106 protein-coding genes, 1 tRNA gene and 1 pseudogene (2 of these 108 running past the window's edge) are annotated in these 111,608 nt (G+C 72.7%); 54 read left to right on the plus strand and 54 right to left on the minus strand.

Translation table 11 applies throughout. The features are described from left to right. The 3 genes from ACF08B_RS25670 to ACF08B_RS25680 form a co-directional block, all read left to right on the plus strand. A protein-coding gene (locus ACF08B_RS25670) for a DUF1684 domain-containing protein (RefSeq protein ID WP_392319587.1) crosses the window boundary here: on the plus strand, positions 1-246 show its 3' portion. 537 nt of this gene lie to the left of the window's left edge; only the last 246 of its 783 coding nucleotides appear in the window; its start codon lies beyond the left edge, outside the window; it ends in the stop codon at positions 244-246. Positions 247-472: 226 nt separating this feature from the next. Beyond that, complete coding sequence (locus ACF08B_RS25675; RefSeq protein ID WP_392319588.1) at positions 473-1,372, plus strand: S1 family peptidase; 900 nt, start codon at positions 473-475, stop codon at positions 1,370-1,372. 331 nt (positions 1,373-1,703) lie between these two features. After that, positions 1,704-2,786 carry a S1 family peptidase gene (locus tag ACF08B_RS25680; protein WP_392319589.1) on the plus strand — a complete coding sequence of 361 codons (1,083 nt, stop codon included), beginning with the start codon at positions 1,704-1,706 and terminating at the stop codon, positions 2,784-2,786. A gap of 290 nt (positions 2,787-3,076) precedes the next feature. On the opposite strand, the gene ACF08B_RS25685 is transcribed toward ACF08B_RS25680, so the two are convergent. The 3 genes from ACF08B_RS25685 to ACF08B_RS25695 form a co-directional block, all read right to left on the minus strand. Beyond that, a complete protein-coding gene (locus ACF08B_RS25685) occupies positions 3,077-4,057 on the minus strand; it encodes an ImpB/MucB/SamB family protein (protein ID WP_392319590.1) in 981 nt (326 codons plus the stop codon). Next, positions 4,054-7,506, minus strand: coding sequence for a DNA polymerase III subunit alpha (locus ACF08B_RS25690; protein ID WP_392319591.1), 3,453 nt, complete (start codon positions 7,504-7,506; stop codon positions 4,054-4,056). The genes ACF08B_RS25685 and ACF08B_RS25690 overlap by 4 nt, the downstream gene beginning before the upstream one ends. A 184-nt stretch (positions 7,507-7,690) precedes the next feature. Continuing rightward, positions 7,691-8,065, minus strand: a complete 375-nt coding sequence (locus tag ACF08B_RS25695; RefSeq protein ID WP_392319592.1) for a cupin domain-containing protein — start codon at positions 8,063-8,065, stop codon at positions 7,691-7,693. Between the two features lie 99 nt (positions 8,066-8,164). On the opposite strand from ACF08B_RS25695, the gene ACF08B_RS25700 reads away from it, so the two are divergent. Continuing rightward, positions 8,165-8,611 carry a MarR family winged helix-turn-helix transcriptional regulator gene (locus tag ACF08B_RS25700; RefSeq protein WP_392319593.1) on the plus strand — a complete coding sequence of 149 codons (447 nt, stop codon included), beginning with the start codon at positions 8,165-8,167 and terminating at the stop codon, positions 8,609-8,611. A 183-nt stretch (positions 8,612-8,794) separates the two neighbouring features. After that, a complete protein-coding gene (locus tag ACF08B_RS25705; protein ID WP_392319594.1) occupies positions 8,795-9,655 on the plus strand; it encodes an esterase/lipase family protein in 861 nt (286 codons plus the stop codon). A 51-nt stretch (positions 9,656-9,706) separates the two neighbouring features. Here ACF08B_RS25705 and ACF08B_RS25710 read toward each other — a convergent pair whose 3' ends face one another. Further along, complete coding sequence (locus ACF08B_RS25710; RefSeq protein WP_392319595.1) at positions 9,707-10,744, minus strand: lytic polysaccharide monooxygenase; 1,038 nt, start codon at positions 10,742-10,744, stop codon at positions 9,707-9,709. 166 nt (positions 10,745-10,910) lie between these two features. Between ACF08B_RS25710 and ACF08B_RS25715 the strand changes: the two genes are divergently transcribed. Further along, the gene (locus ACF08B_RS25715) at positions 10,911-11,369 is read left to right on the plus strand and encodes a GNAT family N-acetyltransferase (protein ID WP_392319596.1); all 459 of its coding nucleotides are present in this window, start codon (positions 10,911-10,913) and stop codon (positions 11,367-11,369) included. A gap of 15 nt (positions 11,370-11,384) precedes the next feature. Here ACF08B_RS25715 and ACF08B_RS25720 read toward each other — a convergent pair whose 3' ends face one another. Beyond that, complete coding sequence (locus ACF08B_RS25720) at positions 11,385-11,519, minus strand: hypothetical protein (RefSeq protein ID WP_093478905.1); 135 nt, start codon at positions 11,517-11,519, stop codon at positions 11,385-11,387. Between the two features lie 138 nt (positions 11,520-11,657). On the opposite strand from ACF08B_RS25720, the gene ACF08B_RS25725 reads away from it, so the two are divergent. Beyond that, positions 11,658-12,278 (plus strand): class I SAM-dependent methyltransferase, encoded by a 621-nt coding sequence (locus tag ACF08B_RS25725; protein WP_392319597.1) that lies wholly within the window; start codon positions 11,658-11,660, stop codon positions 12,276-12,278. Between the two features lie 22 nt (positions 12,279-12,300). Here ACF08B_RS25725 and ACF08B_RS25730 read toward each other — a convergent pair whose 3' ends face one another. Together ACF08B_RS25730 and ACF08B_RS25735 are read right to left on the minus strand one after the other, a co-directional pair. Then, entirely contained in the window at positions 12,301-12,801 is a 501-nt protein-coding gene (locus ACF08B_RS25730; RefSeq protein WP_392319598.1) for a DUF402 domain-containing protein, read from the minus strand. Beyond that, positions 12,782-13,711, minus strand: a complete 930-nt coding sequence (locus ACF08B_RS25735; protein ID WP_392319599.1) for a GNAT family N-acetyltransferase — start codon at positions 13,709-13,711, stop codon at positions 12,782-12,784. Before ACF08B_RS25735 ends, ACF08B_RS25730 begins: the two co-directional genes overlap by 20 nt. 71 nt (positions 13,712-13,782) lie before the next feature. Between ACF08B_RS25735 and ACF08B_RS25740 the strand changes: the two genes are divergently transcribed. Further along, positions 13,783-14,151 carry a GntR family transcriptional regulator gene (locus ACF08B_RS25740; protein ID WP_073899886.1) on the plus strand — a complete coding sequence of 123 codons (369 nt, stop codon included), beginning with the start codon at positions 13,783-13,785 and terminating at the stop codon, positions 14,149-14,151. Positions 14,152-14,203: 52 nt separating this feature from the next. Here ACF08B_RS25740 and ACF08B_RS25745 read toward each other — a convergent pair whose 3' ends face one another. After that, positions 14,204-14,974: a DUF72 domain-containing protein gene (locus ACF08B_RS25745; protein WP_392319600.1), complete on the minus strand. Its 771-nt coding sequence runs from the start codon at positions 14,972-14,974 to the stop codon at positions 14,204-14,206. A 15-nt stretch (positions 14,975-14,989) separates the two neighbouring features. Beyond that, complete coding sequence (locus tag ACF08B_RS25750) at positions 14,990-16,084, minus strand: DUF5925 domain-containing protein (protein WP_073899882.1); 1,095 nt, start codon at positions 16,082-16,084, stop codon at positions 14,990-14,992. Between the two features lie 300 nt (positions 16,085-16,384). Between ACF08B_RS25750 and ACF08B_RS25755 the strand changes: the two genes are divergently transcribed. Further along, positions 16,385-17,188, plus strand: coding sequence for an SGNH/GDSL hydrolase family protein (locus ACF08B_RS25755; RefSeq protein WP_392319601.1), 804 nt, complete (start codon positions 16,385-16,387; stop codon positions 17,186-17,188). An 18-nt stretch (positions 17,189-17,206) separates the two neighbouring features. On the opposite strand, the gene ACF08B_RS25760 is transcribed toward ACF08B_RS25755, so the two are convergent. The 4 genes from ACF08B_RS25760 to ACF08B_RS25775 all read right to left on the minus strand — a co-directional run bounded on the left by ACF08B_RS25760 (position 17,207) and on the right by ACF08B_RS25775 (position 23,782). Beyond that, positions 17,207-18,850, minus strand: a complete 1,644-nt coding sequence (locus ACF08B_RS25760) for a serine/threonine-protein kinase (RefSeq protein ID WP_392319602.1) — start codon at positions 18,848-18,850, stop codon at positions 17,207-17,209. A 27-nt stretch (positions 18,851-18,877) separates the two neighbouring features. Further along, on the minus strand, positions 18,878-20,479 hold the full coding sequence (locus ACF08B_RS25765) for a nickel transporter (RefSeq protein WP_392319603.1): 1,602 nt from the start codon (positions 20,477-20,479) through the stop codon (positions 18,878-18,880). Next, on the minus strand, positions 20,476-22,143 hold the full coding sequence (locus ACF08B_RS25770) for a hypothetical protein (RefSeq protein WP_392319604.1): 1,668 nt from the start codon (positions 22,141-22,143) through the stop codon (positions 20,476-20,478). Before ACF08B_RS25770 ends, ACF08B_RS25765 begins: the two co-directional genes overlap by 4 nt. Positions 22,144-22,240: 97 nt before the next feature. Continuing rightward, on the minus strand, positions 22,241-23,782 hold the full coding sequence (locus ACF08B_RS25775; protein ID WP_392319605.1) for a DUF4331 domain-containing protein: 1,542 nt from the start codon (positions 23,780-23,782) through the stop codon (positions 22,241-22,243). 208 nt (positions 23,783-23,990) lie between these two features. On the opposite strand from ACF08B_RS25775, the gene ACF08B_RS25780 reads away from it, so the two are divergent. The 3 genes from ACF08B_RS25780 (at position 23,991) to ACF08B_RS25790 (ending at position 25,741) form a co-directional block, all read left to right on the plus strand. Next, positions 23,991-24,533 (plus strand): sigma-70 family RNA polymerase sigma factor, encoded by a 543-nt coding sequence (locus ACF08B_RS25780; RefSeq protein ID WP_093478920.1) that lies wholly within the window; start codon positions 23,991-23,993, stop codon positions 24,531-24,533. Further along, complete coding sequence (locus ACF08B_RS25785; RefSeq protein ID WP_392319606.1) at positions 24,530-25,345, plus strand: anti-sigma factor domain-containing protein; 816 nt, start codon at positions 24,530-24,532, stop codon at positions 25,343-25,345. The genes ACF08B_RS25780 and ACF08B_RS25785 overlap by 4 nt, the downstream gene beginning before the upstream one ends. A 126-nt stretch (positions 25,346-25,471) precedes the next feature. Next, the gene (locus ACF08B_RS25790; protein ID WP_392319607.1) at positions 25,472-25,741 is read left to right on the plus strand and encodes a hypothetical protein; all 270 of its coding nucleotides are present in this window, start codon (positions 25,472-25,474) and stop codon (positions 25,739-25,741) included. A gap of 110 nt (positions 25,742-25,851) precedes the next feature. Here the strand turns inward: ACF08B_RS25790 and ACF08B_RS25795 are convergent, their stop codons facing one another. From ACF08B_RS25795 to ACF08B_RS25805, 3 genes are read right to left on the minus strand one after another with little or no spacing between them, the layout of a single operon-like run. Continuing rightward, positions 25,852-27,048 carry a CaiB/BaiF CoA transferase family protein gene (locus ACF08B_RS25795; protein WP_392319608.1) on the minus strand — a complete coding sequence of 399 codons (1,197 nt, stop codon included), beginning with the start codon at positions 27,046-27,048 and terminating at the stop codon, positions 25,852-25,854. A gap of 43 nt (positions 27,049-27,091) precedes the next feature. Then, positions 27,092-27,874 carry an ABC transporter permease gene (locus ACF08B_RS25800; protein WP_392319609.1) on the minus strand — a complete coding sequence of 261 codons (783 nt, stop codon included), beginning with the start codon at positions 27,872-27,874 and terminating at the stop codon, positions 27,092-27,094. Further along, the gene (locus ACF08B_RS25805; protein ID WP_392319610.1) at positions 27,871-28,827 is read right to left on the minus strand and encodes an ATP-binding cassette domain-containing protein; all 957 of its coding nucleotides are present in this window, start codon (positions 28,825-28,827) and stop codon (positions 27,871-27,873) included. The genes ACF08B_RS25800 and ACF08B_RS25805 overlap by 4 nt, the downstream gene beginning before the upstream one ends. A 63-nt stretch (positions 28,828-28,890) precedes the next feature. Between ACF08B_RS25805 and ACF08B_RS25810 the strand changes: the two genes are divergently transcribed. Next, complete coding sequence (locus tag ACF08B_RS25810) at positions 28,891-29,601, plus strand: TetR/AcrR family transcriptional regulator (RefSeq protein WP_093695858.1); 711 nt, start codon at positions 28,891-28,893, stop codon at positions 29,599-29,601. Between the two features lie 293 nt (positions 29,602-29,894). Here the strand turns inward: ACF08B_RS25810 and ACF08B_RS25815 are convergent, their stop codons facing one another. Genes ACF08B_RS25815 through hmgA form a run of 3 tightly spaced genes read right to left on the minus strand, consistent with a single transcriptional unit; the run spans position 29,895 to position 33,175 of the window. Continuing rightward, on the minus strand, positions 29,895-31,049 hold the full coding sequence (locus tag ACF08B_RS25815) for a type ISP restriction/modification enzyme (protein ID WP_392319611.1): 1,155 nt from the start codon (positions 31,047-31,049) through the stop codon (positions 29,895-29,897). A gap of 25 nt (positions 31,050-31,074) precedes the next feature. After that, on the minus strand, positions 31,075-31,824 hold the full coding sequence (locus ACF08B_RS25820; protein WP_093478934.1) for a GntR family transcriptional regulator: 750 nt from the start codon (positions 31,822-31,824) through the stop codon (positions 31,075-31,077). 37 nt (positions 31,825-31,861) lie between these two features. Beyond that, positions 31,862-33,175 carry a homogentisate 1,2-dioxygenase gene (gene hmgA, locus ACF08B_RS25825; protein WP_392319612.1) on the minus strand — a complete coding sequence of 438 codons (1,314 nt, stop codon included), beginning with the start codon at positions 33,173-33,175 and terminating at the stop codon, positions 31,862-31,864. Between the two features lie 151 nt (positions 33,176-33,326). Here hmgA and ACF08B_RS25830 point away from each other — a divergent pair, with 151 nt between their 5' ends. The 10 genes from ACF08B_RS25830 (at position 33,327) to ACF08B_RS25875 (ending at position 45,409) form a co-directional block, all read left to right on the plus strand. Further along, positions 33,327-33,884 carry a hypothetical protein gene (locus ACF08B_RS25830; protein ID WP_392319613.1) on the plus strand — a complete coding sequence of 186 codons (558 nt, stop codon included), beginning with the start codon at positions 33,327-33,329 and terminating at the stop codon, positions 33,882-33,884. Between the two features lie 64 nt (positions 33,885-33,948). Beyond that, positions 33,949-34,575, plus strand: a complete 627-nt coding sequence (locus tag ACF08B_RS25835; RefSeq protein ID WP_392319614.1) for a TetR family transcriptional regulator — start codon at positions 33,949-33,951, stop codon at positions 34,573-34,575. 107 nt (positions 34,576-34,682) lie between these two features. Beyond that, positions 34,683-36,914: a molybdopterin oxidoreductase family protein gene (locus ACF08B_RS25840; protein ID WP_392319615.1), complete on the plus strand. Its 2,232-nt coding sequence runs from the start codon at positions 34,683-34,685 to the stop codon at positions 36,912-36,914. Positions 36,915-37,038: 124 nt separating this feature from the next. Then, complete coding sequence (locus tag ACF08B_RS25845; RefSeq protein ID WP_392319616.1) at positions 37,039-38,448, plus strand: CitMHS family transporter; 1,410 nt, start codon at positions 37,039-37,041, stop codon at positions 38,446-38,448. Between the two features lie 22 nt (positions 38,449-38,470). After that, positions 38,471-39,706 carry an MFS transporter gene (locus ACF08B_RS25850; protein ID WP_392319617.1) on the plus strand — a complete coding sequence of 412 codons (1,236 nt, stop codon included), beginning with the start codon at positions 38,471-38,473 and terminating at the stop codon, positions 39,704-39,706. A gap of 102 nt (positions 39,707-39,808) precedes the next feature. After that, positions 39,809-40,510 (plus strand): hypothetical protein, encoded by a 702-nt coding sequence (locus ACF08B_RS25855; RefSeq protein WP_093478944.1) that lies wholly within the window; start codon positions 39,809-39,811, stop codon positions 40,508-40,510. Further along, a complete protein-coding gene (locus tag ACF08B_RS25860) occupies positions 40,497-41,192 on the plus strand; it encodes a class F sortase (RefSeq protein WP_392319618.1) in 696 nt (231 codons plus the stop codon). Before ACF08B_RS25855 ends, ACF08B_RS25860 begins: the two co-directional genes overlap by 14 nt. Before the next feature lie 230 nt (positions 41,193-41,422). Further along, positions 41,423-42,763, plus strand: a complete 1,341-nt coding sequence (locus ACF08B_RS25865) for an ABC transporter ATP-binding protein (protein ID WP_392319619.1) — start codon at positions 41,423-41,425, stop codon at positions 42,761-42,763. 158 nt (positions 42,764-42,921) lie between these two features. Then, positions 42,922-44,310 carry an aldehyde dehydrogenase family protein gene (locus ACF08B_RS25870; RefSeq protein WP_392319620.1) on the plus strand — a complete coding sequence of 463 codons (1,389 nt, stop codon included), beginning with the start codon at positions 42,922-42,924 and terminating at the stop codon, positions 44,308-44,310. 16 nt (positions 44,311-44,326) lie between these two features. Next, positions 44,327-45,409 (plus strand): Zn-dependent alcohol dehydrogenase, encoded by a 1,083-nt coding sequence (locus ACF08B_RS25875; protein ID WP_392319621.1) that lies wholly within the window; start codon positions 44,327-44,329, stop codon positions 45,407-45,409. A 3-nt stretch (positions 45,410-45,412) separates the two neighbouring features. On the opposite strand, the gene ACF08B_RS25880 is transcribed toward ACF08B_RS25875, so the two are convergent. From ACF08B_RS25880 to ACF08B_RS25890, 3 genes are all read right to left on the minus strand, one after another. Next, positions 45,413-46,348 (minus strand): DMT family transporter, encoded by a 936-nt coding sequence (locus ACF08B_RS25880; RefSeq protein ID WP_392319800.1) that lies wholly within the window; start codon positions 46,346-46,348, stop codon positions 45,413-45,415. Positions 46,349-46,591: 243 nt separating this feature from the next. Further along, positions 46,592-47,317, minus strand: coding sequence for an ArsR/SmtB family transcription factor (locus ACF08B_RS25885; RefSeq protein ID WP_392319622.1), 726 nt, complete (start codon positions 47,315-47,317; stop codon positions 46,592-46,594). 55 nt (positions 47,318-47,372) lie between these two features. Continuing rightward, positions 47,373-48,014 (minus strand): TetR/AcrR family transcriptional regulator, encoded by a 642-nt coding sequence (locus tag ACF08B_RS25890; RefSeq protein ID WP_093478955.1) that lies wholly within the window; start codon positions 48,012-48,014, stop codon positions 47,373-47,375. 90 nt (positions 48,015-48,104) lie between these two features. Here ACF08B_RS25890 and ACF08B_RS25895 point away from each other — a divergent pair, with 90 nt between their 5' ends. The 3 genes from ACF08B_RS25895 to ACF08B_RS25905 all read left to right on the plus strand — a co-directional run bounded on the left by ACF08B_RS25895 (position 48,105) and on the right by ACF08B_RS25905 (position 50,279). Beyond that, the gene (locus ACF08B_RS25895) at positions 48,105-49,256 is read left to right on the plus strand and encodes an acyl-CoA dehydrogenase family protein (RefSeq protein ID WP_392319801.1); all 1,152 of its coding nucleotides are present in this window, start codon (positions 48,105-48,107) and stop codon (positions 49,254-49,256) included. Positions 49,257-49,316: 60 nt separating this feature from the next. After that, complete coding sequence (locus tag ACF08B_RS25900) at positions 49,317-49,562, plus strand: YiaA/YiaB family inner membrane protein (RefSeq protein ID WP_392319623.1); 246 nt, start codon at positions 49,317-49,319, stop codon at positions 49,560-49,562. Positions 49,563-49,655: 93 nt separating this feature from the next. Next, entirely contained in the window at positions 49,656-50,279 is a 624-nt protein-coding gene (locus tag ACF08B_RS25905) for a TetR/AcrR family transcriptional regulator (RefSeq protein WP_392319624.1), read from the plus strand. A 4-nt stretch (positions 50,280-50,283) separates the two neighbouring features. Here the strand turns inward: ACF08B_RS25905 and ACF08B_RS25910 are convergent, their stop codons facing one another. Next, on the minus strand, positions 50,284-50,745 hold the full coding sequence (locus tag ACF08B_RS25910; protein WP_073899802.1) for a MaoC family dehydratase: 462 nt from the start codon (positions 50,743-50,745) through the stop codon (positions 50,284-50,286). Positions 50,746-50,849: 104 nt separating this feature from the next. On the opposite strand from ACF08B_RS25910, the gene soxR reads away from it, so the two are divergent. After that, complete coding sequence (soxR, locus tag ACF08B_RS25915; RefSeq protein ID WP_093478959.1) at positions 50,850-51,308, plus strand: redox-sensitive transcriptional activator SoxR; 459 nt, start codon at positions 50,850-50,852, stop codon at positions 51,306-51,308. Positions 51,309-51,421: 113 nt separating this feature from the next. On the opposite strand, the gene ACF08B_RS25920 is transcribed toward soxR, so the two are convergent. The 3 genes from ACF08B_RS25920 to ACF08B_RS25930 form a co-directional block, all read right to left on the minus strand. Further along, positions 51,422-52,489 (minus strand): RNA ligase (ATP), encoded by a 1,068-nt coding sequence (locus ACF08B_RS25920; protein WP_392319625.1) that lies wholly within the window; start codon positions 52,487-52,489, stop codon positions 51,422-51,424. Between the two features lie 48 nt (positions 52,490-52,537). Continuing rightward, on the minus strand, positions 52,538-53,293 hold the full coding sequence (locus tag ACF08B_RS25925) for a 3-keto-5-aminohexanoate cleavage protein (protein ID WP_392319626.1): 756 nt from the start codon (positions 53,291-53,293) through the stop codon (positions 52,538-52,540). Positions 53,294-53,388: 95 nt separating this feature from the next. After that, complete coding sequence (locus ACF08B_RS25930) at positions 53,389-53,991, minus strand: hypothetical protein (protein WP_392319627.1); 603 nt, start codon at positions 53,989-53,991, stop codon at positions 53,389-53,391. Between the two features lie 208 nt (positions 53,992-54,199). Here ACF08B_RS25930 and ACF08B_RS25935 point away from each other — a divergent pair, with 208 nt between their 5' ends. Beyond that, positions 54,200-56,989 (plus strand): penicillin acylase family protein, encoded by a 2,790-nt coding sequence (locus ACF08B_RS25935; RefSeq protein WP_392319628.1) that lies wholly within the window; start codon positions 54,200-54,202, stop codon positions 56,987-56,989. An 18-nt stretch (positions 56,990-57,007) separates the two neighbouring features. On the opposite strand, the gene ACF08B_RS25940 is transcribed toward ACF08B_RS25935, so the two are convergent. Beyond that, positions 57,008-58,306, minus strand: coding sequence for a serine-threonine protein kinase (locus ACF08B_RS25940; protein ID WP_392319629.1), 1,299 nt, complete (start codon positions 58,304-58,306; stop codon positions 57,008-57,010). Between the two features lie 86 nt (positions 58,307-58,392). Next, the gene (locus ACF08B_RS25945; protein ID WP_392319630.1) at positions 58,393-59,619 is read right to left on the minus strand and encodes an exo-beta-N-acetylmuramidase NamZ domain-containing protein; all 1,227 of its coding nucleotides are present in this window, start codon (positions 59,617-59,619) and stop codon (positions 58,393-58,395) included. A 180-nt stretch (positions 59,620-59,799) separates the two neighbouring features. Between ACF08B_RS25945 and ACF08B_RS25950 the strand changes: the two genes are divergently transcribed. Genes ACF08B_RS25950 through ACF08B_RS25960 form a run of 3 tightly spaced genes read left to right on the plus strand, consistent with a single transcriptional unit; the run spans position 59,800 to position 62,869 of the window. Further along, a complete protein-coding gene (locus ACF08B_RS25950; protein WP_093478968.1) occupies positions 59,800-60,573 on the plus strand; it encodes an SDR family oxidoreductase in 774 nt (257 codons plus the stop codon). Further along, entirely contained in the window at positions 60,570-62,249 is a 1,680-nt protein-coding gene (locus ACF08B_RS25955) for a class I adenylate-forming enzyme family protein (protein ID WP_392319631.1), read from the plus strand. The genes ACF08B_RS25950 and ACF08B_RS25955 overlap by 4 nt, the downstream gene beginning before the upstream one ends. Positions 62,250-62,275: 26 nt before the next feature. Next, positions 62,276-62,869, plus strand: a complete 594-nt coding sequence (locus ACF08B_RS25960; RefSeq protein ID WP_392319802.1) for a TetR/AcrR family transcriptional regulator — start codon at positions 62,276-62,278, stop codon at positions 62,867-62,869. A gap of 59 nt (positions 62,870-62,928) precedes the next feature. Here the strand turns inward: ACF08B_RS25960 and ACF08B_RS25965 are convergent, their stop codons facing one another. The 3 genes from ACF08B_RS25965 to ACF08B_RS25975 all read right to left on the minus strand — a co-directional run bounded on the left by ACF08B_RS25965 (position 62,929) and on the right by ACF08B_RS25975 (position 65,649). Beyond that, positions 62,929-64,143 (minus strand): acyl-CoA dehydrogenase family protein, encoded by a 1,215-nt coding sequence (locus tag ACF08B_RS25965; RefSeq protein WP_093695837.1) that lies wholly within the window; start codon positions 64,141-64,143, stop codon positions 62,929-62,931. Positions 64,144-64,149: 6 nt separating this feature from the next. Continuing rightward, on the minus strand, positions 64,150-65,172 hold the full coding sequence (locus ACF08B_RS25970; protein WP_093478973.1) for a phosphotransferase family protein: 1,023 nt from the start codon (positions 65,170-65,172) through the stop codon (positions 64,150-64,152). Positions 65,173-65,349: 177 nt separating this feature from the next. After that, positions 65,350-65,649 carry a hypothetical protein gene (locus ACF08B_RS25975; protein WP_392319632.1) on the minus strand — a complete coding sequence of 100 codons (300 nt, stop codon included), beginning with the start codon at positions 65,647-65,649 and terminating at the stop codon, positions 65,350-65,352. A gap of 114 nt (positions 65,650-65,763) precedes the next feature. On the opposite strand from ACF08B_RS25975, the gene ACF08B_RS25980 reads away from it, so the two are divergent. Further along, a complete protein-coding gene (locus tag ACF08B_RS25980; protein ID WP_392319633.1) occupies positions 65,764-66,711 on the plus strand; it encodes an NADP-dependent oxidoreductase in 948 nt (315 codons plus the stop codon). On the opposite strand, the gene ACF08B_RS25985 is transcribed toward ACF08B_RS25980, so the two are convergent. The 4 genes from ACF08B_RS25985 to ACF08B_RS26000 are packed head-to-tail and all read right to left on the minus strand — an operon-like array spanning position 66,708 to position 68,859. Beyond that, entirely contained in the window at positions 66,708-67,028 is a 321-nt protein-coding gene (locus ACF08B_RS25985; RefSeq protein ID WP_392319634.1) for a DUF202 domain-containing protein, read from the minus strand. The genes ACF08B_RS25980 and ACF08B_RS25985 overlap by 4 nt on opposite strands. Beyond that, complete coding sequence (locus tag ACF08B_RS25990) at positions 67,016-67,408, minus strand: YidH family protein (RefSeq protein WP_392319635.1); 393 nt, start codon at positions 67,406-67,408, stop codon at positions 67,016-67,018. Before ACF08B_RS25990 ends, ACF08B_RS25985 begins: the two co-directional genes overlap by 13 nt. 21 nt (positions 67,409-67,429) lie before the next feature. Further along, positions 67,430-67,945: an NUDIX domain-containing protein gene (locus tag ACF08B_RS25995; protein WP_093695834.1), complete on the minus strand. Its 516-nt coding sequence runs from the start codon at positions 67,943-67,945 to the stop codon at positions 67,430-67,432. Positions 67,946-67,968: 23 nt separating this feature from the next. After that, on the minus strand, positions 67,969-68,859 hold the full coding sequence (locus ACF08B_RS26000; protein WP_392319636.1) for a DMT family transporter: 891 nt from the start codon (positions 68,857-68,859) through the stop codon (positions 67,969-67,971). A gap of 383 nt (positions 68,860-69,242) precedes the next feature. On the opposite strand from ACF08B_RS26000, the gene ACF08B_RS26005 reads away from it, so the two are divergent. From ACF08B_RS26005 to ACF08B_RS26020, 4 genes are all read left to right on the plus strand, one after another. Beyond that, a complete protein-coding gene (locus ACF08B_RS26005) occupies positions 69,243-70,205 on the plus strand; it encodes a hypothetical protein (protein WP_392319637.1) in 963 nt (320 codons plus the stop codon). Between the two features lie 93 nt (positions 70,206-70,298). After that, positions 70,299-71,036 (plus strand): molybdopterin-dependent oxidoreductase, encoded by a 738-nt coding sequence (locus ACF08B_RS26010; protein WP_392319638.1) that lies wholly within the window; start codon positions 70,299-70,301, stop codon positions 71,034-71,036. Further along, positions 71,020-71,646 carry a cytochrome b/b6 domain-containing protein gene (locus ACF08B_RS26015; protein ID WP_392319639.1) on the plus strand — a complete coding sequence of 209 codons (627 nt, stop codon included), beginning with the start codon at positions 71,020-71,022 and terminating at the stop codon, positions 71,644-71,646. The genes ACF08B_RS26010 and ACF08B_RS26015 overlap by 17 nt, the downstream gene beginning before the upstream one ends. Before the next feature lie 245 nt (positions 71,647-71,891). After that, the gene (locus ACF08B_RS26020; protein ID WP_176985783.1) at positions 71,892-72,062 is read left to right on the plus strand and encodes a hypothetical protein; all 171 of its coding nucleotides are present in this window, start codon (positions 71,892-71,894) and stop codon (positions 72,060-72,062) included. Here ACF08B_RS26020 and ACF08B_RS26025 read toward each other — a convergent pair. From ACF08B_RS26025 to ACF08B_RS26040, 4 genes are read right to left on the minus strand one after another with little or no spacing between them, the layout of a single operon-like run. Beyond that, positions 72,059-73,087 carry an L-idonate 5-dehydrogenase gene (locus ACF08B_RS26025; RefSeq protein WP_392319803.1) on the minus strand — a complete coding sequence of 343 codons (1,029 nt, stop codon included), beginning with the start codon at positions 73,085-73,087 and terminating at the stop codon, positions 72,059-72,061. The genes ACF08B_RS26020 and ACF08B_RS26025 overlap by 4 nt on opposite strands. A 14-nt stretch (positions 73,088-73,101) precedes the next feature. Further along, entirely contained in the window at positions 73,102-73,863 is a 762-nt protein-coding gene (locus ACF08B_RS26030) for an SDR family oxidoreductase (RefSeq protein WP_392319640.1), read from the minus strand. Positions 73,864-73,876: 13 nt separating this feature from the next. Continuing rightward, the gene (locus tag ACF08B_RS26035) at positions 73,877-75,274 is read right to left on the minus strand and encodes a GntP family permease (protein ID WP_093478986.1); all 1,398 of its coding nucleotides are present in this window, start codon (positions 75,272-75,274) and stop codon (positions 73,877-73,879) included. A 39-nt stretch (positions 75,275-75,313) separates the two neighbouring features. Further along, positions 75,314-75,832 carry a gluconokinase gene (locus ACF08B_RS26040; protein ID WP_093695828.1) on the minus strand — a complete coding sequence of 173 codons (519 nt, stop codon included), beginning with the start codon at positions 75,830-75,832 and terminating at the stop codon, positions 75,314-75,316. 140 nt (positions 75,833-75,972) lie between these two features. Here ACF08B_RS26040 and ACF08B_RS26045 point away from each other — a divergent pair, with 140 nt between their 5' ends. After that, positions 75,973-76,674: a FadR/GntR family transcriptional regulator gene (locus ACF08B_RS26045; protein ID WP_093478989.1), complete on the plus strand. Its 702-nt coding sequence runs from the start codon at positions 75,973-75,975 to the stop codon at positions 76,672-76,674. 6 nt (positions 76,675-76,680) lie between these two features. On the opposite strand, the gene ACF08B_RS26050 is transcribed toward ACF08B_RS26045, so the two are convergent. Further along, positions 76,681-77,064, minus strand: coding sequence for a YchJ family protein (locus ACF08B_RS26050; RefSeq protein WP_392319641.1), 384 nt, complete (start codon positions 77,062-77,064; stop codon positions 76,681-76,683). A 173-nt stretch (positions 77,065-77,237) separates the two neighbouring features. Here ACF08B_RS26050 and ACF08B_RS26055 point away from each other — a divergent pair, with 173 nt between their 5' ends. Genes ACF08B_RS26055 through ACF08B_RS26065 form a run of 3 tightly spaced genes read left to right on the plus strand, consistent with a single transcriptional unit; the run spans position 77,238 to position 80,008 of the window. Beyond that, entirely contained in the window at positions 77,238-77,549 is a 312-nt protein-coding gene (locus ACF08B_RS26055) for a dsRBD fold-containing protein (RefSeq protein WP_392168924.1), read from the plus strand. A 12-nt stretch (positions 77,550-77,561) separates the two neighbouring features. After that, a complete protein-coding gene (locus ACF08B_RS26060) occupies positions 77,562-78,869 on the plus strand; it encodes a phosphoribosyltransferase family protein (protein ID WP_392319642.1) in 1,308 nt (435 codons plus the stop codon). 8 nt (positions 78,870-78,877) lie between these two features. Next, complete coding sequence (locus tag ACF08B_RS26065; RefSeq protein ID WP_392319643.1) at positions 78,878-80,008, plus strand: CapA family protein; 1,131 nt, start codon at positions 78,878-78,880, stop codon at positions 80,006-80,008. 70 nt (positions 80,009-80,078) lie between these two features. On the opposite strand, the gene ACF08B_RS26070 is transcribed toward ACF08B_RS26065, so the two are convergent. After that, positions 80,079-80,166 (minus strand) — tRNA-Leu (locus tag ACF08B_RS26070). Between the two features lie 247 nt (positions 80,167-80,413). Between ACF08B_RS26070 and ACF08B_RS26075 the strand changes: the two genes are divergently transcribed. The 3 genes from ACF08B_RS26075 (at position 80,414) to ACF08B_RS26085 (ending at position 83,103) form a co-directional block, all read left to right on the plus strand. After that, positions 80,414-81,739 (plus strand): M20/M25/M40 family metallo-hydrolase, encoded by a 1,326-nt coding sequence (locus ACF08B_RS26075; RefSeq protein ID WP_392319644.1) that lies wholly within the window; start codon positions 80,414-80,416, stop codon positions 81,737-81,739. Between the two features lie 146 nt (positions 81,740-81,885). After that, positions 81,886-82,119, plus strand: coding sequence for a chaplin ChpH (gene chpH, locus ACF08B_RS26080; RefSeq protein ID WP_073899767.1), 234 nt, complete (start codon positions 81,886-81,888; stop codon positions 82,117-82,119). Positions 82,120-82,263: 144 nt separating this feature from the next. Continuing rightward, a complete protein-coding gene (locus tag ACF08B_RS26085) occupies positions 82,264-83,103 on the plus strand; it encodes a chaplin (RefSeq protein WP_392319645.1) in 840 nt (279 codons plus the stop codon). An 85-nt stretch (positions 83,104-83,188) separates the two neighbouring features. Here ACF08B_RS26085 and ACF08B_RS26090 read toward each other — a convergent pair whose 3' ends face one another. Next, positions 83,189-83,377, minus strand: coding sequence for a DUF5703 family protein (locus ACF08B_RS26090; RefSeq protein ID WP_005485166.1), 189 nt, complete (start codon positions 83,375-83,377; stop codon positions 83,189-83,191). A 47-nt stretch (positions 83,378-83,424) separates the two neighbouring features. Between ACF08B_RS26090 and ACF08B_RS26095 the strand changes: the two genes are divergently transcribed. Beyond that, positions 83,425-84,138 carry a hypothetical protein gene (locus ACF08B_RS26095; protein ID WP_392319646.1) on the plus strand — a complete coding sequence of 238 codons (714 nt, stop codon included), beginning with the start codon at positions 83,425-83,427 and terminating at the stop codon, positions 84,136-84,138. Positions 84,139-84,235: 97 nt separating this feature from the next. Here the strand turns inward: ACF08B_RS26095 and ACF08B_RS26100 are convergent, their stop codons facing one another. Together ACF08B_RS26100 and ACF08B_RS26105 are read right to left on the minus strand one after the other, a co-directional pair. Next, complete coding sequence (locus ACF08B_RS26100; RefSeq protein WP_392319647.1) at positions 84,236-86,482, minus strand: helix-hairpin-helix domain-containing protein; 2,247 nt, start codon at positions 86,480-86,482, stop codon at positions 84,236-84,238. Next, positions 86,479-87,462 carry an aldo/keto reductase gene (locus tag ACF08B_RS26105; protein ID WP_392319648.1) on the minus strand — a complete coding sequence of 328 codons (984 nt, stop codon included), beginning with the start codon at positions 87,460-87,462 and terminating at the stop codon, positions 86,479-86,481. The genes ACF08B_RS26100 and ACF08B_RS26105 overlap by 4 nt, the downstream gene beginning before the upstream one ends. 174 nt (positions 87,463-87,636) lie before the next feature. On the opposite strand from ACF08B_RS26105, the gene ACF08B_RS26110 reads away from it, so the two are divergent. Beyond that, the gene (locus ACF08B_RS26110; protein ID WP_392319649.1) at positions 87,637-88,692 is read left to right on the plus strand and encodes an LLM class F420-dependent oxidoreductase; all 1,056 of its coding nucleotides are present in this window, start codon (positions 87,637-87,639) and stop codon (positions 88,690-88,692) included. Positions 88,693-88,891: 199 nt separating this feature from the next. Continuing rightward, on the plus strand, positions 88,892-89,683 hold the full coding sequence (locus tag ACF08B_RS26115; protein ID WP_392319650.1) for a ferritin-like domain-containing protein: 792 nt from the start codon (positions 88,892-88,894) through the stop codon (positions 89,681-89,683). Between the two features lie 10 nt (positions 89,684-89,693). Here ACF08B_RS26115 and corA read toward each other — a convergent pair. Then, positions 89,694-90,688 (minus strand): annotated as a pseudogene (gene corA / locus ACF08B_RS26120) (magnesium/cobalt transporter CorA). Positions 90,689-90,749: 61 nt separating this feature from the next. Between corA and ACF08B_RS26125 the strand changes: the two are divergent. From ACF08B_RS26125 to mshC, 4 genes are all read left to right on the plus strand, one after another. After that, a complete protein-coding gene (locus ACF08B_RS26125) occupies positions 90,750-91,436 on the plus strand; it encodes a histidine phosphatase family protein (RefSeq protein ID WP_392319651.1) in 687 nt (228 codons plus the stop codon). Between the two features lie 91 nt (positions 91,437-91,527). Then, the gene (locus tag ACF08B_RS26130) at positions 91,528-92,118 is read left to right on the plus strand and encodes a DUF3090 domain-containing protein (RefSeq protein WP_073899746.1); all 591 of its coding nucleotides are present in this window, start codon (positions 91,528-91,530) and stop codon (positions 92,116-92,118) included. Then, on the plus strand, positions 92,082-92,909 hold the full coding sequence (locus ACF08B_RS26135; RefSeq protein ID WP_392319652.1) for an SCO1664 family protein: 828 nt from the start codon (positions 92,082-92,084) through the stop codon (positions 92,907-92,909). The genes ACF08B_RS26130 and ACF08B_RS26135 overlap by 37 nt, the downstream gene beginning before the upstream one ends. A 108-nt stretch (positions 92,910-93,017) precedes the next feature. Continuing rightward, positions 93,018-94,247, plus strand: coding sequence for a cysteine--1-D-myo-inosityl 2-amino-2-deoxy-alpha-D-glucopyranoside ligase (gene mshC, locus ACF08B_RS26140; protein ID WP_392319653.1), 1,230 nt, complete (start codon positions 93,018-93,020; stop codon positions 94,245-94,247). A gap of 75 nt (positions 94,248-94,322) precedes the next feature. On the opposite strand, the gene ACF08B_RS26145 is transcribed toward mshC, so the two are convergent. The 9 genes from ACF08B_RS26145 to ACF08B_RS26185 form a co-directional block, all read right to left on the minus strand. Next, positions 94,323-95,330 (minus strand): PAC2 family protein, encoded by a 1,008-nt coding sequence (locus tag ACF08B_RS26145; RefSeq protein WP_392319654.1) that lies wholly within the window; start codon positions 95,328-95,330, stop codon positions 94,323-94,325. 230 nt (positions 95,331-95,560) lie between these two features. Then, positions 95,561-96,013 (minus strand): phospholipase, encoded by a 453-nt coding sequence (locus tag ACF08B_RS26150; protein ID WP_392319655.1) that lies wholly within the window; start codon positions 96,011-96,013, stop codon positions 95,561-95,563. Between the two features lie 145 nt (positions 96,014-96,158). Then, a complete protein-coding gene (mtnB, locus tag ACF08B_RS26155) occupies positions 96,159-96,767 on the minus strand; it encodes a methylthioribulose 1-phosphate dehydratase (RefSeq protein WP_392319656.1) in 609 nt (202 codons plus the stop codon). Further along, the gene (mtnC, locus tag ACF08B_RS26160) at positions 96,764-97,483 is read right to left on the minus strand and encodes an acireductone synthase (protein ID WP_392319657.1); all 720 of its coding nucleotides are present in this window, start codon (positions 97,481-97,483) and stop codon (positions 96,764-96,766) included. Before mtnC ends, mtnB begins: the two co-directional genes overlap by 4 nt. Next, positions 97,480-98,079 carry an acireductone dioxygenase gene (locus ACF08B_RS26165; RefSeq protein WP_392319658.1) on the minus strand — a complete coding sequence of 200 codons (600 nt, stop codon included), beginning with the start codon at positions 98,077-98,079 and terminating at the stop codon, positions 97,480-97,482. The genes mtnC and ACF08B_RS26165 overlap by 4 nt, the downstream gene beginning before the upstream one ends. A gap of 229 nt (positions 98,080-98,308) precedes the next feature. After that, positions 98,309-99,925 (minus strand): FAD-dependent oxidoreductase, encoded by a 1,617-nt coding sequence (locus ACF08B_RS26170; protein WP_392319659.1) that lies wholly within the window; start codon positions 99,923-99,925, stop codon positions 98,309-98,311. A gap of 47 nt (positions 99,926-99,972) precedes the next feature. Beyond that, entirely contained in the window at positions 99,973-101,511 is a 1,539-nt protein-coding gene (glpK, locus tag ACF08B_RS26175; protein ID WP_392319660.1) for a glycerol kinase GlpK, read from the minus strand. A gap of 70 nt (positions 101,512-101,581) precedes the next feature. Beyond that, the gene (locus tag ACF08B_RS26180; protein WP_093479022.1) at positions 101,582-102,376 is read right to left on the minus strand and encodes an MIP/aquaporin family protein; all 795 of its coding nucleotides are present in this window, start codon (positions 102,374-102,376) and stop codon (positions 101,582-101,584) included. A gap of 348 nt (positions 102,377-102,724) precedes the next feature. After that, positions 102,725-103,489 (minus strand): IclR family transcriptional regulator, encoded by a 765-nt coding sequence (locus ACF08B_RS26185; RefSeq protein ID WP_392319661.1) that lies wholly within the window; start codon positions 103,487-103,489, stop codon positions 102,725-102,727. Between the two features lie 328 nt (positions 103,490-103,817). Here ACF08B_RS26185 and metH point away from each other — a divergent pair, with 328 nt between their 5' ends. From metH to ACF08B_RS26205, 4 genes are all read left to right on the plus strand, one after another. After that, on the plus strand, positions 103,818-107,333 hold the full coding sequence (gene metH, locus ACF08B_RS26190; RefSeq protein ID WP_392319662.1) for a methionine synthase: 3,516 nt from the start codon (positions 103,818-103,820) through the stop codon (positions 107,331-107,333). Positions 107,334-107,560: 227 nt separating this feature from the next. Beyond that, positions 107,561-108,262 carry an HAD family hydrolase gene (locus tag ACF08B_RS26195; RefSeq protein ID WP_392319663.1) on the plus strand — a complete coding sequence of 234 codons (702 nt, stop codon included), beginning with the start codon at positions 107,561-107,563 and terminating at the stop codon, positions 108,260-108,262. A gap of 432 nt (positions 108,263-108,694) precedes the next feature. Then, complete coding sequence (locus ACF08B_RS26200) at positions 108,695-110,299, plus strand: ABC transporter substrate-binding protein (RefSeq protein ID WP_392319664.1); 1,605 nt, start codon at positions 108,695-108,697, stop codon at positions 110,297-110,299. A 99-nt stretch (positions 110,300-110,398) separates the two neighbouring features. Continuing rightward, positions 110,399-111,608, plus strand: the 5' portion of a protein-coding gene (locus ACF08B_RS26205; protein WP_392319665.1) for an ABC transporter substrate-binding protein. Its footprint extends 371 nt past the window's final position; only the first 1,210 of its 1,581 coding nucleotides appear in the window; the start codon lies at positions 110,399-110,401; its stop codon lies beyond the right edge, outside the window.

Genomic DNA, 111,608 nt, shown 5'->3' on the forward strand with positions numbered 1-111,608 from the left:
CAGGTGGCACGGCAGGGCGACGGGCGGCTGTGGGCGGTGTTCGCCGACACCACGAGCGGCGACACCGGCTTCCGGTTCCGCTTCCTCCATCCCGAGGCGCCGGACGTCGACGGCCGTACCACGGTCGACTTCAACCGGGCCCAACTCCCGCCGTGCGCCTTCGCCGACCACTTCATCTGCCCTTTTCCGCCACCCGGCAACACGCTGGACCTGGCGGTGACCGCGGGGGAGCGCGCGCTGACCTGACGTCAGGGAGGAGCCCGGGGCAAGCGCTTGCCGGGGTGGGCGCACCGAGATGGTTCAAAGTCCAACGGCCGAAAGGCACCCTTGTGCCGACCGGCCGTTCGGCCGAATACTCCCCCTCAGCGCTTGTCAGGGGCATGCGTGTTCGGAAACCAGCCGCGCCCCTGGCTGCGCCTCACCGGGCCCCGACCCCACGCGGGCCCCCGACTTCCCTTGGAGGGAACGAAACGTGAGGATCAAGCGCACCACTCCCCGCAGCGGCACCGCCAGACGGACCCAGCTCCTCGCCGTGGCCTCCGGCTTCCTGGCCGCGGCGGCGTTCGCCACCCCCACCGCGAACGCCAGTGACGCCCACACGTTCAGCGCCACCCAGCTCAGCACGGCGAGCGCCTCCGTGCTCAAGGCCGACGTCCCCGGTACGGCCTGGGCGGTGGACGGCAAGACCAACCGTGTCGTCGTCACCGTCGACAGCACGGTGTCCAAGGCCGAGATCGCCAAGATCAAGAAGCAGGCCGCCGGCACCGCGGGCGCGCTCACCATCAAGCACACGGCCGGCAAGTTCAACAAGCTGATCACCGGCGGCGACGCGATCTACGGCGGCTCCTACCGCTGCTCGCTCGGCTTCAACGTGCACAGCGGAAGCACCTACTACTTCCTGACCGCGGGTCACTGCGGCGAGGTCGCCTCCACCTGGTACAGCAACTCGGGGCACACCACGGTGCTGGGCACCAACGTCGGCTACAGCTTCCCGGGCAACGACTTCGCGCTGGTGCGGTACACCAACTCCTCGGTCGCGCACCCGAGCGCGGTCGGCAGCCAGACCATCAGCCGCGCGGCCACCCCGTCCGTGGGTACGACCGTCTACCGGCGCGGTTCCACCACCGGCACGCACAGCGGCCGGGTGACGGCACTGAACGCCACGGTCAACTACGGCGGCGGTGACATCGTCTACGGCCTGATCCAGACCACCGTGTGCGCCGAGGGCGGCGACAGCGGCGGTCCGCTCTACTCCGGGTCCACGGCCTACGGTCTGACCTCCGGCGGCAGCGGCAACTGCAGCTCCGGCGGCACGACCTTCTTCCAGCCGGTGACCGAGGCGCTGAGCTACTACGGAGTCACGCTTCCCTGACGGTTCCCCTTCCGGATTCACCGGGCCCCCGCACGCCGTGCCGCGTGCGGGGGCCCGCCGTTGTGCGCTCCAGGGGAGGTGATTTTCGGCCAGGCATGACGGTCACCGTCCGCCGAGCGGTTACTCGCTCGTAGTGTTTGCAGCGCGAACTTCCAGGCGTGCGCGAGGACCTGAACGCGAGACGGCGCGTGCGCACCGCCGCCGCGCGCGTCCTGAAGTCGACCTTGTGTGCTCCCTGTGCCGTTAGGAAGAGTAGGCGCCCGTCAACCAGCCTTCCGGCCCGTCAGGTCCCCACAACCCGACCGGCCGACCCCCCACAGGAGGACACGAGTTGAAGCACCGACGCATATCCGGGCGGCGCGCGGCCATGGCGGGCGGCGCCGTGGCCGCACTGGTCGCCGCGGGTGTCACCTTGCAGAATGCGAACGCCAGCGAACCCGCCCCGGCCGCCCCGGAGCTACGGATCCTGTCGGCTCCGGCGGCCGGAAAGCTCGCCTCGACCCTCGGCAGTGACCTCGGCGCCGACTCGGCCGGCAGCTACTACGACGCCCGGGCGAAGCGCCTCGTCGTGAACGTTCTCGACGAGACCGCGGCGAAGACCGTCGAGGCGGCCGGGGCCAAGGCCAGAATCGTCGCCAACTCCCTCGCCGAACTGGGTGCCGCGCGCACCACGCTGAAGACCGACGCGACCATCCCCGGCACCTCCTGGGCGACCGACCCGGTCAGCAACAAGGTCGTCGTCACCGCGGACCGGACGGTGTCCGGCGCGAGGTGGGACAAGCTCAGCAAGGTCGTCGACGGTCTCGGCGCAAAGGCCGAACTGAAGCGGTCCACGGGGAAGTTCAAGCCCTTCATCGCCGGTGGCGACGCGATCAACGGATCGGGCGGCCGCTGCTCGCTCGGCTTCAACGTGGTCAAGGGCGGGCAGCCGTTCTTCCTGACCGCCGGCCACTGCACCCAGGCCATCTCCACCTGGACGGACTCCAGCGGCAAGCAGATCGGGAAGAACGAGGAGTCCCACTTCCCGGGGACCGACTTCGGCCTGGTCGAGTACACGGCCCAGGTGGAGCACCCCAGCGAGGTCGACCTCTACGACGGCACCTCCCAGAAGATCACCGGCGCCGCCGCGGCCACCGTCGGCATGAAGGTGACCCGCAGCGGTTCGACGACCAAGGTGCACTCCGGCACGGTCACCGGCCTGAACGCCACGGTCAACTACTCCGAGGGCTCGGTCAGTGGTCTGATCCAGACCGACGTGTGCGCCGAGCCCGGCGACAGCGGCGGCGCGCTCTTCTCGGGCAGCGACGCCGTCGGCCTGACCTCCGGCGGCAGCGGGGACTGCACCGCCGGCGGAGAGACCTTCTTCCAGCCCGTCACCGCGGCCCTGAAGGCCACGGGCACGCAGATCGGCTGACCCCCCGACGGCCCCACACCGCGCCCCGCCCCGGTCTCCGGGGCGGGGCGCGGTGCCGTGCCACCGGGCCGGGCCTCGTGGCGAGCGACGCCTCCGGCCGGTGGTCCGCGGCGGATTCGGGCGGGTGCTCGTCCGTCACCGCGGCCCTCACGGCCGCGGGTCCGCAGTCCGGCCGAGCCATCGGCAGCCCGGTGCGAAGGCCCGGCCGGGCCTTCGAGGGCGGGGGCGTGCCGGGGCGCCCGGGCCGGCAGGTGGGTGGCCGGGCATCGCGGGGCCCCGGCCGGCGGTGGTCAGTCCGCCAGTGCGGCCGGCCGTACCGCCTGTGGTCCGAAGCGTCGGCGTGCCCGGTCCGCGGCGGCTTCGGCCGCGCGTGCCCGCCCGTCGCCGGGGTCCAGCGAGAGCTGGCGGTAGGCGCCGCCGGCCGGCAGCAGGCCGTCGGCGCGGAGCGCGAAGGCGCGGACTCTCGCCCGTTGCAGCCCGAGGGCGGTCAGCAGCCCGAGGGCGGTCGCGGCGAGGGCGGGGGAGTGGTCGGTCGCCTCCGGCAGCGTGCGGGTGCGCGCGGTGGAACTGCGGTCGGCGTAGCGCACGGTGAGGGTGAGCCGGCCGGCGACCTGCTTCTCGCCGCGCAGGCGCTGGCCGATCCGGTCGGCGAGGCCCAGGACGGCCCGGTGCTGCTGCGCCGGGTCGAGGCAGTCCCGGTCCAGCACGACATCCGCGGTCAGGTGCGCCGCCGGTTCCGCGGGGGCGACCGGGCGGGGGTCGTGGCCGCGGGCGCGCTCGGCCAGCAGGCGGGCCGAGCCGGCGCCGAGGAGCCGTTGGAGGGTCGCCATGGGGAGGTCGGCGATCTGGCCGATGGTGTGCAGCCCGTACCTGCCGAGCGTGTCCGCCGTGGCCCGTCCGATCCCCGGCAGCGCGGTGACCGGGCGGGTGTACAGCCAGTCGGCGGCCCGGTCGGCGGGGACCCAGGTGGCGTGTCCGGGCGCGGCGGTGTCGGCCGCCATCGCCGCCAGCATGCGGTTGCCCGCGAGCCCGGCGCTGCTGTCGATGCCGTAGAGGAGCTTCAGCCTGAGCTGGGCCGTCTGGATCAGCTCGTAGGGAGACAGGTCGAAGTACCTGAGCGCCGAGGTCAGGTCCAGCTGGACGGCGTCGGGCGGAACGGCCTGGACATGGGGCGTGACACCGGACATCAGTTCGATGACGTCGTCGTACCGGGTCTCCTCCGGTGCGGCGTGCAGATGGATGTGGGCGATGTGCCGCTGACGCGTCGTCATCCTGCGCTCCCCTGACTGGTGTACCCGAACTTCTTCAGGTCCGCCGAACGGCTGCCGGCGGGCTGCAGATCGGCGTACGGATGCAGCCGGGCGCCCGTGGTGCCGTTGGCCAGGGTCCGCCCCGGCTGGGCGGGAGTCGGATGCGGATGACGGGAGCCGATGAGGGCGAGCGCGGCCTCCGGGCCGTCGTCGCGGCGGGCGGCGGCGATCTCGTCCAGGTCCCAGGCCATGGTGCCGACCACGGTCCGGCGGGTGCCGCGCACCTGGACCGTGCCGCGGACCAGCAGCAGCCCGCTGTGGAAGACGGTGTACGCGCAGGCCGGGTGGGAGTCCTCGAAGAACGCCAGGTCGACCAGGCCCGAGCCGTCCTCCAGGGTGACGAAGATGATCCGCTTGCCGCTCGCGATCGGCGGTGTCTGGGTGGAGGCCCGCACACCGGCGACGAGGACCTGCTGACCGGCGCGCAGTCCGGACAGGTGGGCCGCGTCGGTCGCGCCGATCTCGCGCAGCAGCCGGTGGTGGTGCTCCATCAGGTGCTTGGAGACGTCGATGCCGAGGGTGCTCAGCTCGGCGCTCAGGGCCTCGCGTCCGGTCAGCTCCGGCAGGCCGCTCGGCTCCGCCCCGCCGACCGCGTGCGTGTCGAAGGGCAACTGGCCCTTGCCCGCCGACCTGCTGCGGGACTGCCGGTGGAGTTCGGCGATCTGGAGCAGCAGGTCGCGCCGGGTGAGGTGGCCGTCGTGGAGGGAGTTCAGGGCGCCGATCTCCGCGAGGCGTTCGGCGACCGGCCTGCTGGGCCGCCCCCGCTGCCAGAAGTCCGACAGCGATCCGTACGGCTGCCCCTCCTCGATCCGGGCGCACTCCTCCTCGCCGATGCCGTGCACCGCGGAGAGGGCGAGACGTACACCCCACTGTTCCCCGTCGGCCTTCTCCACGGTGTGTTTCACCCCGGAGTGGTTGACGTCGACGGGCAGCACCGGCACACCGCGCCGGCGGGCGTCGGAGACGAGGACCCGCTTGGGCCACATGCCCGGGTCGTGTTCGAGGAGGCCGGCCAGCAGGAACGCCGGATAGTGGGCCTTGAGCCAGGCGCTCTGCAGGGCGGGTACGGCGAAGGCGACCGCGTGCGCCCGGCAGAAGCCGTAGGCGCCGAAGGCCTCGACGGTCTTCCAGACCTGGTCCCGCACCTCCTCGGAGTAACCACGCGCCTCCGCCCGCCGGTGGAACCAGTCCCTGATCCCCGGCATCCGCTCCTTGTCGCCGAGCGCCCGCCGGGCCATCTCGGCCAGGGCGCGGTCGCAGCCCGTCATCACCGACAGCGTCTCGATGATCTGCTCGTGCCAGATCGTCACGCCGTAGGTGTCGGAGAGCACGGGTTCGAGGTCCGGGTGGGCGTACCGGGGTGTGCCGCCGTGGCGTGCGGCGATGTACCGCTCGGGCATGCCCCCGGCGACCGGTCCGGGACGGAAGAGGCTGATGTCGGCGATGACGTCCTGCGGATCGCGGGGCTGCAGCCGGGACAGCAGGTCCTGCTGGCCGGGCGACTCCAGCTGGAACAGCCCCAGGGTCTGGCTCTCCTGGATCAGCTTGAACGCGAAGACGTCGTCGAGCGGCACCTGCTCGGGGTCGTCCAGGTCGATGTGGTTGCCGGTGGTCCGCTCGATCTCGGTGACGGCGTGGGCCATCGCCGACTGCATACGGACCCCCAGCACGTCGAGCTTGATGTTGCCCAGCGCCTCGATCTCCTCCTTCGCCGCCATGGCCATGGGGTAGTCCCCCTGCGGTGTGGGCTGCACCGGCAGCCGGTCCAGCAGGGTCGCGTCGCTGACGACCACGCCGCAGGGGTGCATGGCCATGCCGTGGACCAGGGAGTCGAGGCCTTCGGCGAGCTCCCACAGCGGTCCGTACCGGTCGGCCTCGGCGGCCAGTTGCCGCAGTTCGGGCAGTTCGGCGAGCGCGCCGCTGATGTCCGAGGCCCGCAGGTGCGGAAAGCTCTTGGCGATCCGGTCGACGTCCGCGGGCGCGATGCCGAGGGCCAGGCCGGTGTCCCGCAGGGCCCGGCGGGCCCGGTAGGTCTCGGGCATCGCGGTGACCGCCACCCGCTCCTTGCCGAACCGCTCGAAGATCGTGTCGTAGCACTCCAGCCGCCGGGCGGACTCCACGTCGATGTCGATGTCGGGCAACGACGCCCGGCGCACGCTCAGGAAGCGTTCGAACAGCAGGCGGTGGTCGAGCGGGTTGGCCGTGGCGATCCCCAGGGCGTGGCAGACCATCGACCCGGCGCCGGAGCCGCGGGCCGCGACCCGGATGCCCTTCTCCCGGATGTCGGCCACGACCTGGCCGACGGCGAGGAAGTACGAGTCGTAGTCCAGCTCGGAGATCACGCCGAGTTCGTCGTCCAGCCGGTCCAGGGCCGCCCGGTCGCGGTCGAGGCCGCGTCGGACCAGGCCGGCCTCGCACCGCGCGCGCAGCAGTCGCGCGGCGCCCGCCGTGCCGGGGCCGGCGCCGAAGAGCGACGGCTCCGGGAAGTGCGGCCTGCCCAGGCCGAGGTCGGCCGCGGGGTCGACGGTGCACAGGTCCGCGGTGGCGACGGTGTCCGCCAGCAGTCGCTCGGCCCGCCGGGCGTCGGCTCCGGCGCACTCGGTGATCATCAGCGCGGTGGCCGCCATGCTCTTCTCGTCCTTGAGCCAGCGCTGCCCGCTGTCCAGCCGGCGCCGGTCGATCGGCCGCAGCAGTCTCGCGGCGTCCAGGACGTCGGCCAGCCGGTGCTGGTCCGGGTCGGCGTAGCGGACGGAGTTGGAGAGCACCGCGGTGGTGCGGGTGCGGTCGGCGAGCGCCAGGGTGCGGGCGGCGAGGCGGAGCGAACCGGGACCGGTGCCGAAACGTTTATGCACCACGGCTTCCAGCCTGATCCCCTCGCCGAAGATCTCCTGCCACGGTGCCAGCAGCCGCACGGCCACGTCCTCCCGGCCGGCCGCCAGGGCCCGTACCGGTTCCGAGAGCGGTCCGAGCAGCACGGTCAGACCGGGGCCGCCGTACTCGCGCAGCGCCTCCCACGGCACCACCGGAGGCGTACCGGACACCGCGCCGACATGGCCGGCCGACGTGATGCGGCACAGCCGGGCCCATCCCTCCCGGTTCCGCGCGAGCAGCGTGAACCGCAGCGGCGGTTCGACGACGTGTGCGCCACCGCGCGCGGGGGTGCGGTGGCGCTGGGCGGGCGGTGGCGGCGCGAGGGCCGCCACCGCGAGGTCGATCCCGAAGATCGGCCGTATCCCCGCTCCGGCGCACGCCTCGGCGAACCGGACGGCGCCGGTGACGGTGTCCCGGTCGGTGAGCGCGAGCGCGGTCATGCCCCGCTCGGCCGCCCGCCGGGCGAGATGCTCGGGCTGGGCGGCGCCGTAGCGGATGGAGTAACCGGACGCGACGTGCAGATGGGCGAAGCCCGCCATGCCGCACCTCCCTCACTCCACCCCTTTTCCGCCATACGTCCGATACGTACATCGTACGCTCGTTCGATTACTGTAACCCCACCCGCATCGGTCGGGCGACAAGAAATCGAACGTGTCAGCGATTATCTTCCGGGATGGAGTGCTGGTGGAGCGGGATTCCCCGTGATCCGGCGGGACGGTGGGCTCAGTTGGCCCAGGGCGGGGAGAGGCGGGTGCCGTCGGCCAGCCGGGCTTCCAGGCCGACCGAGGTGGTGACCCAGGAGATCGCGGTGTGGTCGGTCGCATTGGTCACGGCCAGGGTCGCCCCCGGATTGATGATCACCGTGTCGCCGGCGGTGATCCGGTCGGTCCGGCCGTCGAGCGTGATGAGCAGCTCGCCGACGAGCAGGTGGAAGATCTCCTCCCGGTTGACGGTGTGGGCGGGGGCCTCGGTGCCCGGCGGTATCTCGCCGCGCCACGCGCACAGCTCCCTGCTGCCGGTGAGCGGGGTGGCGTACGAGACGAACCGGGCGCCGTGGATCTCGTGGGTCACGGCTTCCGAGGAGCGGACGACGGGCATGGCGGTGTCTCCCTGTATGGAAAGTAGTCAAGCTGCTTGACGATCTCCCCATATGGTCAAGCAGCTTGACCAAATCGTCAAGGGTGTTTCAATGCCTTCGTGCAGAACTCCGACGCCATGGCCCTGTCCGCCGCCCTGCTCGCCGTGGCGGGCGACCTCACTCAGCGCATCCATGACGGGGTCGTGGCCCGCGGATTCACCGACCTCCGGCCCGCCCACGGCTTCGCCTTCGCGCGGCTCGCGCCGGACGGCGCCACCGTCACCGACCTCGCCGCGCACCTCGGGGTGACCAAGCAGGCGGCGAGTCAGCTGGTGGACGAGATCGTGCGCAAGGGGTACGCCGAGCGGCTGCCGCACCCAAAGGACGCGCGCGCCCGGCTGATCGTGCTGACCGGGCGGGGGTGGGCCTGTACCCGGGCGGCGGAGGAGGCGGCCGCCGAGGTCGTGGGGCGATGGGCCGAACTGCTGGGCGAGGGCGAAGTGTGCGTGTTGCGGGACCGTCTGGCCCGGATCGCTCCCTACGGTCCGATCAGGCCTTCCTGGTGACGGACCGTCGGGGCGCCGACGCGGCGCGCCGGTGAGGCTCCGGTTATCACTGGAAGTTTTTACTGACGCGTAACTTCACACTTCCACTACTCGTCCGTAACTTGACGAGTGAACAGCATCCTCGTGATCCGGATCACAGGGTAAGGCCGTCGCACCTCCCTTGAGCCGCAAGGAGATCACACGATGCTGCCCTGGAAGCGAGTGCTCAGACCCCTCGCCGCGCTGCTCCTCACCGCCGCCGTCGCCACCCTCCCCGCCGCCACCGCCCAGGCCGCCTCCGCCCCGAGCAGCGGCTGGAACGACTTCTCCTGCAAGCCCTCCGCCGCCCACCCCCGCCCGGTCGTCCTGGTCCACGGAACCCTGGGCAACTCGATCGACAACTGGCTCTCCCTCGCCCCCTACCTGAAGGACCGCGGGTACTGCGTCTACTCCCTGGACTACGGCCAGTTGACCGGCGTCCCGCTCTTCCACGGCCTCGGGCCCATCGACAAGTCGGCCGAACAGCTGTCCGCCTACGTCGACAAGGTGCTCGCCGCCACCGGAGCCGCCGAGGCCGACCTGGTCGGCCACTCCCAGGGCGGCCTGATGCCCCGCTACTACCTCAAGTTCCTCGGTGGGGCCGGCAAGGTGAACGCCCTCGTCGGCATCGCGCCCGACAACCACGGCGCCACCCTGAGCGGGCTGACCAACCTGCTGCCGTACTTCCCCGGCGCCGCGGACCTGATCAAGGCCACCACCCCCGGCCTCGGTGACCAGATCCCCGGCTCCGCCTTCCTCACCAAGCTCAACGCGGACGGCGACACCGTCCCCGGAGTGCACTACACGGTCCTCGCCACCAAGTACGACGAGGTGGCCACCCCCTGGCGCAGCCAGTACCTGACCGGCCCCGACGTCCACAACGTCCTGCTGCAGGACCTGTGCCCGCTCGACCTCTCCGAACACGTGGCGATCGGCCTGTTCGACCGGATCGCCTTCCACGAGGTGGCCAACGCGCTCGACCCGGCCCACGCCACCGCCACCACCTGCGCGTCGGCCTTCAGCTGACGCGCCGCCGGGGCCTGTCCGGCCTGAGCCGCCGGACGGGCCCCGGAACCCTCACCCGCGGCGGCCGCCCGCGGCGCGCCGCCGCACCGACAGGAACAGCGCCGCCGAACCGAGCGCCAGCGCGGCCGCGCCGCCGACGGCCGCGTACGAGGTGCCGGTGGACGCGCCGGTCTCGGCGAGGTTCTCCGAACTCCCGTCGGCCTTCGGTCGGTTGGGCGCGGCGGCGGGCTCCGCGGAGGTGCTCGCGTCGTCGTCGCCGTGACCGTGGTGCTCGACCGTCGACCTGTCCTCGCCGGCCGCGACCTGCTCGTCGGACGGCGCGGAGGCGACCGGAGCCGGGGTGGACCCGGCGGATCCGGTGCTCTCCGTGCCGCCGGAGCCGGAGCCGGTGTCTTCGGTGCTCCCCGTACCGCCGCCGCTCCCCGTGCTCCCGGTGCCGCCGGTGCCTCCGCCGAAGTCCACGTCCGAGCAGGAGTAGAACGCCTCCGGGCTGTCCGAGCGCTGCCAGACCGCGTACAGCAACTGCCGTCCGGACCGCTCGGGAAGCCTGCCGGAGAAGGTGTAGAAGCCGCCCGAGGCGGTGGGGTCGGTGACCGTCGCCACCGGGTGCTCCAGATCCAGCGCGGACCAGGCCAGCGGCTTCGCGGGGTCGTAACCGGGCTTGGTCAGATAGACCTTGAAGGTCCCCTTGTGCGGCGCGGTCACCCGGTACTTGAAGGTGTACGACCCGCCGTGCACGCTCGTCGCCGGCCAGTCGGCGCGGGCCAGGTCGAGGCCCTTGAACTCGGCGTTGCCCGCGCTGCACAGCCTGCCGTCCGGGATCAGCCGCTGGTGCCGGCCGTTGGCGTCGCCGATCCGGATGCCGTTCCAGTCGTACAGGGCCTGGGCGCCGCCGGCCGTCACGGCCGCCCTGCACGCGGCCGACTTCGGGCTCTCCGGTCCCTCCGCGTAGCACTGCGAGACCCGGCTGACCGGGTCGCCCATCGAGCCGTGCGCGGACGCGGGGGCGGCGGCGAGCGCGGTCAGGGCGAGCGGCGCCGTACCGAGTACGGCGACGGCGGCGGCCTTGCGGCGGGCGCGAGCGGGCATGCGGAACTCCTCCGAACGGTCCGTGGGGGCGGGGTGGATCCCGTGGGGTGATCCGAAACTAGCCCCGAAGGACCGTGGAATCGCCTGCTGGAGGCGGGTGGAGGAGATCCTTATGGTCCTCTTAAGGGGGTGCTCAGACTGCGCTCAGGTAGCTACCGTGCGCGGCATGGACGACCAGGAGAACGAGGGGGTCCGGCCGGCCCGCGCCGCCGACGTACCCGCCGTGCGCGCGGTGACGGACGCGGCCTACCGCCCCTACATCGAGCGCATCGGCGTGGTGCCCCGGCCCATGGAGGCGGACCATGAGGCGGACGTGGCCGCCGGCCGGGTGTTCGTCACCGCGGACCCCGTCGTCGGGCTGGTGGTGGTCGAGGAGTTCGCCGACCACCTCTTCCTGGACAGCGTCGCCGTCCATCCCGCCGCCCACGGCACGGGCGTGGGGCGGCGGCTGCTGCGCTTCGTGGAGACGCGCGCGCGTGAGCTGGGGCTCGGTGAGATCAGGCTCTACACGAACGCGATGATGTGGGAGAACCGGAGGATCTACCCGAAGTACGGGTACGAACTCGTGGAACGCCGCGTCGACGGCCCCTACGACCGGATCCACTACCGCAAGCTGCTGGGCTGAGGGCCCCGGACGGCGTCAGCCGTCGGGCCACCAGGTGCGCGCGATGTCCTTGCGCACTTCGGGGCGCCCCGCGGGGCGCTCCTCGGCCTCTTCGCGGATCCGGCGGGTGTCCGTCCTCTTCAGGGGCTTCTGCACGATCGAGCGGCGCATGGCTGCCTCCTTCAGTGCCTACCGGGTTCCGCGATGTCACGGAGATAGACGCTTTTGGCGAGAGTTCCTCATCGGTGCCGGTCTGTCAGTGGCGGCTGTCACGTCCGCGTTGTCAGTGCTGTGTGTCACTCTCCGGGGATGACGAGCGAGAGTGGACGCACGGTTGCGGATGCCCCCAACGTGGACTGGGATGCCCGGGCCGCCGCGTTCGACGACGAGCCGGACCACGGCCTGCGCGACCCCGAGGTCCGCGCGGCCTGGTCGGACCGGCTCCGCGCCTGGCTGCCCGAGGACCCGGCCGAACTCCTCGACCTCGGCTGCGGCACCGGCAGCATGTCGCTCCTCGCGGCCGGCCAGGGACACCGGGTGACGGCCGTCGACCTGTCCCCGGCGATGGTCGAGCGGGCCCGGGCCAAGCTGGCCGGCCACGACGCGGTGGTGCTGCGCGGAGAGGCCGCCGACCCGCCGGTGGGGGAGCGGCGCTTCGACGTGATCCTCGTACGCCATGTGCTGTGGACGCTGCCGGACCCGGCCCGGGTCCTGCGGCACTGGCGGGACCTGCTGCGGCCCGGAGGCCGCTTCGTGCTGGTCGAGGGCGTCTGGGGCACCCTGCACCCCGTCGGCCTGTCCGCCGGGCGGCTCACCGCCCTGCTGGAGCCGCTGACGGCCGCCCTGCGCGTGGAGCGGCTGTCCGGCGACCCGCTGCTGTGGGGCAAGGACGTGGACGACGAGCGGTACGCCCTGATCGCCACCGTGTGAGCACGCCCGGTGACCGGGGACGTCAGGCGAGCAGTTCCTCGAAGCCGCCCTCACGGGCCAGCGCCTCCAGCTCGCCGAGGGCGGCGAGGGCGGCCGACGCGGCCTCCGGGTCCCGCTCCGCCAGACCGCTCTCGGCGAACTCGTCCTCGTCCAGCCGCCGCACGTCCGCGCCGTCGGCGGACCGCCACAGGTCCAGGTCGAGGTCCTCCACGACCAGTTCGCCGCCGGAGACGACCGCGGGCCGGGTGATGTCGCAGTACCAGCCCTTGAGGGAGCCGTCCGCGGCACGCACCTCCTTCACCGAGTACCAGCGGTCGCGCCAGTAGTACTCGGTGAAGACGTCGCCCGGCTCGAACCGCACGAAGCCGAAGTCGCGGACGCCGGAACCCGCCCAGGGCGCCCGCACCGCGATCCGGGTGCCGTCGTCCCCGAGCGCGTCGGCCGGGTAACGGATCTTCGTACGGCCCGCCTTGACCAGGACGACCTCCAGACGGACAGCCGGATCAGCCGAGTTCACGGACATGGCGCACCTCCGTGGCGCAGATCTCGTACCCGAGCCACTTGTTGATCGCGATCATCGGGTCGTTCCCCGCGTCGTTCCCGGTGAACGCCTCGGTGACGCCGGCGGCACGGGCCCGGTGCAGGGAGTGGGTCTTGGCGAGCTTGGCCAGGCCGCGGCCGCGGTGGGCGCGGGCGGTGCCGGTCATCGCCGTGGAGTAGCGGCCGCCGCCGTCGGTGTAGGCCACGCTGAAGGCGACCGGGCGGCCGTCGACGCACGCGGCCACCGTCAGGTCGCGGTCCAGCAGCGGATGCTTCCAGTACTGCTCGATCCAGGCGTCGTAGTCGGTGTACTCGAAGTCGATGTCTCCGGGCTCGTCCCGCATCGTCTCCGCGTCCAGCTCGAACAGCGGGCGCGGGTCGTCCGCGAAGTCCGCGGCCGTACGCAGCTCGACACCCGCCGGGGTCTCCGGGAGCGCCGGGAGGGCGGCGCCCGCCAGGTCGAGGCGGAGGAAGTGGGAGGAGCGGCTGCCGCGATAGCCGTGCCGCTCCGCGAAGGCGCGGTGGGCCGGCTCGTCGAGGACCCAGGTGAGCAGCCGGGTGGCACCCTCGGCGGTGAGGTGTTCCTCGGCCGCGCGCAGCAGCAGCCCGCCCGCGCCACGGCCGGTCCGGTCGGGCCGTACGTAGATGTTCACCAGGCCCTGGCCCGGCTCGGGGCTGTCGTGGGCCAGGTGGACCTGGGCCGTACCGATCACCTCGCCGTCCTCCTCCGCGACCAGCGGGCGGTACCGGGCCTCCGGCGGGACGTGGACGGCGTTGTGGCGGACCGATTCCGAGGTGAACAGGATGTACGGCAGGGCGAGCCGCCGCACCCGGGCGAAGCCCTCGGTGTCGGCCGGGACTTCGGGGCGGAGGTCGCGCACGATCACGGTCATGGGCAGGCACCGTACGCGGCGGACATCCCCCGGTGCCTCTGATTTTCCGGCGGGTGCGGGACAATCGCCCCGTGAGCCTGAAGATCCGCATCGACGACAGCGCGCCCCCCTACGAGCAGGTACGGGCGCAGATCTCCGAGCAGGCGCGGTCCGGGTCTCTCCCGGTGGGGTACCGGCTGCCGACCGTGCGCGGGCTCGCCGAGTCCCTGGGGCTCGCGGTGAACACGGTGGCCAAGGCGTACCGGGCCCTGGAGGGCGACGGGGTGATCGAGACGCGGGGGCGCAACGGCACGTTCGTGGCCGCCGCCGGCTCGGCCGCCGAGCGTGAGGCGTCGTCGGCCGCACAGGCGTACGCGGAGCGGGTGCGGCGGCTGGGCCTGGGCGAGGACGAGGCCCTGGCCGCGGTCCGCGACGCCCTGCGCGCGGCCTACGGCGAGTAGCCGGGCACCGCGGATACGGCCGGGGCGGCTCCGGCACCCGGCCGCACGGCGGTCACCGGTGCCGCGCCGGCTCCGGAAACCGTGTCACCGTCAGGCCCGCCCGGCCCGCCGCCCGGCCGAAGACCACCGCGTCCCGGACCGCCGCGCCCCCCGGGTCGTTGTTGAAGTACGCGTACACGTCCTCCGTGCCGCCGAACGTCGTCGCGATCCGGTCCACCCACGTCTCCAGCGACCGTCGGCCGTAGCGCGGCCACGGCTGGGCGCGGCCCTGGTGGAAACGGACGTAGCCCCAGCCGGTGGTGCGCCACAGCGGGGCGACCGGGCGGGCCAGGACGTCAGCCCAGCACAGGGCCGCGCCCCGGGACTCCAGCACCGCGCGTACCTCCGGCGTCCACCACGAGTCGTGGCGCGGCTCGACCGCGACCCGCGTACCGGCCGGGAAGCAGGCCAGGCAGGCGTCCAGCAGGGCCGGGTCGGCACGCAGGGTGGGCGGGAGCTGGAGGAGGACCGGGCCCAGCCGGTCGCCGAGCCCCGCCGCGTGGCTCATCAGCCGCTCCACCGGCTCCCCGGGATCCTTCAGCCGCTTGATGTGGGTGAGGTAGCGGCTGGCCTTGACCGCGACCACGAAGTCCAGGGGCACCCGCTCGCGCCACGCCTCGAAGTTCTCGCGCGTCGGCAGCCGGTAGAAGGCGTTGTTGATCTCCACCGTCGCGAACAGCCGGGTGTACTCCTCCAGCCACAGCCGCGTCGGGACCCCGGCCGGATAGACGAGGTCCCGCCAGTCCTTGTACTGCCACCCGGAGGTGCCGACGAACAAGGTCATGGCACCATCAAAGCACTACAGGTACAGGCCCGCGTCCGCCCCTTCACGGGCGCCCGGCACCGACGTCGGCGTCGTGCCCCTGCGCAGCGCGTACAGCTCGGCGAGGGTCGCCCCCTCCCGGCCGACACCCTCCTCCGTGCCCAGCCAGTTCACCGCCTCGCCGCGGGTCAGCGGGCCCACCTCGATGCGGGCCAGACAGCGGCCGGGGCGGACCACCGCCGGGTGCAGCCGCTCCAGGTCCTCGTTGGTGGTGACGCCCACCAGGACGTTGCGGCCCTGGCCGAGCAGCCCGTCGGTGAGGTTCAGCAGCCGGGACAGCGCCTGGCCCGCCGTGTGCCGGGCCTCGCCGCGGATCAGCTCGTCGCAGTCCTCCAGCAGCAGGAGCCGCCAGCGGCCCTTGCCGGCGCCGTCGTCCTCGCCGATCGCGATGTCCATCAGATAGCCGACGTCGGAGAAGAGCCGCTCCGGGTCGAGCACGCAGTCGACCTGGCACCAGTCCCGCCAGGAGCGGGCCAGGGTGCGCAGGGCCGAGGTCTTCCCGGTGCCGGGCGGTCCGTGCAGCAGGAGCAGCCGCCCGGCGATGTCCTCCGGGGTCGTCTTCATCAGACGGTCCATCGCGTCCGCCACCGGCGCGGTGTAGTTGGGCCGGACCTCGTCCCAGGTGCCCGCCGAGATCTGCCGGGTGGTGCGGTGCGGGCCGCGCCTCGGCGAGACGTACCAGAACCCCATCGTCACGTTCTCCGGCTGCGGTTCGGGCTCGTCGGCCGCGCCGTCCGTGGCCTGGTCGAGGATCCGCTTCGCCAGTTCGGCGCTGGTCGCGGTGACCGTGACGTCCGCACCCCGGTTCCAGCGCGACACCAGCAGGGTCCAGCCGTCGCCCTCGGCGAGGGTCGCGCTGCGGTCGTCGTCGCGGGCGACCCGCAGCACACGGGCGCCGTCCGGCACCAGGGTCGCGCCGGAACGCACGCGGTCGATGTTCGCCGCGTGCGAGTACGGCTGCTCGCCCGTCGCGAAGCGGCCGAGGAACAGCGCGTCGACGACGTCGGACGGCGAGTCGGAGTCGTCGACGTGGAGCCGGATCGGCAGAGCGTCGTGTGGGTTCGCAGACATGCCGCCATGATCCGGCACGGATGCCCTCCGCGCACGGCATTTCCGCCGCTTGTTCCGGGTGTTCCAGAACTGTTCCGGGTGTTCCCGGAGAGCTGCCCGGCGCCCTCCGGTGCCACCGGTACGGCCGGTGGCGCCCGCTGACGGCCCGTCAACGCACGGTCCAGGCATGTGCAACAGATGAGCAGTGAACGTTTCGCGTTGATCCTGTTGAGACCCCAAAAGTCTTGGCATGGACACTTCCCGTCAACACGCGTAGTTGCTACGACAGTTGTGGCAGAGATGCTGCTAAAGGGAGGTTCCATGAGACGTTCCCGACTTACCGGATTCGTGACCTCGCTCCTCCTCGCCGCCGGCCTCGGTCTCACCGGGGCCGCTTCGGCGCAGGCGTCCACGACCGCCGCCGGTGGCTACGTGGCCCTCGGCGACTCCTACTCCTCCGGGGTGGGATCCGGCAGCTACATCAGCTCCAGCGGCAGTTGTGACCGCAGCACCAAGGCGTACCCGTACCTGTGGAACGCCGCCCACGGCCCGTCGTCGTTCGCCTTCAACGCCTGCTCGGGCGCCAAGACGGACGACGTGCTCGCGGGCCAGCTCGGCTCGCTGAACTCCTCCACCTCGCTGGTGTCCCTCACCATCGGCGGCAACGACGCCGGCTTCGCCGACGTCATGACGACCTGTGTGCTCCAGTCCGACAGCGCCTGCATCTCCAAGATCAACACGGCCAGGGCGTACGTCGCCAACACGCTTCCCGGCAAGCTGGACACCGTCTACAACACGATCAGCGCCAAGGCCCCGTCCGCCCGGGTGGTCGTCATCGGCTACCCCCGCTTCTACCTGCTCGGCCAGTCCTGCCTCGGCCTCTCCGAGACCAAGAGGTCCGCGATCAACGACGCGTCCGACTTCCTCAACACCACCATCAAGGCCCGCGTCGCCGCCCACAGCTTCGTCTTCGGTGACGTCCGCACCACGTTCTCCGGTCACGAGATCTGCTCGAGCAACTCCTGGCTGCACAGCGTCAACTGGCTCAACATCGGCGAGTCCTACCACCCCACCGCGGCCGGCCAGTCCGGCGGCTACCTGCCGGTGCTCACGAACAACGCGTGACCCGTTCGGGCTCGCCCCTCAGGGTGAACTTGCCGGCGAGCCCGAGGCGGATGCGGAGGCCCCGTCCGACGGGGTCTCCGTCGGGGTGCAGGTCACCGAGAACGGCACGGAGTTCGAGGTCGTCCGCACCGGAGAGCGCACCTCCACGCTGATCTCGTTCTCGACCGTCCCACCCCCTTCGGGGTACGCCGTGACCGTCACCCGCACCTGCTTGGTCCGGCCGGCGCCCTCCGCGAAGGACAGTGTCCGCCACCCCGGGTCCGACACCGAACCGTGCGCCGGCACCCACCGGTACTCCACGTCGGCGGGCAGCCGCCCCACCGTGAACGTCGCCGTGAACGCCGGCGTGCCGGCCGACGGCGGCGGACAGGGCCCGGAGTACGTCGTGTCCGTACCGGTCAGGGTGACGTGGACGGACTGGGCCGGCCGGCTGCTAGCCGACGCGCTGCCGCGCGTGGGCGGCGCCGGTGCCGCCGTGTCCGCGTCGGTGCTGCCGGTGGCGGCGGGGGAGTGCGCGGTGCCGCTCGCCCGGCCGCTGCTCGCGGTGTCCTTCCCGCCGTCGCCGTCACCGCCCTGGTGCAGCAGCGCGTACGTCAGTCCCGCCAGTGCCAGGACGACCGCGAGGACGCCGGCGACCAGGACGAGCGCGGCACGGCGGTTCCGCCCGCTCCCCGTGTCCGGCTGCGCGGCCGTGGTCGCGGGGTCCGGATACCCGGTGGGCAGCGGCATCGGCGGGGTGCCCGAGGGCTGCGGCGACCGGGACACCGTCGTCGGGGCGTACGGCGACACGACGGCCGCCGTCTCCGTCCGGGACGTGCCGCCCGCCGCCACCAGCCGCAACTCCCGCTCGGCCTGCTCCGCGGACAGCCTCCCGGCCGGGTCCTTGCGCAGCAGCCCGGCGATCACGGGCGCGAGCGGACCCGCCCGGCGGGCCGGCGGCAACTCCTCGTCCACCACCGCCCGCAGGGTGCTCAGCGGGGTGTCCTGCCGGAACGGGGTGACGCCTTCCACGGCGGCGTACAGCAGCACGCCCAGCGACCACAGGTCCGACTCCGGCCCCGGCGTGCGCCCCAGCGCACGCTCCGGAGCGAGGAACTCGGGCGAGCCGATCACCTCGCCGGTCATCGTCAGCGCGGACGTGCCCTCGACCGTGGCGATCCCGAAGTCGGTGAGGACCACCCGGCCGTCGTTGGCCAGCAGCACGTTGGCCGGCTTCACGTCACGGTGCAGCACCCCGGCCGCGTGCGCGCCGCGCAGCGCCGAGAGGACCTCGGCCCCGATGTGCGCGGCCCGCTGCGGCGCCATCGGACCCTCCGCCTCCAACTGGTCGGCGAGGGACAGGCCGCGCACCAGCTCCATCACGATCCAGGGCCGGCCCGCCTCCATCGCCACGTCGTACACGGTGACCACGTTGCGGTTCGCGACCCTGGCCGCCGCCCACGCCTCACGCTCCAGACGGGCGTACATCCGCTCCACGTCCGAGGCCGGCAGCCCGGCCGGGGCCCGCACCTCCTTGACGGCCACCTCCCGGTGCAGCGCCTCGTCACGGGCGCGCCACACCGTTCCCATGCCGCCCTCGCCCAGCGGGGACAGCAGGCGGTAGCGGTCCGCGATCACACGTTCACGGCCCGGCTCTTCGGACACGGGCGCCCCCCAAGGCATCTCGCGCGAATTCTCCACAAAAGTAGCTCAGCCGAGCGCGGATGCGGCCCCCTTGAGCACCAATCCGATACCCAGGGCCAGCACCACCGACGCGGAGACGAGGGGCAGGGTCCGGCGGACGAGGGCGGTCAGCGGGTGGGCCGTCCAGCGGGGGCGCCGGTCCAGTACCCGGGTGGCGCCGGCACCGAGCCGTACGACGGCGAACCCCGCCGCGCTGAGCGTCAGCGCGAGCCCGGCCCCGTACGCGACGACGAGCAGCAGCCCGAACCAGGCCTTGCCGAGCGCCGCGGCGCCGACCAGCACCACCACGGCGGACGGGCTGGGCACCAGCCCACCGGCGAACCCGAGCAGGATCGTGCCGCGCAGGGTGGGCGCGGTGGGGTGGCTGTGCGTGTGACCGCCGTGGGTGTGCACCACACCGCCGTGGTGGTGATGCCCGCCGTCGTGGTCGTGGTCGTGATGGTGGTCGTGGTGCCCGTGCCGGTGGGTGTGTCCGTCGTGGCCGTGGTGGTGTCCCGCACCCGCGGCCTCCGGGTGCGCGCCGACCAGTGCCAACGGGCGTTCCCCGGCGGCCTCGTGGGAGTGCGCCTCGGGACGCGGGTGGGTGTGTGCCCGGCTGTGCCAGGCCCGGCGTACGAGGTTGACGCCGGCCACGAGCACCAGAACGCCGCTGGCGATGCCCAGCCAGGCGATCACCGAGGGCGTGGCGGCGGAACCGGCCGTGACGAGCAGGCCCAGCGCGACGACGCCGAGGGTGTGGGTCACGGTGACCGAGGCGGCCAGGGGCAGTACGTCCCGCAGCCGGGCCCGGCCCCCGCGCGCCGCCGCCGTCGCGGCCATCAGCGTCTTGCCGTGGCCCGGGGCGAGCGCGTGCATCGCGCCCAGGACGACCGCGATGAGCAGGGCGAGCGCGGCGAAACCGACGGTGAGGTCATGGCGGGCCACCAGGTCGTCCAGGGCCCGGGTGAAGCAGTCGGCACCCCGGGGCAGCACCCCGGCGCCCGGGGTGTCCTGCCGTTCCCCGGTGAGCGCCGGGCCGCCGGGGCGCACCCGCAGCGAGGCGCCGGTGGTGTCGGCGGGCGAGGACAGCAGGTCCTTCGGGTACGTCGTCAGTTCGTGGGAGACCGACGCCTTCGGCACGTCCGTCGCGGTGAGCGTCATGCGGTCGCCGCGCGCGGTGATCTCGCGCCAGCCGGGTCCGCCGTCCGCGCCCGCGCCGTGGAAGCCGAGGGCGACGGTGCGGCCGCGGGGGAGCGGGGCGGTCAGCCGGCACTCCACGCGGAGGGTGTGCAGACCGGCCTGACCGGGACGCAGCCGTGCCGTGCTCCGACCGGCCGTGAGCGTGGCCGGCCGCCCGCCGACGGTGAGCCGGCTGCCCTCGGCGGCCCGGGCGCACCGCTGCCGGGCCCAGCCGGCCAGGCCCAGCCGCTTCAGGTCCGGGGCGGCCTGGGTGGCCGGGATCTCGGCCAGGTCCTCCACGTGGTCGACGCGGAGCCGGCCGGGAGCGGCGACCAGGCCGTCGTAGCGGTTGACCGTGAAGTTGCCGAGGGGATGGGCGCTCGCGGTGCCGGCCGGCAGGAGCCCGAGGGCGCAGACGGCGAGCAGGACGAACAGCAGACGCGGTTTCACCGGGCGGCCTCCAGGGCCTTGCGGGCCCGCTCGGCGCCCAGCGGTGAGAAGCCGGGGTTCAGCTTCAGGGCCGCGTTCAGCGAGGCGCGGCCGGCCGTCCGATGGCCCGTGGCCAGCTCGATCATGCCGCGGTGGTAGAGGAAGGCGGCGTTGCGGTAACCGGTGGCGCCGGCCCGGCGGGCGTACGGCAGGGCCTCCTCGTCGAGGCCGTTGACGTGCAGGGCCCAGGCGAGGGCGTCCGCGGTGTGCACGGTGTGCCTGCGGGTCCATTCGGCGCGGGCCGCCCGCAGCGCGGCCCTCCGGTCGCCGTGGTCGGCCGCGGCGAGCGCGGTGTCCAGGTCCGCGTCGACGCCGTTGGCGCGGGCCAGCGCGATCCACGCGTCCACGAGGGCGTACTGCCGCCGGGCCCGCGCCCGGTCGCCGGCCGCGCCCCGCGCCTCGTACAGCTCGCCCAGTTCGACGAGCGGTCCGGGCAGCGGATACTGCGCGACCACCGTCTCCAGTCCCCTGATGGCCGCCGCGCGGTCACCGGTCGCCGCCTGCGCGCGGGCCCGGCCCTCCAGCGCCGGCAGATAGGTGTCGTCCGCGGCGAGTGCGCGGGCGTAGTAGGTGAGCGCCGTCCTGTGGTCGCCCTGGTTCCAGGCGAGCTGGCCGAGCTGCGCGGCCACGTACGCCGTGTCGCCGGGCGAACTCGCGACGGACAGCGCCTGCTTCAGAACCCGGCGGGCCGTCCGCACGTCGCCCCGCAACTCGTGGACGTAGGCGTAGCGGGTGAAGACCGGCACTCCCGGCTTGCGCGCGTCGGCCGTCGTGGCCGCCTCGGACGCCTCGGCGTACCGGCCGAGTTCGACCAGGGCGTCGACGCGGGAGGACAGCGCGCGCTCGCTGTACGGGTTCTGCCGGAGGGCCTCGTCGGAGTGGACCAGGGCGTGCTCGAAGTCGTGCCGGGCCGCGGCGAGAGCGGCGCGTCCGGCCAGCGCCTGGTCGTTGTCCGGTGCGAGCGACAGGGAACGCCGCAGTGCCTTCTCCGCCTGCGGGTACCGGGAGGGATCGCCCTTGGTCCGCGCCTGCTCGACGTAGGCGAGGCCCAGGGTGGCCCAGTCGCCGGCGTCCCTGGGCTGGGACCGCAGGTGGGCCTGGAGCGCGGCGATGCTCGCGTCCAGGTTCCCGCCGCCGAGGACACCGGGGTCCACGGCACGGGAGGCGACCGGCACCGACGCGGGCGCCCGGTCGGTACCGAGGGCGATCGCCCCACCGGTCATGGCCACCGCCAGCAGCACGCCGCACACCGCGAGCTGAGCGCCTCGCCAGTGGCGCCCGGCACCGCGCACCCGCCGGACGGCGACCACACGGTCGTCGGGCCCGGGAGCCTCGGGCTCGTCGGCGCCGGTCGCGGGCTCGCCGGTGTCCGCGGGGGAGGGTGCGTCGTGATCGGCGCCGGCGCAGTGGTGGTCCTCGGCGCCGCCGACGGGCTCGCCGCCGTCCGTGGCGGAGGCGTCGTGCGCGTCGCCGCCGGGAGCCGCGTTCTCGCCGGCCGGTGGTTCACCGGCGGTCGGGCCGGACGGTTCACCGGCGGCCGGGCGGGCGTCGGAGGGCCCGCGTGCGCCGGAGCCGGCGGTCACCGTTTCCGTCGCGTCTCCGATGTCGTTCCTGCGCGGGGCCATGCCCTCTCCTCGGTCGCCCGGTGGTGTCGGAAGGGGAAGGCGCGGCCCGCCGTGGGGGAAGGGAACACGGGCCGCGCCGGTATGGGGGGAGTGCGGGTCAGTACGGGCGCTGCATGCGCCGGCGCCACCATGCGAAGGCGGTGCCGATCAGCAGGATCCCGGCCGCACCGGAGGCCGCGGAGGCGGCGATCAGCACGGTGTCGTCGGACCCGCCCGCGGACGCGCCGGCCGGCTGGAGGGCGTCACCGAGCTGGCTGCGCACGTCCGTACCCGCGGTCGTGCCCTTGGCGAGCTTGCCGCGCGAACCGGCCGTCGGCTGGGCGACGTACGGGAAGTACTTCTCGAACGACTTGTCGTTCTTGTCGACCGCGTCACCCAGGTCGTTCTTGGAACCGACCAGTTCACCCTCGACGACCTGGAGCGCCTCGTCGATCACGTCGTCGGTGAGCCGGCGCCCGTTCGGGAAGCCCGCGTTGTCGCCGTCCAGCACACCGAGCCGCTTGGGATGCATGGCCGGCTTGATCGACGTGTTCAGCCGCAGCTGCTCCGAAGGCTTCCCGTTCGGCGGCTGGTTGAGGCCCTTGACGCCCTTCAGGAAGACGTCGACGAGGTCGTTGCGCGGCTCGGCCGGAGCCTTGATCTTGTAGATCGACTCTATGAGCTTCGGCAGCTCCGGATTGGTCACGTTCTTCAGGAACTGCCCGTCGTACGCGGGCTGGGACGCGTTGAACTTGTCCTTGTCCTTCTGCGGGTTGACGACCTCGTTGACCAGCGGGTTGCCGAGGCGCGAGACCTGCGAGTAGTAGCCCTGCGCGTTGCGGCGCTGGGTCGTGGACCAGATGCCGACGATCGGCTGCTTCGCGGACTCGCGGATCAGCGCGTTCGGGACCTGCAGCGCGATCGAGTTGACGTTGTAGCCCTTGAGCGTGTCCCGGCCGACCTCCGTGAGGTTCCCGCCGTACAGCAGGTCGAAGACCCGCAGGTCCAGGAAGAAGGGGTCGTCGGCCTGGCCGGCGAAGGTGGCCGCGCCGCCGGCCGTCTTGTACACGGCCTGCGCGCGCAGCTTGCCGTAGTCGGGCATGGATGCCTTGCCGACGTTCGACGGGGCCACCGGTACGTCGTCCGCGAGCTTCGTCTTCGACATCATGTGCTGGTTCTTCAGCCGGATCAGGTCGATGTCGTACGTCTGCGTGATGTTGAGGTCCGGGTCGTCGAGGCTGGTGACCGGACCGGTGTTGTAGAGGAAGGTGTTGCCGTTCTTGGTGTGCGTCTTGAAGGTGTAGCGGAACAGCAGCTCACCCTGCGCGTCACCGTTGCTGTCGACGTGGATGTCGTACTGGGCGTCGTCCGCGAACGTGTAGAAGTTCGGCCCGCCCGCCGGTTCCTCGAACGGGATCCAGTTGGCCACGATCGTCGTCGTGTCGGGCTTGTCGGGGCTGACGAACGCGTACAGGTCCGTGTTGTCGTACTGCGGGGTGCCCGAGATCAGCGGGGCCTCCCGGTGGGAGGAGGCGGATGCCGCCCCGGGTTCCAGCGCGGTGACGCCGGCGGCTGCGAGCCCCCCGGCGGCCAGCGCACCGCAGATGAGCGTGACCAGGCCCTTGCGACCTGTGCCGCTCCTGGAGAAGAGAGGTGTCATGCCGTCCGTCCTCAGTGCCGACTTGCCTTTGACGGACGGGTATACGGAGCGGAACCGCCGATCGGCTTGGTCGGACGCCGAAAAACTTTTCACGACTTCGCACCCGCGTTTTCGGCCCGCGGATCCGTAACACCTCGGGGAGGTGTGTGCGGTGCGGATGCGCGGTGCGCGGGGAAGAGCCGGCTGCGGCCACGGAGAGGGGGGCCGGATGGCGGCCGACGATCTGCTGGTGCTCGTGGCGGGCGGCGACCAGAGGGCGTTCGAGGAGCTGTACGGGCTGGTGTCCGGGCCGGTGTACGGACTCGTACGACGGGTGGTGCGCGACCCCGCCCAGTCCGAGGAGGTCGCCCAGGAGGTCCTGCTCGAACTGTGGCGCTCCGCCGCCCGGTTCGACCCCGGCCGGGGCAGCGCCCTGTCCTGGATCCTCACGCTCGCCCACCGCCGTGCCGTCGACCGGGTGCGCAGCGCCCGCGCGGCCGGCGAACGCGAGCAGCGGGAGGCGCTGCGGGCCGGGGAGCCCGCCTTCGACCAGGTCGCCGAGGAGGTCGAGGCCGGTCTGGAACGCGAATGGGTGCGCCGCTGCCTGAAACGGCTCACGGCCCTGCAACGCCAGTCGGTGACCCTCGCCTACTACGACGGCTACACCTACCGTGAGGTGGCGGAGCGGCTGTCGCTGCCGCTCGGCACGGTCAAGACGCGGATGCGCGACGGACTCACCCGGCTGCGCGAGTGCCTGGGAGGTGCCGCATGAGCGTGCTCGGCAGGCTGCTCGGCCGTGACGACCCGCACTCCCTGGCCGCGCCCTACGCGCTCGACGCCCTGGAACCGGGTGAGCGGCACCGCTTCGAGAAGCACCTGCGCGGCTGCGACCGCTGCGCCGCCGAGGTGCGGGAGCTGGCCGAGGACGCGGTGCGTCTCGCCTGGTCCACGGCGGCCCCGGCGCCCGCCGCCCTGCGCGACCGGGTGCTGGCCGCCGTCCGCGCCACCCCCCAGGAGCAGGCGGCGCCCACGCGTGAGCGCGCACCCCGACTGCCCCCGCACGTATGGGGAGTCCAGCCGCCGCCGGGACGCGCCCGTGCGACGGCCAGGCGTCCCCTGTTCGTGCCCTTCGCGACGGCCACCGCCGCCGCGGCCCTCGTCGTCGCCTCGCTCTTCGCGGTCCAGGCGCACCGCACCGAGGACCGGCTCGACGCCGAGCAGGCCCGGGCACGTGAGATCGCCCACGTTCTCGCCGCCACCGACGTCCGCGTCACGAGCAGCGCGGATCCACGGGGACGCGGTATCGGAGTGATCGCTTCCGCGTCCGAGGGGGAAGCCGTCGTCACGCTCAGCGGATACGGCACCCCGCCCGGCGGGCGCGTGCACCAGCTCTGGCTCATGCGCCCCCGCGTGCAACCGCGCTCCCTCGGGCTCTTCGCGGGCGACACGCCCTTGGTGGCGAAGGGGCTCGGCAGATCCTCGACGTCACTCGCCGTAACCGTCGAGCCTGACGGAGGGTCAGCTCGACCCACCAGCCAGCCCATTGTCCAACTCACCCTGAAATCGGTCGGATTCGGAGAGTAGTCAAAGAGGGATGGTCAACCCCCTTGCAGGGAAGGTGAATCCTGTGGCCGAGATACCCGCGTGCCCCGCCGGGACGGTAGGGTTACCCTGCCCGGGCCGGGTGGACTCGTACGGGTGGGGAGTGACATGGAGCAGATAACGATGCGCAGCAGGGCCAGGGTCCCTGCGATCACGTGCGGGAGCAGTGCGACCAGTTCGCGCCTCGACCGCCATCTGTCGGTGCTGGGCGGACCCGCCATACCGCAGCGTGAGACGGTCGAGGCGACGTCGCTGATGCGCGAGCTGACGGCGCGTGACACCGTGCACGAGCGCAGCGACCGGGTCAGGCGCGTCCGTCGCGTCTCCCTCTTCGCACCGCTGCGCAGGCTGCGCCGCTCGCTGTTCGGCGGCCACTGAGCCGCCCCGAGGGGCCCCCGGCCGGTCACCGGCCGGCCGTCGAGCACCCTCGCTGAGTACCGGCACCGAGCGGACCGGCACGCCCGGAGTCCGGTCCTGTCTGCCCGCGCTCAGGCCGCCACGCCGTCCCGGCGCAGCGCTGCGATCTCGTCGTCCGTCATTCCCACGGCACGCAGCAGCGCCTCGGTGTGCTGACCGAGCGCGGGCACCTCGCCCATCCGCGCCTCCTCCCCGCCCGGCAGCGTGATGGGAGGCAGCAGCGCCCTCAGCGGCCCGACCGGCGAACCCACCTCGCGCCACCGCTCCCGGGCCGCGAGCTGCGGATGTTCCGCCAGCTCGTGCAGATCCCGCAGTCGCGCGCAGGCGATGCCCGCCTTCTCCAGCCGGGCCAGCGCCTCGTCCGCGTCCAGCAGGCCCAGCGCCCCGGCCACCAGCTCGTCGGTCCGCTCCCGGTTCGCCACCCGCGCCGCGTTCGTCGCGAAGGCGGGGTCCGTGCCCAACTCCGGTCGTCCCACGACCTGTTCGGCCAGACGGCACCACTCCCGGTCGTTCTGCACCGACAGCAGCACCCGTCCGCCGTCCGCCGTCGCATAGGCGTCGTAGGGCGCGATCACGGCGTGCGCGAGCCCGGTGCGCGCCGGCGCCTCACCCCCGTGCATCGTGTGGTGCAGCGGATGCCCGAGCCACTCGGCGAGCGCCTCCAGCATGGACACCTCCACCGGCCCGCCCCGCCCGGTCGTCCCGCGCCGCACGAGGGCCGCGAGCACGCCCGAGAACGCGTACATGGCGGCGGCGATGTCCGCCGCCGGGACGCCCGCCTTCACCGGCTGCTCCGGGGTCCCGGTCACCGACACGAGCCCCGCCTCGCACTGCACGAGCATGTCGTACGCCCGCTTGTCCGCGTACGGCCCCGAGCCGCCGTAGCCCGAGATGTCGACCGCGACGAGTCCCGGGTGCGCGGCGCACAGGGTGGCCGCGTCGAGGCCCAGCCGGGCCGCGGCCCCGTGCGCGAGGTTCTGCACGAACACGTCCGCGTCCGCGATCAGCCGCCGTACGACGGCGAGTCCGCGCGGGTCCTTCAGGTCCAGCGCGAGGGACTCCTTGCCGCGGTTGCACCACACGAAGTGCGAGGCGAGACCGCGGGCCGCCGTGTCGTAGCCGCGCGCGAAGTCGCCGCCGTCGACCCGCTCGACCTTGATGACCCGGGCGCCCAGATCGGCGAGCTGCCGGGTCGCGAAGGGTGCGGCCACGGCCTGTTCGACGGCGACGACGGTGATGCCCTCCAGGGGCAGGGGCTGCTGGTCCATGCCCCGGATCATGCCGGTGACCGGCGCGTTTGTCAGCAGCCCGTCACCGCTCGCCGCGTGCGTACCGGCGTACGGCGAGCGGCAGGAAGACCGCGGTCAGGGCGAGGCTCCACAGCAGCGACCCGGCGACCGGATGCGCCACCGGCCAGGCGGAGTCCGCCGGGACCGCCGCGTTGCCGAAGAGGTCCCGCAGGGCCGTCGTCACCGCGCTGATCGGGTTCCAGTCGGCGAGCGTGCGCAGCCAGCCGGGCAGGTTGCCGGTCGGGATGTACGCGTCGGACAGCAGCGGCAGCACGAAGGAGGCGGCGCCGAGCTGGCCGGCCGCGTCCTCGCTGCGGGTGAGCAGCCCGAGGAAGATCCCGGCGCAGGTGCAGGCGAACCGGAAGAGCAGCAGCAGCCCCACGGCGCCGGCCGCCCCGGCCGCGGACCCCTCGATCCGCCAGCCCACCGCGAGACCGACGAGCAGCAGCGGCACGGTTCCGACGGTGGTCACGACCAGGTCCGCGACGGCCTGCCCGAGCGGTACGGCGGCCCGGCTCACCGGCATCGTGCGGAACCGGTCCATCACGCCCCGGTGGGTGTCCTGGGCGGCCTGGAACATACCGGTCATCAGCCCGCCCGCGGCCGTCGCGACGAGCAGCCCGGGCACCAGGAAGGAGCGGTACTCGCGGCCGGGCGTCGCCAGCGCGCTGCCGAACACGTAGCCGAAGAACAGCAGCATGTTGACCGGCATCAGCTGGGTCAGGATCGCCAGGCCCGGATTGTTGCGGACCCGGCGCAGCTGCCGGCCCGTCATCGCCAGTCCGTCGTACACCGTCGCGGTCATGCGGCGAGCTCCTTGCTGTCGGCGGACTCCCCGGTGAGCCGCAGGAAGACGTCGTCGAGCGTGGGCGGCCGCAGGCTCGCGTCCAGCAACGGCACGCCCGCCGCGTCCAGTTCGCGCACCAGGCGCGGCAGGGTCAGGGTGATGTCGGTGGTGGCCGCGCCCACCGCGTGCCGCTCGCGGTCGAACACGGGCGCGCTGCCGGTGAGCCGGTCGAGGACGCCCGCCGCCCTCGACAGCGCCTCCGCGTCCGCGACCACGGCCTCCGCGTACGAGCCGACGAGCGCCTTGAGGTGGGCGGGCGAACCGGTGTGGGCGATCCGCCCCCGGCCCATCAGGGCGACGGTGTCGGAGAGCCGGTCCGCCTCCTCCAGGTACTGGGTGGTCAGCAGCACGGTCGTGCCGTCCGCCCGCAGTTCGCGCACCGCCTCCTGGATCCGGGTGCGGCCCGCCGGGTCGAGGCCCGTGGTCGGCTCGTCGAGGAAGAGCACCTCGGGCCGGCGGATCAGGCTCGCGGCGAGGTCCAGCCGGCGCCGCATCCCGCCCGAGTAGACCGACGCCCTGCGGTCCGCCGCCTCGGTGAGACCGAAGCGCTCCAGCAGTTCGTCGGCCCGGGCGGCGGGCCCGCGCACCCGGTGCAGCCGGGCGAACAGCCGCAGGTTCTCCCGGCCCGTGAGGTCCCCGTCGACGGACGCGTACTGCCCGGTGACCGCGATCCGGCGGCGCACGGCCGGTGCCTCCCGGACGAGGTCGTGCCCCGCGATCCGCGCCGAGCCCGCGTCCGGCCGCAGCAGCGTGGTCAGCAGCCGTACCGCCGTCGTCTTGCCCGCCCCGTTCGGTCCGAGCAGACCGCAGACCGTGCCCTCGGCGACGGCCAGATCCAGCCCGCGCAAGGCGTGCACAGCACCGAAGCGCTTCTCCAGACCCTGACTGAGTACAGCGTACGTAGTAGTCATGCGGAGACCATAGCGCACTACGTACGGTGTACGTAACTAGGATGGTGGCCGAGGTGATGTCCGATGGCAGTCCGAGGGGCCGTTCCCGAGGTGATCTGGGCGCGCCCCGAGCGCACCGGCCGGGGCCCGAAACCGGCGTACACGCGCGACGACATCGCGGCGGCGGCCGTCCGGATCGCCGACGCGCAGGGGCTCGACGCGGTGTCCATGCGGCATGTCGCGGCCGAACTGGGCTGCGGCACCATGTCGCTGTACAACTACGTCCCCCGCAAGGAGGACCTGCACGAACTGATGGTGGACGCGGTCAGCGCCGAGCACGTCCTGTGGGAGCCGAGCGGCGACTGGCGGGCCGACATGCTCCGGGTGGCGGGCCGGACACGGGAGCTGATGCACCGCCATCCGTGGATGCCGCGGCTGATGTCCCCGGTGTACGGCTTCAGCCCGCACGCCCTGCGCTACCTGGAGCACTGCCTGGCCTGCCTCGACCCGCTGGAGGCGGCCTACGGCACCAAGCTGGAGCTGATCGCGATGCTGAACGGCATCGTCACGACCTACGTCCGCAACGAACTCGACACCGCCGAGCGGGTGCGGGCGCTGCCCTGGTCGGAGGACGAGGAGAACGCGGTGCGGATCGCCTACCTCGGCGGCCGGATCGCCTCCGGCGCGTACCCGAGGATGGCGGCGGCGTTCCTGGAGGACGCGGGCCCGATCGACCTGGAGGCGGTCTTCCAGCGGGCCCTGGAACGGGTCCTGGACGCCTTCACGCCGCGCTAGGCCGGCGCGACGACGGTCGGGGTGTGACCGACCGGGAACGTGCTCGGCGGCACCTCGACGTCATCGCGGAGGCGCTGCGCGGAGGCCGGGCGGTGGACGCCCCCCTCGGGTGGTGACCCGGCACCACGGGAGCGCCGACCGGTTCGCCCGGGCCGGGGACGCCGACGTCCTGGACAGTGGCTGCGCGCGGCGTTCCTGGAGGACGCGGGCCCGAACGACCCGGAGGCACCCATCGTCGCGCCCCTCGCCCACATCGGGACGTCGCGCGCCCGGAGGCCGCCCTGCGCCGCCGGCTAGAGCAGGGCGAACTGGCCGTCCGGGCCCTCCTCGTGGTGGTCCAGGACGGAGGCGGGGCGGCGGGACGGCTCCGGCGGAGGCAGGACGCCCGCTTCCCGCAGGTCGGCCGCCGTGACCGCCGACGGCACGTCGAAGCCGGCCCGCCGGGCCCGGAGTTCCGCCAGCAGGGCGAGAACCGTGATCAGCTCCAGCAGCTCCGAGGTCCAGGTCTGCGGCCAGGTCGCCGGGCGGATCGCGGCCAGCGTGCCCGGTTCGGCCGGGGCGGTGCGGGCGGTGAACCAGGCCTGAAGGACCCGCACTCCGGCCACCTCGTGGTCCCAGGCCGCCGGCGGGACCGGTGCGATGCGGCCCTCGTCGAGATGCAGGGTCTCCTCGTCGCGGTCGTAGTGCAGGGTCAGCGGGCGGCTCGGCAGCGGGGCGCGGACGTAGGGGCGGCGCCCGCCGGGCAGCTTGGGGCGCTCGCCGTCCCGGCGCAGCAGCCACAGCAGGCGGCGGCCCAGGTCCACACCGGACGCCCACAGCCCCGGGTCGCCGGTGAGCGGGACGGTGCGGTCCGGCCGGGCCGTCGCCAGCACCCAGGCGAGCACGTCCGGCGCCGTGGGGCGCTCGCCGAGCCGGGCGGACAGGTGGTCCAGCAGGCCCGGGGCCAGGTTCGGTTCCGTGCCGCCGGGGCGGCGCCACAGCGGGCGGATCCGGCCGGCGCGCAGCGTGGGCAGGAGCGAGGTCGCCAGCAGGGGGGCGTCCTCGTCGCCCGTCTCCACCACGAAGACCTGGTGCGGGTCGGTCACGCGCCACAGCTCCGGGCGGGCCGTGTCCAGCAGCCGGTGGTCCGGGATCAGCCACTGTTCGTCGAAGGGCGCCGCCAGCACCCGTACCGGATCCGCGCACGGCCCCTCGGCGCGCGCCAGGCGCCGGGTGCCGGTGGACTGGCCGGGCAGCTGGCCCACGGCGGAGTGCGGCGTACGGGCGCGGGTCGGCTGGAACAGGGCCTCGCGGTCGGGCCCCTCCGCCTTCAGCAGGGCGTCCCAGCGGGCCTTCAGGGAGGCCGGGTCGGGTGCCGTCGGCCAGGCGCGGCCCGGCCGCAGCGGTGCGACGGACCACGGCATGAGGTCCGCCAGCGGCGGAGCGTCGTCGTGCGTCACGCGAGGCATCGTACGGCCTGGGCGGGCCCCGGGATCAGGTCGCCTCCAGCGTGACGGTGAACGAGAAGCGGTCGCCCCGGTAGTGGATCACCGCCACGTCCAGCACCCGGCCGGCCGCGTCGTACGTGACGCCCGTGTAGTGCAGGATCGGGCTGAGCAGGGGCACTTGCAGCAGGCGCGCGGTGTCCGGGTCGGCGAGCCGGGCCTCCACGGTGTCCGTGATACGGCTGATGTCCGCCTTCACGACGTCGCGCAGCACCTTGGTCATCGGCCAGCGGGCCAGGTCGTCCGGGTCGACGCGCGCCGCCAGTTCGGGACGCACGTGGTTGACGGCGTGGTTGGTCGGCTCGCCGGTCTTCTCGTCGCTGCGCAGCCGGTGGTAGGTCGCCACCTCGTCGAGGTCCGGGAAGTACTCGGCGAACGCGGCGGGCACCGGTGTGCGGCCGTGGTCCAGCAGTTCGGTCGTCATGCCGGACTGCTGGGCCACGATCGCGTCCACCGAGCCCAGGAGCCGGACCGGGGCCCCGCGCCGGACCCCGGGCTCGATGAAGGTGCCGCGCCGCCGGTGCCGGCTGATCAGCCCCTCGTCCTCCAGTTCCTTCAGCGCCTGCCGCATGGTCAGCACGCTGACGCCGTAGTGCTCCGCCAGCCGCTCCTCGGTGGGCAGGCGCAGCGGGTCCTCGGGCGCGCGGCCGAGTATCGAGGCGCGCAGGGACTGCGACACCTGATACCAGAGCGGCAGCTTGCGGTTCAGGACGATCGAGTCCGGAGCGAAGGAGGTCACGCGGCTATCCGTACTTGTTGAAGAACGTCCAGTCCAGTCAGCGGGCGCGGAAGTGACGTTCCAGACCCTGCCAGACGTCGTCGTAGCGCTGCTGGAGGTGCGTGGCGCCGGCGGCGTGCGAGGTGAGGGTCACCGGCCAGCGGGTCTCGAACATGAACGCCAGTCCGTCGTCGACCTTCTGCGGCCGCAGCTCGGCCGCGCTCGCCCGGTCGAACGTCTCCCGGTCCGGGCCGTGCGCGGACATCATGTTGTGCAGCGAGCCGCCGCCCGGCACGAAGCCCTCGGCCTTGGCGTCGTAGGCGCCCTCGATCAGGCCCATGTACTCGCTCATCACGTTCCGGTGGAAGTACGGCGGCCGGAAGGTGTCCTCGCCGACCAGCCAGCGCGGGGCGAAGACCACGAAGTCGACCCCGGCCAGGCCGGGGGTGTCCGACGGGGAGGTCAGGACCGTGAAGATGGACGGGTCCGGGTGGTCGTAGGAGATGGTGCCGATCACATTGAAACGGCGCATGTCGTAGACGTACGGCACATGGTTGCCGTGCCAGGCGACCACGTCGAGGGGGGAGTGGTCGTAGGTGGCCGTCCAGAGGTTGCCGCAGAACTTGTTCACCACCTCGACGGGGCCCTCGACGTCCTCGTACGCGGCGACCGGCGCCCGGAAGTCCCGGGCGTTGGCGAGCCCGTTGGCGCCGATCGGCCCGAGGTCGGGCAGCTGGAACGGCGCCCCGTAGTTCTCGCACACGTACCCGCGGGCGGACTCGTCGAGCAGCTCCACCCGGAAGCGCACCCCGCGCGGGATCAGCGCCACGTCGCCCGGTTCCGCGTGCAGCCGGCCGAACTCGGTGTGCAGCAGCAGCCCGCCCAGCTCCGGCACGATCAGCAGTTCGCCGTCCGCGTCCGAGAAGACCCGCTCCATCGAGGCGTCGGCGCGGTACAGGTGCACCGCCATCCCGGTGCGCTGCGCGGCGTCGCCGTTGCCGCCGAGCGTCCACAGCCCGGCGAGGAAGTCCGTCCCGGCGGGCGGCTCGGGCAGCGGGTTCCAGCGCAGCCGGTTGGGGTCGGGCACCGTCTCGGTGAAAGGGGCCGTGCGGATCGCCCCGTTGCCGGTGCGGGTGAACGCGGGATGCGCGGCCGACGGGCGGATGCGGTACAGCCAGGAACGGCGGTTGTGCGCCCGGGGCTCGGTGAAGGCCGTACCGCTCAGCTGCTCCGCGTACAGGCCGAGCGGCGCGCGCTGCGGCGAGTTGCGGCCCTCGGGCAGGGCGCCCGGCACCGCCTCCGAGGTGTGCTCGTTGCCGAACCCGGTCAGATACGACAGCCCCTCGGCGGTCTTCCGCGCGTCCCCGCTCATGCTCGCTCCCTTGCGCTCCTGATTCCTATGCATCACCGTAGGAATGCGCGGTGATCCGCGCAAGAGGGTCCCGCGTACTCCTCGCGGGGGACGGGGAGAACCAGACTTCAGGGGGATCCGGTCGACGGACCCTTGCCCTAATGTCCGGAGCATGACGAGAACGTCGTGGACGCGCAGCTCGCTCGCCGCGCTCGCGGCCTGCGTCCTGCTGGCGTGCGCAGCGGCGGGCTGCGGCACCGGCGGGCCGGACGGGGGTACGGCGGCGCCCTCACCGGTGGGCAAGGTGCTGGACGGCACCGACGGCGGGGGCCGTCATCTGCGCGAGGTCGCCGAGGAGGACGCCCCCGAGGTCGGCGTCGAGGTGGCCCCGGAGTCCGGCGGCGGCTGGGAGGTCCGGCTGACCTTCCGCCGTTTCCACTGCTCCGCGCCCGGCGCCGGGCCGGAGGCGGCCCCGGGGCGCGGGCTCGCCCACCTCTTCGTCGACGGCCGGCGGGTCGCCCGGCTGCGCGCGCACGAGTACCACCTGCCCGGCCGGCTGGTCCCGCACGGCACGCACCACGTGACCGCGCGCCTGTACGCCGACGACGGCACCGTGTGGGCCGTGCACGGCAAGCCGGTGCAGAGCACCGCCGACATCACCGTGTCCGGCACGGAGGCGGACGCGCCCGGGCCGTCGGCAGGGACCGGCACACCGACCCCCGCCACATGAGTGCACGGGCCACCTTTCCGCGTACTGGAGGGCGAGGTTCACCGGATCCCGGCGGAGAGGCATCATGAAACCCGTGCCCCACGCGACATCCCTCCGCCGCGCGCCGGTCCAGCGACGCAGCGCCGAACGGCTGACCCGCATCCTCGACGCCTGCGCCGAACTCCTCGACGAGGTCGGCTACGACGCCCTGAGCACCCGCACGGTCGCCCTGCGCGCCGGCGTGCCCATCGGCTCGGTCTACCGGTTCTTCGGCAACAAGCGGCAGATGGCCGACGCCCTCGCCCAGCGCAACCTGGAGCGCTACACCGAGCGGGTGGTGGAGCGGTTGAAGGAGGCCCGCGCGGGGGACTGGCGGGCCGCCATGGACGCCGTCCTGGACGAGTACCTGGCCATGAAGCGCACCGCGCCCGGCTTCTCCCTGGTCGACTTCGGCAACCAGATCCCGGTCGGTTCCCGCCAGGCCGAGCCCAACACCCGCGTCGCCGACCGCCTCATCGGACTGCTCTCGGCCTTCCTCGACCGCAGTCCCGACGCATCGCTGCACCGCGTCTTCCTGGTCGCCGTCGAGAGCGCGGACAGCCTCGTGCAACTGGCCTTCCGCCTCGACCCGCAGGGCGACGAGGCGATCATCGCCGAGACCCGGGAGCTGCTGCGGGCCTACCTGGCGCGCGTCCTCGACCGGACGGCGTAGCCGTACGGCCCCGCAACGGAAACCGTCGGGGGCTCCCCTCCATGCCTACCGGTCGGTATGCTCGCGGCAGCTTGTGCGCCGCCGCCGCCGACCCTCCGGGAGGACCCGTGTCCCGCACCGCCCTGCGTATCTGCCCTCTGTGCGAGGCCACCTGCGGGCTGACCCTGACCCTCGACGGCCCCCGCGTCACCGGTGCCCGCGGCGACCGCGAGGACGTCTTCAGCAAGGGCTTCATCTGCCCCAAGGGCGCCTCCTTCGGCGCCGTCGACGGCGACCCCGACCGGCTGCGCACCCCGCTCGTCCGGGAGAACGGCACCCTGCGCGAGGCCACCTGGGAGGAGGCCTTCGACGCGGTCGCCGCCGGCCTGCGCCCGGTGGCGGAACGGCACGGCCCGAACGCCGTCGGCGTGGTCCTCGGCAACCCCAACGTGCACACCGTGGCCGGCGCCCTCTACCCGCCGGTCCTGCTCGCCGCCCTCGGCACCCGCAGCCTGTTCACCGCCTCCACGGTCGACCAGATGCCCAAGCACGTCTCCAGCGGACTGCTCTTCGGTGACGCCAACGCCATCCCGGTGCCGGACCTCGACCGCACCGACCACCTGCTCCTCATCGGCGCCAACCCCCTGGAGTCCAACGGCAGTCTGTGCACCGCGCCCGACTTCCCGGGCAGGCTCAAGGCGCTCAGGGCCCGCGGCGGCCGGCTCACCGTCGTCGACCCGCGCCGCACCCGCACCGCGAAGCTCGCCGACCGGCACCTCGCGATACGCCCCGGCACCGACGCCCTGCTGCTCGCCGCGATGGCCACCGTGCTGTTCGAGGAGGGCCTGACCGACCTCGGGGACCTCGCCCCGCACGTCGAGGGCGTCGAGGAGGTCCGGCGGGCCCTGGCCGACTTCACCCCGGAGTCGGTGGCCGCGGCCTGCGACCTCGACGCCGACGTCGTCCGCACCCTCGCCCGCGAACTCGCCGCCGCCCCCACCGCCGCCGTCTACGCCCGCATCGGCAGCTGCACCGTCCCGCACGGCACCCTGGCGAGCTGGCTGGTCGACGTCCTCAACATCCTCACCGGCAACCTCGACCGGCCCGGTGGCGCCCTCTTCCCGCAGGCCGCCACCGACAAGGCACCCCGACCGGCCGGCCCCGGCCGCGGGTTCGCCCTCGGGCGCTGGCACTCCCGGGTGAGCGGACACCCCGAGGCGAAGGGCGAGTTGCCGCTCTCCGCGCTCGCCGAGGAGATCGACACCGCCACCGACGAGGGCGTACCGGTCCGCGCGCTGATCGTGGTCGCCGCCAACCCCGTCCTCTCCGCGCCCGACGGCGACCGCCTCGACAACGCCCTTGCGTCCCTGGACTTCATGGTCAGCGTCGACCCCTACCTCAACGAGACCTCGCGCCACGCCGACGTCGTCCTGCCCCCGCCCCCGCCGTCCCAGAGCCCGCACCACGACTTCGCCTTCAACACCCTCGCCGTGCGCAACCAGGTTCGCTACACCCGCCCCGCGGTCCCCCTGGAGGCCGGCCGCATGGCCGAGAGCGAGATCCTCGCCCGGCTCGTCCTCGCCGCCACCGGCAGGCACGGCACCGATCCGGCGGCCGTGGACGCGATGGTCGTCGAGCAGACCCTCGGCAGGGCCGTACAGGACGAGCACTCCTCCGTGCACGGCCGCGACCCGCGCGAACTCGCCGGCCGGCTCACCGGGGACAACGGCCCCGAGCGCCGCCTCGACATGATGCTGCGCCTCGGCCCGTACGGTGACGGCTTCGGCGCCCGCCCCGACGGACTGAGCCTGGACCGGCTGCTCGCCCACCCGCACGGCATCGACCTGGGCCCGCTGAGCCCGCGCCTGCCGCAGCCGCTGCGGACCCGCAGCGGCAGGATCGAACTGCTGCCGGGGCCCATCGCCGACGACCTGCCCCGGCTCAGGGCGGCCCTGCGCGAACGCCCCGCCGGACTCGTCCTGATCGGCCGCCGCCATCTGCGGTCCAACAACAGCTGGATGCACAACGTGCCCGCACTCACCGGCGGCACGAACCGGTGCACCCTGCACATCCACCCCGAGGACGCTGACCGCCTCGGCGTCCGGGACGGGGCGGACGTACGGATCAAGGGTGCCGGGGGAGAGGTGGTCGCGTCCGCGGAGGTCACCGACGGGGTCCGGCCGGGTGTGGTGAGCCTGCCGCACGGCTGGGGCCACGACCGGCCCGGCACCCGGCTCGGCCACGCCTCCACCGCCCCCGGCGTCAACGTCAACCAGCTCCTGGACGGCAGCCTGCTCGACCCGCTGTCGGGCAACGCGGTCCTCAACGGCATCCCGGTCAGCCTGACCGCAAGCCTGTGACCAGGACTTTCGCGCTTATTGCTCGCGCGCCGACCTCTTGCTGACGCCGGACGACGGGACCTAACGTCAACGCACCGCCGACACCCAGGTGCGATGTTCAAGGGCGAACGTTAGGTATCCATTCATGCTGACCATCCTCGGCTTCGCCATGATCGCGACCTTCCTGGTCCTGATCATGCTGAAGAAGATGTCGCCGATCTCGGCGCTCGTGCTGATCCCCGCGCTGTTCTGCGTGTTCGTCGGCAAGGGCGCCGAGCTCGGCGACTACGTCATCGACGGCGTCACCGGCCTCGCGCCCACCGCGGCGATGCTCATGTTCGCGATCGTCTACTTCGGTGTGATGATCGACGTCGGTCTCTTCGACCCGATCGTGCGGGGCATCCTCAGGTTCTGCAAGGCCGACCCGATGCGCATCGTCGTCGGCACCGCGGTCCTCGCCGCCATCGTCTCCCTGGACGGCGACGGCTCGACCACCTTCATGATCACCGTCTCGGCGATGTACCCGCTCTACAAGCGCCTGAAGATGTCCCTGGTCGTGATGACCGGCGTCGCCGCCATGGCCAACGGCGTGATGAACACGCTGCCGTGGGGCGGCCCGACCGCTCGCGCCGCCACCGCCCTCAAGGTCGACGCCGGCGACATCTTCGTGCCGATGATCCCCGCACTGGCCATGGGCCTGGTGTTCGTCCTCGCCCTCGCGTACGTCCTCGGCCGCCGCGAGCGGAGGCGGCTCGGCGTGCTCACGCTGGACGAGGCGCTGGTGGAGGAGACCGAGACGGTGCTCGTGGGTGCCGGTGCCGGTGTGGGTGCCGGGGCGGGGGCCAAGTCCTCGGGAGGTGCCGGCTCCGGCACCGACGCCCCGCGTGCGGAGCCGGCGCCCGGGGGCGACGGTTTCCAGGGTCTCGACCCGCACCGCGCCACCCTGCGCCCCCGGCTGTACTGGTTCAACGCCCTGCTCACCGTCGGGCTGCTGACCGCCATGATCATGGAGTTGCTGCCGATCCCGGTGCTGTTCCTGCTCGGCGCCGCGCTCGCCCTGGCCGTCAACTTCCCGCACATGCCGGACCAGAAGGCCCGGATCGCCGCCCACGCCGAGAACGTCCTCAACGTCTCCGGCATGGTCTTCGCCGCGGCCGTCTTCACCGGCGTCCTGCAGGGCACCGGCATGGTCGACCACATGGCCGACTGGCTGGTCGGCAACATCCCCGACGGCATGGGCCCGCACATGGCCCTGGTCACCGGCGTGCTGAGCATCCCGCTCACGTACTTCATGTCCAACGACGGTTTCTACTTCGGCATCCTGCCGGTGCTCGCCGAGGCGGGCCAGGCGCACGGCGTCTCCTCGCTGGAGATCGCCCGCGCCTCGATCGTCGGCCAGCCCCTGCACATGTCCAGCCCGCTCGTCCCCGCCGTCTACGTTCTGGTCGGCATGGCCAAGGTCGAGTTCGGCGACCACACGCGGTTCGTGGTCAAGTGGGCCGCCCTGACCTCACTGGTGGTGCTCGGGGCCGGACTTCTCTTCGGCATCATCTGAATCCCCCAGGGAGGGAACGTCCATGGCGCCCGGTCAGAGCCGTGGCTGGCTGCTCCGCCTCGTCCTCGCCTTCGGCTTCGCGCAGGGGGCGGTGTCGATGGCCCGGCCCGCGGTCTCCTACCGGGCGCTCGCGCTGGGCGCCGACGAGCGGGCCGTCGGCGTCATCGCCGGTGTCTACGCGCTGCTCCCGCTCTTCGCGGCTGTACCGCTCGGCCGGCGCACCGACCACGGCCGCTGCGCGCCGCTGCTCCCGGCAGGCGTGGTCCTCATCGCCGGGGGCTGTGCGCTGAGCGGGCTCGCCGGCACGCTGTGGGCGATGGCCCTGTGGAGCGGGGTGATGGGCCTCGGCCACCTCTGCTTCGTGATCGGCGCCCAGTCCCTGGTCGCCCGCCGGTCCGCGCCGCACGAACAGGACCGCAACTTCGGTCACTTCACCATCGGCGCCTCCCTCGGCCAGCTCGTCGGCCCCGTCGCCGCGGGCGCCCTCATCGGCGCCCCCGACATGGCGGGCAGCAGCGCGCTCGCCCTCGTCGTGGCCGGGGCGGGCGCCGCGGTGGCGTTCACCTCGCTGTGGCGCATCGAGGACCGTACGGCACTCGGGTCCCCTTCCCCGCGGGGCGGAAGGGTGCCGGTGGGTGGCATCCTGCGGGCCCGGGGGGTCCCGGTGGGGATGCTCGTCAGCCTCTCCGTGCTGTCCGCCACCGACATCCTCACCGCCTACCTGCCGGTGGTCGGCGAGCACCGCGGCATCACGCCCTCGGTGGTCGGCGTCCTGCTCAGCCTGCGGGCCGGCGCCACCATCGCCTGCCGGCTCGTCCTCACCCCGCTGCTGAGGCTGCTCGGCCGGCCGGCGCTGCTCACCGTGACCTGCCTGCTGGCGGCCGTCCTCTGCGCCGGGATCGCCGTGCCGGTGCCGGTGTGGGCGCTCGGTCCGACGCTCACCGTGCTCGGCTTCTGCCTCGGCGTCGGGCAGCCGCTGTCCATGACGACGGTCGTCCAGGCCGCGCCCGACGGAGCCCGCTCCACCGCGCTCGCGCTGCGCCTGACGGGCAACCGGCTCGGCCAGGTGGCCGCCCCGGCCGCCGCCGGTCTGGTCGCGGGGGTGGCGGGCGTGGCCGCGCCGTTCGTGATGCTCGGGGCACTCCTGCTGCTGTCGTCCGGGGTGGCGCTGCGGTCGCCGGGGCGGCCCGAGGGAGCCGGCCGGCCCGCGCCGGAGCGGCCGAAGCGGCCGGGATTGCGCCGCACGAGCGATATCTGACGGCGCGCCGGGCGTCGTTGCCGCGTGGCGCGCACCCCATGAAGGAGAGTCCAGGCGAAAGAGCGATTTGTATGAAAATCGTCTGAACTCGGAGGATTGCGCATGCCCACCCTGACACTCCCACGTGCCGTCGGCTCCCGCGCGGGCGCCTCCGTCGTCCTCACCGCCCTCGCCGCGGCGGGCGCGTCATGGGTTGCGGCGCCGAACGCGATGGCCGCGGGTGAGAACGGCGACATCAGGATCCACCGCGCCGACGTGTGGCCCGCCTCGGGCGGCAAGGACGATCCGCTGGTCTGCCGCTTCTACCTCGACGCGGTCAACTTCGACGTCCTCACCAGCGTCTCGTACACCATCACGCCGCAGCCTCCGCTGCCGAGCGCGGCCACCGTCTCCGGCAACATCCAGCTCGCCGGCGGCGCCGGGCACACCGACCCGCTGGGGCTGGCGGACGGCCAGTACAAGATCAGCTGGACGGTGCCGCTTGCTCCGGGCATTCCTCCGACCACCCCTCCCACCACGAAGGAGAAGGTCTTCCGGGTCAACTGCCGTGAGGCGCAGCACGACGGCGCGCAGGGGCCGGGCGGTCAGATCGAGGACCACCAGCAGCAGCAGGACAACGGCGCCTGGGGCGGCCACAACGACCAGCAGCCCCCCAAGGGCGGTGTGCACGCGGGCGGCGGCGGTCTCATCGACACGGCGGCCGCGTACTCGCCGGTGGCCGGCGCCGCGGCCGTGGGTCTGATCGCGGTCTGCGGTGTCGTGTACTTCCGGCTGATCCGCCGTCGGCCCCATGGTGCCGCGTAGGCACCGACGCAGGCCCTGGTACCGGACCCGCGCCTACCGCCTCGCCAGGACGGCCCTGCTCGTGGTCGTCCTGGTGACGACGGTGAACCGGTGCGGGGGCGGCGCGGCCACCGGGCCCGCGCAGGCGGGCGGCGCGGACGAGGGGGGCGGGCCGCACTCCGCGCGTACGGACGGACGCGGACCGGGCCGGCCGGACGCGGCCCCGGAGCCCCCGCCGCGCCCGCTGTCGCGGTCCCGGCCGACGTCGTTCCGTGTCCCCTCGCTGGGGATCGACGCCCCGGTCATCCCCCTCCGGCTGGGCCAGGACCGGCAGTTGGAGACACCGCCCGTCGACCGGCCCAAGCTGGTCGGCTGGTACCAGGGCGGCGCCACACCCGGCGAGTCGGGCACCGCGATCGCCGTCGGGCACCGTGACACGACGACCGGACCCGCGGTGTTCGCCGGGCTCGCCCAGATCAGACCCGGCAAGCACGTCGAGGTCGCCCGCGCGGACGGCCGCAGAGCCGTCTACTCGGTGGACCGGGTGAAGGTCTTCGACAAGACCGGCTTCCCCGACAAGGAGGTCTACGGCCGCACCGGGCGCCCGGAGCTGAGGATCATCACCTGCGGCGGCCTCTTCAGCCGGCGGACGGGGTACACCAGCAACGTCGTCGTCTTCGCCCACCTGACCGCGACCAAGTGACCCGGGGGGGCGGCCCGTTCCCGCGCCCCCCGGCTCCCGCCCGGACCCCGGCCTCCGTTTCCGCCGCCGCCCGGGCCGGAGCCTCCCGGGACGCGGGATGTCCGTCCGGCGTCTTCCCCGGCCGGGCACATTCCGTTAACTTCCGTGACCCACGGGCCCCGTGCGACTCGCACCGGACCTTCGGACCCACGGAGCAGCGGCGCTCCGGACAGCTCCCGGGGGCGGCAGCCATGACACGCGCCATCTCTCTGCACGACGTGAACAAGACCTACGCGCGCGGCCCGCGCGTGGTGGACCGGCTCTCGCTGGACATCGCACCCGGCGAGTTCCTGGTCCTGCTCGGGCCCTCCGGCTGCGGGAAGTCCACCGTGCTCCGCATGATCGCCGGGCTGGAGGAGATCGACGAGGGCCGGCTGCTGCTCGACGGCGAGTACGCCAACGACTGGCAGCCCTCCGAGCGGGACATGGCCATGGTGTTCCAGAGCTTCGCCCTCTACCCGAGCATGACCAGCCGCGACAACATCGGCTTCCCGCTGCGCATCGAGTCCCCCGGCGCGGACCCCGGCCCACGGGTCACCGCCACGGCGCGCATGCTCGGCATCGAGGACCTGCTCGACCGCTTCCCCAGCCAGCTCTCCGGCGGCGAGCGGCAGCGCGTCGCCATGGGGCGGGCGATCGCCCGGCACCCCACCGCCTTCCTGATGGACGAGCCGCTGTCCAACCTCGACGCCAAGCTCCGCAACCACCTCCGCGCCGAGATCGCCCAGCTCACCCGCGAACTGGGCGTCACCACGGTCTACGTCACCCACGACCAGGCCGAGGCCATGTCCCTCGGCGACCGGGTGGCCGTGCTGCGCGGCGGCCTGCTCCAGCAGGTCGGCAGCCCGCGCGAGGTCTACGCCCTGCCCCGCAACGTCTTCGTCGCCGCCTTCATCGGGACCCCGCGCATCAACCTGCTGCGCGGGCTGGTCCGCGCACCGCTGGACGGCGCCATGACCGTCAGCCTGGGCAAGCAGGCCCTGCGCCTGCCCGAACCCCTGTCCCTGGACCACCAGTTGCTGAGGGTGCAGCAGGGCCGCGAAGTCATCGTCGGGCTGCGCTCGGAGGCGGTGCGGATCGCCGCGCACGGCACCGCCCGGCCCGGCGAGGTGCCGCTCACCGGACTGGTCGAGCACGTGGAGTTCCAGGGGCACGAGGTCCTCGTGCACTTCGACACCGGCTCGCGGCCCGCCGTCGTACCCGAACTGGAGGCCCCGCGTCCCGCCCCGCGGCCCGCGCGGCGGCGCCGGCGGGACGGCCCGACGGTGCTGGAGCGGCTGCGGGAGCGGGCCGGCAGCCTGCGCGCCGGTCCCGTGGTGGTGCTGGAACACCCCGAGGACGCCGTACCGGAGCCCGCGCCGCCGCAGGGACGTCTCCCCGGCGACCTGGTCGTGCGCACCACCCCGGACATCCGGCTCCAGCACGGCATGCAGGTGCCTCTCCTCGTCGACCTCGCCCACCTCTTCGTCTTCGACCAGCACGGCGACCGGATCTGCCCGTCCCCCGACCGGCTGCCCGACCTGGACGAGTGACCGCCCGCGGGGGAGGCGATGATGTCCCGGGACGCCGACGCCCCGGCCCGCCCGCCACCCCGGGGGCGTCCGGCGGCCGAAGGGATGTCTGGCGCGCGAAAACTAACAGCGCTAGTTTGTGTGCCGGACGACGCAGCCCCGCCGGGAGGAAACGCAGCATGAAGGCACACGACGGCCTGTACATCGACGGCGCCTGGCGCCCGGCCGAGAGCACGGACGAGATCGAGGTCGTGAACCCGGCCGACGAGCGGGTCATCGCAAGGGTCCCGGCCGGCGGCGCGGCGGACGTCGACTCCGCCGTACGCGCCGCGCGCGCCGCCCTTCCCGCCTGGGCCGCCACACCGCCGGCCGAGCGGGCCGCACGTCTCACCGCCCTCCGGGACGCCCTCGCGGCCCGCAAGGACGAGATCGCCGAGACGGTCACCGCGGAACTGGGCTCCCCCCTCGCGTTCTCCCAGGCGGTGCACGCGGCCGTACCCCTCGCGGTCGCCGGTTCCTACGCCGAGCTGGCCGCCACCCACTCCTTCGAGGAGAAGGTCGGCAACTCCACCGTCCTGCACGAGCCGATCGGGGTGGTGGGCGCGATCACCCCCTGGAACTACCCCCTCCACCAGATCGTCGCCAAGGTCGCCCCGGCGCTCGCCGCCGGCTGCACGGTCGTCCTCAAGCCCGCCGAGGACACCCCGCTCACCGCCCAGCTGTTCGCCGAGGCGGTGCACGAAGCGGGCGTACCGGCAGGCGTGTTCAACCTGGTCACCGGCCTCGGCCCGGTCGCCGGCCAGGCCCTCGCCGAGCACCCGGGCGTGGACCTGGTCTCCTTCACCGGCTCCACGGCGGTCGGCCGGCGGATCGGCGCGGTGGCCGGCGGCGCCGTCAAGAAGGTCGCCCTGGAGCTGGGCGGCAAGTCCGCCAACGTGATCCTGCCGAGCGCCGACCTCGCCAAGGCGGTCAACGTCGGCGTCGCCAACGTGATGTCCAACTCCGGCCAGACGTGCAGCGCCTGGACCCGCATGCTGGTCCACCGCGACCGGTACGAGGAGGCCGTCGAGCTGGCCGCGGCCGCCGCCGCGAAGTACGGCGACCGCATCGGTCCGGTGGTGAGCGCCGGGCAGCGGGCCCGGGTGCGCGGTTACATCGAGAAGGGTGTCGCCGAGGGCGCCCGCCTCGTCGCGGGCGGCCCCGACTCCCCGCGCGAGAAGGGCTACTTCGTCGCCCCGACGGTCCTCGCCGACGTCACCCCGGAGATGACCGTCGCCCAGGAGGAGATCTTCGGCCCGGTCCTCACCGTCCTGCGCTACGAGGACGAGGAGGACGCCCTGCGCATCGCCAACGGCACGGTGTACGGCCTCGCGGGCGCCGTGTGGGCCGCGGACGAGGCCGAGGCCGTCGCCTTCGCCCGGCGCATGGACACCGGCCAGGTCGACATCAACGGCGGCCGGTTCAACCCCCTCGCGCCCTTCGGCGGCTACAAGCAGTCGGGCGTGGGCCGGGAACTCGGCGCGCACGGCCTCACCGAGTACCTCCAGACCAAGTCCCTCCAGTTCTAAGAGGAGTCCGTCCGTCATGGCCGTACGTGCCGCCGTCCTGCCCGCCATCGGCGCCCCCCTGGAGATCACCGGGATCGAGCTGCCGGACCCCGGCCCCGGGCAGGTCCGGGTCCGCCTCGCCGCCGCCGGCGTCTGCCACTCCGACCTGTCCCTGACCAACGGCACCATGCGGGTGCCGGTCCCGGCCGTCCTCGGCCACGAGGGCGCCGGCACGGTCGTCGCCGTGGGGGAGGGCGTCCCCCACCTCGTACCCGGCGACCCGGTCGTCCTCAACTGGGCGCCCTCCTGCGGCACCTGCCACGCCTGCGCGCTGGGTGAGGTGTGGCTGTGCGCCAACGCGATGAACGGCGCCGCCGCCGTCCACGCCCGCACCACCGACGGCACCGAACTGCACCCCGGGCTGAACGTGGCCGCGTTCGCCGAGGAGACCGTGGTCTCCGCGTCCTGCGTGCTGCCCCTCCCGGAGGGCGTGCCGCTCACCGACGCGGCCCTCCTCGGCTGCGCCGTCCTCACCGGCTACGGAGCCGTCCACAACGCGGCGCGGGTCCGGCCCGGCGAGACGGTCGCCGTGTTCGGCGTCGGCGGGGTCGGCCTCGCCACCCTCCAGGCGGCCCGGATCGCCGGCGCCTCCCGCATCGTCGCCGTCGACGTCTCGCCCGAGAAGGAGGAGCTGGCCCGCGCGGCCGGCGCCACCGACTACGTCCTCGCCTCCGAGAACACCCCGCGCGAGATCCGCTCCCTCACCGGCAAGCAGGGCGTCGACGTCGCCGTGGAGTGCGTGGGCCGCGCCGTCAGCATCCGCGCGGCCTGGGAGTCCACCCGCCGCGGCGGCCGTACGACGGTCGTCGGCATCGGCGGCAAGGACCAGCAGGTCACCTTCAACGCCCTGGAGCTCTTCCACTGGGGCCGCACCCTGTCCGGCTGCGTGTACGGCAACACCGACCCGGCCCGCGACCTGCCCGTGCTCGCCGCCCATGTGCGCGAGGGGCGCCTGGACCTCTCCGCGCTGGTCACCGAACGCATCGGCCTGGAGGGCATCCCGGCCGCCTTCGAGAACATGCTCGCGGGCAAGGGCGGCCGGGCGCTGGTCGTCTTCTGACGCTCAGGGCACCTTCTCGGGTCGCGGCTCCCCGGCCGCGACCCGGGCCGACGGGCCACCGCGCGTCCGGGACCGCGACACCGCCACGCCCGCCAGACACAGCACGCCGCCCGCCAGAGTGAGGACCCCCGGTACCTCGCCGAGCGCCAGCCACGACATCAGCACCACCAGCGCGGGCACCGCGTACGTCGTCGCGCCCATCCGGCTGGCGGTGGTGCGGGCGAGGGCGTAGGCCCAGGTGGTGAACGCGAGAGCGGTGGGGAAGACACCCAGGTAGACCATGTTCAGGGTCGCCGGCAGGGGGGCGCGGGCGGCCTCGTGCACCAGCTGCCCGGCGAAGGGCAGGCAGGCCACCGCGCCCACCAGGCACCCGAACGTCGTCACCTGCAACGCGCTCGCGCTGCCCAGGGCGGGCTTCTGCGCGACGACACCCGAGGCGTAGGCCACGGCCGCGAGCAGGCACAGCGCCACACCGAGCAGCGAGGACCCGCCGCCGCCCGACATCGACAGCCCCACGGTCACCGCGCCCGCGAAGGACACCGCCATGCCCGCGAGCAGTCTCGGCGGCATCGGGTCCCCGAGCAGCCGGGAGCCCAGCAGGGCGATCAGCAGCGGGCCGATGTTCACGACCAGGGCCGCCGTCCCCGCGTCCACCTGCTGCTCGCCCCAGTTCAGGACGACCATGTAGAACCCGAACCACAGCAGCCCGGAGAGCAGGATCCCGCGCCAGGCGGCCCTGGGCGGCAGTCCTCCCCCGCGCACGGCCCAGATGACCCCCAGGGCGAGGGCGCCGGACGCCAGCCGGCCGAGGGCCAGGGCGCCGGGGGAGTAGGCGCCGCCCGCGCTCCGGATCGACACGAAGGCGGAGGCCCACAGGACGACGGTGACGGCTGCGGCGCCGGTGGCGAGCATGTGCGGACGGTTCCGGTCGAGCTTCATCATGCTCCCGAGGCTAGGCGGGGGTCCGAGCGGCGGGCTGGCGGAAATCGGACAGCTGCCCACCGAGCCACCCGAGAACAGGACACAAAGACCAGTGGGGGCGCGGGGAACTGCGCGACCGCCCACGGCGGTCCTGCACCGGACGTACGACACCACCCCAGGGGCGCGGGGAACTGCGCGACCGGCCACGACGCCCCCGCACCCGACACACCACCGCACCCCCTCACCCCGCCCAGACCCGCGTCAGCGCAACGCACTGGACGGAATCCCCAACAGTTCCCCCAGCGCCCGCTCTCCCGACGGAGTCACCTTCACCGCCCGCTCCGAGCCGATCCGGACGCACCACCCGGCGGCCAGCGCGTGTCCGCACAGCGCCGCCCCCGCCACTCCGGCGAGATGAGGCCGCCGCTCGGTCCAGTCGAGGCACGCCCGGGCCACGGGGCGCCGGCCCGAGCGGTCGAGGGAGATGCCCGCCGCGTCGAACCACTCCGTCCCCGCGTCCGTCAGCGCGAACCCCGTGTCCTGCCGCAGCAGCCCCCGCCGGGTCAGCGCGTCCGTGACCGCGATGCCCAGCCGCCCGGCGAGATGGTCGTAACAGGTGCGGCCCCGGGCCATGGCGGAGCCGGCGCTCGACTCGCGCAGCGTCCGGGGCGGGCGGCGGACGTTCCCGGCCGGCACCTGCGCGACCAGGTCCTCGAGGAGCTGCGCCACGCGCGCGTCGGCCAGCCGTACGTACCGGTGCCGGCCCTGCCGTTCCTCGGTGAGCAGGCCGCCGGCCACCAGCTTGCCCAGGTGCTCGCTCAGCGTGGAGGCGGCGACGCCGGCCTGCCGGGCCAGCTCCCCGGCGGTCCAGGCCCGCCCGTCGAGCAGCGCGAGCAGACAGGCGGCCCGGGTCTCGTCCGCGACCAGCGCGGCGAAGGCGGCGAGGGCCGCCGCCCGGGAGTCCCTGGCGGAGTCCTTGGTGGTCATGGACCCAGGATGCGACACCGTCGCTTCGGCGCACACCGAAGTGTCGGAAGGCGGCTCACGCGCTCTCCCGTGCCTGCTCGTACTGCTGCGCCAGCCCGTCGAGCAGGGCGCTCAGCCCCGTCTCGAAGGCGCGCTCGTCGATCTTCTCCTGCTGCTCGGAGAGCAGATGGGCCTGGCCGAGGTGCGGGTAGTCGGCGGGGTCGTACGCGCTCGCGTCGTCGACGAAGCCCCCGGCGAACGAACCGAGCGCGGAGCCCATGATGAAGTACCGCATCAGCGCGCCGATGGAGGTCGCCTGCGCCGGCGGCCAGCCCGCGTCGACCATCGCGCCGTACACCGCGTCGGCGAGCCGCAGGGCCGCGGGGCGGCGGCCCGGGCCCCGGGCGAGGACCGGGACGATGTTCGGGTGGTCGCGCAGGGCGGCCCGGTAGGAGACCGCCCAGTCGTGCAGCGCGGTCCGCCACTCCCGGCCGTCCTCGAACATCGACAGGTCCACCAGACCGCTGACCGAGTCGGCGACCGCCTCCAGGATCTCGTCCTTGGTGCGGAAGTGGTTGTAGAGCGAGGGTCCGCTGACCCCCAGCTCGGCGGCGAGCCGACGGGTGGAGACGGCCGCCAGGCCCTCCCGGTCCACGAGTTCCCGTGCCGTCTGGACGATCCGGTCGGTGCTGAGGAGGGGCTTGCGCGGTCGGGCCATGGCGCACATAGTAGGGCTGCGACTGGAAACTAGCAGTGCTAATTTAAATGTACGGCTTTCAAGATCCATCTGGTGTGGGGTGATCTCGTGGTGAACCTGGGGCTCGACGAGGAGCAGGCGGCCGTACGGCGGCTCGCCCGGGACTTCGTGCAACGGGAGATCGCCCCCCACGTGGTCGCCTGGGACCGCGCCGAAGAGGTCGACCGGGGCATCGTGAAGAAGCTCGGCGAGGTCGGCTTCCTCGGTCTCACCGTCGCCGAGGAGTACGGCGGCTCCGGCGGCGACCACCTGTCGTACTGCCTGGTCACCGAGGAGCTGGGGCGCGGGGACTCGTCGGTCCGCGGAATCGTCTCCGTCTCCCTCGGCCTCGTCGCCAAGACGATCGCCGCCTGGGGGAGCGGGGAGCAGAAGCGGCGCTGGCTGCCCGGGCTGACCGCCGGCGAGTACGTGGGCTGCTTCGGCCTCACCGAGCCGGGCACGGGCTCCGACGCGGGCAACCTCACCACCCGGGCCGTCCGCGACGGCGACGAGTACGTCGTCAACGGCTCGAAGATGTTCATCACGAACGGGACCTGGGCGGACGTCGTCCTGCTCTTCGCCCGTTCCACCGACGCCCCCGGGCACAAGGGCGTGTCCGCCTTCCTGGTGCCCACCGACACCCCCGGGCTCACCCGCCGCACCGTGCACGGCAAGCTCGGCCTGCGCGGCCAGGCCACCGCCGAACTGGTCCTGGAGGACGTCCGGGTGCCCGCCTCCGCGATGCTGGGCGCGGAGGGCAAGGGCTTCTCCGTGGCGATGTCCGCGCTCGCCAAGGGGCGCATGTCGGTGGCCGCGGGCTGCGTCGGCATCGCCCAGGCCGCGCTGGACGCGGCCGTCGGGTACGCCGGTGAGCGCGAGCAGTTCGGCAGGCCGATCGCCCACCACCAGCTGGTGCAGGAGCTGATCAGCGACATCGCGGTCGACGTCGACGCGGCCCGGCTGCTGACCTGGCGGGTCGCCGACCTGATCGACCGCGGCGAGCCCTTCGCGGTCGAGTCCTCCAAGGCCAAGCTGTTCGCCTCCGAGGCCGCCGTCCGCGCCGCCAACAACGCCCTCCAGGTCTTCGGCGGCTACGGCTACATCGACGAGTACCCGGTCGGCAAACTCCTGCGCGACGCCCGTGTGATGACCCTGTACGAGGGCACCAGCCAGATCCAGAAGCTGCTCATCGGCCGTGCGCTGACCGGGGTTTCGGCCTTCTGAGTACCTGCCTGAGTACTCCGGCGGATGCGGCGCGGGCCACGTCCGGCGATCGTGGACGGCATGAGCGAGACAGCGGACAAGTCCCAGAACACGGCGGCCTTCTACGGCCAGGCCGTCGCATCCTTCGCCGTCGCCATGGCCGCGACGGCCATCGGCATCTTCAAACTCCAGGCCGACGCCTGGGTCCGGGCCTTCCTCGGCATCGCCGTCCTGTACCTGGTCACGTCCGCCTTCACGCTGGCGAAGGTGATCCGGGACCGGCAGGACGGCGCACGTCGGGCGTACCACCCCTTCGAGAAACTCTGAGCCGCCGGCGGCGCCGGCGGGCGCTCGGACTAAGCGCTCGCTCACCATCGGCGGTATGGTGGTGCTCCTGTGACCGAGAGGGGCCAACGAGCGATGAGTACGGCGGAGGACACGACCGGCGGCGAAGTGGAGCCGTGGGAAGAGGTCACCCCTGACGCGGCCCGGCGTCTCCTCGTCGCCGCCGTGGAGGCCTTCGCCGAGCGCGGCTACCACGCGACGACGACCCGGGACATCGCGGGCCGCGCCGGCATGAGCCCGGCCGCGCTCTACATCCACTACAAGACCAAGGAAGAGCTGCTCCACCGGATCAGCCGCATCGGCCACGACAGGGCCCTGGACATCCTGCGCACCGCGGCGGGGCGCGAGGGCAGTGCCCGGGAGCGGCTGGCCGACGCCGTCAGCTCCTTCGTCCGCTGGCACGCGGGACGGCGCACCACCGCCCGGGTCGTGCAGTACGAACTCGACGCCCTCGGTCCCGAGGCCCGCGCCGAGATCGTCGCGCTGCGCCGCCAGGTGGACGCCGAGGTCCGCGGGATCATCGAGGACGGCGTGGCCGCGGGCGAGTTCGACGTGCCGGACGTCCAGGGCACCACGCTCGCGGTGCTCTCCCTGTGCATCGACGTGGCCCGCTGGTTCACCGTGAACGGCCCGCGCACCCCGGAGCAGGTCGGCGCGCTCTACGCCGACCTCGTGCTCCGGATGGTGGGGGCCGAGTAGGTCCTCAGAAGTAGTACCGGGACACCGACTCCGCGACGCAGACCGGCTTGTCGCCGCCCTCGCGCTCGACCGTGAAGGCGACGCTCACCTGCACACCGCCGGCGACCTCTTCGACGCCGGTGATCGTGGCGGTCGAGCGCAGCCGGGAGCCGACCGGGACGGGGGCGGGGAAGCGGACCTTGTTCGTGCCGTAGTTGACGCCCATCCGCACGCCTTCGACGCTGATCAGCTGCGGGCCGAACAGCGGCAGCAGGGAGAGCGTCAGGTAGCCGTGCGCGATCGTGGTCCCGAACGGACCCGCCGCGGCCTTCTCCGGGTCCACGTGGATCCACTGGTGGTCCCCGGTGGCCTCGGCGAACAGGTCGATCCGCTTCTGGTCGACCTCCACCCAGTCGGTGTACCCCAGCTGCTCGCCCACGGCCGCCTTCAGCTCGTCGGGGGAGGTGAAGGTCCTCGGTTCTGCCATGTTCCCGGCCTCTCGCTCGCGTCTCTAAGCAACTGCTTAGCATGGTCGGGTGAGGGGTCGATGTCAACGGATCCCGGGACGGCCGGGTGGGTAATCTCTGAGGAGTGCCCCAGATTCCCGAGAAGATCCACGAGCTGACCGTCGGCCAGCTGTCCGCGCGCAGCGGCGCCGCCGTCTCCGCCCTGCACTTCTACGAGTCCAAGGGCCTGATCGCCAGCCGCCGCACCACCGGCAACCAGCGCCGGTACGGCCGTGACACCCTGCGCCGGGTCGCCTTCGTCCGGGCGGCCCAGCGGGTCGGCATCCCGCTGGCCACGATCCGGGACGCCCTGGCCGAGCTTCCCGAGGAGCGGACGCCGACCCGCGAGGACTGGGCGCGGCTGTCGGAGAAGTGGCGCTCCGAACTGGACGAGCGGATCAGGCAGCTGAACCGGCTGCGCGACCACCTCACCGACTGCATCGGCTGCGGCTGCCTGTCCCTGGAGAACTGTGTCCTTTCCAACCCGGACGACGTGTTCGGCGAACGCCTGACGGGCTCGAGGCTGCTGGCGGAGAACCGCTAGGCGCCGCGCCGAGCTGCGCGGCTTCGGCGGGGTGGGTGCGGTTCGTCGCCGGGTGCGGGGCTGTCGTGGCCGGTCGCGCAGTTCCCCGCGCCCCTTCGGGGCGCTTGTGGGGGTCACTCGTACTCGGTGCCGCCCTTGCGGGTCAGGTAGGCGGGGCTCACCGCCTTGGCGATGGTGCGGCCGCCCGTCACCGGGCTGTGGCGCTCCACGGCGGGGCGGATCACCACGCCCTCCCGCAGGTGCAGTTCCCGGCCCGACACGGTCTCCCGGCCGCTCGCGAACTCGAGCACCCGCGCGACGTCGTACGGCCCCGCGTACAGCCGGGGCACCACCGGGACCTCCCCGGCCAGCAGCTCCGCCGCGTCCAGCCAGCGCACCGTGCCGTCCACCTCCGCCGCGACGTCGAACGCCGCGTACCCGAGCGTGTCCCGCCGCCCGTCCGCCCCGTACGACAGGTCCTGCACCCCCGCGCCGAACACCTCCCCGAAGATGCCGACCCGGCGGGCGCCGAGCCGCTCGGCCAGCCGGGCCGCCGCCTCGGCGACCCCGTGCCCGTGCACCGCCCGCCAGTACAGGTTCCGCGGATCCTCACGCAGCGCGAGGGACTTGGCCCCGAAGCCCTTGGAGGACACGTACGCGCGTCCCTCGTCGGCGAGCCAGGTCAGCAGGCACGCCGAACCGTGCAGCTTCTCCGTCAGGACGACCGGCTCGCCCGGTGTGAAGATGTCCGGATACCGCTGGATGTTCTCGATGTCGACCCACGGCAGCAGACCCGGCGCCGACTCGACCTCCCCGCTCATCGTCGGCGGGACCGGCGGCACCCACTTGACGATGCCCAGCCGTTCCGCGAAGTCCGTCCCCTCGGCCGCCGCCCGCACCAGGTCGACCTCCGCCAGCGCGTTCGGCCGGCACACGATGCCCTGCGACAGCTCACCGCGCAGCCGCACCGCCCTGACCCGGTTGGCCTCACCGCCCGCCAGCCGCCCGGTCAGCCCCAGTTCCCCGATCAGCGCGGCCGGGAGCACGGCCTGCTCGGGGATGTAGACGGCGGCCTCGCCGGTGCGGTAGGCGCCCTTGGCGACGACGGCCCGGTACAGGCCCACCTGGGCCAGTTCGAGCGCGTCCGCGTTCGGATGCTCGTGGACGGTCAGCACTTCGGCGGTGACGCGCAGCGTCGACATCGTGAACTCCTCGGGTGGGCGGGCACGTCGGTGCCCGTCAGGCGTGTCTCACCACCTCCCACTGTCCGCACGGGAATCGGGTGGAGCCACCGGATTCGGGCCTGCTACCGTCCACGCCGCCACCAACTCGGCGTTCGAGGCGGCCCGTCGGCCGTCCGGCAGCAGCAGCGTGTCCTCCAGGCCGACACGCGTCGCCAGGCCGAGCCGGCCGGCCAGCCGCAGCACCGGCCAGGTGCCGCCCTCCTCGCCGTGCAGCAGCACCGGGCGGCCGGCCGCCGTGCCCAGTCCGGCCAGCAGGGCGCGCGCCGAGGCCTCGGCGGTCGCCGGGTCGGGATCGGTCACCTCGGCCAGCACCCGCAGCACCCGGGGCGCGAGCGGTGAGGCCGCGAACCGGGCCGCGCCGTCGGTGCCCGACCAGATGCCCGCCTCCACCCCCACGCCCCGCTCCAGCAGGTGACCGGCGACGTCATCCGCGCCCGGCTCGTGCCAGTTGACCGACGCGAAGTCGGGCAGCACCGACCAGTCGCGCACCCGCGCGAGCCGGGCCGCCGGGTCGGGCTCCGCCCACGCGCCGGTGGTCACCCCGACCGGCACCCGCACCCGCGCCCTGATCGCCTCCAGCGCCGGCGCGAGCACACGCGGGGAGAGACTCTCGTGGCCGCACGGAGTCCTCGGGTGGACGTGGACCGACGTGGCCCCGGCCGCCACGGCGTCGGCCGCCGAACGGGCCAGTTCCCCGGGGGACATCGGGACCGCCGCGCCGTCGGCTGCCGACCGGCGCCCGTTGAGACACACCTGCACCATGTCACGAGGGTGCCCGCCGGCCCGGCGGTCATCCCGGACCGCCTCGAGGCCGGGAGTGCGGCATCCCCTGCGCACCCCCGGTGGAACCCGCCCCCTCAGGCCGACATCAGCAGCCGTTCACGCCGGGAGGACGCCAGCGCCTGCGGGGTGAGCACGGGCCGGGGCACCAGGATCCCGCAGTCCGTGCAGACCGGGCCGGACGACGGCTCGTGGTCGAGGCCGTACCGCCAGACCAGGCGCTGTCCGTCGCACACCGGGCAGGAGGAGCCCGGTGCCCGCTCCAGCGCGGCGATCAGCCTGCGCAGCACCTCGGCCAGCGGCTCGTCGGGGTGGACCCGCGGGTCGTCGCACCACGCGACCCCGAATCCGCCCCAGGTCAGCCGGTGCCAGTCGTCCACGCTGCCCGGCCTGCGCAGCCCGTCGTGCTTCTCCTTCCTGCGCCGCTCGGTGAACTCCGTCTCGTACGCGAACCAGACCGAACGGGCCTCCTCCAACTCCTCCAGCGCGGCCACGAGCCGCACCGGTTCGGGGGAGCGGTCCTCGGGGCCGAAGCCCGACCGGGAGCACAGATGGTCCCAGGTCGCCCGATGCCCGTAAGGGGCGAACTTCTCGAGGCACTTGCGCAGTGAGTACCGCCGCAGTGCCAGATCACAGCCCGGATCGCGTACCTGTCTCGCCAGACTCCGGAAACCGGCCATCGCCCTGCACCTCCGTCACACCTGCACCTGCACTTCGGTCACTTCGGCGTCGTCGCAAGGACGTCGTCGAGTAGACGTATCGACAGGCGAATCGGCTCCATCTCTTCTCGGGTTCTGCTTGCCGGACTTCAAAAACTGACGCATGTTCATCTTTGAACTGGGGGATACCGGCGGTAACGTTCGGCCACCCCTGTCGCTAGGAGCTGCCATGCCACGGCGAACCCCACGTAACGCCCTTGACAGAGTGAGAACGTCCCGCCGTCTCTTCGGGTTCCTGAAGACGGCGTCCGTATGCGTCCTGACGGCCGCACTTCTCTCCCCGCTCGGCCAGAGCCCCGCATCGGCGGCCGGCGCGGCCGCCGCCCCCGACCACTGCGGCGGCCGGTGCTCGGACATCCTGCCGCCCGGTGAGAACGGCAACGCGACACTCGCGCAGATCCTGCTCAACCAGGCCTTCGGCACCCAGCCCGCGCACGCCGAGGACCAGCTCGGACCGTACGCGGGGCTCGCCACGGGCTACCCGGCCCTCACCGACGCGAAGATCAACACCTTTTTCAACGACGCCTCCTTCGGCGTCCCCGCGGACCAGATCGCCTCCACCGAGAAGCCGGCCGGCCGCGGCGATGTGACGATCGTCCGCGACAAGAAGACCGGTGTGCCGCACATCACGGGCACCACCCGCTACGGCACCGAGTTCGGCGCGGGATACGCGGCCGGCGAGGACCGGTTGTGGCTGATGGACGTCTTCCGGCACGTCGGCCGCGGCCAGCTCACGACCTTCGCGGGCGGCGCCGCCGCCAACCAGGGCCTGGAGCAGCAGTTCTACCGGAACGCCCCCTACACCGAGGCCGACCTCCAGGCGCAGATCGACAACGCGGTCGCGAAGAACGGCGCCCGCGGCCAGCAGGCGCTCGCCGACGTCAGGGCCTATCTGGACGGCATCAACGCCTACGTCGACGCCTCGGACAGCGGCCGCTACTTCCCCGGCGAGTACGACCTGACCGGCCACAAGGACGTCATCACCAACGCCGGCACGATCGAGCACTTCAAGGTCACCGACCTGGTGGCGCTCGCCTCCGTGATCGGCTCGCTGTTCGGCTCCGGCGGCGGCGGCGAGGTCGACAACGCCCTCTCCCTGATGGCCGCCCAGGCCAAGTACGGCGTCGAGGAGGGCACCCGCGTCTGGGAGGCCTTCCGCGAGCGCAACGACCCCGAGGCCGTCCTCACCGTGCACGGCGGTGAGAGCTTCCCGTACGGCGCCAGGCCCGCCGACGCCGAGGGCGCGGCCCTGCCCGACGCCGGCTCGGTCGTCTCCGAACCGCTCGTCTACGACCGCACGGGCACCGGCGCGACCGCGAGCGCGAGAAGCATGTCCGCCACGGCCGCCAGGACCTCGCTCGGCTCGGCCCGGCGCGGCATGTCCAACGCCCTCGTGGTCAGCGGCAAGTACACCGCGAGCGGGCACCCCATCGCCGTCTTCGGCCCGCAGACCGGCTACTTCGCCCCGCAGCTGCTCATGCTCCAGGAGATCCAGGGCCCCGGCATCAGCGCCCGCGGCGCCTCCTTCGCGGGGCTGAGCATGTACGTCGAACTCGGCCGCGGCCAGGACTACTCCTGGAGCGCGACCACCTCCGGCCAGGACATCATCGACACCTACGCCGTCGAGCTGTGCCAGGACGACTACCACTACCTGTACCGCGGCACCTGCACCGCGATGGAGAAACTCGAGCAGAAGAACGCCTGGAAACCGACCACGGCCGACGGCACCGCGGCCGGCTCCTACACCATGCGGGCGTGGCGCACGAAGTACGGACCGGTGGCGTACCGGGCCACCGTCGGCGGCAAGAAGGTCGCCTACACCACCCTGCGCTCCTCCTACCTGCACGAGGCCGACTCGATCGTCGGCTTCCAGATGCTGAACGACCCCGACTTCGTCAAGGGACCGCAGGACTTCCAGAGCGCGGCGCAGCACATCAACTACACCTTCAACTGGTTCTACGCCGACTCCCAGCACACCGCCTACTACAACAGCGGTGACAACCCGGTCCGGGCGGACGGTGTCGACGCCGAGTTCCCGGTGTGGGCGCGGCCCGCGTACGAGTGGCGGAACTGGGACCCGGCCGGCAACACGGCCGACTACACCCCGGCCTCCGCCCACCCCAACTCGGTCGACCAGGACTACTACGTCTCCTGGAACAACAAGCAGGCCAAGGACTACACGACGGCGTCCTGGGGCGACGGCTCCGTGCACCGCGGCAACCTGCTCGACGACCGGGTCAGGAGACTGGTCGCGGCCGGCGGGGTGACCCGCGCCCAGCTGGTGCAGGCCATGGCGGACGCGGCCCTGGCCGACCTGCGTGCCGAGGACGTGCTGCCCGACCTGCTCAAGGTGATCGACTCCTCGGCGGTGAGCGACCCCACGGCCGCCGCGGCGGTGGCCAAGCTCAAGGCGTGGTCGAGCGCGGGCGCCAGGCGTACCGAGACCTCGGCCGGTTCCAAGGCGTACGCGAACGCCGACGCCGTCCGCATCCTGGACGGCTGGTGGCCGCTGCTGGTCAAGGCCGAGTTCGAACCGGGTCTCGGCAGCGACCTGTACACCGCGATCACCCACAGCCTGCCCGTCGACGAGGCCCCGTCCGCCGGACACGGCCCGACCGGCTCCCACGCCGGCAGCGCCTTCCAGTACGGCTGGTGGAGCTATGTCGACAAGGACATACGGGCGGTGCTCGGGGAGAACGTGCGGGGCGGCCTCGGCCGCACGTACTGCGGCGGCGGCAGCCTCACCGCCTGCCGGGACACGCTGATCGGCACGCTCAAGCAGGCGGCCGGCCTGACCGCCGCGCAGGTCTACCCGGGCGACGACCAGTGCTCGGCGGGCGACCAGTGGTGCGCCGACTCGATCGTCCAGCGCACCCTGGGCGGCATCAAGCACGGCCGGATCGGCTGGCAGAACCGGCCCACCTTCCAGCAGGTGGTGGAGTACACCTCGCACCGCTGAGGCGGCACGGGCGGCGGGTCAGGCGATACGGCCCGCCGCCAGTACCACTCTCGCCAGTTCGGGGTGCACGATGTCGCTGTGCGCCCCGCTCGGCGCGCCCCCGCGCCGGACCACGGCCGCCACGTCGACGCTCACGCACCCCGACGCCGGCAACGGCCCGGCCAGGGCCGCCGCGAGGTCCAGCCGGGCGGTGCCGGAGACCGCCTGCACCCCGTCGTGGCCCATGGCGCCCCATCGCGGGCCCAGCACGGCCGCGATCTCGTTGCCCGCACAGGACCGGTCGTCCCCGGCCAGCCGGGACGCCAGCGGGTAGAACGTGCCGAGCGCCGAGTCGAAGGGCGAGTGACAGCACACGAGCGGGCCGTCGATCCGCCGCTCCCGGCCCTGGAGCGCCCCCGCCCGGTCCGGGGCGTGCGGCAGCCGCGACGCGAACGCGTAGTGCGAGAAGGCGCCCTGGAGCAGCGTCACCGACTTCACGGCCCGCACCCCCTCCGGCAGCCCGCGCAGCGCGAAGGCGACCAGCCGCCCGCCGAAGCTGTGCCCGACCAGATGCACCCGTACGCCGGGCGCCGCCTCGGCCAGCCGCCCGACGAGCGGTCCGAGTCCGTGCTCGCCGACCGCGCCGGCCCGGCGTTTCATCGTGTAGTACGTCGCCTGCCGGAGCAGTTCCTTGGCGCCGTCCCAGGGGTTGGGGAGACCGAATCCCGCGGTCTCTCCCGCCGGGTCCAGCGCGGCCAGGGCCCCGGCGAGTTCCTCGCAGACGCCCGCCGGGTCCAGCGTGAAGACGGCCGGCTCGCCCTCCTCGTCCGTGTCGGCGGCACCGCGCCCCCCCTCGTCCACCAGCAGCCGCACCAGCCGGCCGAACTCCGTCAACCCGGCCTCGCCGCCCGCCCGTTCGTCGAGCATCCGGGCCAGCCGGTCGACCACCGTCGTCCGGTCCGGGAAGGTCTCCAGCAGTGCGCGCCGGGTGTCCTTGTCCAGTGCCGGGCGTGGTGCCGCCCCGGCCTCCTCGGCCGCCACGGACCGGGGGAAGTCCGGGATCGGTTCGTCGCTGAACCGTATCGACGGCCAGATCACGCCCACGTACCCGAGGCGTGCCCGGGGGGCGAGCTCCGGGACCGGGGCGAAGAAGCGCCGGTACAGCGCGGTCGCGCCCGAGCGGTCGTTGTTCCAGCCGTGCGCGAAGACGACCAGGTCACGGACCCCGCGGTCCATGACCTGTGCCGTCAGCCGGTCGCGTTCGGGGCCGTCCACGTCCCCGTCCGCGTCGAAGGTCAACTCCCAGTAGGGAGTCACGCTCATCCCAGGATCCGCCATGCCAGGCTCCCTCGTCCCACCCCCGGAAACGACGCGTTACGGGCGTATCGTCCTGCGGCGGGGCGGAGTTGGCCATACACCGCGTCTCACTTGTACAGCAGGTACTCCTTACGGGTCCGCCGGAACGCGGCGAGTTCCTCCTGCCAGGCACCGGTCACCTCGTCGGTGCCGGCGCCCGCGTCGATCATCGTGCGTACCCGCGTGGAACCGGTCAGCTTGTCGATCCAGTCGTCCGAACGCCAGGCGAAGCCGTCCCACACCTTCCGTGCGGTCACCAGCAGCCCGATGCCGGTGCGCACGGGGTCGTAGGCGGCCCGGTCGTGGACGTGGATCTGCACCCCGCCGACGGTCTTGCCCTGGAACTTGGAGAACATCGGCGCGAAGTACGCCTCCCGGAACCGGACCCCCGGCAGCCCGAGCCCGTTCGCGGCGGCGGCCCAGCGCCCGTCGACCCCCTCCGCGCCGAGCAGTTCGAAGGGCCTGGTCGTGCCCCGGCCCTCGGAGAGGTTGGTGCCCTCGAACATGCAGGTGCCGGAGTACACCAGCGCCGTGTCCGGGGTGGGCATGTTGGGGCTCGGCGGCACCCAGGGCAGACCGGAGGCGTCGTAGAAGTCGGTGCGCCTCCAGCCCGTCATCAGCACGGTCTCCAGCGGGACCGGCGCGGTGAGGAACTCCCCGTTGAACAGCCGGGCCAGCTCCGCGACCGTCATGCCGTGCGCCTGCGCGATCGGCTGGCGGCCGACGAACGTGGCGAACTCCTTGTGCAGTACCGGGCCCAGGGCCGCGCGCCCGGTCACCGGGTTCGGGCGGTCGAGGACGACGAAGCGCTTCCCGGCGAGCTGCGCCGCCTCCATGCAGTCGTACAGCGTCCAGATGTAGGTGTAGAAGCGGGCGCCCGCGTCCTGGATGTCGAAGACGACCGTGTCGACACCGGAGGCGGTGAAGACGTCGGCCAGGGGGCGGCCGCTCTTGAGGTACGTGTCGTAGACCGGCAGGCCGGTCGCGGGGTCGTCGTAGCGGCCCTCGGAGCCGCCGGCCTGGGCGGTGCCGCGGAACCCGTGCTCGGGACCGAAGACGGCGGTCAACCGCACGCGGGGATCGGCGTGCATGACGTCGACGACATGGCGGACGTCCCTGGTGATGCCGGTGGGGTTGGTGACGATGCCCACACGCCGGCCGCTGAGCAGGGCGTATCCGTCGGCCGCGAGTCTCTCGAAACCCGTGCGCAGGCGACCTGTTGCGGCTGCCGTCGGCGGTCCGAGCGAGGCGGTGGCCGTGGCCGCTGCGAGTAAGGCTCTTCTGGACAGGTGCATGAGGTGACCTCCACGTCGAGCGCTTCCGCAGGCAGTGTGGCAGGCTGCGGGCCGTCTGTCGTTGATCGCGCAGTTCCCCGCGCCCTGGGTGGGTCGACCCTTCCGCAGCCACATACCGACTGGTTAGTCTGGAGCGGCGGAGCCGATGCGTGCCGCGCGACGTCGTGCCGAAGGAGACCGATGGTGAAAGCCGTGCTGGATGCGGGAGTGGTCGTCACCGGAGCGGGTGGCGGGATCGGGGCCGCGCTGGCCAGGCGGTTCGCCGCCGAGGGCGCCCGGGTCGTGGTGAACGACCTCGACGCGGACAAGGCCGCGGCGGTGGCCGAGGAGATCGGCGGCACCGCCGTCCCCGGCGACGCCTCCGCGATCGTCGCCGACGCCCGGGACGCGCTCGGCGGCACCGTCGACGTCTACTGCGCCAACGCCGGGGTCGCCTTCGAGGACGGCGGTGCCGACGGCCCGCTGGACGAGAGGACCTGGGGCCTGTCCTGGGACGTCAACGTGATGGCCCACGTCCGCGCCGCCCACGAGCTGCTGCCGGGCTGGCTGGAGCGGGGCGGCGGCCGGTTCGTCTCCACCGTGTCGGCCGCCGGACTCCTCACCATGATCGGCGCCCCCTCCTACAGCGTCACCAAGCACGGCGCCTACGCCTTCGCCGAGTGGCTGTCCCTCACCTACCGCCACCGCGGCCTGAAGGTGCACGCGATCTGCCCGCAGGGCGTCCGCACCGACATGCTCGCCGCCACCGGCAGCGCCGGCGACCTGGTGCTCCACCCGACCGCGATCGCCCCGGAAGCCGTCGCGGACGCCCTGTTCCGGGGCATCGAGGAGGACCGCTTCCTGATCCTGCCGCACCCCGAGGTGGCCGGCTTCTACCAGGCGCGGGCCGGCGACCCCGACCGCTGGCTGGCGGGCATGAACCACCTCCAGCGCACGTGGGAGGAGACCCGATGACCGCCCCCCGGTACGCCGACCGCCCCTGGCTGGCCCTCCTCGACGACGCCCAGCGCGCCCCCGTGGCCCCGGCCGACTCCCTTCTGCACGCCCTGCGCGACGCGGTCGCGGCGACCCCCGACCGGACCTTCCTCGCCTACTTCGACGCCCGGCTCGACTACCGCGAGGTGGACGAGCTGAGCGACGGCGTGGCGGCCCATCTCGCCGCGCGCGGGCTGGAGCGCGGCGACCGGGTGGCCGTCCTGCTGCAGAACTCCCCGCACTTCGTGTTGGCGCTGCTCGGCGCCTGGAAGGCGGGCGCGACCGTCGTCCCGGTCAACCCCATGTACAAGTCGGGCGAGGTCGCCCATGTCCTGCGGGACGCCGAGGTGTCCGCACTGGTCTGCTCGGACCGGGCCTGGGAGTCGTACCTCCGGCAGACCGCGGCCGACTCGCCGGTGCGGATCGTGCTCACCGGCTGCGAACTGGACTTCCAGACCCGCGGCGACGCACGGGTGCTCACCTTCGAGCGGCTGCCCAAGCCCCCGGACACCGACGACCTCGTGGCCGTCGCCCGGCAGGGCGGCCGGGCACCCGGGGGCCGCACCCCGCGCCCCGACGACATCGCCCTGATCAGCTACACCTCGGGCACCAGCGGCACCCCCAAGGGCGCCACCAACACGCACGGCAACATCATGCACAACGCCGAGCGCCAGCGGACCGGGCTCGACCTGCCCGACGCCCCCGTCTACTACGCGCTCGCGCCCCTCTTCCACATCACCGGCATGGTCTGCCAGCTCGGCGCCTGCCTGAACAGCGCGGGCACCCTGGTCCTCGCCTACCGCTTCGACCCCGGCGTCGTCCTGGAGGCGTTCGCCGAGCACCGCCCGCACTACACGGTGGGCCCGTCGACCGCCTACATGGCGCTCGCCGCCCACCCGGACGTCACCCGCGAGCACTTCACCTCCTTCGTGAACATCTCCTCGGGCGGCGCTCCCGTGCCGCCGGCCCTGGTGGAGCGGTTCCGCGAGCGCTTCGGGCCGTACATCCGGGTCGGCTACGGCCTCACCGAGTGCACCGCCCCCTGCGCCTCCGTCCCGCCCGGTCTGGAGGCCCCCGTCGACCCCGTCTCCGAGACGCTGTCCGTCGGCCTGCCCGGCGCCGACACCGTCGTGCGCATCCTGGACGAGCGCGGCGCGGAGGTGCCGTTCGGCGAGCAGGGCGAGATCGTCGTACGGGGACCCCAGGTGGTCCCCGGCTACTGGCGGCGCCCCGAGGCCACCGCCGAGACCTTCCCGGACGGGGAGCTGCGCACCGGCGACATCGGGTTCATGGACGAGCGCGGCTGGCTGTACGTCGTCGACCGCAAGAAGGACATGATCAACGCGTCCGGCTTCAAGGTGTGGCCGCGCGAGGTGGAGGACGTCCTCTACACGCACCCCGCGGTGCGCGAGGCGGCCGTCGTCGGCGTCCCCGACGGCTACCGTGGGGAGACCGTCAAGGCCTATATCAGCCTCCGTCCGGGCGCCGCGACGGACCCGGACGAACTCTCGGAGTACTGCAAGGAGAGACTGGCCGCCTACAAGTATCCGAGGCAGGTGGAGATCCTGCCCGACTTGCCGAAGACGGCGAGTGGGAAGATCCTCCGTCGGGAACTGCGTTCCCGCGCGCAAGACGACAACGACGCCGGTCAGTAGGCGACGAGGAAAGGCAGGTGGCGGCAGTGCCCAGGACGACGGACGGAGACGGGACGCCCGTTCCGCAGCGGCTGCTGGCCGCCGCCACCCGGCTCTTCGCGGAGCAGGGTTACGACCGCACCTCGGTGCAGGAGATCGTCGAGGCGGCAGGTGTCACCAAGGGGGCGCTGTACCACTACTTCGGCTCCAAGGACGACCTCCTGCACGAGGTGTACGCGCGCATGCTCCGCACACAGCAGGAGCGGCTGGACGCCCTCGCGGACGCCGACGAGCCGGTGGAGAAGCGGCTCAGAGCCGCGGCGGCGGACGTCGTCGTCACCACCATCGAGCACCTCGACGACGCGATGATCTTCTTCCGCTCGATGCACCAGCTGAGCCCGGAGAAGAACAAGCAGGTCCGCGCCGAGCGCCGCCGCTACCACGAACGGTTCCGCGCCCTCGTGGAGGAGGGCCAGAAGGCGGGCGTCTTCTCCACGGCGACCCCGGCCGACCTGGTCGTGGACTACCACTTCGGCTCCGTCCACCACCTGTCGACCTGGTACCGCCCCGACGGCCCCCTCACCCCCCAGCAGGTCGCCGACCACCTCGCCGACCTGCTGCTGCGGGCGCTGCGGCCGTAGGACCGCCCGGCACGAGCGAGGGGCGGCCGCGCCTGCGGCCGCCCCTCGCGCATGTGCGCCTACAGGTACTTCTTCAACTCCCGCCGCGCCAGCGACCGCTGGTGCACCTCGTCCGGGCCGTCGGCGAGCATCAGCGTGCGGGCGCTCGCGTACAGCTCCGCCAGCGGGAAGTCCTGGCTCACGCCGCCCGCTCCGTGCAGCTGGATCGCGCGGTCCAGGATGCCGACCACCGCACGCGGAGTGGCGATCTTGATCGCCTGGATCTCCGTGTGGGCGCCCTTGTTGCCGACCGTGTCCATCAGCCAGGCCGTCTTCAGCACCAGCAGCCGCAGCTGCTCGACGGTGACCCGCGCGTCGGCGATCCAGTTCTGCACGACGCCCTGCTGGGCCAGCGCCTTGCCGAACGCGGTGCGCGAGACGGCCCGCCGGCACATCAGCTCGATGGCCCGCTCGGCCATGCCGATCAGCCGCATGCAGTGGTGGATCCGGCCCGGCCCGAGCCGCGCCTGGGCGATGGCGAAGCCGCCGCCCTCCTCGCCGATCAGGTTCGTGACCGGTACGCGGGCGTGGTCGAAGACCACCTCGGCGTGGCCGCCGTGGGAGTGGTCCTCGTAGCCGAAGACCTGCATCGCGCGCCGCACGGTGACGCCGGGGGTGTCGCGCGGGACCAGGATCATGGACTGCTGGCGGCGGATGTCCGCGCCGTCCGGGTCCGTCTTGCCCATCACGATGAAGATCTTGCAGTCCGGGTTCATCGCCCCGGAGATGTACCACTTGCGGCCGGTGACGACGTACTCGTCGCCGTCCCGCTCGATGTGCGTGGTGATGTTCGTGGCGTCCGAGGAGGCCACGTCCGGCTCCGTCATCGCGAACGCCGAGCGGATCTCGCCGGCCAGCAGCGGCTCCAGCCACTGCTTCTTCTGCCGCTCGTCGGCGAACTGCGCCAGCACCTCCATGTTCCCGGTGTCGGGCGCGGCGCAGTTCGTCGCCGTGGGCGCGAGGTGCGGGGAGCGGCCGGTGATCTCGGCGAGCGGCGCGTACTGGAGGTTCGTCAGCCCGGCGCCGTACTCGGTGTCGGGCAGGAAGAGGTTCCACAGCCCCTGCCTGCGTGCCTCCGCCTTCAGCTCCCCGACCACGGCCGGGGTGTCCCACGGCGAGGCCAGCGCGGCCCGCTGCTCCTCGGCGACCGGCTCGGCCGGGTACACGTACTCGTCCATGAAGGCGAGGAGCCTGGCCCGCAGTTCCTCGGTGCGTGCGTCGAACGCGAAGTCCATGTCGGGTCAGCCTTCCTGAAGAGTGGTCAGTCCGTGGTCGATGAAGACGGGCACGAGCTCGCCGATCCGGTCGAAGCCACGGCCGACCGTCTGGCCGAGCGTGTACCGGTAGTGGATGCCCTCCAGGATCACGGCGAGCTTGAACCAGGCGAACGCCTCGTACCAGGAGACGGCGGAGACGTCGCGCCCCGAGCGCGCGGCGTACCGCTCGACCAGCTCCCGCGGGGAGGGGTGGCCCGGCGCCTCGGCGGTGGTGGAGACCGGGGAGTGGGGCGTGCCGAGCGGCCGGCTGTACATCACCAGCAGACCGAGGTCGGTCAGCGGGTCGCCGAGGGTCGACATCTCCCAGTCGAGGACCGCCTTGATCTCGTCGTCGTCCCCGATCAGGACGTTGTCCAGCCGGTAGTCGCCGTGGACGACGGTGGGGGCGGGGGAGGCGGGCAGCTCCCGGCCGAGCGCCGCGTGCAGTTCGTCGATGCCGGGCAGCTCGCGGTTGCGGGAGGCGTCCAGCTGCTTGCCCCAGCGGCGCAGCTGCCGGTCCAGGAATCCCTCGGGGCGGCCGAAGTCCGCGAGCCCCACCTCGGCGGGGTCCACCGCGTGCAGCTCGACCAGCGTGTCCACGAGGGACAGCACCGCGTTCCGGGTGCGCTCCTCACCGAGCGGCGCGAGCTGCTGGGCGGTGCGGTACGGGGTGCCCTCGACGAACTCCATGACGTAGAACGGCGCCCCGAGCACCTCCTCGTCCTCGCAGAGCAGCACCGGGCGCGGGACCGGCACCCGGGTCGGGTGCAGGGCGTCGATCACGCGGTGCTCGCGCTTCATGTCGTGCGCGGTGGCCAGGACATGGCCGAGCGGCGGCCGTCGTACGACCCATCGGGAGGTGCCGTCGGAGAGCGCGTAGGTGAGGTTCGACCGTCCGCCCTCGATCAGCCGGCCGGTCAGCGGGCCGGTGACCAGACCGGGGCGCTCGCGGTCGAGCAGGGCGCGCAGCCGGTCCAGGTCGAGTCCGGGCGGGTGGTCGGCGCTCATACATCACTCCTACGAACGGGCGAACAAGACCCGACTCATGATGCCGACCGGTCGGTATGTAGTCCAGTACGTGTGCCGAACACGGCGCGAAACGTGACCGGAGCCACCATAGGCCGACGGCTCCCTGGCCGGTGTGCGGGGGAGCCGTCGGCCCTGCGTCGCGAAAGGGGCGGAGGGTCAGTGATCGTCCCAGTGGTCGCCGTGCTCGGCGTGCCGGTGCCCGTCGTGCAGGTAGTCGACGTGGTCCCCGTGCCGCACTTGGGCGTGTCCGCACTCGTCGTGGTGCACGTGCTCGTGACCGTCGTGCGTGGTGTGCCCGGCCGGTTCGCACTCGTCCCAGTGGCCTTCGTGCTCCCGGTGCAGATGGCCGTCGTGCGCGTAGTCGAGGTGGTCGCCGTGCGGTACGGCCGGATGCCCGCAGTCCGGACCGTGGGCGTGCGTCCCGTGTTCGGTGTGTTCCTGGTGAAGGGTGGTCATGGTGCTCGCCTTCGAGGGGTACGGGGTGCTGACGACGGACAGGCTGTCACGCGAAAGCCGCGTACAAGGACATACCGGTTGCGTGGCGCACGAGTACCCCGGAGGGTCGAGGACATGAAGGGCATCAGCTACACCCGCTACGGCGGTCCCGAGGTGCTGGAGTACGGCGAGGTGCGCGACCCCAAGGTCGGCCCCGACCAGGTACTGGTCGAGGTGCGCGCCGCGGCCGTCAACCCGGTCGACTGGAAGTGCCGCGAGGGGTACCTGGACTCCGTCCTGGACGCCGTCTTCCCCGTCGTCCCCGGCTGGGACGTCAGCGGGGTGGTCGTCCGGCCCGGACCCGCGGTCACCGAGTTCGCCGCCGGCGACGAGGTGATCGGCTACGTCCGCGAGGACTTCCTGTCCCGGGGCACCTTCGCCGAGTACGTCGCCGCGCCCGTGCGAACGCTGGCCCGCAAACCCCCGGGCCTGTCCTTCGAGGAGGCCGCCGGACTCCCGCTGGCCGGGCTCACCGCCTACCAGGTGCTGGTGAAGGCGCTGGAGGTCGGGCGCGGGGACACGGTGCTGGTGCACGCGGCGGCCGGCGGGGTCGGCTCCCTCGCCGTGCAGATCGCCGCCCACCTCGGCGCCCGGGTGATCGGCACGGCGAGCGAACGCAACCACGACTTCGTGCGCGGCCTCGGCGGCGAACCCGTCGCCTACGGGGACGGCCTGACCGAACGGGTGCGCGCACTCGCCCCCGAGGGGGTCGACGCCGTCTTCGACACCATCGGCGGGGACACCCTCCGGACGTCCGCCGAACTGCTCGCCCCCGGGGGCCGTCTGGCGTCCATCGCCGACCCGGAGGTGCTCGGCCACGGCGGCCGGTACTGCTTCGTCCGCCCCGACGCCGAGGACCTGGCGACCCTCGCCGGGCTGGCGGAGCAGGGTGTCCTCACCGTCCACGTCGAGGAGACGTTCCCGCTGGAGCGCACGGCCGACGCCCACCGCCGCAACCAGGAGGGCAGCACCCGCGGCAAGATCGTCGTCACGGTCGACCGGACCACCGGGGACAGGCCCTAGACCACCAGCACGGCCGCGCACACCGCCGTCGCCACCGCGCACAGCACCGCCGCCGCCGCGTGCCGGGGGGTGAACGCGGGCGGCGGGGTGCCGGCCGAGAGCGTGCGGATGCGGTGATGGGCCACACCGAGGAAGCCGAGCCACAGGGCGCAGCACACCGCGCACAGCACCACCCCGGTCGCCGACCCGTCACGCAGCGCGGTCCGTACCGCGAGGACTGCGGCCACGGCGGCGGACAGGGTGGTACGGCGCCAGGCCAGACGCGTGCGCTCCGGCTGGAGCCCCGGGTCCCGGCCCGCCGTGCTCACCCCTCCCATCCGACCAGCACCACCACGACCATCGCCACGGCGACCACCGCGACGACCAGGCTCAGCAGGGCCGGGAACCGGGACGTGGGCAGATCCTCGCCGCGCCGCATCGCCCGCTCGCAGCGCACCCAGTGGTTCAGCGCCCGCAGGGAACACAGCACACCGGCGCCCAGCAGCGCCAGCGCGAGACCGACCCGCCAGCCCCAGCGCAGGTCCGGCAGGAACTGGTCCACCGCGAATCCGCCGCCGATCAGCGCGAGTGCCGTCCGCAGCCAGGCGAGGAAGGTGCGCTCGTTGGCCAGCGAGAACCGGTAGTCGGGCGTGCCACCCTCTTCCCGCACCTGCTCCGGCGCGAACCACAGCCGGATGTTGCGTACGAATTCGCTCACGCCGACGACCCTACCGGCGCCTCAGCCACCCGCCCGGAACGCCCGCAGCCGCTCATGGGCGGCCAGCCCGTCGGGCACCCACTCCCACTCGCCGAGCCGCCGCCCGACCTCCTCCTCGGACAGGAAGCCGTACCACTGGACCTCCTCGGCCTGGGGGCGCACGGGCAGCTCGCAGCGCACCTCGTACACCGCCGACCACCAGCTCTTCCCGGCCCCGTCGTCGTACAGGAACTTGAAGAGGAAGGCCGGCCGGGGCAGTCCCCGCACGCCCAGCTCCTCCTCGGCCTCCCGCAGGGCCGCCTCGTCGTAGGACTCGCCCGCCCCGACGACCCCGCCGACGAACAGGTCGTACAGGGAGGGGAACACCAGCTTGCCGGCCGTGCGCCGGTGCACGAAGAGCCGGCCGGCCGCGTCCCGGGCCTGGACGAACACACAGCGGTGGCGCAGCCCGAGGGCGTACGCCTCGCCGCGCGGGCGCCGGTCGACGACCCGGTCGTGCTCGTCGACGATGTCGAGGATCTCGTCAGCGGGGTTCATGCCCCCCATCCAAGCAGCCGGGTTCAGCGCCGCTGCAGGTCGACGCGGCGCGGCTCCGGGGTGCCGCAGGGCATCGCCGGGTGCAGACCGAGCAGGACGATGCCGGTGACGACGGCCGCGAGCCCGGCCGCCTCCCAGGCCAGCGCCCCGGTGTCGGTGCGCAGCCGGTCCCCGAGGAAGCCCACCCCGCACAGGATCCCGGCGAGCGGCTCCGCCGCGGTGAGCGCGGGCAGCGACATGCGCAGCGGCGCGGTCTCGAACGCGCTCTGCACCAGGATCAGCCCGCTGACGCCGCACGCCAGCACACCGTAGGGCTGCCAGCCGGTGAGCAGCTCGGTGAAGCCGCCGTCGGAGAACAGCGTGCCGCTGACCCGGGTCAGCGCGTCCTGCACCCCGTACAGCAGTCCGGCGGCGGTGGCCAGCAGGACCGGCCCCCAGTTGAGCCGGGAGCGCTTGCCGTACGTCGTCAGGACGAGCGCGGCGCCCACCATGGCACCGATGATCAGCCAGTGCCGCAGCGGATCGTCCACGGCGCTGCCGCCGCGCGGTTCGCCGGCCATGATGAACGTGCTCACGCCGCCCGCGAGCAGCAGCAGACCGGCCCAGCCCTGGCGGCCGAGCGGCTGTCTGGTCTGGTGGCGGGAGAGGGCGAGCGCGAACAGCAGGTTGGTCGCGAGGAGCGGCTCGACCAGGGAGATCTCCCCCTTGCCGAGGGCGATCGCGCCGAGAACCATGCCGGCCACCATCAGGCCGAGCCCGCCCAGCCAGCGCGGCACCCGCATCAGGTCCAGCAACAGCCGGAACGACAGGTAGTCGCTCAGCGGTGCCTTCTGCGCCGCGTTCTGCTGGAGCACGAAGCCGAAGCCCAGACAGCAGGCAGCACTCACGGCGAGAAGGAGAACCAGAACGGACACGCTGCGTACCTCGATCATCCGGCCGGACCACGGACGCGTAGTCGCCGACTGTAGCGCTCCCGGGACCCCGTGGACCCGGAGAGTGCCCGGAACCGGGCAGTTGACTCGGTCACGCCACCCGGTCGGGCACAAGGCGCACCGAAGCGGGGGGCGTACGTCCGGCCATGGTCCGTGGCCCGGCCGCCCGGCGCCATGGCGTACGCCACAGATCGCCGCCGAAAGCCCCGCAGGAGGCTCCCCACCTGCACCCCTGATTCTCAAGTTCCGCTTCACACACGGTAGTTGAAGGGAGCAACACCGCGGTTCCGCTTGACGCCATCCATGGCGGGGGGTTTGCTGTGCGTGATCGGTCGATGGCAGCCCGAGAAACAGGAAGTCCCGCGGTGCCCCCTCTCCCGCCCCTGCTCGGCGCACGCCGGGTTCGCACGGACCAGTCCGGAGACGCGCCGGACGCGCCCGGCGCCTTCGACCACGCCCTCGACGACGAGGGGCTGCGCACCGCTCGCGCCGCCCTCACCCAGGGCCGCCGGCAGGCCGCCCGCTCCCTGCTGCTGCACACCGGTGACGACTGGGACCGCCGAGCCCACCGCCTGACCGTCCTCGCGCGGGAACCGTACGCCGCCGCCTGGGCCCACGACTGGGCGCAGGCCGAGCCCGGCTCCGCCGACGCCGCCACCCTGTACGCCCTGGCCCTCGTACGGCGCGCCCTGCGCGGCAAGGAGGAGCCCGGCGGCGCCCGCGAGGCCTGTGACACGGCCGCCGCGCTCGCCCCGGCCGACCCCACCCCATGGCTGGGCCTGCTGCTGCTCGCCCGCCGTCTCGGCACCGAGCGCGAGGTGCTCGGCGCCTTCGGCGAGGTCCGCCGTCGGCACCCCGAGCACCACCACGCCCACCACCTGCTGATCGCCCGCCTCGCCGAACGGCCCCCGGGCGGCCGGCCCGAGGCCCACGAGGCGTACGACGTCGCCGAACGGGCCGCCGCCGAGGCCCCCGCCGACTCCCCGCTGGCCGTCCTCCCGGTCGTCGCCCACGCCGAGCGGTTCCGTGTCCTCACCGCCGCGGGCCTCGCCCCGGCCGCCTCCGGGCACTGGGCCGGCCCCCGGGCCCGCGGCGTCCTGCGCGCCTGCTTCGACTGGTGGCTGGAGTGGGAGCACGACGACCACCCCCGGCGCCACCTCGACCTCAACCACCTGGCCTTCGCCCTGTCCTCGGCCGGCCGTCCGGCCGAGGCGGCACCCCTGTTCCAGCGCATCGGCGAGCACGCCACCGCGGCGCCCTGGTCGTACGCGCACCCGGACCCCCGCGCCGCATTCCATGCGGCCCGCGCCCGCGCGCTCGGCCGGTGAGCGGCCGCCGTCGTAGGTGAGAAGTGATGACGGAACTCTTACCGGTGACCCGATTCCCTGGCCCCGCCGGGTCCCGAGTGCTCGAATGAACAGGTGAACCCCGAACGACCCGAACCACCGGAGGAACCGGACGGACGCCCGATCGGCCGCCGCGTCTTCCTCGGCACCCTCGGCCTGGGCGCGCTCGGCGTGGCCACCGCGCCCGTGCTCCAGCGCGGCCTCGAAGGACTGCTCGGCTCCGTCGCCGGCAAGGACCCGACGGGCCTCACCGGCCTGCTGCCCAACGGCGGCGGCTTCCGCTACTACTCCGTCGCCGCCTCCGTCCCGCACCGGAGCGCGGCCGACTACCGCCTCACCGTCGACGGGCTGGTCGACCACCCGCGCGGCTACACCCTCGCCGAACTGCGCGCCCTGCCGCAGACCCGGCTGGTCAAGGACGTCCAGTGCGTCACCGGCTGGCGCGTCCCGGGCACCCCCTTCCAGGGCGTACGGCTCGCCGACCTGCTCGACGCGGCCGGCGTCCGCCCGTCGGCCAGGGCCATCCGCTTCACCTGCTTCGACGGCACGTACAGCGAGAGCCTCACCCTCGCCCAGGCCCGCCGGCCGGACGTGCTGGTCGCCCTGCGCATGCAGGACAAGGACATCGGCCACGACCACGGCGGTCCCGTCCGCCTCTACGTCGCCCCGATGTACTTCTACAAGTCGGCCAAGTGGCTCTCCGGCATCACGGTCACCGACCGGGTCCGGCCCGGCTACTGGGAGAACCTCGGCTACGACGTCGACGCCTGGGTGGGCCGCTCGAACGGACGGACCGATGAGCCTACGAGCTGAGACCCCGGCCCCGCCGGGTGCCCGCGTCCGCCGCTTCGGCCGGTCGCAGCGCTGGGTGCACCGTACGACGGCGGCCCTGATGGGGGTGTGTGTGCTGACGGCGGCCGTCCTCTACATCCCGCAGCTGGCGGTCATGGTCGGCCGCCGGGCCCTGGTCGTCCGGATCCACGAGTGCGCGGGCCTCGCCCTGCCGGTACCGGTGCTGCTGGGCCTCGTCTCCCGGGGCTTCCGCGCCGACCTGCGCTTCCTCAACCGCTTCGGCCCGCACGACCGGATCTGGCTGCGCGCCGCGCTCCGCCGTGACCGGTCGCCCGCCTCGCGCCCGGCCGGGAAGTTCAACGCGGGCCAGAAGGTCTACGCCGCCTGGATCGCCGGTGCGACGCTGGTCATGCTCGGCACGGGCCTGATGATGTGGTTCACGCGGCTCACCCCGCTGGTGTGGCGCACCTCGGCGACCTTCGTCCACGACTGGCTGGCCCTGACCATCGGCGTGGTCCTCGCCGGTCACATCGGCATGGCGCTGGGCGACCCCGAGGCCAGGAGGGGCCTGCGGACGGGATCGGTGAGCGGGGAGTGGGCGAAGCGGGAGCACTCCCTGTGGCGCCCCTGACGGCGACCGGACTCCGCTGAGGGAGTGCGGCCGGCACAAGGGCGATACGGCGCACGACGACGGTATTTGGCCCCCGCGCGGCCCGCCGTCCCGGGACCGGCGGGCCGACGGCGCCTCAAGGGGCGCCGACGCGGGGTAACCGGAACCTACGCTTCCCAAAAGCAAAAGGGAAGCCCCCATTCCTGTTGACCGCGCGACGGGCGGCGACGCACTCTGAACCCCACGCGCCACAGAGGAGCAGCACGATGAGCCGAGCCACCGACACCGTCCGCGTCGTCGAGTACTGGACGGACCGGGACACCCACGTGATCATTCCCGTCCAGCGCTGCGAAGAGGTCGACCGCATGAGCGACGCGCAGCTGATCTCACGGTTCGGGGACCCCGAGCACGGGACGGTCGCCCGCATCGTCCACTAGGGACACGCGAAGTCCAGCAGCACCTTGCAGGACCGCTCCCGGTCGGCGGCCAGCGCGAACGCGGCCTCCGCTTCGGCCACGGGCGTGACGGCACTGATCAGCCCGTCGAACTCACCGCGGGCCGCGAGCAGTTCGAGGGCGTCGTCGAACTCGTCGGCGAACCGGAACGATCCGCGCAGCTCGATCTCCCGGCTCACCACGAGGTTGCCGGCGAACGGGCTCCGCCCCGGCGGCAGCATCCCGAGCTGCACGACCACGCCTCCGCGCCGCACCAGCCGCAGACACGTGTCCAGACCGGCCGCGACCCCCGACGCCTCGACGGCCACGTCCACGTCCGCCGGCCACCCGGAGTCGCGGGCGTCGTCGGCCCGTACGAGCGTGTCGGCGCCGGCGACGGCCGCGTACCGCAGCGCCTCCGGCACCAGGTCGGTCACCGTCACCCGGGCCGCACCGGCCGCCTTCGCGGCCGCGACCACCAGGCATCCGATCGGTCCGGCCCCGGTCACCAGCACATGCAGCCCGGACACGTCACCGGCCCGCCGCACGGCGTGCAGGGCCACCGACAGCGGCTCGGCGAGCGCGGCCCGCCGCAGTCCGAGACCGGCGGGCAGCTCCCTCAACTGCTCGGCCGGTACGGCCACTTGTGCGGCGAAGCCGCCCTGGACGTGCGGTGCGCGGGCCGCGCTGCCCAGATAACGGGTGTCACGGCACACGTTCGCCCGCCCGTCGGCGCACTCCGGACAGACCCCGCACGGCGTGGCGGGATGCACGGCGACCGCCGTACCCGGGGCCGGACCGGCCGCCTCCGCCCCGTAGGAGACCACCGTCCCCACCACCTCGTGACCGAGGACCAGCGGCTCCCGGAGCCGGAAGTCCCCGACCCCGCCGTGCCGCCAGTAGTGCAGATCGGACCCGCACACCCCGCCGTACCGGACGGCCACGAGCGCCTCGCCGGGCCCCGGTCGGGGAGCGGGCAGCTCCGTCACCCGGAGGTCGCCCGCACCGTGGATCACACAACCCAGCACACCCACCGCCCCCTTCACAGCACGCTCGTCATGCCGCCGTCGACGTACAGCACCTGGCCGCCGACGAAGTCCGCCGCGGGTGAGGCGAGGAAGAGCAGTCCGCCCACCAGGTCCTCGGTACGGCCCCAGCGGCCGGCCGGGGTGCGCCCGCGCACCCACGCGCTGAACTCCTCGTCCGCCACCAGGGGACGGGTCAGCTCGGTCTCGATGTAGCCGGGGCCGAGGCCGTTGACCTGCACACCGTACGGTCCCCAGTCCGCGCACATGCCCTTGGTGAGCATCTTCAGTGCGCCCTTGGTCGCCGCGTACGGCGCGATGCCCGGCCGGACGACCTCGCTCTGCAGCGAGCAGACGTTGACGATCTTGCCGTGGCCGCGTCGCGTCATGCCCCGGGCGGCCTCCCGGCCGACGAGGAACGCACTCGTGAGGTTGGTGTCCAGCAGGCGGTGCCAGTTCGCGTCGGTGAATTCCAGCAACGGGGCGCGCAGCTGCATGCCCGCGTTGTTCACCAGGATGTCGAGCGGGCCCACCCGCTCCTCGACGTCGGCGATCCCGGCGGCCACGGCCGGGCCGTCGGTCACGTCGAACACCGCCGTGCGGACGTCACCGGGCAGCTCCGCGGCGGCCTCGGCCAGCCGGTCGCCGTCGCGCCCGTTGAGGACCACCGTGCAGCCGGCCTCGGCCAGGCCCCGCGCCAGCGCGAGGCCGATGCCCCGGCTGGAGCCGGTGACCAGGGCCGTGCGGCCGCCGATGTCGAAGAGGGGGTGAGCCGTCATCGCCGTAACGCTCCTAGATCACCAGGGACAGCAGCAGGATCAGGCCGCCGGCAACCACCGAGATGATCGTCTCCATCACCGACCAGGTCTTCACCGTCTGCCCGACGGTCAGCCCGAAGTACTCCTTCACCAGCCAGAAGCCGGCGTCGTTGACATGGCTGAAGAAGAGCGAGCCCGCGCCGATGGCCAGGACCAGCAGGGCCGCGTGGGTGGTCGACATGTCGGCCGCGAGCGGCGCCACCAGACCGGCCGCCGAGACCGTCGCCACCGTCGCCGAGCCGGTCGCCAGCCGGATCGCCACCGCGATCAGCCAGGCCAGCAGCAGCGCCGGGATCGACCAGTCCTTGGAGACGTCCAGGATCATCTGGCCCACACCGGAGTCGATCAGCGTCTGCTTGAAGCCACCGCCGGCACCCACGATCAGCAGGATGCCCGCGATGGGCATCAGGCCCTTCTCGACGGTCTGCTGCAGGCGGTCCTTGCCGAAGCCGGCCGGCCGGCCCAGCGTGAAGAAGCCGACGAGGACGGCGGCGAGCAGGGCGATCAGCGGAGAGCCGATGACGTCGAAGACGCGCTGCGTGGAGTTCGCGGGGTCGTCGATGACGATGTCCACCAGCGCCTTGGCCAGCATCAGCACCACCGGCAGCAGCATGGTGAACAGGGTCGCTCCGAAGCCCGGGCGGCGCTCCAGCTCGTCCGAGGCGCGCTGGGGCAGCATCCGGTCGGGCGCCGGTACGTCGACCCAGCGGGCCGCGACCTTCGAGAACAGCGGACCGGCGATGATCACCGTCGGGACGGCGACCAGGAGACCGAGCGCCAGCGTCACACCCAGGTTCGCCTTGACCGCGTCGATCGCGACCAGCGGGCCGGGGTGCGGCGGGATCAGGCCGTGCATCACGGACAGACCCGCGAGGGCGGGGATGCCGATGCGCATGACGGAGTAGTTGCCCCGCTTGGCGACCATCAGCACGACCGGGATCAGCAGCACGATGCCGACCTCGAAGAACAGCGGCAGGCCGATCACGGAGGCGATCAGCACCATCGCCCAGGGCATGGCACGCCCGCCCGCCTTGGCGAGGATCGTGTCGACGATCTGGTCGGCACCGCCGGAGTCGGCGAGCAGCTTGCCCAGGATCGCCCCGAGCGCGATCAGGACGCCGACGCCGGCCACGGTGGTGCCGAGCCCGGTGGTGAAACTGACGATGGCCTTGTCGAGCGGCGCTCCCGCGACCGCACCGAGCACCAGTGACCCGATGGTCAGGGCAAGGAAGGCGTGCAACTTGAACTTGGTGATGAGCAGGACGATCACGGCGATGCCCACCAGGACGGCTATGCCCAGCTGGGCATGTCCGGCGGAGGTGATCGGCGCGGGCGCGTCCGCTGCCAGCATCTCGACGCTGAGTCTGGTCACGGGGGTTCCCTTGTGAAGACGGGGGACGGGGGTGAGGTGTTACTCGGATGCGAGGGGAAGCGCGTCCAGCGCCCGTACGGCGCGTTCGGTGATCTCCTGGGGACTGCCCGCGACGTCCACGGCGACTCCCGCCTCGTCCGCCCCCAGCGGCTGCAGGGTGGCGAACTGGGAGTCCAGCAGCGCGGTCGGCATGAAGTGCCCCTGGCGCTGCGTCATCCGGTCCTCGATCAGCTTCCGGTCACCGGTGAGATGCACGAACACGACGCCCGGGGCCACGGCCCTGAGCCGGTCGCGGTACGACCGCTTCAGCGCCGAGCTGCTGACCACCCCGCCGAGCCCGGCCCGCCCGTGCGCCCAGTGCCCGATGGCCTCCAGCCAGGGCCACCTGTCGCTGTCCTCGAGCGGGATCCCGGCGGACATCTTGGCGATGTTGGCCGGGGGGTGGAAGTCGTCGCCCTCGGCGTACGGAACGCCCAGTCGCGCGGCGAGCAAGGGACCGATGGTGGTCTTGCCCGTCCCCGCGACGCCCATCACGACGACGACCTGGGGGGTACGCATCACTGCCTCGCTGTCTTCCTCGACATCCGACGCCACATCGGCGTCGCCACACTGAAACCTATTAGGTACGACGAATTCAAGAGTGTGTGACGTATAAGTCTGACTTTTTGTCTCCGTGATCCAGGCCGTACGCTGAGTGCATGACCACACCGGGCCGGGGGCTGCACGGCCACGTACTGGACACCCTCGGCCCCGCGATCACCGCGGGCGAGTACCCGCCGGGCAGTGTTCTGCGCACGGACGAACTCGCCCAGCACTTCGAGGTGTCACGCTCCGTGATGCGCGAGGCGGTCCGCGTCCTGGAGTCCATGCACCTGGTCGAGTCCCGCCGCCGCGTCGGCGTCACGGTCCGCCCGAAGGCCGAGTGGAACGTCTACGACCCGCAGGTCATCCGCTGGCGCCTGGCCGGCGCCGACCGCCCGCACCAGCTGCGCTCCCTGACCGTGCTCCGCTCGGCGGTCGAGCCCCTGGCCGCGGCCCTGGCCGCCCGGCACGCCACGGCGGAGCAGTGCGCCGAACTCACCGAGTGCGCCCTCGGCATGGTGGCCAACTCACGCGGCCACCGGCTGGAGAAGTACCTCATCCACGACATCGCCTTCCACCGCGTCGTCCTCAACGCCTCGGGCAACGAGATGTTCGCCCGCCTCGGCGACGTCGTCGCGGAGGTCCTCGCGGGCCGCACCCATCACGAGGTCATGTTCGAGGACCCCGACCCGGCGGCCGTGACCCTGCACGTACAGGTGGCGGAGGCGGTCCGCGCCGGCGACGCGGCACGCGCCGAGGAACTGACCCGCCAGATCACCGTGGGCGCCCTCCAGGAACTGGACATCCTGGCGCCCTAGCCGGCCTCACTCCCGCTCTTCGGGAAACTCCCCGTCCACGTACACCCACGCCCCGTCCACCCGCTCGAACCGGCTCCGCTCCAGCAGCGAACCGCCCCGGTAGGACGCCCGGAAGGTCACCGTGCCCGCGCTGTGGAAGGCCGACCCGTCGATGGCGTCCAGGATCTCCAGACCCGTCCACCTCGTCCCCGGGTCGAGCTCCAGCCGCCCGGGCCGGGTCCGCGGATGCCAGGTGCGCAGCAGATAGCCCGCGTCCCCCTTCACGAACGCGCTGTACCGCGAGCGCATGAGCAGCTCCGCGGTCGGGGCGGCCGCCGAGCCGCCGTGGAAACGGCCGCAGCAGGCGTCGTAGGACGCGGGGAGTCCGCAGGGGCAGGTGCGCGAGGTCATGACGCACATTCTGCCCGGACAGGGGAGGCGTCCGCCGCGGCCCGGGTGCACAGTGGAAGGGGCGTGGTCGCCGCGCCCCGCCAAGGCGCCGGCAACCGCGCGACCAGCCACGACGGACCGGCAGGCGACCGGCGGCCCGTAGCGGCCCGACCCGCGGAGCGAGGTGGCGGACGATGACCCGACCGGTGAGCAGCCGTGCTCCGGCCATCAAGGAATGGCGGCTGAACCTGTACCTGTCCGAGCACGACCCGGACACCACGGCCCGGATCGTCCTCGACACCGGCGACAACGTCCTGGAGAGCCACGCCGAGGCCCGGCGCAGCCCCTACGACCAGGCGATACCCGACATCGGCGACGAACTCGCCGCCGGCCGCGCCCTCATCGCCATGGGCCGCCTGCTGCTGCGCGCGGCCGACGGGGACATGAAGGCGACGGGCGCCGCCGACGCGGAGGGCCCCTCCCCGCTCTGGCTGGCCCGGGAGTGACGGAGCGGCACCATGCTCTTCACCGACCGCACCGAGGCGGGACGGCAGCTGGGCAGCCGCCTGCGACACCACCTCAGGGGCCAGGACGTCGTCGTGCTGGGCCTGCCCCGCGGCGGGGTACCGGTCGCCGCGGAGGTCGCCGAGGCACTCGACGCGCCGCTGGACGTCTGCCTGGTCCGCAAACTGGGCGTGCCCTACCAGCCCGAGCTCGGCATGGGTGCCATCGGCGAGGACGGGGTGCGGGTCGTCAACGAGGAGGTACTGCGGCACACCGGCGTCGGCCGGGCCGACCTGGACCGGGTCGAGGCGCACGAGCGCACGGTCCTCGACCGGCGGGCGGCCCGCTACCGCGGCGCACGCGCCCCCGTCACGGTCACCGGCCGGACCGCCGTGGTCGTCGACGACGGAGTGGCCACGGGCTCCACCGCCAGGGCCGCCTGCCGGATCGCCCGGGCCCGCGGGGCGGCCCGCATCGTGCTGGCGGTACCCGTGGCACCACGGGACCTCGCCCGCCGGCTCGGCGACGACGCCGACGTCGTCGTCTGCCTCGACACCCCCGCCGACTTCTTCGCCATCGGCCAGTTCTACGGCGACTTCACCCAGGTCGACGACGAGGAGGTCACCGCCTGCCTGCGACGGGCCGCCGCCCGCCACGGCCGGGCCACCGGCACCCCCGGCCAGGACCACGAGGTCGAACCGGTCGCCGGCACCGTACGCCTGCGCGGACGGCTCACCCTGCCGGCCGGCGCCACCGGCGTCGTCGTCTTCGCCCACGGCAGCGGCAGCAGCCGGCACAGCCCCCGCAACCGGTTCGTCGCCCGGGGACTGAACCGCGCCGGACTCGGCACCCTGCTCTTCGACCTGCTCACCGAGGACGAGGAACGCGACCGGGCCAACGTGTTCGACATCCGCCTGCTCGCCGAACGGCTGGCCGGCACCACCGACTGGCTGCGCGGCCACCCCGGGGCCGAAGGGCTCGCCGTCGGCTACTTCGGCGCCAGCACCGGCGCCGCCGCCGCCCTGTGGGCCGCCACCGAACCCTCCGCACGCCCCGCCGCCGTCGTCTCCCGCGGCGGCCGGCCCGACCTCGCCGGGCCGCGCCTGCCCGCGGTGACCGCGCCCACCCTGCTCGTCGTGGGCGGCGCCGACCCGCTGGTCCTCGAACTCAACCGCGCGGCACAGGCCCGGCTGAGGTGCGAGAACCGGCTGGAGACCGTCCCCGGTGCCACCCACCTCTTCGAGGAGCCCGGCACCCTGGAGCGGGTGACCGACCTGGCCCGCGACTGGTTCACGGACCACATGGCTCCCGCGCACGTGTAGGCCGGACCGTGCACGAGGGACGCCTCACCCTCTTCCTCGCCGGTGACGTCATGCTCGGCCGGGGCGTCGACCAGATCCTCGCGCACCCCGTCGACCCCGCCCTGCGCGAGGACTGGGTGCACGACGCCCGCGACTACGTCGCCCTCGCGGAGGCCGCGAGCGGCCCGATACCCCGGCCCGCCGATCCGGCCTGGCCGTGGGGCGAGGCACTGCCCGCCCTGGACCGCGCCGCACCCGACGTCCGCGTGCTCAACCTGGAGACCGCCGTCACCGCGGACGGCGACTTCGCGCCGGGCAAGGGCGTCCACTACCGCATGAACCCCGCCAACCTGCCCTGCCTGGCCGCGGCCCGCCCCGACGTCTGCACCCTCGCCAACAACCACGTGCTCGACTTCGGGCCGCGCGGCCTCACGGACACCCTCGGCGCGCTGACCGCGGCCGGCCTGCGCACGGCCGGCGCAGGCCCGGACTCCGATACCGCGTGGCGGCCCGCGGCCGTCCCCGTGCGCACCGGCGGACGCCTGCTGGTCCTCTCCTTCGGGATGCCGTCCAGCGGCATCCCGCACAGCTGGGCCGCCACCGCCGAACGGCCCGGGGTGGCCCTCGTGGCCGCGCCCACCGAACGCGCCGCGGCCCTCCTCGCCGACCGGCTGCGAGCGCGAAGACGCCCCGGCGACCTCGTGGTCGCCTCCGTCCACTGGGGCTCCAACTGGGGACACACCGTCACCCGCGCCGAGATCCGCTTCGCCCGCGCGCTCGTCGACGCCGGGGTCGACGTCGTCCACGGCCACTCCTCGCACCACCCGCGCCCGGTCGAGGTGTACCGGGACCGGCTCGTCCTCTACGGCTGCGGCGACCTCGTCAACGACTACGAGGGCATCGGCGGCCACGAGCGCTACCGGGACGACCTGCGACTGCTGTACCTGGCCTCCCTGGACGGCGGCACCGGCCGGCTGACCGGCCTGCGCATGGTGCCCCTCCTGGCGCGCCGGATGAGCCTCACGCACGCCTCCGCCCGGGACACGGCCTGGCTGCGCGCCACCCTCGACCGGCACGGCCGCGACCTGGGCACCCGCATCGACCTCGGACCCGACGGCACCCTCACCGCACGGCCGCTGCGCCCGGGCCCGCCCCGCTGAACGCGCCACCCGGGAGGCCGGGGCCGGACGCCGGGCAACGCAAAAGGCCCCTGCAGAGCAGGGGCCTCACTGGTGTCCGAGGGGGGACTTGAACCCCCACGCCCGATAAAGGGCACTAGCACCTCAAGCTAGCGCGTCTGCCATTCCGCCACCCGGACAAGGTGTCTGTCGCGCGGGGTTTCCCTCGCGGCGACGAAGGAAACATTACCAGGCTTTCGGAGGTGCCTGATCACACCCCGTCCGGGCAGCGCCCCGGCGTGAACGGCGTGTGACGGGCCGGTACCGGTCTTTGGCCCGGGCAGGGGGCGGAGAGAGGATGAGGTGACCACCGGCAGGGACGCCCCCGGCACGACGGCGGACGGGACGACCGGCGGACAGGCAGCAGTGACAGCGGGAGGAAGCAGCGTGAGCGAGACGGACACGGCCAGGAGCGTCTCCGGCGAGGACGAGGTCGTGGACCTCTGCCGCGAGCTGATCCGGTTCGACACCAGCAACTACGGCGACCACTCCGGACCCGGTGAGCGCAAGGCCGCCGAGTGGGTGGCCGAGAAGCTCGCCGAGGTCGGCCTGGAGCCACAGATCTTCGAATCGCATCCGGGGCGCGCCTCGACGGTGGCCCGCATCGAGGGCGAGGACCCGTCCCGGCCCGCGCTGCTCATCCACGGACACCTGGACGTCGTACCGGCCAACGCGGCCGACTGGACCCACCACCCCTTCTCCGGCGAGATCGCCGACGGGTGCGTGTGGGGGCGCGGAGCGGTCGACATGAAGGACATGGACGCGATGACCCTCGCGGTCGTGCGGGACCGGCTGCGCAGCGGACGGCGGCCCCCGCGGGACATCGTGGTCGCCTTCCTCGCGGACGAGGAGGCCGGCGGCACCTACGGCGCCCGGTACCTGGTCGACAACCACCCCGAGCTGTTCGAGGGCGTCACCGAGGCGATCAGCGAGGTCGGCGGCTTCTCCTTCACGGTCAGCGAGCAGCGGCGGCTCTACCTGATCCAGACCGCCGAGAAGGGCATGCACTGGATGAAGCTGACCGTGGCCGGCACCGCCGGGCACGGGTCGATGATCCACCGCGACAACGCCATCACCGAGCTGTCGGAGGCCGTCGCCCGGGTCGGCCGGCACACGTTCCCGGTCCGTGTCACCAAGACCACCCGGGCCTTCCTCGACGAGTTGGGCGACGCCCTCGGCACCGAGCTGGACCCGGAGGACATGGAGTCCACCATCGCCAGGCTCGGCGGCATCGCCAAGCTCATCGGCGCGAGCCTGCGCAACACGGCCAACCCCACGCAGCTGAACGCCGGCTACAAGGTCAACGTCATCCCCGGCGAGGCCACCGCCAACATCGACGGCCGGTTCCTGCCCGGCCACGAGGAGGAGTTCCTCGCGGACCTCGACCGGCTCCTGGGCCCGAACGTGCGGCGCGAGGACGTGCACTCCGACAAGGCGGTGGAGACCACGTTCGACGGGGCGATCGTCGAGGCCATGCAGTCCGCGCTGCTCGCCGAGGACCCGGCGGCGAAGGCGATCCCCTTCATGCTGTCCGCCGGCACCGACGCCAAGTCCTTCGACGACCTGGGCATCCGCGGCTTCGGCTTCGTGCCCCTCAAGCTGCCGCCGGAGCTGGACTTCGCGGGCATGTTCCACGGGGTGGACGAGCGGGTGCCGGTGGACGGGCTCCAGTTCGGCGTGCGGGTGCTCGACCGCTTCATCGACGCCTCGTGAGGACTTTTCACCGGGTAATCGGCCAGTCGTACGAGATCGACTGAGAAGGGTGAATGCGACGATAGGCTCGTAGCTTCATTAGTTCCTCCTCGTTACTGGTGATGTGACTCCGCACCTTGGAGTCGCATTGCCAACGAGGAGGAACAATGATCAAGAAGGTCGTCGCTGCTGCGGCTGCCACCGGTGGGCTGGTTCTCGCGGGTGCGGGCCTCGCCGTCGCCGATTCCGGTGCCCAGGGTGCCGCCGTGCACTCCCCGGGTGTCCTTTCCGGCAACGTCATCCAGGTGCCCGTGCACGTCCCGGTGAACGTCTGCGGCAACACGGTCAACGTGATCGGGCTCCTGAACCCCGCCTTCGGCAACACCTGCATCAACAAGTGACGCCTGCTCCCTGAGGGGGCGTCTTTTTGCGAGCCGTCGGCCTCGGAGCGCGCGCCATGCGCTCCGAGGCCGACCGGCCTTTCTGCACCGTTCCATGTCCTGGACCGGTGTACGCGGAATTTCGAAGGCAGGGGGGAACTCAGCATGCGACAAAGCACCCGCAAGGGCCTGATGACCATGGCCGCGGCGACCGGTGTGATCGCCGCCGCGAGCGGCTACGCCCACGCCGACTCGGGCGCGCACGGCACCGCCGGCGGCTCACCCGGCGTACTGTCCGGCAACACGGTGCAGGCGCCGGTGCACGTGCCGGTGAACGTCTGCGGCAACACCGTCGACGTCGTCGGGCTCCTCAACCCGTCGGTCGGCAACACCTGCGCCAACCGGAGCGGCGGGTCCGGGGGTTACGGCGACTCGGGCCACGGCGGTTCGGGCCACGACGGCTCGCACGCCGGCGGCCGCACCGGTGGCTCACCGGGCGTCGGTTCCGGCAACACCGTGCAGGTACCGATCGACGTCCCCGTGAACGTCTGCGGCAACAGCGTCGACGTCATCGGCGCCGGAAACGCCACCACGGGTGACGACTGCGTCAACGGCGGAGGCGGTCACCGCACCCCGCCGGGAGACGGCCACGGCAACCCGCCCGGCCACCCCGGGCATCCCGGCCACCCGGGCCACCCCGGGCATCCGGGTCACCCCGGAACTCCCGGTCAGCCGGGCACCCCGGGTCACCCGGGCACTCCCGGTCACCCCGGCACTCCCGGTACGCCGGGCCACCCCGGTACGGGCACGCCCGGCAAGGGCGGCCACACGTCCCACGGGTCCACCCAGGTCCACGCGCAGACCGCCGGTTCGACCCGGACACCCGCCACCGCTCAGCTCGCCCACACCGGCAGCGACGTCCCGCTGGGCCTGGCCCTGCCGGTCGGCGCCGGGGCGCTGCTCGCGGGCGCGGTCCTCTACCGCAAGGCACGGGCCGCGGCGTAACGCCACGCCGGACACGCAGCGGGCCCCGCCGTCCCGGCGGGGCCCGCTGCGTTCACCTGTCCTGTCCGGTTCCTGTCCGTCCGTCTCACCAGGTGGCGCGCACCTGGCGGATGATCCGCCGACGCAACCGCACCCTGCGGCTGCCGTCGCGCAGCAGGCTCAGTCGGTCCAACTCCCAGTGTCCGTACTCGGCGTGGTCGGTCAGCAGACGCGTGGCGTCCTTGCGGGACACTCCGCGAGGCACGTACACGTCGACAAATTCGTATTCCGGCATCGCATCTATTGTGCGGGCTGGTGCCCGGTACGGATAGCGTCTGCACTATGTCTGATGCTGCGCAGCCCACCGCTGCCGAGGTACGCGCCGCCGCCGAAGCGGTGAAGACCGCGCTCGACCGTCACCTGGCTGCGGTCGAGGGCCGGTCGGGGGAGGACGACCCGGCCGTCTCCGAGGCGTTCAACCAGCTGGCCGCGGCCGCCGAGGCGTACGACGAGGTGCTCTACGACCGCTACGACGAAGTCACCCCCTTCGAGATCCCGGGTGCGGAGGACACGCTGCCGCCCTACGCCGGCCCCGAGGAGCCGAACGCGATCAGCGTGCTGATCCGCCGCGACTACACCGTGGCGGAACCCCAGCGGCTGCTGGCGCAGGCCCAGCGGGTCGAGGCGGCCGAGTACGAGGACATCGGCGGCAACGGAAACGGTGCCGGCACGACGCTCCCCGGGTCGCTGGGCATCCTCTTCGGCGAGTTCGAACCGGACGAGATCGCTTCCCGGCACAAGGAGTTCGGCCTGGAGGAGGGCGACTCCACGCTCTGGGTCACCGCGACCGACGAGGCCCCCGAGGCCGGGGAGTGGCTGGAAGCCCCGTTCGAGCAGGTCGATCCGCAGCAGGTGGTGTGCCGGTTCGACGTCAGTGCCGTCTTCGACGACGAGGACGACGACCAGGACGACGAGGACGATCTCGAATTCGTCGAGGACACGGGCGAAGTGGACGAGGCCGTGGACGCGGACGAGGCCGAGGACGCCGGGAGGTGATCCCGGCCCGCGGTGCCGTCACCGCCCCTGGCCGGCACGGCACCGCCGGACCCCGCCGTCGCGGCTGACGGCCGCCGCGACGGGGAGCGGGCCGGAATCAGTCCGGCGTCGGCACCTGCGCACGCAGCAGCGTCTGGAGCCGGGTCGTGCGCGGCTTGGCCGTGATCTCCGCGACCGCCTTCGGCAGCGCCTGCTCCACTCCGTGCACCACGGACAGATGCCGCTCCGCCCGGGCGAACGCCGTGTACACCCAGGGCCTGCTGAGCGCCTGCGCCGCGTCGCCGGGCAGCACCACGACCGCCGCGGGCCAGCGCGCGCCCACCGCCTGGTGCGCGGTGAGCGCCCAGCCGTGCCGGACCCACGCCTCCACCCGCTCCCTCGGTACGACCACGGGAGCGCCCGCACAGGTCAGGTGCAGCCCCTCGGCGTCGGCCTTCACCACCACGCCCGGGACGGCACGGCCCGGCGCGGGGGAGTGGACGATCCGGTCGCCCGGGTCGAAGCCGCCGAAGCGGCCCGGACCGGGGTTGAGCCGCTCCTTCAGGGCGGAGTTAAGAGCCCGCGTGCCCACGGCACCGCCGTGCCCGGGGGTGATGACCACGGTCTGCTCGGCCGGGACGCCGATCGCCCGCGGTACCGAGTCGGCGACCAGCTGCACGGTCCGGTGCACGGCCTCGCCCGCGTCCCGCACCGGCACGACGACGATCTCCTTGCCGGGCGCGTCCACCTGGTTCAGCTCGCCCACGCCGACACCGGAGACCAGCTCGCCGAGCGGGCCGGGGTCGGGGACGCGGGAGGCGACCTGGGGGCAGCGGCGAGCGGCGAGGAGATCCGCGAAGACCCGCCCCGCACCGGCCGACCACAGCACACCGGGATCGCCGCTGAGCAGCAGCCGGGCACCGTCGGGCAGCGACTCCACCAGCATCGCGGCGTGCTCCACGTCCAGCTGGGGCGCGTCCGTCACGATCAGCAGATCGAGTTCCAGCGCGCCGTCGGCGTCCCGGCCGGGCCCCTCGGCGCCGGACAGCAGACCGTCGACCGTGCCCACACCGTGCTCCGCCGGCTCCCGGCCGGAACGCGCCGCGAGGCGGTCCCGCCCGTCCGCGGTGTGACAGACGGCGAAGGCCCGCAGGCCCGCGGCACGGGCGGCGTCGAGCAGCGCGGCCGGTTCGGCGCGGGCCGCCTCCCCGCCCGTGTGCAGCACCAGACCGTGCGCCGCGACCGCGCGGACCAGCTCGGCCGGGCCTCGGGACACCCCGGCGACGGCCGCCTCCCAGGCCTGCTCGGCCTCCTTCGACGGGGAGTTGACCAGCCGGGCCAGGCCGTCGGCGAGGCTCTCCTCCGCCATCGCGTACCGCTCCAGGGCGACGAGGACCCGGACCGGCCGCTCGGCTTCCTCCTCCTCGGCGTCCTCCGCCCGCACCGCCGGGGCGCCGGGCTCGTCCAGCGGGTCCTGGAACACAAGGGCCTCGCCCTCGGCGAGCGCTTCCTGCACCGCCTCGTCCGGGCCGGGCACACCCTGCCGGCCCAGAGCCGTGGTGAGCGTGGACAGATCCAGGGCGGTGTGGCCGGCCGCGGCGGCCTGCTCCAGCAGCCAGACCGTGAGCGCGCGGCCCCGCCGCTCGTCGTCCGGACCGCACGCGGCACCGAGCAGCGCCCGCGCGAAGCCGTCGGCCTGCTCGGGCCTGACACCGGCGACCCGGAGCAGCTGCCACGGGTCCTCCCTCAGCGCCGTGTCGGCGCCCTCGCCGAGAGCCGCGGCCACCGGGAAGGCCAGGGAGTCCGGTGCGCCGCCCTCGGTCAGCACCCGGCGCGCGGCCTCCACGGCCTGCGGGGCGGGTGCGTCGGACACGACGGGCGTGACGGGCGCGGCGGGGACGGGGACGGGCGCGGGCTGTGGACGCCGCACGGGTTCCGGAGCCGGGTCCCGGGGGGCGGGCGCGGGTCCGGCCGGCACCGCGGCCACCGGCTTGCGGCCGCTCTCCACGGCGCGTACGGCCGCGAGCAGGTCGGCCGCCGTGCCGCTGAGCTTGGCACCGCTCGCGATCGGGGCGTCGCGTTCGGCCTTGCGCCGCTCGATGCGCTCCCGCTCGACCCGCTGCGCGGCCAGCTCGGCCGCCGCCTCGGACTTCTCGGCGGGGGCGCTCTGCTCGCCACCGGCGAGGTCCGCGTCCCCCTCGGTGCCGCCGGTGCCGCGGGTCTCCCCGGTGTCCTGCCCGGACCCCTCCGGCTCCCCGCTGTCCTGCGCACGGCTCTCCTCGGGTGCCGCTTCCCGGCCGGCGGTCTCCGGATGGTCCGGCGTCCCCGGCCCGGCTTCCTCCGTGGTCTCCGGCTCCGTGCTCACAGCGTGCTCCAGTCGTGATCGGGATAGCGGTGCACGGGCGCCGACACATCGTCGAGCGCCCGGCAGATCTCGTCAGGAAGACTAAGGGCCTCCACTGACAATGCGGCCGTGAGCTGCTGCGCGTTGCGCGCGCCGACGATCGGCGCGGCCACACCCGGCCGGTCCCGGACCCAGGCGAGCGCCACCTGGAGCGGGGTGACCGCGAGCCCGTCGGCGGCGGTCGTCACCGCGTCCACGATGCGCGCCGCCGTGTCGTCGAGGTACGGCTCGACGAACAGCGCCAGATGCTCGGAGGCGCCGCGCGAGTCCGGGGGAGTGGCATGGCGGTACTTTCCGGTCAGCACCCCCCGCCCGAGCGGCGAGGACGGCAGCAGACCGACACCGAGATCGAGCGCGGCGGGCAGCACCTCGCGCTCCGCGCCCCGCTGGAGCAGCGAGTACTCCAGCTGCGTGGCGGCCAGCCGGGTCCGGGTGCCCGGCGCCGCGAGCTGCCAGGTGGCCGCCTTGGCGAGCTGCCAGCCGCAGAAGTTGGAGACGCCCGCGTACCGGGCGCGCCCGCTGCTGACCGCCAGATCGAGAGCCTGGAGCGTCTCCTCGAGCGGGGTCTCGGGGTCGTAGGCGTGCACGTGCCACAGGTCGACGTGATCGGTGCCCAGGCGGGCCAGGGACGCGTCGAGCGCGGCGAGCAGGTGGCCGCGCGAGCCGTCGTAGCGGCGGTCGGGATCGGGGACGCTGCCCGCCTTGGTGGAGATCACCAGGTCCCGGCGCGGCACCAGGCCGTCCATGAGCCGCCCGAGCAGGTACTCCGCCTCCCCGTCGCCGTACACGTCCGCCGTGTCGACCAGGGTTCCGCCGGCATCCCAGAACGCCTTCAGCATGTCCGCGGCGTCGTGCTCGTCGGTGTCCCGGCCCCAGGTGAGGGTGCCGAGCCCGATCCGGGACACACGCAGGCCGGTACGGCCGAGATGCCTCTGCTCCATGCGGGCGAGATTACTGGCCAGAACCTCTGCCGTGGGTGGCCTGTGGACAACCGGTTCCGCCCAGGTCCTGCGCACTCCGGCCGCCCGTCCGCCCTGCGGACCCTGCCCCCGGGCGCCACCGCGCGCTAGGGTCACCCCCACAGGGACGTTACTCACGGGTAAGGGGAATGGGCCATGCAGCTCGGGATCAACCTCGGCTACTGGGGTGCCGGAATGGACGGGGACAATCTGGCCGTGGCCCAGGAGGCCGACCGGCTGGGCTTCTCCGTGTGCTGGGCCGCCGAGGCCTACGGGTCCGACGCGGCCACGGTGCTCAGCTGGGTCGCCGCGCAGACCGAGCGCATCGACGTCGGCTCCGCCATCTTCCAGATCCCGGCCCGGCAGCCCGCGATGACCGCGATGACGGCGGCGACGCTCGACTCCCTCTCCGGCGGCCGGTTCCGGCTCGGCCTCGGCGTCTCGGGACCGCAGGTCTCCGAGGGCTGGTACGGCGTCAAGTTCGACAAGCCGCTGGCCCGCACCCGCGAGTACGTGGAGATCGTCCGCCGGGCGATGACCCGGGAGCGGCTGACCTACGAGGGCGAGCACTGGACGCTGCCGCTGCCCGGCGGGCCGGGCAAGCCGATCAAGCTCACGGTCCACCCGGAGCGTGAGCACATCCCGCTGTACATCGCCGCGATCGGCCCGAAGAACCTGGAGCAGACCGGTGAGATCGCCGACGGCGCGCTGCTGATCTTCCCCGCCGCGGAGCACCTGGAGGAGACCACCCTCAAGCACCTGCGCGCCGGCCGGGAGAAGGCGGGGCTCACCCTCGACGGCTTCGACGTCTGCCCGACCCTGCCGCTCGCCGTCGGCGAGGACAAGGACGTGGCCCGGCTCGCGGACACCTTCCGCCCCTACACCGCGCTGTACGTCGGCGGCATGGGCAGCGCCAAGCAGAACTTCTACAACCAGCTCGCGCAGCGCATGGGTTACGAGAAGGAGGCCGCCGAGATCCAGCAGAAGTACCTGTCCGGGGACAAGCAGGGCGCGGCGGCCGCCGTGCCGCAGGACCTCATCGACAAGACCGCGCTGCTGGGCTCCGTCGACCGCATCGCCGACCGTATGAAGGCCTACGCGGCCGCCGGGGTGACCACCCTGAGCCTCGCCCCCGCCGGCTTCACGCTCGAGGAGCGGCTCGCCTCCCTGCGGGCCGGCAGCGAGGCCCTGGAGCGCGCCGGCCTCGCCTAGCGGGGGAAGTTTCCGCGGCCGTGGTGGGGGCTCGGGGGTCTTCCCCGCCACGGCCGTCACGGGGATCAACGCGCCCGGCGGCAGGCGGTTACGACCTCGGCGCGTCCGTCTTTCGGCCGATCGGCTCACCCCCTGTTGCAGCCCCACTGCGCCCGCAATTGACTCGTTCTTTGCGGAATCCTGCAGAGAGGTGTCTGCCATGCTGTCGGCCAAGCGTCTGTTCCAGGAGATCCTCGGCAACGACGAGTCCTTCCGGCTCTTCTGCTCCATCGCCGCGGGCGGAGAGGCCCAGGGCGGCTGGGAGAACGGGCGCATCGCCGCACTGGTACCCCACAGCCGGCGGGCCCTCGCCCCCAAGATCGCCCGCCACGGCGCCGACGAGGACAAGCACGGCCGCATCTTCACCGCCCTGCTGCGCAGACGCGGGCTCACCCCGTGCCCCGTCCCGCCCGAGACCGACTACACGATGCTCCTGGAACGGCGCGGCATCGGCCTCGCCCACGACCGGCTCGCCCGGCAGGAACCGCTGACCGAACGCGACCTCGTCGTCTACCTCGCGCACAGCAGGGTCACCGAACAACGCGCCGCCGAACAGATGCGACTGCTCCTGCGGCACTTCGCCGGCCACCCGGAGATCGGCCGCGCCGTCCGCGTGATCGCGCACGACGAGGACAACCACCTCGCCTACACCCACGAGGAACTGCTGCGCCTCGCCGCCGCCGGGCACGGCCCGCTGATCCGGCGCACCCTGCGCGAGTGCGCGCTCGCCGAGATCCGTGTCCACCGCGACGTCAGCCTCGCCGTCGTGGCCCGCATGGGCCGCATCCTCGGCTGGCCGGTCCCCAGGGCCACGCTGCTCGCGGCCGGCATCCACACCGTGTACGCCTGGGAACGCCTCGCCGGCTGGCGCCGCATGGTCACCCTCCGCATGCCCGAGCGCCGTGACGCCCTCGGCGGCCCGGAACCCGCCCCGGCCGCCGAGTTCGCCTGACGGCGCCGCCTCACAGCCAGCCGCGCCGCTTGAACAGCCGGTACAGCAGCACCTCCAGCACGGCCATCACGACGATCACCACCGGGTACGCCCACAGCCAGTGCAGCTCGGGCATGTGCTCGAAGTTCATGCCGTAGATCCCCGCGATCATCGTGGGGACCGCCGCCATCGCCGCCCAGGCCGAGATCTTCCGCATGTCGTCGTTCTGCCGCACGCTCATCTGCGCCAGATGCGCCGACAGGATGTCCGACACCAGCCGGTCCAGGCCGTCCACGGACTCGTTGACCCGCATCAGGTGGTCGCTCACGTCACGGAAGAAGGGCCGCGCCTTCTCGTTCACGAACGGCACCTCGCCGCCGAGCTGCCCCACGCCGGCCAACCGGGTCATCGGCACGGCCAGCGGGCCGGTGGCCCGGCGGAACGTCAGCACCTGCCGTTTGAAGGTGTAGATCCGGGACGCGGTGTTGCGCGAGCCGCCGGTCTCCGGCTGGAACACCTCCGTCTCCAGCTCCTCCAGGTCGGTCTGCAGCTCCGTCGCCACGTCCAGATAGTGGTCGACGACGGCGTCCGAGATCGCGTACAGCACCGAGGTGGGGCCCTTGTCCAGCATCTCGGGCTCCGCCTCCAGCCGGTGCCGTACGGCCGCCAGCGGCGAACCCACGCCGTGCCGGACGGTCACCGCGAAACCGTCGCCTATGAAGATCATGATCTCGCCGGTCGAGACGGTGTCGCTGTCCGGCTCGTACGCGACCGGCTTGAGCACCAGGAACAGCGAGTCGTCGTACACCTCGAGCTTCGGGCGCTGATGCGCCTTGAGCGCGTCCTCCACGGCCAGCGGATGCAGCCCGAACTCCCGGGTGACCAGGTCGAGTTCCGCTCCGACGGCTCGTGCAGCCCGATCCACACGAAGCCGCCCGCCGCCCGCGCCTCCTCGAGCGCGTCCGACAGGTCCTCCGGGCCCTCCGTACGGTGCCCGTGCCGGTAGATGGCACAGTCCACGATCACGTGGTGCATCCTCCCTTCGCCCGGTCCCCGCCGCTCGGCGGCGACCACCTACCCTTGCCGCATGCCCACCCTGATCCTCGTAAGGCACGGACGGTCCACCGCGAACACCTCGGGCGTGCTCGCCGGGTGGTCGCCGGGCGTCGCCCTGGACGAGCGCGGTGCCGCGCAGGCCGCCGCGCTGCCCGGCCGGCTCGCGGGCCTGCCCCTCTCCGAGGTGGTCGTCAGCCCGCTCCAGCGCTGCCAGGAGACCGTCAGGCCGCTGCTGGAGGCCCGCCCGGAACTGCGCCCCCACACCGACGAACGGATCGGGGAGTGCCACTACGGCGACTGGACCGGCCGCAAGCTCGCCGAGCTCACGGACGAGCCGCTGATGGAGGTCGTCCAGGCGCACCCGTCGGCCGCCGCCTTCCCCGGCGGCGAGTCCATGCGGGCCATGCAGACCCGCGCCGCCGAGGCCGTACGCGAGTGGAACGCACGCGTGGAACGCGACCACGGCGCCGACGCCGTCTACCTGATGTGCTCCCACGGTGACATCATCAAATCCCTCGTCGCCGACGCCCTCGGACTCCATCTCGACCTCTTCCAGCGGATCTCCGTGGAACCGTGTTCCATCACCGCGATCCGCTACACCCGCCTGAGGCCGTATCTCGTGCGCCTCGGCGACACCGGGGATTTCGCTTCCCTGGCCCCGCGCGAGGAACCCGGCGAGGGCGACGCACCGGTCGGAGGCGGTGCGGGCGCACCGTGATCGTCGGGCGCAGTAGGGTGAAGCGATCCACCGCGTCGCCCATCCGTATGGCCCGCACCACCGAAACTCTCGAATCCACTGGAGACAGGACGTGTCCCGTCAGGTGTTCCTCTACGACCAGCCGGACCGCTTCGTGGCCGGCACGGTCGGACTGCCCGGGCGCCGTACGTTCTTCCTCCAGGCCACCGCAGGCCCCCGGGTGACCAGCGTGGCCCTGGAGAAGACCCAGGTCGCCGCACTCGCCGAGCGCATGGACGAACTGCTCGACGAGGTCGTGCGCCGCAGCGGAGGCAGCGCCGCGGTCCCCGCCATGGCACCCACCGAAGTCGCCGACAGCGCCCCGCTGGAGACCCCCATCGAGGAGGAGTTCCGCGTCGGCACCATGGCCCTGGCCTGGGACGGCGAGGACCAGTGCATGATCGTCGAGGCGCAGGCCCTCGTCGAACTGGACGCGGACAACGACGAGGACCTGGCCGAGGCCGAGGAGCGGCTGCTCCAGGACGAGGAGAACGGGCCCCCGATGCTGCGGGTCCGGCTGAGCGGCGCGCAGGCCAGGGCCTTCGCCAAACGCGCCCTGGACGTCGTCAACGCCGGGCGGCCGCCGTGCCCGCTGTGCAGCCTCCCGCTCGACCCGGAAGGACACGTATGTCCGCGCCAGAACGGATACCGCCGCGGAGCGTGACGGACGACGGCACGGCCGCCGCCGACCTGCTCGCGCACGGTGAGCTGACCGTACGCGGCCGCATCCGCGAGGCGTCCAACGCGGCACTGTTCTGCACGGTCGCCCACGACGGCGTGCGGGCCTCCTGCATCTACAAGCCCGTGGCCGGGGAGCGCCCCCTGTGGGACTTCCCCGACGGCACCCTCGCAGGCCGGGAGGTGGCCGCCTACGAGGTCTCCGAGGCCACCGGCTGGGGCCTGGTACCGCCCACCGTCCTGCGCGACGGGCCGTACGGCGAGGGCATGTGCCAGCTCTGGATCGACGTCCACGCCGAGGCCGAGCTGCTCGCCCTGGTCGACGCCGAGGAACCGGAGCCGGGCTGGAAGGCGATCGGCTTCGCCGAGGTCGGCGAGGGCCGCACCGCGCTGCTCGTGCACGCCGACGACGAGCGGCTGCGCCGGCTCGCCGTCCTCGACGCGGTGATCAACAACGCCGACCGCAAGGGCGGCCATCTGCTGCCCACCGCCGACGGCCGGCTCTACGGCATCGACCACGGCGTCACCTTCAACGTCGACGACAAGCTGCGCACGCTGCTGTGGGGATGGGCCGGGGAACCGCTGACCACGGAGGCGGCCGACGTCCTGCGAGGGCTGCGGGAGACCCTGGACGGCCGGCTGGGACAGCGGCTGGCCGGACTCCTCACCGCCGCCGAGATCGACGCCACGCGCGCGCGTGTCGACGCGCTGCTCACCGCCGGCCGGCACCCCGAACCGAGCGGGGAGTGGCCGGCGATCCCCTGGCCGCCGGTGTGAGCCCGGGCGCTGCCCGCACACCGCCGCCGGGGGCGCGGGAGGGTTCGAACGGTCATCCGGCCCGATCCCGTTCGTTGCCGCAGCTCGCCGCCGGTTAGGCTCATGTACATGCATGCCTGGCCCGCTTCCGAGGTCCCCGCCCTGCCTGGTCAGGGCCGCGACCTGAGGATCCACGACACCGCGACCGGCGGCCTCGTCACCCTCGACCCCGGTCCCGTCGCCCGCATCTACGTGTGCGGCATCACGCCGTACGACGCGACCCACATGGGTCATGCGGCGACCTACAACGCGTTCGACCTCGTCCAGCGCGTGTGGCTCGACACCAAGCGGCAGGTCCACTACGTCCAGAACGTGACCGACGTCGACGACCCGCTGCTGGAACGCGCGGAGCGGGACGGCGTCGACTGGGTCGCCCTCGCCGAGAAGGAGACGGCCCTCTTCCGCGAGGACATGACCGCCCTGCGGATGCTCCCGCCCCAGCACTACATAGGCGCCGTCGAGGCGATACCCGGCATCGTCCCGCTGGTGGAGAGGCTGCGCGAACTCGGCGCCGCCTACGAGCTGGAGGGCGACGTCTACTTCTCCGTCGAGTCCGACCCGCACTTCGGCCAGGTCTCGAACCTCGACGCGGCCGCCATGCGGCTGCTGTCCGCCGAGCGCGGCGGCGACCCGGACCGCCCGGGCAAGAAGAACCCCGTCGACCCGATGCTGTGGATGGCGGCCCGCGACGGCGAGCCCAGCTGGGACGGCGGCTCGCTCGGCCGGGGCCGGCCCGGCTGGCACATCGAGTGCGTGGCCATCGCCCTCGACCACCTCGGGATGGGCTTCGACGTCCAGGGCGGCGGTTCCGACCTGGCGTTCCCGCACCACGAGATGGGCGCCTCGCACGCCCAGGTGCTCACCGGCGAGTTCCCGATGGCCAAGGCGTACGTCCACGCCGGCATGGTCGCCCTGGACGGCGAGAAGATGTCGAAGTCCAAGGGGAACCTGGTCTTCGTCTCCCGGCTGCGCCGCGACGGCGTCGACCCCGCCGCCATCCGTCTGGCGCTGCTCGCCCACCACTACCGCGCCGACTGGGAGTGGACCGACCAGGTGCTGCGGGACGCCGTCGACCGTCTCGGCCGCTGGCGCGCGGCGGTCTCCCGGCCCGACGGCCCGTCCGCCGACGCGCTCGTGGAGGAGATCCGCGAGGCCCTGGTGAACGACCTGGACGCGCCCGCGGCCCTCGCCGCGGTCGACCGCTGGGCTGCCCGCCAGGAAGACGAGGGCGGTACCGACATCGGGGCGCCGGGCCTGGTGAGCCGGGCGGTGGACGCGCTGCTGGGCGTGGCCCTGTGACCACCGGCGGCAGCGGCCGGTAGACAGCGACGAGGGGGTGGTTCCCGGCCGGGAACCACCCCCTCGTCCATGTCCTCAGTCCTCCGGGCCGTCCTCGTCCTCGCCCTTCGGACCGCTCCCGGCCGCACCGCCGGAACCGCCGGAGGCGTCCGGCTTCGGCGGGCGGGGCCTGCCGCCCGGGTTGTCCCGCAGGTACGAGCCGCCCTCGCCGCCCTCCGCCGTCGCGTGGCCGCCCGGCGGACCGGCGTCCCGGCGCCGCAGGTACCGCTCGAACTCGCGGGCGATCGCCTCGCCCGACGCCTCCGGCAGCTCGGCCGTGTCCCGGGCCTCCTCCAGCGTCTGCACGTACTCGGCGACCTCGCTGTCCTCGGCGGCCAGCTGGTCCACGCCCACCTGCCAGGCGCGCGCGTCCTCGGGCAGCTCGCCCTGCGGGATGCGCACGTCCAGCAGGTCCTCCAGGCGGTTGAGCAGTGCCAGGGTGGCCTTCGGGTTCGGCGGCTGGGAGACGTAGTGCGGGACGGCCGCCCACAGCGACACCGCCGGCACCCCGGCGTGCGCGCACGCCTCCTGGAGGACGCCGACGATGCCCGTCGGGCCTTCGTACTTGGTCTCCTCCAGGTCCATCCGGCGGGCCAGGTCCGCATCGGACGTGACCCCGCTGACCGGCACCGGACGCGTGTGCGGGGTGTCCCCGAGCAGGGCGCCCAGGACGACCACCAGTTCCACGCCCAGCTCGTGCGCGAAGCCGAGCAGCTCGTTGCAGAACGAGCGCCAGCGCATGGACGGCTCGATGCCGCGGACCAGCACCAGATCGCGCGGCTTGTCGCCGCCGACACGGACCACCGACAGCCTCGTCGTGGGCCAGGTGATCTTGCGCACACCGTCTTCCATGAACACCGTGGGGCGGTTCACCTGGAAGTCGTAGTAGTCCTCGGCGTCCAGGGCCGCGAACACCTCGCCCTTCCACTCGCGTTCCAGATGCGCGACCGCCGTGGAGGCGGCGTCGCCGGCATCGTTCCAGCCCTCGAACGCGGCCACCATGACTGGGTCGATCAGCTCGGGAACCCCCTCCAGCTCGATCACCCAGTGCCTCCTTCCGACGTGCCCTCGCTTGACCCACCAACCTTACGGCGTCCGGCGGGGGCGTCCGCAGCCCCCTTGTACGGGGCGGTGAACGGATCACTGCCCCGATCCCCACCCCGGAACACCCCCGGTCGGCGCGGAGCCCGAGCGGCTCGTCACCGGGACTCCCCGGGGGGACGCGCGAACGCGACGCCGCCCCGGTGGGTGGCGCCGCGCCGTGCCGGGTTCCGTCAGCCGAACGCCTTGACGGCCTGGTAGTACGTCCACGCCGTGCCGTTGCAGGTGGTCTTCGTGGCGCCGGAGTAGCCGTTGCACACCCGCTTCAGGTCCTCGTACAGGGCGCTGTCCAGGCGCGCCTTGTTGGCGCTGAAGGTGCCGGCCGCCTTGTAGTTGCGGTAGCCGAAGTCGTGGCGGGCGCAGGAGAGCGAGAAGGGGAAGCCGAAGGGGTTGTCCGGGGAGGAGCTGCAGTAGTCGGTGGACCAGTCGAACTGGTAGGCGGCCCAGGCCGACTGGTTCGCCCGGGCCGCGGCCCAGGTGCTGTAGCTGGACGCGCTGGTCTGCGTCCAGGCGGCGAGCACCTGGGGCTTGTCGGCGGGAGCCGCGGTGGCCGAACCGGCGGTCGCGGTGACGGTGAGCAGGGCCATGGCCGAGGCGGCGAGGCCGGTGGCGAGTCTGCGGTGCATCCCACACCTCCATGAGACCTGCGATCCGGCCATCGGACCGCAGGTGCATGACAATGAAGGCGGGGGCTGTAGCTCCCCTTTAACGGGCTGAGGCCGCTCTCGACACGGCGAAACGGGGGACGGCGGCCGCCGCCCCCCGCACGCCTCACCGTCCGGTCAGCTCCAACTCCAGCAGCCACTCCACCACTTCGGTGTGGTGCCGGGCCTGCCGCGGATCCACACCCCACACGTACAGCCCGTGCCCGGCGACCACCACCGCGGGCATCCGGGGGTCCCGGGCCGCCTCCAGCCGGTCGCCCAGCTCTCCCATGTCCTGGCTGTTGGCGATGACCGGCAGCGTCACCTCGACCCCGTGCGCGGGCTGCCCGACCCCCTTGAGCATCTCCAGGTCCCGCAGGACGATCCCGCCGGGCCTCCGGCGGCCCATCGCCACCGACGCCACCGTATGAACGTGCACCACCGCACCCGCGCCGGTCGACGCGGCCACCCGCGCGTGCAGCGCGGCCTCCGCCGACGGCCGGCCCCCCTGCACGGCCGCGCCCCGCTCGTCCACCAGCACCACGTCGGCGGACGTCAGCTCCCCCTTGTCGCGGCCGCTCGCGGTCACCGCGAGCCGCAGCGGATCACGGGACAGCACCACGGACAGGTTCCCCGACGTCCCCCGCATCCAGCCGAACGAGGCGAAACGGGCGGACTCGGCGGCCAGCACCGCCCCCGCCCGAGCCAGGTCCCGCGCACCGCCGCCCGCGCTCACCCGCCGCTCCGCACCACGGTGATCCCGTCGAACGTCCCCGCCTCCGCGTGGTCGCCGACCCCCCGCGCGAAGTACGGCTCCCCGGGCCGCCGCACCCCCACGGTCCACCACCCCGCCGCCCGCGCCGCGTCCAGCTCGCCCGCACGGTCCGAGAGGAACAGCAGCCGGCCCGGCGCGACACCCGTCGCCGACGCGATACGGCGGTACGACCCCGGCTCCTGCTTCGGTCCCGCGTTCTCGGTGTCGTACAGACCGGAGAGCAGCGGCAGCAGATCACCGCCCGGCGCCGAGGAGAACCAGGCCCGCTGCGCCACCACCGACCCGGACGAGTAGACGTACAGCCGGATTCCCGCCGCGTGCCAGTCGCGCAGCGCCGGGACCACGTCGTCGTAGAAGTGCGGGACCAGGTCGCCCCGGGCGAACCCCTCGCGCCAGACGAGCCCCTGAAGGGTCTTCAGGGCGGTCTCCTTGCGGTCCTCGTCCAGCCAGGCGTTCAGCGTCTTCTCCACCCGGACCGCGTCGGCGTCCGGTTCCCCCGTCACCTCCCGCACCCGCGCCACCGCCCGCGCCACCTCGGGCTCCCCGGCCCGCTCGGTGAGCAGCGCGGCGAACCGGGCGCGCGAGTACGGGTACAGCACGTCCACGACGAACCGCGTGGCGCTCGTCGTGCCCTCGACGTCGAGCACCACGGCGTCCGCCCCCAGGCGCAGGCTCACCCGGCGGCCCCGTCCCGCTCGTACCCGGCGGTCAGCGTGTCGTGGTCCGGGAACAGGGAGGCGATGGCGGAGCCGGTGAAGTTGCCGATCCAGCCGTCCTCCTGGTGGAAGAAACGGATCGCGGTGAACGACGGCCGTGTGCCCATGTCGAACCAGTGCGTGGTCCCGAGCGGCACGCCCAGCAGATCGCCCCGCTCGCACAGGACCGCGTGCACCTCGCCGTCCACGTGCAGGTAGAAGACGCCCGAGCCGGAGACGAAGAAGCGGACCTCGTCATCGTCGTCGTGCGTGTGCTCCTGGAGGAACTTCTCGCGGGCGGCCTTCGCCCGCACCGGGTACTCCGGGTCGTCGCCGGGGTGCAGGCCGAGCACGTCGACGGTGGTGAAACCCTCCTCCGCGCTCAGCCGGTCGATCTCCGGCCCGTACGCGGCGAACACCGCCTCGCCGCCGGCGTCGGCGGGCACGTCCGCGCGGACCGGCCACTGCTCGTAGCGCACCCCGAGGGGCTTCAGGGCGGCCGCGATCTCGGCGGGGTCCGAGGTGCGGCGGACCACGGTTTCGGGGCCGGACTCGGGCCAGGTCGTCAACAGGGTCATGGCGGCAACTCCCGCAGCGCTCGGAGGACTTCCGGACACCGAGACAAGCACCCGGGGAGCGGCGAGGGGAAGAGGGCGTGGTCCCGGCGGGCCGGCGCCGGACACACGGAAGGGGCGGCTCCGTCGTCGGGAGCCGCCCCCTCGCGCCGTTCCGGACCCGGTACGGGGTCCGGCACGCGATGCCGGCCGGTCCAGGTCAGGGGAGGAGTGGACCGGCCGGCACCGACACCTACTTCTTGTCGAGCAGGCCCTGCACCTTGTCACGGACCTCGTCCGTGGCCAGGCCGCGGATCGTCAGGGTCGTACGGCGGCGCAGGACGTCGTCCGCCGTCTCGGCCCACTCGTGGTCGCGGGCCCACACGACCTGCGCCCAGATCTCCGGAGCCTCCGGGTGGACGCGCTCGGCCAGCTCCGGCTGCTCGTTGGCCAGCCGGGCGATGTCGAAGGCCAGGGAACCGTAGTGGGTGGCCAGGTGCTTGGCCGTGTCGGCGGCCATCCGCGGACCCGGCGCCGGGTGGTCCACCAGCAGACGGTGGGCGACCGCGCGCGGGTTGGCGACACCCGGCAGCGGCAGCTTCTTCGGCAGCGAGGAGATCGGCTCGAAGTCGTCGCCGAGCGGGTGGCCCGGCAGCTCCTCCAGCTTCTGCATCACCGTGCGGCCGATGTGCCGGAAGGTGGTCCACTTGCCGCCCGCGACGGACAGCATGCCGCTCCTGCCCTCGGTGACGACCGTCTCGCGCTTGGCCTTGGCCGTGTCGCCGGGGCCGCCCGGCAGCACGCGCAGACCGGCGAAGGCGTAGGTGATCAGGTCACGCTGGAGCTGCTGGTCCCGGACGGAGAACGCGGCCTCGTCCAGGATCTGGGCTATGTCCTTCTCGGTGACGGACACGTCCGCCGGGTCGCCCTCGAACTCCTCGTCGGTCGTGCCGAGCAGCAGCATGTCCTCCCACGGGAGGGCGAAGGTGATGCGGTACTTGTCGATCGGGGTGGCCAGCGCCGCCTTCCACGGGGAGGTGCGCTTGAGGACCAGGTGCGCGCCCTTGGACAGGCGGATGGACGGCGCCGCGTTCGGGTCCTCCATCCGGCGCAGGTGGTCGACCCACGGGCCGGTGGCGTTCAGCACCAGACGGGCGTTGACACCGAACTCGTCGCCGGACGTCCGGTCCTTGAGGTCGGCACCGGTGACCCGGCCCTTGGTGAAACGCAGCCCGGTGACCTCGGCGTGGTTGAGGACGACCGCGCCCGCCTCGACGGCCGCGCGGACCGTCATCAGCGCCATGCGCGCGTCGTTCATCTGGTCGTCGCCGTACACGGCCACGGCCTTGAGGTTCTCGGTGCGCAGCTCGGGCACGTCCTGCGCCGCCTTGGCGGGGGAGAGCAGGTGGCCCACGCCGTCACCGAAGGCGGAGAGCGCGGAGTAGGCGAAGACGCCCGCGCCGAGCTTCGCCGCGCCGTGCGGACCCCCCTTGTACACGGGGAGGTAGAAGGTGAGCGGGTTCGCCAGGTGGGGGGCCACCTGACGGGAGACCGCACGGCGCTCGAAGTGGTTCTCCGCCACCAGCTTCACCGCGCCGGTCTGCAGGTAGCGCAGACCGCCGTGGAGCAGCTTGGAGGAGGCGGAGGAGGTGGCACCGGCGAAGTCGCCGGCGTCGACCAGCGCCACCCTGAGCCCGGACTGCGCGGCGTGCCAGGCGGTGGAGATGCCCAGGATGCCGCCGCCGATCACAAGAAGGTCGTACGACGCCTTGGAGAGCTGCTCCCTGGTCTCGGCCCGGCTCGGGTTCGAGCCGGACGCGGGGTGCGTCCCCAGGGCAGGCACGGACTTCAGGGTGGACTGACTGGTCATGTCGGGTACTTACTCCTCGTCAGAGCTTTCTGAGCGGTTCGGGCCGCTCAGTCCTCGTCCTCGATCCAGCCCATGGTCCGGTCGACGGCCTTGAGCCAGTTCTTGTACTCACGGTCGCGGATGTCCGCGTCCATCTGGGGGGTCCATTCGGCGGCCCGGCGCCAGTTGGCGCGCAGTTCGTCGGTGCTGGACCAGAAGCCGACGGCCAGGCCGGCGGCGTAGGCGGCGCCGAGGCAGGTGGTCTCGGCGACCATCGGGCGCACCACGGGTGCGTCCAGGACGTCGGCGAGGGTCTGCATCAGCAGGTTGTTGGAGGTCATGCCGCCGTCGACCTTCAGGGCCACCAGCTCGTCGCCGGAGTCCTTCACCATGGCGTCCGCGATCTCCCGCGTCTGCCAGGCGGTGGCCTCCAGCACGGCACGCGCGAGGTGTGCCTTGGTCACGTACCGGGTCAGACCGGCGATCACACCGCGGGCGTCGGAGCGCCAGTGCGGGGCGAACAGACCGGAGAAGGCCGGCACGAAGTAGGCGCCGCCGTTGTCCTCGACCGAGAGCGCGAGCGTCTCGATCTCGGCGGCGGTGGAGATCAGGCCCATCTGGTCGCGCATCCACTGCACCAGGGAGCCCGTGACGGCGATCGAGCCCTCCAGGGCGTACACCGTCGGCTGGTCGCCGATCTTGTAACCGACCGTGGTCAGCAGACCGGCGTAGGAGTTGATGATCTTGTCACCGGTGTTCATCACCATGAAGGTGCCGGTGCCGTAGGTCGACTTGGTCTCGCCCTCGGAGTAGCAGCACTGGCCGAACAGGGCCGCCTGCTGGTCGCCGAGCGCGGAGGCGACCGGGATGCCGCCGAGCAGGTCGCCGAGCTTGCCGCCGGCGACCTCGCCGTAGACCTCGGCCGAGGAGCGGATCTCGGGCAGGATCTGCAGCGGCACGCCGATGGACTCGGCGATCTTCGGGTCCCACTGCATGGTGTGCAGGTTCATCAGCAGGGTGCGCGAGGCGTTGGTGACGTCGGTGACGTGCCGGCCGCCGTCGACACCGCCGGTCAGGTTCCAGATGACCCAGCTGTCCATGGTGCCGAAGAGGATGTCGCCCGCCTCGGCGCGCTCCTGGAGGCCGTCGACGTGGTCGAGCAGCCAGCGGGCCTTCGGCCCGGAGAAGTACGAGGCCAGCGGCAGGCCGGTCTCGCGGCGGAAGCGGTCCTGGCCGACGTTGCGGCCCAGCTCCCGGCAGAGGCCGTCGGTGCGGGTGTCCTGCCAGACGATGGCGTTGTGGACGGGCTCACCGGTGTTCTTGTCCCACAGCACGGTGGTCTCGCGCTGGTTGGTGATGCCGATGGCCTTGATGTCGTCGCGGGTGATGCCGGCCTTCTGGATGGCCCCGGCGACGACCTCCTGGACGTTGGTCCAGATCTCGTTGGCGTTGTGCTCGACCCATCCCGGCTTCGGGAAGATCTGCTCGTGCTCCTTCTGGTCGACGGAGACGATCCGGCCGTCCTTGTCGAAGACGATGCAGCGCGAGGAGGTCGTGCCCTGGTCGATGGCCGCGATGAACGGGCCTGCGGTGTGGGCGTCGGTCACTGTGTGCTCCTGGAAGATCCGTGGTGTTGGGGCTGTACGTACGGCGCGTGCCGGGAAGTCATGGTGCTTCTTAAGCGAATGCGACGTTGTAGATGCCTGCACCGATGGCGCCGCCGATCAGCGGGCCGACCACCGGGATCCAGGCGTAGCTCCAGTCGGAACCGCCCTTGTTGGGCAGGGGCAGCAGGGCGTGCACGATGCGCGGACCGAGGTCACGGGCCGGGTTGATCGCGTAGCCCGTCGGGCCGCCGAGGGAGAGACCGATCGAGACCACCACGAGCGCGGTGACCAGACCGCCGAGGACGCCGAGACCGTTGCCCTTGTCGTTCAGGCCCTGGGTGAGGACCGCGAGGATCAGCACGACCGTGCCGATGATCTCCGTGGCGAGGTTCTGCACCGCGTTGCGGATCTCCGGGCCGGTGGAGAAGACGCCGAGGACCGGGCCCGCGCCCTTCTCCTGGGCCTCGACGGCCTTGGCCGCGGTGGCCTGGGCGCCCGGACCGCCGACGATCTCCTTGTCGGTGAGGTGCGCGTGGAACTGGCCGTAGTAGGCGAGCCACACCAGAGTCGCGCCGATCATCGCGCCGAGCAGCTGGCCGGCGAAGTAGGTCGGAACGTTGCTCCATTCGCCGTCCTTGATCGCCAGGGCGACGGTCACGGCCGGGTTGAGATGGGCGCCGGAGAGGGGCCCGGAGATGTACACGGCCGTCAGTACGGCGAAGCCCCACCCGAAGGTGATGGCGAGCCAGCCGGCGTTACGGGCCTTGGAGGCCTTCAGCGTCACGGCGGCGCAGACGCCGCCGCCGAGCAGGATGAGTATGGCGGTACCGATGGTCTCGCCGATGAAGATGTCGGAGCTGGACACCCGCGACTCCTTTGTCCTTCGTCCAGGGGTAGCCGTACCCCGGGTCCCTCCGGGGGTCTGGCGCCCTCGGGGGTGAGAGCGATGAGCTGGCCCTTGGCGTTGTCACACTCTAACGCGTATTGCCGGTAGGTGTTCGACAATGCCGACCGATGGACGGGAGTCTTGCTTCGGCGTTACGCGTGCGTCAAGAGTTCTGTTATCGAAAACAGGATCGTTATTGATCGCTGCCGGTTATCGCTCTTCCCTGCGCTGACATACCTTCTCGCCCTATATGTCCATTTCAGAGTATGGCGAGAACCGGAACGCCGCCCGGCGTCCCGGTCACCCACTGGGAAGAGCGCTCAGCGCTCAGAAACGGCCCGCGCCCAGGTCCCTGGAGACGGCCCGGGCGCAGTCGCGCACCGCGGCGATCAGTTCGGGGCGCAACTCGCCCTCCCGGCACAGCCGCTCCACGGCACCGGTGATGCCGACCGCGCCCACGGGCATGCGCCGCCGGTTGTGGACGGGCGCCGCGACGGACGCCACCCCCTCGTAGGTCTCCTCCACGTCGGCCGCGTACCCCCGCGCGCGCGTCAGGTCGAGCAGATGCTCGAAGTCGCCCGCGTCGCACACCGTGCGATCCGTGAAGGGCTTGCGGTCGGCCTCCAGCGCCTCGCTGTGCGCCACCGGGTCGTACGCCGACAGCACCTTGCCCAGCGCCGTGGAGTGCAGGGGCTGCATCGCCCCGATCTCCAGCACCTGCCGGCTGTCGTCCGGCCGGAAGACGTGGTGCACGATCAGCACGCCCTGCTGGTGCAGGACGCCCAGGTACACGCTCTCCCCACTGGAGCGGGCCAGGTCGTCGGTCCACACCAGCGCCCGCGCCCGCAGCTCGTGCACGTCGAGATAGGTGGTGCCGAGACGCAGCAGCTCCGCGCCCAGCTGGTAGCGCCCCGAGGCGTCGTCCTGCTCCACGAACCCCTCCTGCTGGAGGGTGCGCAGGATGCCGTGGGCGGTGCCCTTGGCGAGGCCCAGCGACGAGGCGATGTCCGAAAGGCCGAGGCGCCGCTCGCCGCCCGCCAGTAGCCGCAGCATCGCGGCCGCCCGTTCGAGCGACTGGATGTTCCGTGCCATCGCCGTCCTGCCTCCGTCTCCTCCGACCGCCGACGAACGCCGTCGACGCCGTCCACTGGTGTCGACTGCTGTCGTACACCGTCGTACGTCGTGTTAACCGCCGTTCGGCAATGTCGAACACTACCGGTCGATGCCGACCTCCCGCTAATGGTCCGACGACACCTGTTACATCACAGGTGGCCCGGGCGTGGTGCCGGGGCCATCCGCGTCCGTCTCGTGGACGCCGCTGCCCATCCAAGCCCACTCCCGGTTACTCTGGCGCCGTGCGGCCTCCGCCAGCCGGGGAAACCGCATAGCCGACAGCCGTCGCAGCCCAGGGAGCCCCTTCATGGCCTCGTCGCCAACGTCCCCTTCCGCCGACAGCCGGACCCGCGTGTCCGCGCTCCGAGAAGCGCTCGCCACCCGTGTGGTCGTGGCCGACGGAGCCATGGGCACCATGCTCCAGGCCCAGGACCCCACCCTCGACGACTTCCAGCAGCTCGAGGGCTGCAACGAGATCCTCAACCTCACCCGCCCGGACATCGTCCGCTCCGTCCACGAGGCGTACTTCGCGGTGGGCGTCGACTGCGTCGAGACCAACACCTTCGGAGCGAACCACTCCGCCCTCGGCGAGTACGACATCCCCGAGCGCGTGCACGAGCTGTCCGAGTCGGGCGCCCGCGTCGCCCGCGAGGTCGCCGACGAGTTCACGGCGAAGGACGGCCGCCCCCGCTGGGTCCTCGGCTCCATCGGCCCCGGCACCAAGCTGCCCACCCTCGGCCACGCCCCGTACACCACCCTCCGCGACGCCTACCAGCGCAACGCCGAGGGCCTGGTCACCGGCGGCGCCGACGCCCTGCTCGTCGAGACCACCCAGGACCTGCTCCAGACCAAGGCCGCCGTCCTCGGCGCCCGCCGCGGCCTGGACGCCCTGGGCCTCGACGTGCCCGTGATCGTGTCCGTGACCGTCGAGACCACCGGCACCATGCTGCTCGGCTCGGAGATCGGCGCCGCACTGACCGCGCTGGAACCGCTCGGCATCGACATGATCGGCCTGAACTGCGCCACCGGCCCGGCCGAGATGAGCGAACACCTGCGCCACCTCGCCCGCAACGCCCGCATCCCCCTGTCCTGCATGCCCAACGCGGGCCTGCCGGTCCTCGGCAGGAACGGCGCCCACTACCCGCTGACCGCGCCCGAGCTGGCCGACGCGCAGGAGACGTTCGTCCGCGAGTACGGCCTCTCCCTCGTCGGCGGCTGCTGCGGCACCACCCCCGAACACCTGCGCCAGGTGGTGGAACGGGTCCGTGACATGACCCCGGCCCCGCGTGACCCGCGCCCCGAACCGGGCGCAGCCTCCCTGTACCAGTCGGTGCCGTTCCGGCAGGACACCGCGTACCTGGCCATCGGCGAGCGCACCAACGCCAACGGGTCCAAGAAGTTCCGTGAGGCCATGCTGGAGGCCCGCTGGGACGACTGCGTGGAGCTGGCGCGGGAGCAGATCCGCGAGGGCGCCCACATGCTGGACCTGTGCGTGGACTACGTCGGCCGCGACGGCGTCGCGGACATGGAGGAGCTCGCCGGGCGTTTCGCGACCGCCTCCACCCTGCCGATCGTCCTGGACTCCACCGAGGTCGACGTGCTCCGGGCGGGCCTGGAGAAGCTCGGCGGCCGCGCCGTCATCAACTCGGTGAACTACGAGGACGGTGCCGGCCCGGAGTCACGGTTCGCGAAGGTCACCAAGCTCGCCCAGGAGCATGGCGCCGCGCTGATCGCGCTGACCATCGACGAGGAGGGCCAGGCCCGCACCCCGGAGAAGAAGGTCGAGATCGCCGAACGGCTGATCGACGACCTGACGCAGAACTGGGGCATCCGCGAGGACGACATCCTCATCGACACCCTGACCTTCACCATCTGCACCGGGCAGGAGGAGTCCCGCAAGGACGGCATCGCCACCATCGAGGCCATCCGCGAGCTCAAGCGCCGCCACCCGGCCGTCCAGACCACCCTCGGCCTGTCGAACATCTCCTTCGGCCTCAACCCGGCCGCCCGCATCCTGCTCAACTCCGTCTTCCTGGACGAGTGCGTGAAGGCGGGCCTGGACTCGGCGATCGTGCACGCCTCGAAGATCCTCCCGATCGCCCGGTTCGACGACGAACAGGTCCGCACCGCCCTCGACCTGATCCACGACCGTCGCGCCGAGGGCTACGACCCGCTGCAGAAGCTGATGCAGCTGTTCGAGGGCGCCACCGCGAAGTCGCTGAAGGCCGGCAAGGCGGAGGAACTGGCGGCGCTGCCGCTGGAGGAACGCCTCAAGCGGCGGATCATCGACGGCGAGCGCAACGGCCTCGAGCCGGACCTCGACACGGCGCTCCAGGACCGGCCGGCGCTGGACATCGTCAACGAGACCCTGCTCGACGGGATGAAGGTCGTCGGCGAACTGTTCGGCTCCGGCCAGATGCAGCTGCCGTTCGTGCTCCAGTCGGCCGAGGTGATGAAGGCGGCCGTCGCCTACCTCGAACCGCACATGGAGAAGTCGGACGCCGACGGCAAGGGCACCATCGTGCTGGCCACCGTGCGCGGCGACGTGCACGACATCGGCAAGAACCTGGTCGACATCATCCTGTCGAACAACGGCTACAACGTCGTCAACCTCGGCATCAAGCAGCCGGTCTCGGCGATCCTGGAGGCGGCCGAGGAGCACCGGGCCGACGTGATCGGCATGTCCGGGCTGCTGGTGAAGTCCACGGTGATCATGAAGGAGAACCTGGAGGAGCTGAACCAGCGCGGTCTGGCCGCCGACTTCCCGGTCATCCTCGGCGGCGCCGCCCTCACCCGCGCCTACGTCGAACAGGACCTGTACGAGGTCTACGAGGGCGAGGTCCGCTACGCCCGCGACGCGTTCGAGGGCCTGCGCCTGATGGACGCTCTGATCGGCGTCAAGCGGGGCGTGCCCGGCGCCAAGCTCCCGGAACTGAAGCAGCGCCGGGTACGGGCCACGGCCCCCGTGGAGGTCGAGGAGCGCCCGCAGGAGGGCCACGTCCGCTCCGACGTCGCCACCGACAACCCCGTGCCGACCCCGCCCTTCTGGGAGACCCGCGTCATCAAGGGCATCCAGCTCAAGGAGTACGCGAGCTGGCTCGACGAGGGCGCCCTCTTCAAGGGCCAGTGGGGACTCAAGCAGGCCCGCACCGGCGAGGGACCCACGTACGAGGAACTCGCGGAGACCGAGGGCCGTCCCCGGCTGCGCGGCCTGCTCGACCGGCTCCAGACCGAGAACCTGCTCGAAGCGGCCGTCGTCCACGGCTACTTCCCCTGCGTGTCCAAGGACGACGACCTGATCATCCTGGACGACCAGGGCAACGAACGCACCCGCTTCACCTTCCCCCGCCAGCGCCGCGGCCGCCGGCTCTGCCTGGCCGACTTCTTCCGGCCCGAGGAGTCGGGGGAGACGGACGTCGTCGGACTCCAGGTCGTCACCGTCGGCAACCGGATCGGCGAGGAGACCGCCAAGCTCTTCGAGGCCAACGCCTACCGCGACTACCTCGAACTGCACGGCCTCTCGGTGCAGTTGGCCGAGGCACTCGCCGAGTACTGGCACGCCCGCGTCCGCGCCGAACTCGGCTTCGCCGGCGAGGACCCGGCCGACATCGAGGACATGTTCGCCCTGAAGTACCGGGGCGCCCGCTTCTCCCTCGGCTACGGCGCCTGCCCCAACCTGGAGGACCGCGCCAAGATCGCCGAGCTGCTGAAGCCCGAGCGGATCGGCGTCCACCTCTCGGAGGAGTTCCAGCTCCACCCCGAGCAGTCCACCGACGCCATCGTGATCCACCACCCGGAGGCGAAGTACTTCAACGCCCGCTGAGCCCTCCGGGGGTCCGGCCGTTCGTCGCCCACCCGTCGCGTTCGGCGCGTTCGGGTGGGCATGGCGAGGGGCCTCTGGCCTGCGCCGGGGGTGTTTCGGGGGATACCCGCGGGCGCGCGGGATAAACGAGGCGCTTCGCGCGCCGGAGACGTACACTGGTCGGTCCACTGCAGGCCGGTTCCCCGCACGGGAACCGGCCTGGTCGTCCCCCGAGGAGGTGCGCCAGGATGACCAGCACGGTCCCCGCGCTCGGAACCCGTACAGCCGAAGGCTCCGCCCTGCAGGCGGTCCTCCTCGACATGGACGGCACCCTGGTGGACACCGAGGGCTTCTGGTGGGACGTCGAGGTGGAGGTCTTCGCCGCCCTCGGCCACACCCTGGACGAGTCCTGGCGGCACGTCGTCGTCGGCGGCCCCATGACCCGCAGCGCCGGCTTCCTCATCGAGGCCACCGGCGCCGCCATCACCCTCGCCGAACTCGCGGTACTGCTCAACGACGGCTTCGAGGACCGCATCGGCCAGGCCCTGCCCCTGATGCCCGGCGCCGCCCGGCTGCTCGCCGAACTCCACGAGCACGCCATCCCCACCGCCCTGGTCTCCGCCTCCCACCGGCGCATCATCGACCGGGTGCTCACCGTGCTGGGCTCCCACCACTTCGACCTGTCCGTCGCCGGCGACGAGGTCTCACGCACCAAGCCCTTCCCGGACCCGTACCTGATGGCCGCCGCCCGACTGGGCGCCGACCCCTCCCGGTGCGCCGTCGTCGAGGACACCGCCACCGGCGTCGCCGCCGCCGAGGCCGCGGGCTGCCGGGTGGTCGCCGTCCCCTCCGTCGCCCCCATCACCCCGGCCGCCGGACGCACCGTGGTCCCCTCCCTCGAAGCCGTCGACCTGGCATTTCTCCGCGGCCTGATGACGGAAATGCGCTAGCCGTTCACCCAGCGTGCAAAGCCCGTCCGCCCGGTTGGACAAATACCTGGGGAAGTACACCCGAGGGGAAATGGAAGTCGGCCGAGCGGCCGGAATTCACTGACTCTCCGCACAGTTACGGGTGTGAGGTTCCCCACGCCGGACGACCTCGACAACGTTGCCCTGCTGTGCTGGTAGGCCCTGTTCGGCCCGAAACGGCGGGCCCTTGTGTCCCGATTGGTGGGAAGCTGCACTAATCCTGCCGCTGTCGGGTTTTCGGTGCGTCCGCGCCCGGTTCCCCTCCGTGATGAACGGTCAACTCACGCGGCCGCGAACCCTCCTGCGCGCGCGGACTAATCTCATCGCGAGAACATCGCCGCAACCCCCGTGATCCGCCGCACCACCCATGCATGCCGGTTACACGGACCCGAACAGCTCTGGAGAAACTCCCGCATGAACCGCAAGATTTTGGTGCTGCCGGCGGTAGCCGGCCTCCTCACCCCGGTTCTCGCCGCGTGCGGCACGTCCGACAGCGGGAGCAACAGCGGCGACGCCATCGTCGTCGGCACCACGGACCGGTTCACCGCCACCGCCGACGCCCCGGCCCCCCTCGACCCCGCCTACGCCTACGACGTCGGCACCTGGAACATCCTGCGCCAGACCGTGCAGACGCTGATGGCCCAGCCCAAGGGCGAGGGCGACCCCACCCCGGACGCCGCGGAGAGCTGCACCTTCACCGACAGCGGCAGCGAACGCTACGCCTGCAAGCTGCGTGAGGGCCTGAAGTTCGCGAGCGGCGACCCGGTGACCGCGGCCGACGTCAAGTTCTCCATCGAGCGTGCGCTGCGCATCGACGCCGACAGCGGTGTCGCCGCCCTGCTCAACACGATCGACACCATCGAGACGCAGGGCGACCGCGAGGTCGTCTTCCACCTCAAGACGGCCGACGCCACCTTCCCGTACAAGCTGTCCACCCCGGTCGCGGGCATCGTCAACCCGAAGGACTACCAGAAGGACAAGCTGCGCGACGGCTTCGACGTCGACGGCTCCGGCCCCTACACCTTCAAGGCCGACGTCAAGGGCGACACGATCGCCAGCGCCCACTTCACCAAGAACCCCTCGTACAAGGGCAGCGTGACGGTGAACAACGACGAGGTCGTGCTGCGCGCCTACGACAACGCCGACGCCATGGGCACCGCCATCGACAAGGGCGACGTCGACGTCATGACCCGCACCATGTCGCCCGCCCAGATCCAGAAGCTCGACGGCGGCACCAGCGACAGCGTCGACCTCGTCGACATGCCCGGCCTGGAAATCCGCTACCTGGCCTTCAACACCACCGCGTCCACGGTCAAGTCCAAGGCCGTCCGCCAGGCCATGGCCCAGATCATCAACCGCGGCGAACTCGTCGCCAAGGTCTACGGCACCCAGGCCGAACCGCTGTACTCGCTGGTCCCGGCCACGGTCACCGGCCACTCCAACTCGTTCTTCAACAAGTACGGCAACCCCAGCGTCGACAAGGCCAAGAACCTGCTCGGCAAGGCCGGCATCACCACCCCGGTGAAGCTGACCCTCCACTACACGACCGACCACTACGGCTCGGCCACCAAGCAGGAGTTCGAGGTCCTGCAGAAGCAGCTCAACAACAGCGGCCTGTTCGACGTCTCCATCAAGGGCCACCCCTGGGCCACCTTCCGCCCCGCCGAGCAGAAGGGCCAGTACGACGTCTACGGCATGGGCTGGTTCCCCGACTTCCCGGACGCCGACAACTTCCTCGCGCCCTTCCTCGACAAGGACAACTTCCTCGGCTCGCCGTACTCCAACAACACCATCCAGCGCAGCCTGATCCCGCAGTCCCGCCGCGAGGCCGACCGTATCGGCGCCTCCAACAGCCTGACCGAGATCCAGGACATCGTCGCCGAGGACGTCCCCGTCCTGCCGCTGTGGCAGGGCAAGCAGTACGTCGCCGCACGGAACGACATCACCGGCGTCGCCTACGCCCTCAACTCCTCCTCCACGCTCCAGCTGTGGGAGCTCGGCCGCGGTGTGAGCGGCTGACGGCTCTCTCAACCCGGGGGCCAGGCACGACGGCCCCCGGGGAACCGGCGCCAGGACGGTGGCTCCGGTGTGACGAACCGACGACAAGGCACAATTCAAGTGAACATGCGCAACCAGTGGCCAGTCCTGCCCGTCGTGGCGGGGCTGGCCTCCGGCCTGTTGACCGGCTGTGGCTCCGAGACCGGTGATTCCGGGGGCACCGGCTCCTCCGTGGTGATGGGGATGTCCGACGACGTCCTCGCCACGGACCCGGCATCCGGCTACGACCCCGGCTCCTGGATACTGTTCGACAACGTCTTCCAGTCACTCCTCAGCTTCCCCAAGGGCGGCACCGAACCCGAGCCCGAACTGGCGAAGGAATGCACCTTCACCGACACCCGGGCCATGGTCTACCGGTGCGAACTGAAGGACGGCCTGAAGTTCAGCAACGGCGACGCCCTCACCTCCGAGGACGTCAAGTTCTCCTTCGACCGCATGAGGAAGATCGACGACCCCGCGGGTCCCGCGATCATGTTCCCGATGCTCGGGAAGGTCGACACCCCGAACGCGAAGACCGTCGTCTTCCACCTGAAGGTCCCCGACGCCACCTTCCCCAGCAAGATCGCCTCCGGCGCCGGCTCCATCGTCGACCACCGCCAGTACGACGCCGACGGCCTGCGCACCGACCACAAGGCCGTCGGCTCCGGCCCCTACAAACTGGACTCCTTCGACAAGGACCAGGCCGTCTTCTCCGTCAACGGCAACTACAAGGGCACCTCCGAGATCAGCAACTCCGGAGTCACCCTCAAGTTCTTCCACGGCGACCAGCCCGGCCTCAAGCGCTCCCTCCTCGACGGCGACATCGACATCGCCTACCGCGGCCTGACCGCCACCGACGTCGCCGACCTCGACCGGCAGGACGACAGCAAGGGCGTCGACGTCATCGAGGGCAGCAGCGCCGAGGTCCAGCACCTCGTCTTCAACATGAAGGACCCGGTCGCCGGCAAGCTCGGCGTCCGCAAGGCCATGGCCCACCTCGTCGACCGAGAAGCCCTCATCAAGAACGTCTACGACGGCACCGCCACCCCGCTCTACTCGATCATCCCGGCGGGCATCGCCGGCCACAACACCGCCTTCTTCGACACCTACGGCGCCCGCCCCGACCGCGCCAAGGCCGCCGCCGCGCTGCGCGCCGACGGCATCACCGGCAAGGTCAAGCTCACCCTGTGGTCCACGCCGTCCCGCTACGGCCCCGCCACCGACGAGGAACTGAAGGCCATCGCCGGCCAGCTCAACGCCAGCGGCCTGTTCGACGCCGACGTCAAGTCCG

The sequence above is a fragment of the Streptomyces sp. NPDC015139 genome (assembly GCF_043079785.1).
GTDB classification, from domain to species: Bacteria; Actinomycetota; Actinomycetes; order Streptomycetales; family Streptomycetaceae; genus Streptomyces; species Streptomyces albidocamelliae.

Excerpts from the sequence above, each read along its gene's own strand:
- ACF08B_RS25685 (WP_392319590.1), bottom strand. The coding sequence starts at position 4,057 with ATGACGACGCGTCAGCGGCACATCGCCCACATCCATCTGCACGCCGCA.
- ACF08B_RS25690 (WP_392319591.1), bottom strand. The coding sequence starts at position 7,506 with ATGGCGGGCTTCGCCCATCTGCACGTCGCGTCCGGTTACTCCATCCGC.
- ACF08B_RS25695 (WP_392319592.1), bottom strand. The coding sequence starts at position 8,065 with ATGCCCGTCGTCCGCTCCTCGGAAGCCGTGACCCACGAGATCCACGGC.
- ACF08B_RS25705 (WP_392319594.1), top strand. The coding sequence starts at position 8,795 with ATGCTGCCCTGGAAGCGAGTGCTCAGACCCCTCGCCGCGCTGCTCCTC.
- ACF08B_RS25710 (WP_392319595.1), bottom strand. The coding sequence starts at position 10,744 with ATGCCCGCTCGCGCCCGCCGCAAGGCCGCCGCCGTCGCCGTACTCGGT.
- ACF08B_RS25715 (WP_392319596.1), top strand. The coding sequence starts at position 10,911 with ATGGACGACCAGGAGAACGAGGGGGTCCGGCCGGCCCGCGCCGCCGAC.
- ACF08B_RS25720 (WP_093478905.1), bottom strand. The coding sequence starts at position 11,519 with ATGCGCCGCTCGATCGTGCAGAAGCCCCTGAAGAGGACGGACACCCGC.
- ACF08B_RS25725 (WP_392319597.1), top strand. The coding sequence starts at position 11,658 with ATGACGAGCGAGAGTGGACGCACGGTTGCGGATGCCCCCAACGTGGAC.
- ACF08B_RS25730 (WP_392319598.1), bottom strand. The coding sequence starts at position 12,801 with ATGTCCGTGAACTCGGCTGATCCGGCTGTCCGTCTGGAGGTCGTCCTG.
- ACF08B_RS25735 (WP_392319599.1), bottom strand. The coding sequence starts at position 13,711 with ATGACCGTGATCGTGCGCGACCTCCGCCCCGAAGTCCCGGCCGACACC.
- ACF08B_RS25745 (WP_392319600.1), bottom strand. The coding sequence starts at position 14,974 with ATGACCTTGTTCGTCGGCACCTCCGGGTGGCAGTACAAGGACTGGCGG.
- ACF08B_RS25750 (WP_073899882.1), bottom strand. The coding sequence starts at position 16,084 with ATGTCTGCGAACCCACACGACGCTCTGCCGATCCGGCTCCACGTCGAC.
- ACF08B_RS25755 (WP_392319601.1), top strand. The coding sequence starts at position 16,385 with ATGAGACGTTCCCGACTTACCGGATTCGTGACCTCGCTCCTCCTCGCC.
- ACF08B_RS25760 (WP_392319602.1), bottom strand. The coding sequence starts at position 18,850 with ATGCCTTGGGGGGCGCCCGTGTCCGAAGAGCCGGGCCGTGAACGTGTG.
- ACF08B_RS25770 (WP_392319604.1), bottom strand. The coding sequence starts at position 22,143 with ATGGCCCCGCGCAGGAACGACATCGGAGACGCGACGGAAACGGTGACC.
- ACF08B_RS25775 (WP_392319605.1), bottom strand. The coding sequence starts at position 23,782 with ATGACACCTCTCTTCTCCAGGAGCGGCACAGGTCGCAAGGGCCTGGTC.
- ACF08B_RS25780 (WP_093478920.1), top strand. The coding sequence starts at position 23,991 with ATGGCGGCCGACGATCTGCTGGTGCTCGTGGCGGGCGGCGACCAGAGG.
- ACF08B_RS25785 (WP_392319606.1), top strand. The coding sequence starts at position 24,530 with ATGAGCGTGCTCGGCAGGCTGCTCGGCCGTGACGACCCGCACTCCCTG.
- ACF08B_RS25790 (WP_392319607.1), top strand. The coding sequence starts at position 25,472 with ATGGAGCAGATAACGATGCGCAGCAGGGCCAGGGTCCCTGCGATCACG.
- ACF08B_RS25795 (WP_392319608.1), bottom strand. The coding sequence starts at position 27,048 with ATGGACCAGCAGCCCCTGCCCCTGGAGGGCATCACCGTCGTCGCCGTC.
- ACF08B_RS25800 (WP_392319609.1), bottom strand. The coding sequence starts at position 27,874 with ATGACCGCGACGGTGTACGACGGACTGGCGATGACGGGCCGGCAGCTG.
- ACF08B_RS25805 (WP_392319610.1), bottom strand. The coding sequence starts at position 28,827 with ATGACTACTACGTACGCTGTACTCAGTCAGGGTCTGGAGAAGCGCTTC.
- ACF08B_RS25810 (WP_093695858.1), top strand. The coding sequence starts at position 28,891 with ATGGCAGTCCGAGGGGCCGTTCCCGAGGTGATCTGGGCGCGCCCCGAG.
- ACF08B_RS25815 (WP_392319611.1), bottom strand. The coding sequence starts at position 31,049 with ATGCCTCGCGTGACGCACGACGACGCTCCGCCGCTGGCGGACCTCATG.
- hmgA (WP_392319612.1), bottom strand. The coding sequence starts at position 33,175 with ATGAGCGGGGACGCGCGGAAGACCGCCGAGGGGCTGTCGTATCTGACC.
- ACF08B_RS25830 (WP_392319613.1), top strand. The coding sequence starts at position 33,327 with ATGACGAGAACGTCGTGGACGCGCAGCTCGCTCGCCGCGCTCGCGGCC.
- ACF08B_RS25835 (WP_392319614.1), top strand. The coding sequence starts at position 33,949 with ATGAAACCCGTGCCCCACGCGACATCCCTCCGCCGCGCGCCGGTCCAG.
- ACF08B_RS25845 (WP_392319616.1), top strand. The coding sequence starts at position 37,039 with ATGCTGACCATCCTCGGCTTCGCCATGATCGCGACCTTCCTGGTCCTG.
- ACF08B_RS25850 (WP_392319617.1), top strand. The coding sequence starts at position 38,471 with ATGGCGCCCGGTCAGAGCCGTGGCTGGCTGCTCCGCCTCGTCCTCGCC.
- ACF08B_RS25855 (WP_093478944.1), top strand. The coding sequence starts at position 39,809 with ATGCCCACCCTGACACTCCCACGTGCCGTCGGCTCCCGCGCGGGCGCC.
- ACF08B_RS25860 (WP_392319618.1), top strand. The coding sequence starts at position 40,497 with ATGGTGCCGCGTAGGCACCGACGCAGGCCCTGGTACCGGACCCGCGCC.
- ACF08B_RS25865 (WP_392319619.1), top strand. The coding sequence starts at position 41,423 with ATGACACGCGCCATCTCTCTGCACGACGTGAACAAGACCTACGCGCGC.
- ACF08B_RS25870 (WP_392319620.1), top strand. The coding sequence starts at position 42,922 with ATGAAGGCACACGACGGCCTGTACATCGACGGCGCCTGGCGCCCGGCC.
- ACF08B_RS25875 (WP_392319621.1), top strand. The coding sequence starts at position 44,327 with ATGGCCGTACGTGCCGCCGTCCTGCCCGCCATCGGCGCCCCCCTGGAG.
- ACF08B_RS25880 (WP_392319800.1), bottom strand. The coding sequence starts at position 46,348 with ATGAAGCTCGACCGGAACCGTCCGCACATGCTCGCCACCGGCGCCGCA.
- ACF08B_RS25885 (WP_392319622.1), bottom strand. The coding sequence starts at position 47,317 with ATGACCACCAAGGACTCCGCCAGGGACTCCCGGGCGGCGGCCCTCGCC.
- ACF08B_RS25890 (WP_093478955.1), bottom strand. The coding sequence starts at position 48,014 with ATGGCCCGACCGCGCAAGCCCCTCCTCAGCACCGACCGGATCGTCCAG.
- ACF08B_RS25900 (WP_392319623.1), top strand. The coding sequence starts at position 49,317 with ATGAGCGAGACAGCGGACAAGTCCCAGAACACGGCGGCCTTCTACGGC.
- ACF08B_RS25905 (WP_392319624.1), top strand. The coding sequence starts at position 49,656 with ATGAGTACGGCGGAGGACACGACCGGCGGCGAAGTGGAGCCGTGGGAA.
- ACF08B_RS25910 (WP_073899802.1), bottom strand. The coding sequence starts at position 50,745 with ATGGCAGAACCGAGGACCTTCACCTCCCCCGACGAGCTGAAGGCGGCC.
- ACF08B_RS25920 (WP_392319625.1), bottom strand. The coding sequence starts at position 52,489 with ATGTCGACGCTGCGCGTCACCGCCGAAGTGCTGACCGTCCACGAGCAT.
- ACF08B_RS25925 (WP_392319626.1), bottom strand. The coding sequence starts at position 53,293 with ATGGTGCAGGTGTGTCTCAACGGGCGCCGGTCGGCAGCCGACGGCGCG.
- ACF08B_RS25930 (WP_392319627.1), bottom strand. The coding sequence starts at position 53,991 with ATGGCCGGTTTCCGGAGTCTGGCGAGACAGGTACGCGATCCGGGCTGT.
- ACF08B_RS25935 (WP_392319628.1), top strand. The coding sequence starts at position 54,200 with ATGCCACGGCGAACCCCACGTAACGCCCTTGACAGAGTGAGAACGTCC.
- ACF08B_RS25940 (WP_392319629.1), bottom strand. The coding sequence starts at position 58,306 with ATGGCGGATCCTGGGATGAGCGTGACTCCCTACTGGGAGTTGACCTTC.
- ACF08B_RS25945 (WP_392319630.1), bottom strand. The coding sequence starts at position 59,619 with ATGCACCTGTCCAGAAGAGCCTTACTCGCAGCGGCCACGGCCACCGCC.
- ACF08B_RS25950 (WP_093478968.1), top strand. The coding sequence starts at position 59,800 with ATGGTGAAAGCCGTGCTGGATGCGGGAGTGGTCGTCACCGGAGCGGGT.
- ACF08B_RS25955 (WP_392319631.1), top strand. The coding sequence starts at position 60,570 with ATGACCGCCCCCCGGTACGCCGACCGCCCCTGGCTGGCCCTCCTCGAC.
- ACF08B_RS25965 (WP_093695837.1), bottom strand. The coding sequence starts at position 64,143 with ATGGACTTCGCGTTCGACGCACGCACCGAGGAACTGCGGGCCAGGCTC.
- ACF08B_RS25970 (WP_093478973.1), bottom strand. The coding sequence starts at position 65,172 with ATGAGCGCCGACCACCCGCCCGGACTCGACCTGGACCGGCTGCGCGCC.
- ACF08B_RS25975 (WP_392319632.1), bottom strand. The coding sequence starts at position 65,649 with ATGACCACCCTTCACCAGGAACACACCGAACACGGGACGCACGCCCAC.
- ACF08B_RS25980 (WP_392319633.1), top strand. The coding sequence starts at position 65,764 with ATGAAGGGCATCAGCTACACCCGCTACGGCGGTCCCGAGGTGCTGGAG.
- ACF08B_RS25985 (WP_392319634.1), bottom strand. The coding sequence starts at position 67,028 with ATGGGAGGGGTGAGCACGGCGGGCCGGGACCCGGGGCTCCAGCCGGAG.
- ACF08B_RS25995 (WP_093695834.1), bottom strand. The coding sequence starts at position 67,945 with ATGAACCCCGCTGACGAGATCCTCGACATCGTCGACGAGCACGACCGG.
- ACF08B_RS26015 (WP_392319639.1), top strand. The coding sequence starts at position 71,020 with ATGAGCCTACGAGCTGAGACCCCGGCCCCGCCGGGTGCCCGCGTCCGC.
- ACF08B_RS26020 (WP_176985783.1), top strand. The coding sequence starts at position 71,892 with ATGAGCCGAGCCACCGACACCGTCCGCGTCGTCGAGTACTGGACGGAC.
- ACF08B_RS26030 (WP_392319640.1), bottom strand. The coding sequence starts at position 73,863 with ATGACGGCTCACCCCCTCTTCGACATCGGCGGCCGCACGGCCCTGGTC.
- ACF08B_RS26040 (WP_093695828.1), bottom strand. The coding sequence starts at position 75,832 with ATGCGTACCCCCCAGGTCGTCGTCGTGATGGGCGTCGCGGGGACGGGC.
- ACF08B_RS26045 (WP_093478989.1), top strand. The coding sequence starts at position 75,973 with ATGACCACACCGGGCCGGGGGCTGCACGGCCACGTACTGGACACCCTC.
- ACF08B_RS26050 (WP_392319641.1), bottom strand. The coding sequence starts at position 77,064 with ATGACCTCGCGCACCTGCCCCTGCGGACTCCCCGCGTCCTACGACGCC.
- ACF08B_RS26055 (WP_392168924.1), top strand. The coding sequence starts at position 77,238 with ATGACCCGACCGGTGAGCAGCCGTGCTCCGGCCATCAAGGAATGGCGG.
- ACF08B_RS26060 (WP_392319642.1), top strand. The coding sequence starts at position 77,562 with ATGCTCTTCACCGACCGCACCGAGGCGGGACGGCAGCTGGGCAGCCGC.
- chpH (WP_073899767.1), top strand. The coding sequence starts at position 81,886 with ATGATCAAGAAGGTCGTCGCTGCTGCGGCTGCCACCGGTGGGCTGGTT.
- ACF08B_RS26085 (WP_392319645.1), top strand. The coding sequence starts at position 82,264 with ATGCGACAAAGCACCCGCAAGGGCCTGATGACCATGGCCGCGGCGACC.
- ACF08B_RS26090 (WP_005485166.1), bottom strand. The coding sequence starts at position 83,377 with ATGCCGGAATACGAATTTGTCGACGTGTACGTGCCTCGCGGAGTGTCC.
- ACF08B_RS26095 (WP_392319646.1), top strand. The coding sequence starts at position 83,425 with ATGTCTGATGCTGCGCAGCCCACCGCTGCCGAGGTACGCGCCGCCGCC.
- ACF08B_RS26105 (WP_392319648.1), bottom strand. The coding sequence starts at position 87,462 with ATGGAGCAGAGGCATCTCGGCCGTACCGGCCTGCGTGTGTCCCGGATC.
- ACF08B_RS26110 (WP_392319649.1), top strand. The coding sequence starts at position 87,637 with ATGCAGCTCGGGATCAACCTCGGCTACTGGGGTGCCGGAATGGACGGG.
- ACF08B_RS26115 (WP_392319650.1), top strand. The coding sequence starts at position 88,892 with ATGCTGTCGGCCAAGCGTCTGTTCCAGGAGATCCTCGGCAACGACGAG.
- ACF08B_RS26125 (WP_392319651.1), top strand. The coding sequence starts at position 90,750 with ATGCCCACCCTGATCCTCGTAAGGCACGGACGGTCCACCGCGAACACC.
- ACF08B_RS26135 (WP_392319652.1), top strand. The coding sequence starts at position 92,082 with ATGTCCGCGCCAGAACGGATACCGCCGCGGAGCGTGACGGACGACGGC.
- mshC (WP_392319653.1), top strand. The coding sequence starts at position 93,018 with ATGCATGCCTGGCCCGCTTCCGAGGTCCCCGCCCTGCCTGGTCAGGGC.
- ACF08B_RS26150 (WP_392319655.1), bottom strand. The coding sequence starts at position 96,013 with ATGCACCGCAGACTCGCCACCGGCCTCGCCGCCTCGGCCATGGCCCTG.
- ACF08B_RS26165 (WP_392319658.1), bottom strand. The coding sequence starts at position 98,079 with ATGACCCTGTTGACGACCTGGCCCGAGTCCGGCCCCGAAACCGTGGTC.
- ACF08B_RS26170 (WP_392319659.1), bottom strand. The coding sequence starts at position 99,925 with ATGACCAGTCAGTCCACCCTGAAGTCCGTGCCTGCCCTGGGGACGCAC.
- ACF08B_RS26185 (WP_392319661.1), bottom strand. The coding sequence starts at position 103,489 with ATGGCACGGAACATCCAGTCGCTCGAACGGGCGGCCGCGATGCTGCGG.
- metH (WP_392319662.1), top strand. The coding sequence starts at position 103,818 with ATGGCCTCGTCGCCAACGTCCCCTTCCGCCGACAGCCGGACCCGCGTG.
- ACF08B_RS26195 (WP_392319663.1), top strand. The coding sequence starts at position 107,561 with ATGACCAGCACGGTCCCCGCGCTCGGAACCCGTACAGCCGAAGGCTCC.
- ACF08B_RS26200 (WP_392319664.1), top strand. The coding sequence starts at position 108,695 with ATGAACCGCAAGATTTTGGTGCTGCCGGCGGTAGCCGGCCTCCTCACC.